Source organism: Vibrio algarum, assembly GCF_028204155.1.
Lineage (GTDB): Bacteria > Pseudomonadota > Gammaproteobacteria > Enterobacterales > Vibrionaceae > Vibrio > Vibrio algarum.
This window is the reverse complement of sequence record NZ_JAQLOI010000001.1, coordinates 57,672-173,014: the sequence shown is the minus strand read 5'-3', so window position 1 is coordinate 173,014 and position 115,343 is coordinate 57,672. Positions and strand designations below refer to the sequence as shown.

Genomic DNA, 115,343 nt, shown 5'->3' with positions numbered 1-115,343 from the left:
AAATAAACTGGCTAATAGTGCAGGGCGAACAAGCGCGTGATACTCACCTTTGTTGAAAATGTAGACAGCCCAAGCGAGAGCCCAACCCCCACATGCAAAGCCAGTACCAACTAAAAGGTCGAAGCCAATCCAGATTCCCCATGGATAACCACCATTTAGGTTTGTGACAGGACCTAGGCCTAAGATCAGTCGTTTAATAATGACGATGACGCAGACAAAAGCGAAGAAGCCAAAGAAGATCACTGGCCAGGTGGTGAGCCGTCCTCCAAGCGCTTTGGATTCCGTATGATCATTCATGGTTATCCTCCTTATCCGTTACTTTGTCTTTAGATTTCTCTTTATCATCCAACGGATACATATTCTTACGTGTTGCGTACATTAATCCCATAAAGGCTGCAAATGGCAGCATCATGCCCTGATACATTGTGTGCTGAACATTTTCTGAACGAGCACCGTAAGAGAGTTCGGGCATATCTGGGAAATCGAGTTTTTCTTGAGGAATACCAGATAGAACTAGAACCTGAGTACCACCCCCTTCTGTTTCGCCATAAAGGTGTTGATGATATTTCGGTACGGCTTTAACGTGATTTAAACCGGCATCTATCCTTTCACGTGGATACTCGTAGTCTTCACCGATCGGTAGCTCTAATCTTTTTTTAGCTTCGACTAATAATTCGTCATAATCACCAAATAGAATGGCACCAGTAGGGCATACCTCAACGCATCCCGGTAGTAACCCTTGGTCAATACGCTCAACCCCTTTTTGATTGCATAACTGGCATTTTTGTAATTGACCGAATGGGTCATGGTATTCGTATTTCGGAATATTAAATGGACATGCGACCATGCAGTAACGGCAACCAGTACAAACATCAGGGTTGTTGGTTACTATCCCGGTAACGGGATCTTTTTGCATTGCGGATACGGGGCAAACAGAGACACAGTTTGGGTCAACACAGTGCATACATTGACGTTTGATGTAGGAAAAACCGTTTATTTCAACATCTTTTTCGCTGGCATCACCATGGCTATATTTACGGATAACATTGAGAGCATAAGGTGATAAGTGGCTGTTTTGTTCCCACTGGGCGTCACCATTTGGATTTGGTTCCATATGGTTAACGTCTTTACACTTCACTACACAAGCCTGACAACCAATACAGAGTGTTGCGTCGTAAAGCATTCCCACGGCTTCAGGAGAGGGTTTATGCGACTCCCTTGCAACACTTGGGCAACTGGTAGTGGCGATAACCGCACCACAGGCGGATAATTTCAAAAAGTCCCGGCGGTCCATTATGCCTCCTCGTTACTTTCTGGTTTTGTATCTTTGTGCTGACGAGTTAGTTCACGTACGGTCATAACACTGATACCCGCCGCTAAACCGGCAATACCACCTAACAAAGCTGAAGCCCCAGGAGATGCGGATTCACCAACCTGCGTACCCACTTCAGGGAGTGCGGCTGGTGGTGTTGGAAGCCGAACGTTGGCGAGTTGATGGATACCTTTGGTGAACCCAACATCTTTTTCGTTACAGCCGATACATGGGTGCCCAATACCTACAGGCCAAATACCACCCCCCACATCGCAGAACTCTAGTGTCGAGCAGTTACCGTAGGTTTCTGGCCCTTTACAGCCAAGCTTATAAAGGCACCATCCATCTCTATGGCCTTGGTCACCAAATTCAATTGCAAATCGGCCTGCGTCAAAATGGGGGCGGCGTTCGCAGTTTTCATGGATAAGTCGGCCATAGGCAAAGGTAGGTCGATTTTTTTCATCTAAAGCCGGCAGTTTGCTAAAAGTAAGAAGATGAGCAACAGTGGCTAAAAAATTGTGTGGGTTTGGAGGGCAGCCTGGAATATTTACAATGGTTTTACCTGGAAGGATCTCTTGTAATGATTTTGCTTCGGTAGGATTGACGCCAATGGAAGCAACACCACCCCAAGAAGAGCAAGAGCCAATCGCAATAATTGCAGCAGCACCTTCAGCTGCTTCTTTAATATGTTCTACAATAGGCTTTCCTGCAACCATGCAGTATACGCCACCATCTTTTATTGGAATTGACCCATCGACCACTAAGACATATTCACCTTTGTATTTTTCCATCGCATGATGTTTATTTTCTTCTACTTTATGTCCGGCAGCAGCAGAGAGTACTTCGTGATATTCCAAAGAGATCATATTTAAAATTAAATTTTCAATCGTTGGGTGAGTTGAACGTAATAGAGACTCTGTACATCCAGTACATTCTTGCGCGCCAATCCAGATAACAGGTGGTCGTTTAGATTGGGTTATCGCATCCGCAACGGTTTGGGCTGCATTTGCCTGTGTTATACCCATGGTGGCAGCAAGGCCGGCACAGAATTTCATAAAGGAGCGACGGGATACTCCATTGTATTCGAGTAGATCGTAGCCATCCATTTCAGACCATCCTTCGTTATTTTATGTGTAGGTAGTGATAACGTGTTCGCTTTTATCTTTAGTTTATTAGTGTTTGTTAATATAATAAAAGTTAGTAGAATGTAATGATTTTGATAAATACGGAGCTTGATCTGAATCAACTTACAAGGACATATGAATACACGAGTATAAAAAACTTGCACTATGTAGGGTTTTTACGGTGAGCGTACTATTCTAAAGGGGTAGAGGCTTTATTGTTAATAATTCTTATTCATTATTTGGTGATTTTACCGAAGGTTTTTATGTGTAATACTTTGTAGGTAGATTATAGATTAAGTCATGCGGTTAATTAGTTGTTAACAAATATGACAAATAAAATACAATGACATGAGGTTTTGTTCTTTTGTGAAAGAATGTTAACCAATACGGGATTATTACCAAGTATATGAATGATGCGATCAAAAAAGGAAGCGAAAAGCTTCCTTTTTTGATGTTCTGTTTTTGAGATATGGTTAGAAGAGGGACTCCTCCTCACCCGCTTCACCTTGGGCAGAGTAGATATCCAATTCGTCCCTATTGGACTCTTCAATATACTCTTTAGGCTCTGTTCCTTTTTCGAAATATTCAAACAGAGAAGTCGAACCAGATTTTTTGGTCAAAAGCCCAGAATCTCTATCAATACGAATGCGCACAATATTCGGTGGGATGGACTTTTGTTCTTGTGGGACATTTTCTAGTGCCACTTTCATAAAGTCTATCCACGCTGGTTGAGCTGTCTTAGCGCCCGCTTCGCCACCTGGTGCTTGTTCGTTATTTTTTAGGTTCGTATTTTTACTCGTGCGACCTAATTTTCGGTTATGGTTGTCGAAACCAACCCACGCTGTAGCGACAATTCCGGGGCCATAGCCGTTATACCAAGCATCCTTAGAATCGTTGGTTGTGCCTGTTTTACCCCCAATATCCCTTCTTTTTAACTTCTGAGCTCTAAATCCTGTTCCGTTCCAGCCAGTACCTTTAGACCAGTCCCCTCCACCCCAAACGTTGCTATACAGCATTTCTCTGACCAAAAATGCATTTTGTTCCGTTATGACCTGAGGGGCGAATTTGTGTTGTTGTTCTTCGTCGATGATATCGACTTCATTAAATTCTGAGTCAGTAGCCTCTACGTTTGTAATTTCGACGGATTGTTCACCACAATCGCGTTTACATACGGTAGTTGGTTCTACTTGATAGACTAAGTCACCGAAAGGGCCTTCTATTTTAGATATGTAATAAGGCTCTACGTAATAACCACCGTTAGCGAAAACAGAATATCCTTGCGCTAATTTGATTGGTGTTAGGCTACCAGCACCAAGTGCTATGGTTTCAGATTTAGGTAACTCATCCAACTCAAAACCAAATCGAGCTAAGAAGTTACGGGTATCTTCTAGTCCAACAGAACGAAGTACTCTTACGGCCATTACGTTTTTAGATTGAGCTAAACCAAGGCGCATGCGAGCGGGTCCAACGTACGTGGGTGGTGAGTTTTTCGGACGCCAAGCAGTACCGCCTGCGGCATCCCATTGATTAATCGGGGCATCATTGATTAAAGTGGCTAACGACAGGCCTTCATTAATTGCGGCTGAGTAGATAAATGGTTTGATACCGGAGCCAACCTGACGAACCGATTGTGTTGCTCGGTTAAATTTACTGTGCACAAAGTTGAATCCACCCACTAAGGATATAACGGCACCATCGTTTGGATTGATAGCAACAAAAGCAGTGTTGGCATTAGGAACCTGACTTAGCTTCCAAGTGTGTTCCTGTATAGAGGTTTCTTCGTCACTGTTTTCATTTGAGAATTCAGGTACAACATCAGCGAGCGGTCTCACCCAGATTTGCTCGCCAGCAATTAAGATATCTGAAGCTTTCTTGGGGGCGGGTCCCTGCCTTTCGTCAGTGATGAATTTTCTAGCCCACTTCATCGCGTCCCAAGAGAGTTCTGAATAGCCTTGATTCTTAATATAAATTTGAGCTGTTTTTTCATCTACAGAAGTCACTACGGCAGGTCTTAGTTCACCATAGCTTGGCTGGCTCTTAAGGTGCTTTGTTAATTCGTCTTCAGTAAAAGCGTCAGCACCTTGTGTCCAAACTTCTTGTTCCGCTCCTCTATAACCGTGCCTTTCATCATAGGTAAGTAAGTTATTGATAGCCGCTGTTTGTGCTGCTTTCTGTAACTTAGAGTCAATGGACGTATAAACCTTCATACCAGAGGTGTAGGCATCCTCTCCATATTTGTCTAGCATCCACGCACGAGCAATTTCTGCAATATAAGGGGCATTGACCTCTATCTCAGCACCAAAAGATTTTCCTGACAGCTCTTCGTTTTTAGCCGCGTCTAACTCATCTTGTGTGATGTAATTTTCAGCAAGCATTCTAGAAAGTACAACGTTGCGTCGTGTTGTTGCACGATCAATAGAGTAGATAGGATTCATTGTTGAGGGTGCTTTAGGTAAGCCTGCAATAAGTGCTGCCTCACCAAGCGAAAGATCTTTTGCATCTTTTCCAAAATAGACTTGTGCTGCTGCACCGACACCGTATGAACGGTGACCCAAATAAATTTTGTTTAGGTAAAGTTCTAGTATTTCATCTTTCGTAAGCAGTTGTTCGATATGGAATGCGATGAACATTTCTTTGATTTTTCGAATCAGTTTTTTCTCGTTAGATAAGAAAAAATTTCGAGCAAGCTGTTGAGTAATAGTACTAGCACCTTGCTTTGCTGAACCAGACATAATGACGACAACAGCAGCACGAGTAATACCTATCGGGTCAATACCAAAATGCGAATAAAAACGACTATCTTCCGTTGCAATAATCGCTTCTATAAGCTCCTCAGGCATATCTTCCAGCCTAAGCGGAATTCTTCGTTTTTCACCAAATTGTGCGATGAGCTTATTGTCTTGACTATACACCTGCATAGGTGTTTGAAGCTCAACATCTTTTAATGTCGCTACATCTGGGAGTTGAGGCTTCAAGTAAAAATAGAAGCCAATGATTGTAGTCACTCCAAGAATGATGCAAATCACTGAAAGTATGAGCAATCGCTTTATGAACTTCACCGAAAATTTCCTGATTGGTTGAGGTCGTCTAGTTACGAATCCGAGTACATTAAGGCAAGAGCTTAGCACATGGCATTTAGCTACTGCCTCATAATTATTTTTTCACCCAAGAAAAATCTATAAATGGAGCAAGATAAAAAATGGCCGAGTCACTGATTATAGGTATTGATATTGGTACTTGGTATGTGAAAGCCGCAGTACTAAGTCTAAATAATAAGCGAGTTATTCTAAAGTCTTATCAAGAAATCATTACTAAAAGTGCTCTATTTTCTGATAATAATCAGCTTAATTATCAAGAAATTGTTAAGAAACTTCAAATTCTTAAGAAGAAGCTGCCTAGATTTTGTACCCAAGTGGCCGTTGTTATTCCAGATAATGCTGTATTTACTAGCGAAATTTCAATTGATTCGAACTTATCGGCGACAGAGATTCAATATTCTATTGAGCAAGCATTATCTATGCAATCGTCTATACCTATACAAGATCTTTGCATTGATTTTCTAAAAATCGATGACAAAAATACAACGAAGTCATCAACCTCTCAATATAGGGTTTATGCCACTCCCCGTGAGCTGATTGAAAGTAGAGTGAGCGCCTTGAGAAAAGCAGCGTTTAAACCTGTTTTCATCAACAGTGAATCTCAAAGTTTAATATCGTTATTGTGTTTACTTGAAAAACCGTCGAAATATGCAAGATTTAATTGCTCGAAAGTAAACAAGTTGGGCCATGAGGTAAAAATTAAGCACTTTTTACTTTATGTTGCAGAGACAACTACAATCTTTTGTTGTCAAAATCAAGACTCTGCTCCCTACGTTAAAACCTTATCTGCAGGTTTATCTGCCTTGGAAGAACTCGGTAGTGAAATTTTTCTTCAGCAACTTGGAAAAAATCTGTTAAAGCAGCTCGATGCTAATCTCATATACCAAGATGGAATCGACGTATGTAAGGTCTGGTTGAGCACTGAAGATAGTAATGTAGATAACCTCTGTATATCGATAGCTCAACAACTAGAAAAGCTCGACTTTCCTGTCACGTCCTCCCCGAGAAAAATAGAGGTATCTCCTTTAGCTATCTATGACGTTCTTGGTTTTCATAAAGATGAAACGTTCCCTATTGGATTTGAAAAAGCAATTGGGATAGCGGTTGGTTTCGATATCTGGAGAAAGGCACAATGATGAACCGAATTAATTTGTTTCCATGGAGAGAGGAAGAAAGGCGAGAGCTTAAAAGGCGTTTTCTTAAATTGGCGTTACTGACGGCGGTTTTCACTCTGTTGGTTCAAATTTACGTCTACCGACATTATCAGTCTGTAATACTTGATAGCCGATTGTTACTTCAACAGACCGAAGAGGCCCATATTCTGCTTAATAAAGGGTTGGTTGAACTTGCCAATTTGCAGAAACAGCAACAAATTTCTAGTGAAAATATCAATACAATTTTACAGATACAGCAAAGTAAATACGTTGTCGTTAATACACTAAGTTTATTGCCTTCACTGGTTCCAAATGATCTGTTTTTAAATGAACTGAATATTCTCGGTAGCAAAATAGTGCTAACAGGCACAAGTACCGATATGAGATTTATAAACACCTTTGCTGATGTACTGAAAAACGATGCAGCGATCTCTAAAGTTGAAATTGATTCTATTACGTCAAATAGTCAACGACCTGATTTGCATGATTTTTCTTTGTCGTTTCGTCTGTTATGAACAGGGTTGTTTCAGTGAGTAGTAGTGGGGAAGTAGATCAGAATGGTCATATTAATAAACTATTGCAGCTAGATTTAGAGGATATAGTGCGTTGGCCATTCTATTCTCAGGCTTTATTGCTCGTTCTTATTTCTATTCTTGTTCAAGCTGTGACCTGTTGGCTTTTGGTGCTACCCAAAATGAATCAACTTGAAAATATAGAGGCCCTCAATGCTGAAACAGAAATAACGATTGCCCTTAAAAATAAACAATTAGAAGCAATACCGCCTTTAATTCAGCGCATTGAAAGTCAGAGCAGACAATTAAAAGAATTTTTAAATACTCTTTTATTAGAAGAATCTCTTACTTCATTGATCGCCTCCATTACTCAAATTTCCAAACAGAAAAATATCGAAATTGTTCACATCCGATGGGGTAAAAAAGAGCCTTTTAGTTTCTTAGATAGGATACCAATTGATATTGAATTAAGAGGGCAATACAGGGACTTCATTTTCTTTTCACAAGCGATAACTGAACTACCAAACGTTGTCATTCTTGATAATTTCAATTTGAAAAAGAGACAAAATAATAGTGAGGTGCTGAAAGCTACAATCACAGCATTTACATTCCTACATAGGTCAAAGGAAAGTAGCAATGAACGAATATAAGCGCTATTTACTTTTGGGGTTACTGGTAATCGGTACTCAAGTCCATTACTTAGCGAAAGCAAGTGCTGAAGAAACCAAAATGAATGCTATTAAGGTTGAGAATACCTTAGAGAGCTATCGCTTTAATAAAGAACGAGACCCTTTTTCAACCTCTGACATTATCCAATCGACTTCGATTAAGAGTAATAGTGAAGTTGAAGCCAAGCGCTTTAATAGTCGTCCCGTAGAATTTAACCCTAAAGAAATTAATGCCCTTGACCCGCTTCAAACTGAGTACATTACATTGCGCTTCACGGATGCAAGCAGTATTGCTCAATTGCTGGAAAAAAATAGTGGCCGAAGATTACTTAGCGAGCAAGGAAGCTTAGCCTTTGATGAAAGAACCAATACAATAATTTTGAAAGAGCAACCAGAAAACCTAAAGGAGATTATGGAGATCATCCGTCGACTCGATGTTCCAGTTCGACAGGTACAAATTGAAGCAAGAATAGCCATCATCAATGAGGGAGATATAGAAGAGCTTGGCGTTCGTTGGGGAATATCATCAAAAAATAACAATTTGACCATAGGTGGATCAATCGATGGGATATCTGGTAATGAATTAAGGGTTGATGGTTCAACCGAAACCGATATTAGTGACTATCTAAATGTTAATCTTGGTAGCACGTCGGAGAATGCCTCTAGCATTGCATTTCAAATTGCCAAACTGAGCTCTTCAACTTTGCTTGATTTGGAGCTTTCTGCACTGCAATCGGAATCGAGGGCAGAAGTAATTTCAAGTCCAAGATTACTTACGATGAACAAAAAGCCAGCGTATATCGAACAAGGTACAGAAATACCGTATTTAGAATCGAGTGAAAGTGGAGCGGCAACAGTTAGATTTAGAAAGGCCGTATTGAGTTTAGAGGTGACGCCACAAATGATCGCGGACAACAAAATTATTCTCGACTTACTAGTGACCCAAGATAGGCCGGGTCAAATCGTAAAAACGGGAACAGGGGAAGCTGTCGCTATTGATACACAAAGAATCGATACACAGGTCATCGTAAAAAATGGTGAAACGGTGGTTTTGGGCGGTATATTTCAAACAAGTAATATCCGTTCAATTGACAAAGTACCGTTACTTGGTGACATCCCCGTCCTTGGAAACTTATTCAAACGTAGTTATGAAAACGAAATGAAAAGAGAATTGCTTATCTTTGTTACACCTACAATAGTAGATAATTAGAGTCTAATTATCTGATTTTAAATGCTTTAATTGCTTTCTTTGAACGGCGCTTATACTTGGTTATTTGTGAAATAAGGAAAACAAAGAAAAATTAGGTTGCATTAAGGGCAGCAGATCTAGATAATTTCGGGTCTTATCACGACAGTACTGTGAGGAATCGGTGTCACCAATGAAGTTCGCTGAAATATAAATAGCAACCTAACGAGTGGCAATGTCATTGAATTAACGTTGTAAATTAATTGCTGAACATGGCTGAGAAACGTAATATTTTTCTTGTTGGCCCTATGGGTGCCGGCAAAAGTACAATAGGTAGACACCTAGCATCGCAACTGCATATGGAGTTTTTAGACTCAGATACAGTTATTGAAGAACGCACAGGCGCAGATATCGCTTGGGTATTTGATGTTGAAGGTGAAGATGGTTTCCGCAAACGCGAAGAAACGGTTATTAATGACCTGACTGAACAACAAGGTATTGTTCTAGCGACAGGTGGTGGTTCGGTTAAAAGTAAAGATAACCGTAATCGTCTATCTGCTCGAGGCATTGTTGTATATCTAGAGACAACAATCGAAAAACAATTAGCACGTACCAACAGAGACAAAAAACGTCCGCTACTGCAAACCGATGACCCAAAAGAAGTTTTGGAATCGCTAGCTGGTGAACGTAATACTTTGTATGAAGAAGTGGCGGACTATACTGTCCGTACCGACGATCAAAGTGCTAAAGTAGTAGCAAATCAAATCGTAAAAATGCTAGAAGAACGTTAGGTTCAATAACGGAGAGCAAACCATGGAAAAGATCACTGTTGATCTTGGTGAACGAAGCTACCCTATCTCTATCGGCGCCGAGTTATTTAATAACTCGGCGTACTTTTCTTTTTATCCCCTAACAAAAAAGTTGTCGTTATCAGTAATGTTACTGTTGCGCCACTATATGCAAACAAAGTTGTTTCGCTTATAGAAAAGCAAGGCTGTGAAGTTTCTGTGCTTGAGCTACCTGATGGCGAAAAGTATAAAACGCTAGACACGTTTGAAACGGTGATGAGTTTTTTGTTAGAAGGTAGTTATTCACGAGATGTCACCTTAGTAGCATTGGGTGGTGGAGTTGTTGGTGATCTTGTCGGTTTTGTCGCCGCTTGTTACCAGCGTGGTGTTGATTTTGTTCAGGTACCAACCACATTATTATCTCAAGTTGACTCATCTGTTGGTGGTAAAACCGCTGTGAATCATCCTCTTGGTAAAAATATGATTGGGGCTTTTTATCAGCCTAAATCTGTCATTATTGATACCAACTGCTTAGAGACACTCCCTGAAAGAGAGTTTGCGGCAGGTATGGCTGAAGTCATTAAATATGGCATCATCTATGATGAAGATTTTTTCGTTTGGCTAGAAGAGAATATCGACAAGCTTTACGCTCAAGATGAGCAAGCACTTACTTATGCGATTGCTCGCTGTTGTGCAATTAAAGCAGAAGTTGTTGAGCAAGATGAGAAAGAGTCTGGTATTCGTGCACTGCTTAATCTTGGTCACACATTCGGACATGCTATAGAAGCTGAGCTAGGTTATGGTAATTGGCTACATGGTGAAGCTGTTTCTGCTGGAACTGTGATGGCGGCTAAGACTGCTCATCTTCAAAGTTTGATTACAGAACAGCAACTTGAAAGAATAATCGCTATACTTCAACAAGCGAAGTTACCAATACATACACCTAAGTCGATGTCTTTTGATGATTTCATGAAACATATGATGCGCGATAAAAAAGTACTTTCAGGTCAATTACGCCTTGTTCTTCCAACGGGTATTGGTTGTGCTGAAGTCGTGTCTAATGTGCCAAGTGAAAAGATTGAGCAGGCTATAGATTTCTGTCGACGTTGATTAATTACCTAGTTCATTAACTTGAATTTAATAGGATAGCTTGAATGAGTTTGGCCCATGAGTTGCGTGTTTTAGATTTAGAGTCGCAAATTGAATTGCTAGATCGTTTACGACTACTAACGCGATTTGGTTCCAACTTAACCAATATTACCGGAGATAAAAACTCCGGTAAGTCTTGGATAGCGCAACGCTATTTAGAGGCGTGGGCTCAAGATAAAAATCAATCCCTCGTAATGTGTCATGCTAATCAGACTGACGCCCAAAAGAGAACCATACTGCTAAATCAGATCGTTCCGAATCCATTATTTAATGAGAACGACTCAATTGCCGATAGTTTCAGTCGAATGATTGAAGACAATCCGTGTGATGTTGTTATTGTTATCGATGACGCTCAATTACTTAGTGAGGCATTGTTAGCGGAATTATGGACGCTCGTATTACAGGCTCAAGTGAATCCGCAATGGAGTATTAATGTAGTACTGTTTACTGCAGGTAATGGATTGGATAACGTATTATCTCGTCTGAGCTATGGGCAAGAGACGAAGCCTCTCTCTTTAGAGGTTGAGCCGTTATCAGATAAAGAAGTTGAAATGTTTATTGAACTCTTGGTATTAAAATATGTGCCGGGAGAAGACGAAAAAAGAAAGGTCCGCAACAAAGTTAAGAAAACGCCGCCGCTACCTGGTTCTTTAATGGCTTTAGGGGAGAGTAAAGTGGAAAAACGAATAATCATTCGCTCAATTATTGGTTCTCCAATGAAAATAGCGGCTTTGGTGCTCATTTTACTGCTGCTTATTCTTAGCGGTTATTTTTGGTTCTTTAGCCAGTCTGGGCCAACAATAGAAGAGTCGACCAATATAGATGGTCAACCGGTGGAGCAGACGGTTATACCAACGATCAACACTGACGAAGATGGTCGTTCCACTGTGTCTGTCAATGGTGACAATATTGATCAGGGTATGGTCGATGAAACTGGTGCGGTTGATGATTCATCCTCTTTGCCTCCAGCCATTACTAATAGCTCAGCAACCGTAGGTCAATCTGATGATGGTCAGCGAGTAGTCGTGCCTTCGGTCGTCGTTGATGCTTTATTAGAAGGTGATACATCAAACTCTCAAATTATTGATGACGCTGTTCTTAAAGCTCAATTGGAGCAAGCACCTCCAGTTGCCGAAACTGAATTTGAACGAGATGAAGGTGCACCCCCGCTGATCACTTTCTCATTCTCTAAGCAAGAGCTAATGGCTGTCTCTGATCGAAACTATACATTGCAAATAGCTGCTCTTCAGTCTTTGAGTGAGACACAAAACTTTATTGTTAAATATGGTATAGACAAAGACGTCAGAATTTACCCAACAAACCGAGGTAATACCCAGTGGTTTATAGTGACTTATAAAGACTTTACCACTATTCAAGAAGCTCGTAATGCAAGAGCTGAGTTACCTCAAGCAGTGCAAGACTTAGAACCATGGGCTAAATCCATGCTTCAAGTACACAGGGAAATTGAGCGTGCAAATTAACGCTTGGCTGAAAATGTGTTACAGTCCGCAACCTCGTAAAATAGTGGGTGGTTTAAGCGGTAAATGAAGAAGCAACGTGCCTTTCTTAAGTGGGCTGGTGGAAAATATGGACTTGTAGAAAAAATACAAAGCCACCTGCCGCCAGCAAAAAAACTAATTGAACCATTTGTTGGTGCAGGTTCTGTTTTTTTGAATACCGATTATGAAGAGTATCTACTCGCAGATATTAATCAGGATCTGATTAATATCTATAACCTGCTAAAAACAGACCCTGAAAAATATATCGAAGAATCAAGACGACTTTTTAAGCCTGAAAGTAATAAAAAAGAGTTTTATCTAGATATCCGAATGCAATTTAATGCAACGGATGATGTCTGGTTTAGATCTACCGCCTTTTTATATATGAATCGATTTGGCTTCAACGGGCTGTGCCGCTATAACAAAAAAGGGGGTTTAATGTTCCGTTTGGCTCTTATAAAAAGCCATACTTCCCCGAGAAAGAGTTGATTTTCTTTGCTGAAAAGGCGAAAAAAGCGACATTCGTGTGTGAAAGTTATACCGATACCTTTTCGCGTGCGCGAAAGGGCAGTGTGATTTATTGTGATCCCCCTTATGCACCGTTATCAAATACAGCAAATTTCACGTCATACGCGGGTAATGGATTTACGTTAGACGATCAAGCCAACCTTGCTGAAATCTCAGAACGTACAGCTAAAAAGCGTGGTATTCCTGTCCTTATATCGAATCATGATACAGCGCATACTCGCCGTTTATATAAAGGCGCGGAATTAGATACCATTCAGGTAAAACGGACTATCAGCAGAAACGGTGCTGGCCGAAATAAAGTGGATGAACTCTTTGCGCTATTTAAACCTGCAGAAGAAAACTCAGATGACAGGATTAAAAAGAGTCTTGTCTAAGCTGAATCCGACCACATAGCACTATGATCTCCCGGTTTCCTTAGGTAGAATTGCGACCACATTTCACCCAATTCTATAAAGAGACTAAGCATGAAAGATTTTCTTATTGCGCCTTCAATATTATCCGCAGATTTTGCCCGATTAGGTGAAGATGTCGAAAAAGTACTCGCAGCGGGAGCTGATGTTGTTCACTTTGACGTTATGGATAATCATTTCGTACCAAACCTCACTTTCGGTGCTCCTATCTGTAAAGCGCTTCGTGACTACGGAATTACAGCGCCAATAGATGTGCACTTAATGGTTAAGCCCGTCGATAGAATCATTCCTGACTTTGCTAAAGCAGGTGCTACCATGATAACTATCCACGCAGAAGCGACCGACCACTTAGACAGAAGTATTCAGTTAATCAAAGAGTGTGGCTGCCAAGCTGGCGTAGTCTTTAACCCTGCGACACCACTTCACTACCTAGATTATCTAATGGATAAAGTGGATATGATCCTTCTTATGTCTGTTAACCCAGGCTTTGGTGGTCAATCATTTATTCCTAGTTCTTTAGACAAACTTCGCGATATTCGTCAGCGCATAGAAGCGTCTGGTCGCGATATTCGGTTGGAAATAGATGGTGGTGTTAAGGTTGATAATATTCGTGAAATAGCGGAAGCCGGAGCGGATATGTTTGTAGCTGGTTCTGCGATCTTTAATCAACCAGACTATAAAGCTGTAATCGATGAAATGCGTGCAGAGTTAGCGAAAGTAAATAGCTAGTATAAATAACTAGAAATTCGTCATCCCAACGAAGGTAGGGGATCTATTACAATGAGATTCCCATTTTCATGGGAATGACGTGTAGTTAACAATGACGTGTAATTCGGGCTAATGTAATAAAATTTATGACTCTCGTTATGGAGAATAAAATGTCATTTGAAAAAGTAAAATTTATCGCTTTTGATTTAGATGGAACACTACTTGATAGTGTGCCAGATTTAGCCGTAGCAGTAGATCAAACAGTACAAGCACTGGGTTATGACCCGATAGAAGAAATACAGGTGCGCGATTGGGTTGGAAATGGCGCAGATGTTCTTATTGCTAGAGGTCTTAGCCGAAGTATCCATGTTGATGAAAACCTAAGCTCAGATGAGATAAAAAAAGCACGAGAAATGTTTGATCGCTTTTATAGCGAGAGCGGCCACAAATTAAGTCATCTGTATCCTACCGTTATCGACACATTACGTCAGTTGCAAAAACGTGGTTATACAATGTCATTGGTGACGAATAAACCTTCGAAATTTGTACCTGAAATCATGGAACAACATGGGATTACTTCTTTCTTTACCGATATTATTGGTGGCGAAGATTTTCCAAAACGTAAGCCAGATCCTATTGCGTTAAATTGGCTACTCGAAAAGCACGGATTTTCAGCAGATCAAATGTTGATGGTTGGGGACTCGAAAAATGACATCTTAGCTGCAAAAAATGCGGGCTGTTTTTCGTTTGGTTTAACGTATGGATATAACCATGGTGAATCTATCTCGGACTCTAACCCTGACGTTGTCGCTGATCAACTTTCAGATTTATTAGAAATCTTACCAGAGCTGGCGTAAAACTCTGGAAATATACTCATCAATGAGTACACTGGATTATACCCAAGTCACCGCAAGGTACTTGGGTATAATAATTTTTGGATATCAAAGTTATCATCCATAAATATCAATGTAGTTAGCTAAAATTCAAAGCTATTCATTATCGATCATAAGTAAGTAAAGGAAATCATAGAATGAGCAAACCTATCGTATTAAGTGGTGTTCAGCCATCAGGTGAACTAAGTATTGGAAATTACTTAGGTGCTCTACGTCAGTGGCAACAGATGCAAGACGATTATGATTGCCAATATTGTGTTGTTGATTTGCATGCAATTACGGTTCGCCAAGAGGCGAAAAAGCTTTATGAAGCCACATTAGATGCATTGTCGATTTGTCTTGCTGTCGGTGTGACACCAGAAAAGAGTACCCTGTTTGTTCAATCCCATGTACCAGAGCATGCGCAGTTAGGTTGGATTCTTAACTGTTACACTCAAATGGGCGAGTTGAATCGCATGACTCAGTTTAAAGATAAATCAAAGCGTTATGCGAATGACATCAACGTTGGTCTTTACGATTACCCAGTATTAATGGCGGCAGATATTTTGGTGTACCAGGCAGAGCAAGTACCTGTAGGCAGTGATCAAAAGCAGCATTTAGAGCTAGCTCGCGATATCGCCAACCGCTTTAATAATATCTATGGTGAAACTTTTGTTGTACCAGAACCTTATATCCCGACGGTTGGTTCGCGCGTCATGAGCCTTCAAGACGCGACTAAAAAAATGTCGAAGTCAGATGACAATCGTAAAAACGTGATTACTCTTCTTGAGGACCCTAAATCGATTACTAAAAAGATTAAAAGTGCGGTAACCGACCCTGAAGATCCACCGCGTGTTGCGTTTGATATCGAAAACAAGCCGGGTATTGCCAACCTTATGGGGCTGATGTCTGCTGCGACAGGGAAAACTTTTGCGGAGATTGAGGCTGATTATGAAGGGAAAATGTACGGCCATTTAAAAGGTGACGTAGCTGAGGCGGTTGTCTCTATGCTTGAGCCAGTACAAAGCGAATACAAGCGTATTCGAAACGATCGAGCTTACCTAGATTCTGTTATGAAGATGGGCGCAGATAAAGCATCTGAACGCGCAGCAATAACACTGAAAAAAGTATATGAAGCAGTAGGCTTTGTTACTCGTCCCTAGGTAATAGTCGTTTAATTTACTCCTTCATTTCGTAAACAAAAAGTCACCTTTAAATGGTGACTTTTTCGTATCTAAAGAACTTACTATTCACAGCCTCATCATATTGGGCAACCCAATTGTTATTCTCAATATTGATAATAGCCTCAATTGTTATAAAAAAGTTATCGATTGCTTTCTCAAATATAATGAAATTCGTTCCAAATTTGGAATTGTCAAAAAAGTAAAGCATTACATTCACATTACCCTGTTGAACTTTGCTCTAGTATTCGCGATGTAAATTTAGGATTGGTTTACATCATAAATATTAGTAATTCGATCGAGTCGTACGAATTAAAACAACAATAAAAGAAAATTAGCTTTTCAGTGAGCAGATCGTTGCAAGGGAAGCTAAGAGGTGAATTATGGACAATAACTTTTTTAAAAAGAGTGTTTTAGCTACAGTCGTATGTGCAATTTCATATTCAGCATCAGCAGAGGTTTTTATCTCTCAGTATGTCGAGGGTGGAAGCTATAACAAAGCGATTGAAATCGCGAATACCGGATCAGACTCGGTGACGTTAGAAGGGTATATTCTCGCCATTTCTAGTAACGGGGGCGGGGAGTGGACTAAAGAATATGCTTTAGATGATGTCACCATTGCTGCAAATGATGTGGTGGTGTTTTCAAATTCTCGTGCAAACGACAAAATCCAGGCGGTAACTGATTTTACAGATAACGCGGTTATTAATCACAATGGTAATGACCCTATTGCGATACTCAATGCGGCCGATCGCAGCGTACATGATGTGGTTGGCCTTATGGGAGGCGCAAATTGGGGGAAAGATGTAACATTAGTAAGAAAATCTTCTTCTTATAACCCTTCAACGAGCTACGCATCTGGTGATTGGGAGCCCTTAGATAAAGATGACATCACCAATCTAGGTTCTCTAGAAGAATTACAAATGCCAGTGGCATTTGATTGTAAAGTGGATGGGCTAGAACCAGAATTTACGTCAATATCTGATGTTCAAGGGGATGGTGATACTTCGCCACTACTTGAAGAGGGATCTTATAGTAGTACTGAAAATTACTATGTTAAGGGTGTTGTAACCGCCGTCACTCGCTCTATTACAAAAGGTTTTTTCTTACAGTCATTGAATGCAGACGCGGATCCTAAGACCTCGGAAGGGCTATTCATATTCACTAATAGTGATTCAACGGAAGTCGCTGCCGGAGATGTTGTTTGTGCTTACGGCAAAGTAAAAGAGTATTACTCAAATACACAGCTTTCTATAGATAAAAACGATTGGGTTAAGCTTGCAGAACAAGATATCCCTCAAGCGACAGCAATAAAAATGCGCAGCACGGATCGGGACTTTGAACAAACCCTTGAACGTTACGAAGGGATGTTAGTGAAAACTGATTCAGATTTAGATATGCGCGTAACAAGAACTTTTGGTTATGATTATGGTTCACGCAGAAATAACATGGTTCTCGCCCAAGGCCGTCCTAATATGCAGCCTAACCAACTATTTGTAGCAGGCTCTGAAGAAGCCGATAATCAATCTAAGCAGAATGCGATTCATCGTTTATTTATCGACTCAGATGAAAAAGCGGACGATGGTGTGGTGCCATATTATCCTGATTTTGGCAGAACAGACGCCGATTCAGATGGGTCTACGGAAGATTATATTCGAATAAATGACAGAGTAGATGGTTTAGAGGGTGTGCTTGCTTACACATACGGTGACTATCGTATGATTGTGACCAATACCGTTACGGCTGAAAACTTTATCCATTTATCTGCTCGGACAGACGAGCCAGAACTGTATGAAGGCGATCTTCGTATCGCAACCTTTAACGTTTTAAACTATTTCAATTCACCTTTCGGGGGGACAGCAATCAGTTTGGGAGCAATCGTGGTGCAACAACGCAAGAAGATTTTGAGTTGCAACAGGAAAAAATCGTCCAGGCGATCCTTCGACTCGATGCCGATATTATTGGTCTGATGGAAATTGAAAACAACGGTTTTGGTGAAAAGTCAGCAATCAAGCAACTGCTTGATCAGGTGAACAGTCACATAGCTAAAAGGAAAAATCAGTATGCGTTTGTATCTTATGATTCAAATACTGACGGCGTTTTAGATGCGAATGATTCCGTAGGAACCGACTCGATAGCTGTGGGTGTCATCTATCGACCGAAAGCGGTGAAACTAGTGGAATCGCGAGTTATTCCTATGCCTTCACAGCAAGCGCCTGAAGTAAGAGACTCCGACGATAAAGTGATAGAGGATGGAAAGAACTATCAGCGTGATTCGTTAGCGCCAACGTTCAAAGTGAAAGGGATGAAAGGCAAACACGGTAACAATAAGATTACAGTAGCGATTAATCACTTTAAATCTAAAGGTTCTAAATGCTGGGAAGATGCAGCAGCAATTGAAGATGGTGGGCAAGGTGGTAAAGACGCTGATCTTCAAGGATCATGTGAGCAGTTTCGTGTAGCCGCAGCCGTTGCTTTAGGTGATGCGCTAGAAAAAATTGATGGGCACAAAGTCATTCTAGGTGATATGAATTCTTACGCGAAAGAAGACCCAATGCTGGTATTGACCGAGTTTGATTCGTTGACTCTAGGCCGTGATATTCGTGCAGCAAGAAACACGTATATAGAAGGTGCAGAGCAGTATGGCGACCAAGGTGGCGTAGTAAATAAGAGCTATGGCTATGTTAATGCCGTATCTCTATTCCACCCTGAAGCATGGAGTTATTCATATAATGATGAAGTTGGCTCTTTGGATCATATTTTGGTTAGTGATTCACTAGAAAACAAAGTGGTTGATGCTGTCGATTGGCACATTAATGGTGGAGAATCGACTCTCTTTGAGTATAGCTCTAAATATACTGGCGATTTGCCGAAGTATGCCGACCATTATCGTTCATCGGATCATGATCCTGCAGTACTAGAACTAGATATGAAAGGGGGCAGTGTAGGCGCCGCTCTTCTTATTGGTTTAGCTGGTTTTGGTTTTGTTCGATCTCGTGAGCATGTTAAAAAATAATCCATTTGATTATAGGTTAGCAAAGGCCAGCAAATGAATGCTGGCCTTCTTTTTGTTAGTTTTTTCTTGCCATTCATTTTCCCTGTAGCACAATACCGCCTTAGTAAAATAGCCTAAAGACCCTTATGTTACTTATCATTGATAATTACGATTCATTTACTTATAACTTGTTTCAGTATTTCTGCGAGCTTGGTGCTGATGTAAAAGTGATAAGAAATGACGAAATTGATATTCAAGGTATCGAAGCGCTTAATCCTACTCACCTTGTGATTTCCCCTGGTCCATGCACTCCGAGTGACGCAGGTATTTCATTAGAGGCGATAAAGTATTTTGCGGGTAAGTTACCTATTTTTGGTGTTTGTCTGGGGCATCAAGCTATAGCGCAAGCGTTTGGTGCGAATGTCATTCGCGCTAAAAAAGTGATGCACGGAAAAACGTCTAAAATTCGACATAACAACAAAGGAGTATTTAGACAGCTAAATGATCCGTTAACGGTAACTCGCTATCACTCTCTGATTGTGGATCAACAATCACTGGCTGATTGTTTTGAGATTACAGCGTGGACTGAAAAACAGGACGGCTCAATTGATGAAATTATGGGTTTTCAACATATAACGTTACCGATAGATGCAGTTCAATTTCATCCTGAGTCAATCAAAACAGATCAAGGTCATGACCTTCTAGCTAATTTCCTACGTCGTTAGGGCCATATTTACTTCCCCTATCTCGCTAAAGATCTCTTTTCTTAACATTTTTTTCTCTAGAATGAATATTCTCAGATATGAAAATTTATGCGCAGTTTAATACACTGCTGTGCTTAAACTGTATGAAATTGCTGTAAAAAGTAATTATTGCAGCAAATTTTTGGGAAAATTTATTTATAACAGTGACTAAATAATGAATAAATCGTCAATAATGAGCCTTTCTTGCTGAACAGTATTTGTTAAATAAGCATTTATAGCTATTGAAATAGTTAATAAATTGTTAATACAATGCAAGAGTAGAATAAATCACCAGCTGGCTAATTCATTTGTAAAATTAAAAATGGCCGACTGCGGGGAAATGGAGAGTTAAGTAATGGATAGTAAAGTCGAACGTAATTGGTTCAATGACGTGATGGTACCTTGTTACAACCCAATGGAAATGATTCCTGTAAAAGGTATTGGTTCTCGTGTGTGGGATCAACAAGGCAATGAGTATATCGATTTCGCGGGTGGTATTGCTGTGAGCTGTTTGGGCCACTGTCATCCGGTTATGGTAAAGGCAATCACAGAGCAAGCAAATAAGATCTGGCACTTAAGTAATGTTATGACGAATGAGCCAGCGTTACGACTTGCAAAGAAACTCACTGAGATCTCATTTGCAGACAAAGTATTTTTTGCCAACTCTGGTGCAGAAGCGAACGAAGCTGCTCTTAAGCTTGCTCGACGCGTTGCTGCTGAAAAATACGGCGATGATAAATCAGAGATTATTGCCTTTAAACAAGGTTTTCACGGTCGAACTTTCTTCACCGTTACAGTGGGTGGGCAAGAAGCTTACTCCGATGGGTTTGGTCCTAAACCGGGTAATGTTACTCATCTTGATTACAACGATATTGAAGCATTTAAAGCCAAAATATCGGATAAAACCTGCGCAGTAATGATGGAGCCGCTTCAAGGTGAGGGTGGTATTGTTTCCTCTAGCAAAGAGTTTGCACAAACTGTTCGTGAATTGTGTGATAAGCACAATGCTCTGCTAATTTACGATGAAGTTCAAACTGGTAACGGTCGTACAGGTACCTTTTATGCTTATGAAGGATTAGGAGTAACGCCTGATATCTTAAGTACTGCAAAATCATTAGGTGGCGGTATTCCAATTGGAGCGATGTTAACCACTGATGAATATGCCCCTTTCCTAAAAGTTGGTACACATGGCTCTACTTATGGTGGTAACCCACTTGCTTGCGCAGTAGCAGAAGCGGTCGTTAATGTCGTTAGTTTGCCTGAAACACTTGCTGGAGTGAAAGAAAGAGAAGCTCTATTCCGTGATGGCCTGGAAAAAATTAATGAGAAATACAATATTTTCTCTGAAATTAGAGGTCAAGGCTTACTTATCGGTGCTGCGCTAAATGATGAGTGGCAAGGTCGAGCGCGTGATGTGCTGGTTGCAGCAGGTAAAGAAGGTTTAATGCTTCTAGTGGCTGGCGCAAGCGTGGTTCGTTTTACCCCTTCGCTTGTCATCGATAAAAAAGATATTGAAGAAGGGTTAGCTAAGCTAGATAAAGCTATCGCTTCAATCGTTTAAGAATAAATGGAACTTTGGGTACCTAGTCTCTAGTCACAAACTGGAGTCTAGGAGCCATAACTGCGAGGAGTACTGCAGATGCTGGTTGTTCGACCAATAGAAAAGACAGATTATGAAGCGCTGCATGTTTGCGCTGTAGAGTCTGGACATGGATTTACCTCCCTTCCTGTTAATGAAGAATTACTGACCAACCGAATAAATAACTCGGTAGATAGTTTTAGTAAACCTAACGTAACCAGACCTGGAGATGAAGGGTACCTAATGGTTGGTTACGATTCAGAGACGGGTGAAATCGGTGGTACAACTGGCATAGAAGCGTCTATAGGGTGGGATGTTCCTTTTTATACTTACCATATTAGTAAAATAGTACATACGTCCCCCAAATTAGGCGTAAATAACGTCGTTAAACTTCTGACATTTGGTAACAATTACACTGGATGCTCTGAAGTCTGCACGCTTTTTCTCCGACCAAGTTTTAGAGGTGGCTTAAATGGCCGTCTGATGTCGAAGTGTCGCTTTTTGATGATGGCAGAACACCCAGAACGTTTTTCTGAAACTGTATTTGCTGAAATGCGCGGTGTATCCGATGCTGACGGTAACTCCCCATTCTGGCAATGGTTGCAGGAACACTTTTCTCAATTGACTTTACGTTAGCCGATTATCTTACTGGTATCGGTAAAAAAGGTTTTATTGCGGATCTCATGCCTAAGCTTCCTATTTATATCAACTTGTTAAGTAAAGAGGCTCAAGCGGTTATTGGAAAGGTTCATGACAATACTGTACCAGCTCTTAAGTTATTGAAAAAAGAAGGCTTTGTTTGTCGGGATTATGTCGATATTTTTGATGCTGGTCCGACGGTTGAATGTGATTTACAGAACATTGTGTCCGTTCGAGATTCATTTAAAGCTAAGGTTGAAGTGAGAGAGCATAGTAGTTCACAAGACTATTTGATGATTAATACTTCTTTTGAAAATTTTCGAGGCACCGCTGCAAAAGGGGCTTTTGACCATGAGTCAGAAACGGTACTTATATCTCCAGAAGTAGCGAGTGCATTGGAAGTAAAAGATGGTGATTACGTTCGAATGCTCACTCAATAGTGACTGTTGATTGGTACAAGAGAAACCGCAGAGATTAAGGATAAATGATGGGACAGTGGATAGCAGGTCAATGGGTTGCAGGTCAAGGTGACGGATTTGATTCAGTCTCGCCGTATAACGGCGAGGTTATTTGGCAGGGTGATAGTGCAACAGTCTCTCAAGTAGAGCAGGCTGTAAAAGCGGCACGTGTTGCATTTATTGACTGGAAAAAACTGAGCTTTTCAGAACGTGAAACTTATGTGCTCGCGTTTGCGGAAGAGGTTAAAGCAAATAGCGAAGAGATAGCTCAAATTATTGCTAAAGAGACAGGCAAGCCAATTTGGGAAACTCGAACAGAAGCGGGTGCGGTAGCCGGAAAAATCGCTATTTCTATTCGTGCTTATCATGACCGTACTGGCGAAACTCATCGCGAAGTAGGGGACAATCAGATTGTTCTCCGTCACAAACCTCTAGGCGTTATGGCAATCTTTGGTCCGTACAATTTCCCTGCTCATTTACCTAACGGACATATGGTACCAGCACTTTTAGCGGGTAATACGATTGTGTATAAGCCATCTGAGCAAACACCAGCCACTGCGGAACTTATTATTAAGCTGTGGCAAAAAGTGGGCTTACCTGCTGGTGTTATTAACCTTGTACAAGGTGCGAAAGAAACAGGTGTTGCACTTGCGGATTCAAAGGGCATTGATGGTCTATTATTTACGGGGAGCGCGAATACAGGGCACATTCTCCATCGACAGTTTGCTGGTCAACCGGACAAAATGCTTGCTTTAGAGATGGGCGGGAATAACCCTATGGTGATTTCTGAAAATTACGGAGATCTCGATTCAACGGTTTACACCATTGTACAGTCTGCATTTATCAGTGCAGGTCAACGCTGTACTTGTGCTCGCCGTTTATATGTTCCTGTTGGTGAAAAAGGGGATGCGCTTATTCATAAGCTCACCGAAGCAACGAATAATATACTTGTCGATGAGCCTTTCGCTGATCCTCAGCCATTTATGGGCCCGCAAATCTCTATTCAGGCAGCTGAGTTCATTTTAAATGCACAAGCAAATCTATTAGAGCTAGGCGCGACTTCTATTGTTGAAGCAAAGCATACCAAAGCGGCATTTGTTACACCGGGCTTAATAGACGTTACGAAAATAGATGCTCTACCAGATGAAGAGTATTTCGGCCCACTTCTACAAGTAGTCCGTTATGAAGGATTAGAGAAAGCGGTTGAGCTAGCTAATGACACACGTTTTGGATTGTCAGCAGGGTTAGTTTCTACGGATGACAAAGAGTGGGAATATTTTGTCGATCATATTCGAGCTGGGATCGTAAATCGTAATCGCCAGTTAACCGGCGCAAGTGGTGATGCACCATTTGGTGGGCCGGGTGCTTCGGGTAACTTACGCCCTAGTGCTTTTTACGCAGCGGATTACTGTGCTTATCCTATGGCCTCTATGGAAGGAAGCGAAACATTGCTGCCTGCAACCTTGAGTCCTGGCGTTAAACTTTGATGAATTTTGAGCGCTTCGCTATTTGAAAGAAATTGAATCTTGAGCGCTTCGCTTCTCGAATCTTGAAAAAACATTTGCATTGGTGTTTTTAAAAGCTATTTTTTACTCAAGACTCAAGACTCAAGACTCAAGACTCAAGACTCAAGACTCAAGACTCAAGACTCAAGACTCAAGACTCAAGACTCAAGACTCAAGACTCAAGACTCAAGACTCAAGACTCAAGACTCAAGACTCAAGACTCAAGACTCAAGACTCAAGACTCAAGACTCAAGACTCAAGACTCAAGACTCAAGACTCAAGACTCAAGACTCAAGACTCAAGACTCAAGACTCAAGACTCAAGACTCAAGACTCAAAATTCATAACTCAAGGAGGCATCATGTCACCGAGTATTTTATTTCAATCACTATGGAATGATTATATTGAGCGGCTCTGTCCTAATGCAGATAAAGTACATGATCTGCTAGAAGAAGATGAGTCACTTATTAATGACCATATTGCTCTGCGTACCTTTTCTCTGGCTCCTTTAGGAATAGAGACGTTGGCGAAACCATTTTTGGACCTTGGCTATAAAGAATGCGGTGATTACATCTTTGAAAGTAAACACCTGACGGCAAAGCATTATGAGCATCCTGATACGACTCAGCCGAAAGTATTTATTAGCCAGTTAGAGGTAGGGTTGTGCTCAACACAATTACAATCCATTGTTGAAAAACTGGTTGCTCAGGTTGATTCTAAAGAACTAGGCAGTAGTGATTTTCTCCATAATGGCCGTATGTGGGACATTAGCCATGAAGAATATTTGCTGCTCTCCGAAGAGAGCGAATATGCGGCTTGGCTAGCGGCTCATGGTTATGGTGCGAATCATTTTACCGTGAGCGTGAACCAGCTTAGTGCCTTCTCCAGTGTAAAAGCAGTGAATGACCATTTAAGAGTCGCAGGTTTTGATATTAATGAATCGGGTGGGGAAGTAAAAGGTTCTGCAGAAGTGTTGTTAGAGCAGTCTTCTACCATGGCAGATAAAGTCCCGGTATCGTTTTCAGGTGGAAGTCAGGTTATTCCCGGTGGATTCTATGAATTCGCTTTAAGGTACCCTATGAGCAACGGTGAGTTGTATCAAGGTTTCGTTGCGGCTTCTGCCGATAAGATCTTTGAAAGTACAGATACGTAAGATGAGCGATTGATTACCTTTTATGCCGCTATGCATACTCAGGTACCTCACTCCGTCTTGTCTACGTTTCGCACTCTAATCTCCGACATCCCCACGAAAGTGGGGATCTAAACTACCAAATGCAAACGTACATCGATTGGTGTCACTCCAACCCTAAATCTAAGGGTGTTTTACTCGGTTTACCGCCTATTTCCCTTGTAAGCTTAGGTACGATGTACCCTGAAACACGAGCGATCACTTCTATCATTATCTGCTTTGCATCATGGTCGCTAACATAGAAGTGGGCAGCACCTTGAACCTTGTCTAACACATGTAAATAATAGGGTTGTATACCCACATCAAATAACCGTTCATTCAGGTCTACTTGAGCATCAGCATTATCGTTCACTCCTTTTAGTAGAACACCTTGGTTGAGAAGGTGAACACCAGATAGTTTTAGTTTGTGAACAGCGGAAGCAAGATGCTCATCTATTTCATTGGCATGATTAATATGAGAAACAAAGACAACCTGTAATCTTGTACTGCGTAAAAGGTCGCAGAGTTTATCCGTTATTCTAGACGGTATGACAACAGGCAATCGTGAGTGAATTCTCAAGCGCTTTATATGGTTTATCTGGCTAAGTTCCTCAATGAGCCATTCTAATTCATGATCTTTTGCCATTAATGGGTCACCCCCCGACAATATCACTTCGTTAAGCTCTGTGTGCTCTGCTATATAATTAAGGCTTTGTTGCCAGACGGTTTTACTGCCTTTGTTATCACTGTATGGAAAGTGTCGTCTAAAGCAGTACCGACAGTTAACAGCACAACCCCCTTTTAATATAAGTAGAGCTCTGTTGCGATACTTATGTAAAAGCCCGGGTCTTTCGTTCTCTTGCTCCTCTAATGGATCTGAAGAGTAGCCTTCATGGATCTCTAATTCTTCACTAACAGGCAGCACTTGGCGAAGAAGCGGGTCATGGATGTTTCCCTTTTCCATTTTATCGATAAAGCTTTGGGGTACTTTTTGTGAGAACTTTGTTCTCGCGGTGAAATTTATTTGACCGTTTTTATCTTTAGGCCATTGAGACAGAGGAATACCGAGCTTTTTTAATAGTATTTGAGGATCTGAGATCGCATTCGTTAGTTCATTCAGCCAGTTTTGCTCAACAGCGACGGTTTTTCGGGGTATGATATGCGACATTAAAGTTTAACTCGAAGAAAATTTAAGAGGACAAAATGGCTACAGTTAGCACTAATGAATTTAAAGGCGGTCTTAAGCTAATGCTTGATAACGAGCCTAGCGTAATCCTTGAAAACGAATACGTAAAACCAGGTAAAGGACAAGCATTTAACCGTGTTAAAATTCGTAAACTCCTTTCTGGTAAGGTGCTAGAAAAAACATTTAAGTCTGGTGAAAGCTTTGAACAAGCAGACGTGATGGATATCGATCTAGATTACCTATACTCAGATGGTGAATTCTACCACTTTATGAACTCAGAAACATTCGAACAAATTGCAGCGGATGTAAAAGCAGTAGGTGATAGCGCTAAGTGGTTGGTAGAAAATAACACTTGTATGATCACTTTGTGGAATGGTAACCCTATAACGGTAACGCCACCTAACTTTGTAGAGCTTGAAGTAACTGAAACTGACCCAGGTCTTAAGGGTGATACGCAGGGTACGGGTGGTAAGCCTGCTACATTGGTAACTGGTGCAGTCGTTCGTGTTCCATTGTTTATCCAAATTGGTGAAGTCATTAAGGTCGATACTCGCTCTGGCGAATATGTAGGTCGAGTGAAGTAGGTTCTATTTTAGAAAAATAAAAAGGGATTGATGTTTTAGCATCAATCCCTTTTTTTATCTTATGGAGACTTAAATCATAAAGATAAAAATCACACTCAGCGCTGAAATTAAAGCGGCGATAAAGTAGCAAACAATTTTACCAACCACACCGGTGTGTAGTTTTAAGTCGTGCATACCATGGTGTACACGGTGCATCGCATGCCACATTGGTAGTGCTAATGTACCAATGATAAATAGCGCGCCAATAAAGCTAGTTGCAAAGTCTGCAACACGCTCGTAGCTCATCGCTTCTGCATCAATGATCCCTAGCGGTGCAAGAATACCCATTACCAATACAGTAATCGGGGTAATCATTGCAAACCAAGTACCACCAGCACCAAATAAGCCCCACCATACGGGCTCGTCTGAACGTTTTGGATGTTTATTAACCACAATGAGCCCCTTATACAATGATGAGTACGATTAATGAGATAGCAGCAACTGCAGCCCACTGACCAAGTACAATAATCTTCGTGTCTACGAGTTTGCCTTTCAAACGGATCGGCATAACTTGTGGGAACATAGTGAAGAATGTCTGTGCGTGGAACAGGCTTCCTGCTAATGAAACGATATTAATCGCTACGACAACAGGGTTTGCCATAAAGGATAGCCAAGCTTCCCATGATTCAGGACCCTTAACTAGGCTGCCTAAACCAAAGGTTAGACATAATGTAAAAAATATAATCGGTAATACTGTCGCTTCACGGATCATATACATGCGGTAGAAGTTACTCTTCTGCCACCATGTTGCTTTCATTTCGCGAACGTAAGGTTTACGGTTGCTCATCCTTAGCCCTCCTGAGGTTTTAGCATAGCGATCACAAAGTCTTTAGAGGACTCTACTTTCCCTTGGTTTACCGCAGCGGCTGGGTCGACGCTCTTAGGACAAACTTCAGAGCAGAAGCCTACAAACGTACAGCCCCATACACCATTTTCACCATTGAGTAGCTCCATACGCTCGGCTTTACCATTGTCACGGCTATCTAAGTTATAGCGGTGGGCAAGGGTAATCGCTGCAGGACCAAGGAACTCAGGGTTCAGACCAAACTGAGGACATGCTGCATAGCAAAGACCACAGTTGATACAAGCCGCAAATTGCTTATATTTCGCCATCTGCTCAGGTGTTTGATTGTTAGGACCATCTTCAGGTGTGCGGTCATTGCCTAAAATATAAGGCTTAAGTGCTTCTAGACGTTCGATAAACGGCGTCATATCAACAATTAAGTCTTTTTCGATAGGGAAATTCGCTAATGGTTCGATTAAAAGACCATCAGGGTAATCACGTAAAAATGTCTTACAGGCTAGCTTAGGATAGTTATTCACCATCATTCCACATGAACCACAGATAGCCATACGACAAGACCACCGATAAGAGAGGTCTTTATCTAGGTTATCTTTGATGTAGCCCAGTGCGTCAAGTACCGACATTGTGTCATCGAATGGTACTTCGAAAGTTTGTGTATACGGTTCTGCGTCTTTTTCTGGGTCATAACGCAGAATATCGACTTTTTGAATTCTAGTGCCCGTCATTACTTCTGCTCCTCTTCGGCTTTAGCTGCAGCGGCTTCTTTTGCAGCAGCTTCTTCTGCTGCGGCACCATACAGGCGAGCCTTAGGTTGAGATTTAGTGATGGTGACATCGCTATATTCAATCGTTGGTGCGCTATCTTCGTTATATAGAGCCAGTGAGTGTTTCAAGTAGTTAATATCATCACGCTCGGTACAACCTTCATCTAAGCGTTGATGTGCGCCACGAGATTCACGACGAAGGATCGCGGAGTGAGCCATCGCTTCGGCTACTTCAAGGCCGTATCCAATTTCAATTGCATAAAGTAGGTCAGTGTTAAACACTTTTCCTTTATCTTTAATGCTGATTTTCTTATAACGCTCTTTAAGCTCTGTGAGTTTATTGATGGTTTCTTCGATGAGGTCTTCACGGCGATAAATACCACAACCGGCTTCCATTGAATGCCCCATTTCAGTACGAATGGTAGACCAACTTTCGTCGCCTTCTTGATTCATCAGTACTTGAATTCGGTCTTCTACCGCTTTCACTTGCTTGTCGATAGACTCTTCGTTCCAACCAGTAAATTCTTCAGCGCGTTTGACGGCACTTTCACCGGCAACACGGCCAAATACCACGAACTCAGCCAATGAGTTTGACCCTAAACGGTTTGCACCGTGCAAGCCAGAAGATGCACACTCACCAACAGCGAATAGACCTTTGATCTTCGTTTCACAACTCGGGTCGGTTTCAATACCACCCATCGTGTAGTGTACCGTTGGACGAATTGGAATAGGCTCTTTGGCTGGGTCAACATTCACATAGGCTTTAGATAGCTCACAAATAAATGGAAGACGTTCCTGAAGATACTCTTCTCCTAAATGTCTTAGGTCTAGGTGAACGACATCGCCAAGTGGATGCTCAATGGTGTTGCCTTTTTGCTGCTCATGCCAGAATGCCTGAGATACTTTGTCGCGAGGGCCGAGTTCCATGTATTTGTTTTTTGGCTCTCCAACCGGTGTTTCCGGTCCCATTCCGTAATCTTGTAGGTAGCGGTAGCCATTTTTATTGACAATAATGCCGCCTTCACCACGACAACCTTCAGTCATCAAAATGCCCGTACCTGGAAGACCTGTTGGGTGATACTGAACAAATTCCATATCACGCAGAGGTACACCGTGACGATAAGCAAGGGCCATACCGTCACCAGTAACGATACCGCCGTTGGTGTTGGTGTTATAAACACGTCCTGCACCACCAGTAGCGAGTACCACGGATTTTGCTTTGATAGTAACAAGCTCGCCTTCGGACATGTGGATCGCGACTAAGCCTTGAATTTCATCGTTTTCTACCAGCAAGTCCACCACGAAATATTCGTCAAAACGTTTGATCTGACTGTATTTGATCGAGGTTTGGAATAGTGTATGAAGCATATGGAAGCCAGTTTTATCTGCAGCAAACCATGTGCGTTCTACTTTCATTCCACCAAAGCGACGGACGTTCACTTCACCGTTTTCTTTACGGCTCCATGGACAACCCCATTGCTCCATCTGGATCATTTCTCGTGTTGCGTTTTCAACAAAATATTCGACCACATTTTGTTCACAAAGCCAGTCACCACCACCAACGGTATCGTTAAAGTGGTTATCGAGTGAATCTTCATCTTTGATGACGGCAGCAGAGCCACCTTCAGCCGCGACGGTATGTGAACGCATTGGGTAGACTTTAGAAATCAGAGCTACTTCTAACTCAGGATTTGCTTCAGCCGCTGCGATTGCAGTACGAAGACCAGCGCCACCGGCGCCGATCACTGCGATATCTGTGGTTATTATTTGCACAGTTATCCTCCAGTGTGTGTTTTTTACAAAGTAATAAGAGATGAACATTAGTTCATCTCTATATTCGATGCGTATTTAGTTATAAATTATTTTCTGACCTGAAACTAGTGTACGGTACCAATGTCAGGAATAAATTGATATTGACGGTTTTTTACCTTAGAAATAAGGTTGTATACTTGTCATTTATTGAATGTGTGATGTCCATCACTGAGTTGTTTTTAATGGTTTTAATTTTCAATACATACCAATGGGTTACATAGGCTTATATATATGAATAATGATAGTTGGCAACCGAGTGCAAGTATCGAATCGCTCAAATTACGAGCGACATTGATTGGAGGCATTAGACGTTTTTTTGTCGATAGAGACGTACTCGAGGTGGATACACCAGCAATCAGCCATGCAACCGTAACAGATATTCACTTACATACCTTTAAGACCGATTTTATCGGCCCCGGTTATGCAGATGGGCAACCGCTGTTTCTGATGACAAGCCCTGAATTTCATATGAAGAGATTGCTGGCAGCTGGTAGTGGCTCTATTTATCAGATTGGTAAGTCTTTTCGCAATGAAGAAAATGGTCGCTATCACAATCCCGAATTCACAATGTTGGAATGGTATCGAGTCGGTTTCGATCATCATGATTTAATGGACGAAATGGACGAGCTATTGCAACTAACGCTTAATGTTGGGACATCGGTTCGGCTTACTTATCAACAGGCATTTTTGAGTTCATTAGAAGTCTGCCCGTTACAGGCTTCTATGAAAGAGTTGAAAGAGGTAGCCTCTTCATTAGGGTTAAGTGATATCGCTGATCCTGAACATGACCGAGATACTTTGCTTCAACTGCTTTTTAGCATTGGTGTGGAACCCAAAATCGGCTTAACAAGTCCAGCTTTTGTCTATGACTTTCCTGCCTCTCAAGCGGCTTTAGCTAAAATTAATACCAACGATCCTAGAGTAGCGGACCGTTTTGAGGTTTATTTTAAAGGTATTGAGTTAGCCAATGGATTTCATGAATTGGATGATCCTCAAGAACAACTTTCTAGATTCGTAGAGGATAATCAAAAACGTCGAGATATGGGATTGGAAATGCAACCTATTGATTATCATTTAATTGATGCGCTAAAAGCTGGCTTACCTGCCTGTGCCGGTGTCGCGCTAGGTATTGACAGGTTAGTGATGCTGGCTCAGGAAAAGCAACATATTGATGAAGTGACAGCATTTTCTTTTCCTCGAGCCTAGTCTTCTGACGGCTAACTTACCAGTATTCCAGTACCTACCACTGCCATAAAAGCACCAATCCAAGCGAATCGATTTGGTCTCTGTTTTAGGTAGAACCATAAAATAGGCAAAACCATGATAGGGGTTGTTGATGAGAGTAACGCCACCATACCTACGTTTCCGTCTCTTAAAGCGTAGAGGATTAATGTCATTCCAACGGCCATGGCTAAGAAGCCGTTGATAAAGGTTATACCAAATACTCTTAACGTAAGAGGATTGCTTGGCTTTGTTATTTTTGAACCTGTTGCTCTAAATAAAGAATGAGCAAGAAATGCCGCGATCATCCGGATTGCAGATGCTGCAATAGGGTCTATATGGGTTTGCATTATCGGCTTGGCGATAATCCCCCCAAGGGCCTGACACAGAGCCGCTAAAAGTCCGAGAGAAAGACCAATCCATACATTGCCTTTGATTGCTTCCCAGTCATGTACTCCTTGTTTTTTCTTACCAAAAAAATTGCAGTAAGGACGCCGGAAAAAACCAGGCTGGCACCAATGAACTCGACAGCGCTCATTGTCTCACTGAAAAGAAAGTACCCCAATATGGCAGAAAAGACAGCATGACACGCAAACAGTAGCCCAGCTTGTCTTGGTCCCATTCTATTCATGCAGGCAAACAGTGCGGTATCTCCAATAAAAATACCGATTAAACCTGATAAAGCCATTGGGCCTATATGTACTGAAGTTACGCTTGCCCATCCACCAGTAAACAGTGCCATTGTGGTCAAAATAACGGCTGTGCATCCCATTCGCCATCTGCTGTAAGAGAATGCGCCCAAATGGCGTGCGGGTACGACCGAGATAACGCTGGATATTGCCCACAAAAACGCGGCGGCGAGGGCTAGCCACTCATATGACATAGTGATTTCTAAATGTAGAATTGAATTGAGTTAACTATGCCGTAAAAAATGAGCAACAACTAGATCGAATAGGATAATAATTAAAAAAAGCCAGTAGATAAGACTACTGGCTTAGGGATGGAAATTAATGAAGATTCAGGGTGTTATCAAGTAATAATAAGCGTGGCGGCATAGACAATAAGTAGCCCTACGACCCCCATAATAATCCCTGTCTTTGCCATATCCTTGCTTTCTATGAGCCCCGTAGAATAAGCGAGGGAGTTAGGTGGAGTAGATACAGGCAAAATCATACCCAACGATGCGGAGAATGCGACGACAACCAATAGTCCCTGCATCCCGCCGATAGTAGATAAACTCTCCATTGAAGCGCCAATAGCAGCCGCAATAGGCATTAGTAAGTTTGCTGTTGCAGTATTAGACATAAAGTTAGCCATGAGCCAACAGACGAGAGATAGTGTGATAACAACCGCTACTGGAGATAAGGCGCTATAGTCAATTGCGTGCGCTAGAGCTACCGCCAAACCCGTTTTATCTAAGCCTATACCAATAGCGATACCACCGGCTACGAGCCACAATACGTCCCAGTTAATTTGCTTAAGCTCCTCTTTTCCCATGATGCCCGTTAGGGTAAACACTGCAAGAGGAATAATTGAAACTACATAGGTATTCATGCCATGAACCTTGGTCGTCATCCAAAGCAATATCGTAGTCGCAAAGGTGACGTAAACGACAATAGCGCGCCAACTTTTCTTAAATGTACCGTCTAATTTGAGAGTCATTGTTTTCTGCGATGACGGAAATAGTTTTTGTAATAAGAACCAAGCTAGCGTTAATTGAATAATAACAAACGGTAGGCCCATCATCATCCAAGATAAAAAGTCGATGCTGTTTTCTCCGGTGAGATATTGCAGAGCGATGGCGTTAGGAGGGGTACCAATAGGCGTCGCAATACCACCGGTATTCGCGGCAATAGGAATACATAAAACTAACGCTTTGATGCCAAGATCACCTTTAGGTGCTGACGCGACTATTGGACCAAGTAACGCAAGCATCATTACCGTGGTGGCTGTATTTGACATGAACATTGAAAACACAGCGGTAATAAGCATTAAACCAAGCATGATAAAGCGAGGTTCTGTTCCAAATGGCTTTAATAGAACACGTGCTAGGTTATTATCAAGTTCGTATTTGGACGCTGCTATTGCTAATGCAAAGCCCCCCATAAATAAGATGATAATCGGCGATGAAAAAGCACTAAATATATCCGTGTATTTCATTAGTTCACCTAGTTCATGACCTTCTGGAGGAGTTCGGAACAGGTGTAACCCTTTGTTGGATATCATAATCAATTCTAAGGCAATGATTAAGATAGAAGTGGCGAAGACAGGAACGGGCTCAAGTACCCACAACAACGCGGCGAGAAGAAAGATGGCAAGTAGCCTATGTTGTATTAAGGTTAGATTATCTATCGGAATCAGGTCTATCGGTAGCATGAGCACAAATGAAGGAATGGCAAAGCAAATGAGCAGCTTTATCAATATCCCGTAATCAAATTTTTTCTTCATCTCACGTATAACCCCATAAGTGTTACCTTGCTGCTAAGTTTGATTTTTCATTTTTCTATTTTGCACATAGCTTAAGGCAGAAAGTTTAAAAGTGTCTGCAAGCTAGCATAAAGTAAGCGGTTTTTGGTTACTAAGATCAGTATGGGGTTTTGAAGATGAAGTGGGGATTTTCTGTTCTGGATTTGTCTTTGGTCAAATAATGAGAAAAAATATTAGTCCGATGGACAAAGAAGCGGTTTGAAAATGAAATAACAATTGCTGCCGGAGATCACCTTACTCAGTGTCCCCGACAAATAATAATGTTGCCGTTAATTGATTGTTGCGTATGCAGTACCAAGTTTAGTTGGCTCACCGTTCGTCATACTGTCATCAAATTCGATAGCATCTTTAGCAAATAAGTTAATGACTGTTGAGCCGAGTTTAAACCGACCCATTTCCTCACCTTTTTTCAATACAACCGCAGTACTGCCTTTAGCAGGATAATTCCAGTTATAAACGGTATTCCCACGGGGGGTGACGGTACCTGTCCAGATAAGTTCTATACTACCCACAATGGTCGCACCCACTAAAATTTGTGCCATTGGACCAAACTCGGTGTCAAAAATACAGACAACTCGTTCATTGCGAGCAAATAAATTGGGGATATTTTCAGCTGTTAATGGGTTCACTGAATATAAGTCACCAGGGACATAGATCATCTTGCGTAGCACGCCATCACATGGCATATGGACACGGTGATAATCACTTGGTGAAAGATAGAGAGTCGCAAAGCGCCCATCTTTGAATTCTTCATATAATGAGGCATCGCCCCCAAGCAGCTCTTGTGCAGAATAATTATGGGCTTTTGCCTGAATTAACTGACCATCTTCTATCGGGCCGAATTGACTGACACAAGCGTCTGCAGGGTGAGTAATAACCTTGTCATCTTCTACGAGTGGACGTGCATCAGCTTTAAGTTCACGTACAAAGAAGTCGTTGAATGTTTTAAAGTAAGCAGGATCGGAGTGCAGTGCTTCACTCATATTTATCTTATATTGTTTAATAAACAGTTTGATAATGGCGGTCGTAAAGCCACCTAACTTAGCTGATGCCAATTTACCTACGACACGTGTTATGGCGTGCTTAGGTGCCCACAGTTGAAACCAAATTTTAATTTTATCTGATAAAGTCATGTCTTTTTAGAACTCATTATTTGGGCTAGAACCCATCTTTTGTCAAATCACTACATACCGCTTTAACGGTAAATTCTACTTAATCCGTTAAAGGTTGTCAGTTTTTATAAATCTGCTTTTTTGCTTCGAGAATATTGTCGGTTGGCTTTATTCTCTCCCATGCTTTCAAGGATGCGATGGTAACTGTTGAAGCGTTCTCGGCTTATTTCACCGGTTTCTACAGCCTCTCTGAGTATGCAACCTGGATCATCAAGATGTTTGCAATCTCTAAACTTACAACCTCCTAGATGAGGCCTAAATTCAACAAAAGCTTCAGTGACTTCATCTGATTCTAAATGCCACAAGCCGAACTCTCTAATTCCTGGAGAGTCGATCAGGTCGCCTCCGGTTGTTATATGGTACAGACGAGCTGCCGTGGTAGTATGTTGTCCCAAACCAGAGTTAGAAGATACTGCGCCTTCTTCTATGCCGACGTCGGGCATCAGAGCATTGACTAAGCTAGATTTACCAACGCCAGACTGGCCAACAAATACGTTAATACGATTTGTTAATTCTGCCTCAAAAGCATCAATGCCATAGCCGGATTCTTTGCTGACGAATAGGACTTTATAGCCAATTTTCTCATAGGTTTGTAACTGAGATTTATACTCTTCTATCTGTTTTTCATTTAGAAGATCAATTTTGTTCAGTACAATGAGAGGCGATATCTTTAATGTTTCAGACGCGATTAAGTATCGATCAATAATATTAAGAGACAATTCAGGCAAAACAGAGGAGACGATAACCATTTGGTCGACGTTGGCAGCTACTGGTTTTAAGCCATCATAGTAATCCGGCCGAGTTAAAACAGACGTTCGAGGTTCTACGGCTTCTACTACACCAGAAATCCCCGCCATAGATTCAAGACCAGCACGCCAAATCACTTTGTCGCCAGACACCAAGCTTTCAATGCCCCTACGTAGATTACATCGATGGATCTCTTTGGTTTCTATGTCTTCAATATCAGCGTGTTGACCAAAACGAGTTATGACGAGACCTACTTTCGTTGTTCCAAGCATTTCTTCGTCCCATTGGACGGAATCTTCTTTTTTAGCCTTTTGCTTTGGTTGGAACGAACACGTCGAACCTGACCTTTGGTTAGCTTTTTCTTCTTTGCCACGTTTACCTTTAGCTCATTCTAGGCTTTATCACTATCATTCGGACGAGTATGATACCTCTTTTACAAGCAAAATAGGCAATTCATCTATGTCATTCAGCGATCAAAACTTAATTTGGGTCGATCTTGAAATGACGGGTTTAGACCCGGAACAACACAAGATCATTGAAATAGCGACAATTGTTACAGATAGCGAGTTGAACATTCTTGCTCAAGGCCCTGTACTTGCGATTCATCAATCAGACCAAGAACTAGAAAAAATGGATGATTGGTGTACCAATACCCACACTAATAGCGGCTTGGTTGCTCGTGTTACCGCTAGCGAGATAGATGAAGATGAAGCAATAAAGCAAACTATCGAGTTTTTAGAGAAATGGGTGCCTAAAGGGAAATCACCTATTTGTGGAAATAGCATAGGTCAGGATAGGCGTTTTCTATATAAGCATATGCCAGTGTTGGAAGAATATTTTCATTATCGTTATATTGATGTGAGCACTTTGAAAGAGCTTACTCGCCGTTGGAAGCCAGAAGTTTTGGATGGTTTTGAGAAAACCGGTAGTCATTTAGCCTTGGACGATATTAAAGAGTCGATAGCAGAGTTAAAATATTACAGAAGTACAATTTTCTCTATTTAATGAAAAATCATTGCTTATTTACACCCTTTCGTTCATTCGAAAGTGGTGTAAAAATTATGATTTTTCAGTTGCAATTTATTAATTTCTAAATCGTTAGTAACAAAAACCGATGCTTTTTCTGTTTTATTGATTCATTTTTCACCAAACAGCAAGAAAATGAATTTTTTTGTAATAAGGACTTGCATCACAAAAAAATGCTCTTATAATTCGCACCCCTGAACGACGAAAGACGTACAGAATGCGACACTAGCTCAGTTGGTAGAGCGCAACCTTGCCAAGGTTGAGGTCATCGGTTCGAACCCGATGTGTCGCTCCAGATTCAATCATCATTTATTGATGGTAAATAGTTCTCACGGTACTTAACGGTGATGCTTTTTTATAAGTGAATTACTTTATAAGTAAATTGTTTTATAAGTAAAAGTATACGGACGCGGGGTGGAGCAGCTTGGTAGCTCGTCGGGCTCATAACCCGAAGGTCGTCGGTTCAAATCCGGCCCCCGCAACCAATTTTAATTAAATTGATTGCTTATCAGTTTAATGATGCGACACTAGCTCAGTTGGTAGAGCGCAACCTTGCCAAGGTTGAGGTCATCGGTTCGAACCCGATGTGTCGCTCCAGATTCAATCATCACTTGTTGATGATAAGTAGTTCTCACGGTACTTAACGGTGATGCTTTTTTATAAATAAACTCTTTATAAGCAAAAGTATACGGACGCGGGGTGGAGCAGCTTGGTAGCTCGTCGGGCTCATAACCCGAAGGTCGTCGGTTCAAATCCGGCCCCCGCAACCAATTTTAATTAGATTGATTGCTTATCAGTTTAATGACGCGACACTAGCTCAGTTGGTAGAGCGCAACCTTGCCAAGGTTGAGGTCATCGGTTCGAACCCGATGTGTCGCTCCAAATTCAATCATCACTTGTTGATGATAAATAGTTCTCACGGTACTCAACGGTGATGCTTTTTTATAAGTAAGCTCTTTATAAGTAAAAAGTATACGGACGCGGGGTGGAGCAGCTTGGTAGCTCGTCGGGCTCATAACCCGAAGGTCGTCGGTTCAAATCCGGCCCCCGCAACCAATTTTCAAATCGATAGTTTGAGAGACTTCACGTCATATTCCTCTACTCATCGATGGTTATGTCACCAGATAAACATCTGGTTATTCTAGCCACTTTCAATTGCTCTTTTCTTTAATGCTGTGAAGCATTACTCCCCAAAAAAATATTGTATTAGTTTATACATTGCTATTTTTTCCACTGCTAAAACTTAAGCAGAGTGGACGTTCCGTATCATTTTGGAAAAGTAATCAACAGAGTTATCCACTTATTCTTATCTGTGGATAACCTAGTGAATAAAAGTATTCTGCGCTATAAAAAAGCCAATAAACCGCAAGATCCTCTGCAAAGTAAAATAAATAACACAAGCGAGGGTAAATGATTAACTCGTTGTTTGTTAAGCTTTTATTTGTGCTCCTTGCTACTTTTACTTTTAAAAAAAGATCGTTAACTTATTGTTTATTGATCCTCGTCATTTATCTGATTTGTGTTTAACTTTCTCAATCGAAATGTTTTGGTGGGAGTGAAACACTTTTTTCCACATTTTTAATTTTACGAACGATATTAAATAAGATCTCAGGTAAGTATTTTAAGTTAGGCGTCCCTTGGTAGTCCTTTTTGTACAATTCTTATCAGACGCTTTGTTTTATTAGTTGGCGTTGATAGCTGTTCGTTTGTTGTACTGTGGCCTGGCACGTGTTTCATTTGTTCTTCCATTGCCCAATGTAAATGCACATCTAACATCGGTGTTAGCCCTATCTTTTCCTCTAGTGCTAAGAGAATATCTTGAGAAAATGGAGCGTTACCAAGAGCAATAGAAATATTACGTAGCCATTGAATATACCCAATGCGGCGTATAGCAGAACCTTCCATATATTTAAGAAATTCTTTCTCGCTCCATGAAAACAGAGTTAATAAATCAGGTGATTCTAGATAAGCTCTACGATGAAAGTCTTTTTGCTTGGTTAAATCAGAAAATCGATTCCATGGGCAAACAAGCTGACAATCATCGCACCCATAAATACGATTACCCATTGCTTTTCGATATTCCATTGGAATAACACCATCATATTCAATGGTAAGGTAGGAGATGCATTTTCTTGAATCGACCACCCCATCGGCAACAATGGCTTGAGTTGGGCAAGAAGAGATGCATGCGGTGCATTTACCACATTCATTTTCGATGACATCGTCGACTGGCAGAGGTAGGTCGACAAGAAGTTCACCTAAGAAAAACCACGAACCTGCCGATTTGTTAATAATAAGAGAATGCTTTCCAGTCCAGCCGATACCGGCTTTCTCTGCTAAAGGTCGTTCTAATATTGGTGCAGAATCGACAAAAGGGCGATAACCCATCGTTCCTACTTCAGATTCGATCAACTTGCCTAACTGATTAAGCTTATTCCTTACCAACTTATGATAATCGCGGCCCAAGGAATAGCGACTTATGTAGGCTTGGTTAGGGTTATTGAGATTACTAGCAAACTTAGCTTCTGGAGGCAGGTAGTCCATTCGTACACTGATTACACGTGTCGTCCCGGGAAGAAGTTCGTCTGGACGAGAACGCATTGTGCCATGGCGTGACATCCATTCCATCTCTCCATGATATCCAGCTTTCAACCAATTAAGCATTGCTTGCTCATGTTGAGATAAGTCAATATCGCAGATACCTATTTGTTGGAAGCCAAGCTCTTTGCCCCACTGTTTGATTTGTTTTGCTAAAGCTAGGTAGTTCATAGGAGTGTTTAGATAGATGAAGGATTAGCAATTTTACCTGAATTAACATGATAGAGCTATTCAACTGAGGTAAGGTAAGACAAAGGAAAAGTAGTGAACTTTTCAATTCTTTTCCTTTCAGGTCTTGTCTCTCAGATCAAACACGGTTTACTATTCTGAACCTTATGATTTTTATATAGTTGAAAAGCGCTTTCTGATTAGGTAAAAAATCGAGCCTGTTTAGATGCAGCCTATAATCATCTCTATCGACTTAAAGTTTAATATGAATACAAAACAATTTAATTTAGTAGACGAACAAGCTACCATCGAAATGGGTCGTAAGCTTGCACAATTATGTTCAAAACAAACCACTATCTATCTGCATGGTGATTTAGGAGCAGGTAAAACAACCTTTAGTCGTGGATTTGTTCGAGCTCTTGGTCATAAAGGTAATGTGAAAAGCCCTACGTACACATTGGTAGAGCCTTATCAGTTAGAAGCTTGGCAGGTTTATCACTTTGACCTCTATCGTTTGTCTGACCCAGAAGAGTTAGAGTTTATGGGAATTAGAGACTATTTTACACCTGACGCAATCTGTTTGGTTGAATGGCCTGAAAAAGGGGTAGGTTTACTGCCTCAAGCAGATTTAGATATCGAATTGCGTTATCTAGGAGAGCAGAGAACAGCCCTTTTAGAAGCAAATAGTGACTATGGAAAATTATTGCTGAATCGTTTGGAGTTGTCTTGATTTGTAAGCAAGCTAAAAACTTTTATTTACTCATTATCAGTTTACTACTTCTAGTGACGTCTAGTGCGTTTTCTAATGAGTTGGAAAGTGTACGTATTTGGCCCTCGCCAGATGAAACTAGAGTCGTTATTGATCTTAAATCAGAGGCAGACTTTAGCTATTTCACGCTATCTAGCCCATATCGCGTCGTCGTCGATTTAAAAAATACTAATCTTAACGCTAAACTCCCTATCTCTGTTAAAGATAGCAAGGTTCTGACAAAAATCAGGAGTAGCGGTGCACCTTCTAAAGGTACGTATCGTTTGGTTTTTGAGTTAAAAACAAAGGTGACTCCCGAACTTTTCAAATTAAAACCAACTCCTGGTGGTCAGTATGGGCATCGCCTTGTAATTGATATGCCACATTCATCAACATCTAAATCTCAAGATGCTCAGCCAACAAGTAACGCTTCCACAAGCGCGGTCAGTAAAGATGCTTCTCAATTCTCTGGGAATGCAGATATTATTGTTGCGATAGATGCGGGACACGGCGGTGAAGATCCAGGTTCTATAGGACCAACGAAGAAATATGAAAAACACGCAACACTGAGTATTTCTCGAAAAATGGCAGAACAACTTAATAGTGTGCCGGGAGTAAAAGCGGTAATGACTCGCAATGGTGATTATTTTGTGAATCTTAATAAGCGCTCCGATATCGCACGACGCAGTAAAGCGCATCTACTTGTTTCTGTACACGCTGATAGCTTTAGTTCCTCCAAGCCTAGAGGGGCTTCTGTTTTTGTGCTTAATACTCGTAGAGCCAATACGGAAATATCTCGTTGGGTAGAAAAACATGAAGAACAATCAGAGTTGTTAGGCGGAGCAGGAGAGGTTTTAGCGAAAACAAATACAGATAAAAATGTAAGCCAAACATTGTTAGATCTTCAATTTAGTCATTCTCAAAAAGAAGGCTATAAAGTGGCTACAAATATCCTAAAAGAAATGGGTAAAGTCACACGTCTACACAAGAAAGAGCCAGTTCACGCGAGTTTAGCGGTTCTAAAGTCACCTGATATTCCTTCAGTATTGGTTGAAACGGGGTTTATATCTAACCCGACTGAAGAGAAATTGCTTTTCCAAAGAAGCCATCAAGATAAATTGGCTAGAGCTTTGTCTAAGTCTATTGTTCAGTATTTTGAGGCGAATCCACCAGAAGGTACATTGTTCGCTCAGCGCAGAACGGCTCAGAAACACAAAGTAGTCAAAGGTGATTCACTTTCCGCTATCGCTAAAAAATATCGTTCTTCTACTCAGGCGATCATGAAATCTAATAACTTGAAGAGTTCAGGGTTACGAATAGGGCAGGTACTTATAATTCCGGGAAATAATAAACCGATAGTGATCGCTAAAACGAGTAACCCGGTAGAAACGGAAGCGATTACACATACTGTTCAGTCTGGAGAGTATTTAGGCAAAATTGCGAATAAATATAAAGTTTCAGTTAGTAGCATCAAACAACAAAATAACTTGAAGCGTGAGACGCTGTGGGTTGGTCAAAAATTAAAAATTACCGTCAAGCTTAAGGACTTACCCGTCCGTAAGCATAAGGTCGCAAAAGGTGAGTTTTTGAGTAAAATAGCCAAAAAATATGGCGTTACTGTTGATGGTATAAGAAAAACGAATAAGTTACGCTCTGATAACTTGGCTGTTGGCCAATTACTGTTAATACCGAACAAATGACGATAAAAATTCTGCCAGCGCGTTTGGCAAACCAAATCGCTGCCGGTGAAGTCGTTGAAAGGCCAGCTTCTGTTGTAAAAGAGCTAGTAGAGAATAGCTTAGATTCTGGTGCGACTCGAATCGATATTGATATCGAGAAAGGTGGCAGCAAATTAATACGTGTTCGTGATAATGGCAAAGGTATTGTTAAAGACGAATTAGCTTTGGCGCTTAGTCGCCATGCCACATCAAAAATACATACCCTTGATGATCTAGAAGCGATAATGAGCCTTGGGTTTCGTGGTGAGGCTTTAGCTAGTATCAGCGCAGTATCTCGACTAACTTTGACGTCTCGAACCGCTACTCAAGAGCAAGCATGGTCTGCATATAGTGAAGGCCGCGATATGCAAGTGAAATTGCAACCGACAGCACATCCAATTGGTTCTACGGTTGAGGTTTTAGATCTGTTCTTTAACACCCCTGCTCGACGTAAATTTCTACGCACAGACAAGACCGAATTTACTCATATTGATGAACTACTTAAACGCATTGCTCTAAGTCGATTCGATGTCACCATCAATTTAAAGCATAACGGTAAGTCAGTACGTCAATATCGTGCGGCTAAAAATGCAATTCAAACTGAAAAGAGAATCTCTGCGGTATGCGGTGCGGCATTTGTTCGACATATGCTTAATATCGAATTAGAACATAACGGCTTACGCTTACATGGTTGGATTACCTCTCCGGAAGGGGCAAGACAGCAAAGCGATCTTCAGTATTGTTATGTGAATGGTCGAATGATGCGCGATAAACTGATTAATCACGCTATTCGACAAAGTTATTCAAGCAGCCTGCGCCCTGAGCAGTTTGCTTGTTATGTTCTTTTTATTGAAATTGATCCTCATCAGGTAGATGTTAACGTACACCCAGCTAAGCATGAGGTTCGTTTTCATCAAGGTCGTTTAGTACATGATTTTATTTACCAAGCGTTGTCAGATTCATTGGCACAAAGTCTTTACGTAGATGAACCTAAGGCTTCTGAATCGGCATACCATACCGAACTAGTTGAACCTGTTAAAAACCAAATAATGGAAGCGGTCGAAAGTATTCCGTCGTACCCAGGAAGGCAAGATTATAAAAACAAATTTGCTTCAGAGGCAGTAGAGCCTAAATGCACGAAAATACCAGATGAACAACCCAATAAAAGTTGGATTGAGTCTTTAAAAGCAGAGTCTAATAGAGCGAAACGTCCACGTTCGGAGAACAAAAAACAAGAAGCCAGACCAACAAATCAAGAAGTACAAGCCTATAAAGAATTATTAGCCACTCCTGACGTAGTGCCTGTTAAATCGAGTCTGATTGAACCAGAGATAAAGGTATCATCAAATAAAAAACCAATCAGCTCTATAGGGAAGGCATTTTCAATTGTAGAACAACAATACTTACTGACTCAATCTGATGTTGGTGAAGTGCTTATCTCACTTGTAAAGGCGGAGTGGTATCGGATCTACGGGCAATTGCAAACATCTAAACATCAACTAACGGCACAACCGCTGTTAGTGCCACTATCTATAAAGATCACCAAACAAGATATGGAGACATGTAGAAAATACCAAGACTTGTTTGCTCTATTGGCGTTGCAGCTTAAAGAAAAAAACAACGCTAATATTATGGTTATGGGGGTACCTCAGCCTTTGCGTCAACAAAACTTGCAGCAAGTTGTTCCCAATCTGTTATCGTACTTAGCTCAGAATGACGGTGTTTTATCTGCTTCAGATATCGCGAATTGGTTGGCTGATGAAATTACTCAAGTAAAAAGCAGCTACACTTTATCTGAAGGTATACAGCTTTTATCAGAATTAGAGCAATTATGGGAAGGGAAATTACCCTTCCATGACTCAACTTTTGTCCAGTCTGTTAGTTTCAATACTACAATTTCTATGTTTACTAAAAACGTATAATATCTATAGACATAGTTTGACCAAATTAATGTGCTTTGAAACGAGCACTCAATAATGAATGCATCTTTATAATGAATAATGAATTACCCTTAGCGCTATTCTTGATGGGACCAACAGCATCTGGTAAAACAGAATTAGCAATAAAACTAAGACAAAAATTCCCTGTCGAGATAATCAGCGTTGACTCAGCGCTTATCTATAAAGGAATGGATATTGGTACCGCTAAGCCGGACGCACAAGAGCAAGCTCAAGCTCCACATAGATTAATCGATATTCTCGATCCTGTAGAGGCTTATTCCGCCGCGGATTTTAGGCGAGATGCACTGAAAGAAATGAGCGATATTGTTGCTGAAGGTAAAATTCCCCTGCTCGTAGGGGGAACTATGCTCTATTATAAGGCTCTATTAGAAGGGCTTTCTCCATTACCTGCTGCAGATCAAGCGATTAGGCAGCAGATTGAAGAAGAAGCAAATGTGCTTGGTTGGGAGGCGCTGCATCAGCAATTACGAGACCTTGATCCCGTATCTGCGCAAAGAATCCACCCAAATGATCCTCAAAGGTTATCAAGGGCATTGGAAGTTTATCGAATTTCAGGTAAAACTTTAACGGAACTGACTAAAATAAAAGGAGAACCTCTCCCTTATAATGTTAAACAGTTTGCTATATCTCCCAAGGAAAGGGCTGAATTGCATCGTCGTATCGAGCTTAGATTTGAAAAAATGATCGACGCAGGGTTTGAAGAAGAAATGAAAGCACTCTATGCTCGAAAAGATCTTCATGTAGATTTACCATCAATTCGATGTGTTGGTTACCGACAGATGTGGGATTATTTAGACGGGAATAGCAGTTTAGACGAAGCGGTTTTTCGCGGTGTCTGTGCAACTCGTCAATTGGCCAAGCGACAGATTACCTGGTTACGCAGCTGGGATAATTTAACTTGGTTAGATAGCGAGAACATAAATGAAGCATTTGAGATTATCTCTAACGAAATAGCCTCAAACTAAAAATGCTGTGTATAATGTGATCGTTTTTGCGTGAAAGTCTTACTTTATTGAGCTATAGCTTAAAAGGATATAAGCAAAAGAGGGTAAGACCTATTTGGTTCATTTAGCTCAGAGGCAAAAACAGCACCAATAGCTAAATAATTACAACAACAAACAAAATAAGGAAAATAAAATGGCTAAGGGGCAATCTTTACAAGACCCATTCTTAAACGCGCTACGTCGTGAACGCGTGCCTGTTTCAATTTATCTAGTGAACGGTATCAAACTTCAAGGTCAAATCGAATCTTTCGACCAGTTTGTTATACTTTTGAAAAATACTGTCAATCAGATGGTATATAAGCATGCAATTTCTACTGTAGTTCCTGCTCGTGCAGTAACTCATCATACAAACACAGATCGTCCACAAGGCGACCGACCACAAGAGAAATCAGACGATTAATAATATCGAATTTAAAGTAAGGGGTTGATGGCTTGTTTGACCGTTATGAAGCCGGTGAACAGGCTATCCTTGTTCATATCAACTTCACGCAAGAAGGTGAGTGGGAAGATCTTAGCGAATGTGAAATGCTAGTATCTTCTGCTGGAGTCAATACGCTACAAGTAATTACTGGTAGCAGACAGGCCCCACACTCAAAATACTATGTTGGTGAAGGTAAAGCCCAAGAAATTGCGCAGGCTGTGCAGTTAACTGGTGCTGAAATTGTGATTTTTAATCACGCACTCTCTCCAGCCCAAGAAAGAAACCTTGAACTACTGTGCCAGTGTCGAGTTGTGGACCGTACCGGTCTTATACTCGATATTTTTGCTCAACGAGCTCGAACCCATGAAGGTAAGATGCAAGTAGAGCTAGCACAGCTTCGTCATCTTTCGACTCGACTTATTCGTGGCTGGACTCACTTAGAGCGACAGAAAGGTGGTATCGGTTTACGTGGTCCGGGTGAAACACAGTTAGAGACAGATAGACGGTTACTGCGTGATAGGATTAAAGCGATATTACGTCGTTTAGAGAAAGTGTCTAAACAACGAGAACAAGGTCGGCGTGCAAGAAACCGAGCAGAAATCCCTACAATCTCACTTGTAGGCTATACCAATGCGGGAAAGTCGACGTTATTTAACCGAATTACAGAAGCGGGTGTTTATGCTGCAGATCAATTGTTTGCAACGTTAGACCCAACGCTGCGTAAAATCGAATTAATGGACGTTGGGTCAGCTATTTTAGCTGATACGGTTGGTTTTATCCGACATCTCCCCCATGATCTAGTAGCAGCCTTTAAAGCAACACTGCAAGAAACACAAGAAGCTGACATTTTGTTACATGTTGTTGATGCTAGTGATGACCGTTTTCGTGAGAACATACACGCGGTCGATGTAGTATTAGAAGAGATAGACGCTGATGAAGTGCCATCTCTCATTGTAATGAATAAGTTGGATAATCTTGAAGATCAGAACCCTCGCATAGAGCGAGATGAGAACGGTGTTCCTCAGAGGGTTTGGGTTTCGGCAATGGAAGGTAAGGGAATCGATCTCTTATTTGAAGCGCTAACAGAGCGTTTGGCAAGCCAGATGGTTCAATATCGATTGCGAATTCCGCCACAGTATCAAGGCCGGTTTCGTAGTACATTCTTTGAAATGAAGAGTATTCAGAACGAAGAATTCGAAACAGATGGTAACTTATTGATCGATATTCGAATGCAACAAGTAGATTGGTCTAGACTTGAAAAAGAGAAGGGGCAGTTTTAGGTGACTTTATTGTTCACTAAAGGCTGCTACAGTATAACGTCATATCATGATGGAGCTTTCTAATGGCGTGGAATGAGCCTGGAAATAACAACGGCAATAATAATGGCCGGGATAACGACCCTTGGGGTAATAAAGATGATCGTGGTAAGCAATCCGGAGGCCGCGATCAAGGTCCGCCAGACTTAGACGAAGTATTTAGTAAACTGAGTCAAAAGCTGGGCGGAAAATTTGGTAAAAAAGGTGGCATACCTTCAATTGGTGGTGGAAGCGGTGGCGCAATAGGTTTTGGCCTTATTGCTGTTGTCGCTTTTGCAATTTGGGTATTCTCAGGCTTCTACACTATTGGTGAAGCAGAGAAAGGTGTTGTATTACGCCTAGGTAAATATTCTCATATTGAAGATCCTGGTCTGAACTGGCGTGCTCGCTTTGTTGATGAAGTAACACCTGTAAACGTGCAAGCGATTAGAGCATTGCGCGCATCAGGCACTATGTTAACTAAAGATGAGAACGTAGTAACGGTAGAAATGGGTGTTCAATATAGGGTTTCTGACCCATATAAATATCTATTTAGAGTGACTAACGCTGATGATAGTTTGCGTCAAGCCACTGATTCTGCACTTCGTGCGGTTATTGGTGACTCATTGATGGACTCGATTTTAACCAGCGGTCGTCAACAGATTCGTCAAAGTACTCAAGAAACGTTAAATCGTATTATTGATAACTACGATATGGGTTTGATAATTGTAGATGTGAACTTCCAATCTTCACGTCCTCCTGAGCAAGTTAAAGATGCATTTGATGATGCAATCGCCGCTCGAGAAGATGAAGAGCGTTTCATTCGTGAAGCGGAGGCTTACAAAAATGAAATTCTACCTAAAGCAACGGGTCGAGCAGAACGTTTGAAGAAAGAAGCACAAGGTTATACAGAGCGTACAGTTAACGAAGCGCTTGGTCAGGTTGCACAATTCGAGAAGTTACTTCCTGAATATAATGTAGCGCCAAGTGTTACGCGTGATCGTCTGTATCTAGATACGATGGAAGAAGTATATAGTTCTACATCTAAAGTGCTGATTGATTCGGAATCTAGCGGTAATTTACTTTATCTACCAATGGATAAGCTTGGACAAAGTTCAGGTGCTTCGACCTCTAAGCGAGCAACGACATCGACGTATGATGATTTACAGCTAGAGTCTCAACGCACTGATACGACTCCGGTAGAGACATCAACTGACCGCTCAACTAGCACACGTCAAGGGAGATACTAAGAATGCGTAAGTTAATGATCCCTGTAATTTTTGCTGCGCTAGCCTTAATGCTAATGTCGCTTTTTGTTATTCCGGAAGGCGAACGTGGAATTGTAATTCGATTTGGCCGAATCTTGAAAGATAACAATGATATTTCTAAGATTCACGAGCCAGGTTTGCATTTCAAAATGCCACTGTTTGACACCGTGAAGAAACTTGATGCGAAAATCCTAACTATGGATGGCCAGGCTGACCGTTTCGTAACGGCTGAGAAAAAAGACGTTATTATTGATACCTACGTTAAGTGGCGAATCGAAGATTTCGGTCAATATTACCTCGCTACGGGCGGTGGTAATACGCTAACAGCTCAAGCACTTCTTGAACGTAAAGTTACCGATGTTCTTCGTTCAGAAATTGGTGCACGCGAAATAAAACAGATTGTATCTGGTCCTCGTAGCGGAGTGATTACTCCGGTTCTTGGTGAAGATGGCGAACTAATGCCTGAGTCTGCGCTTGAAGCTTTAGAAGTTGATGGCCAGCGTGACATGATTATGTTGGAAGTATTGAATGATACTCGACCTAGTGCAATGAAAGACTTAGGTGTCTATATCGTTGACTTCAGAATGAAGAAAATAAATCTTCCGGATGAAATCAGTGAGTCCATCTACCGTCGTATGCGTGCGGAGCGAGAATCTGTTGCTAGAAAACACCGTTCACAAGGTCGTGAAAAGGCGGAAATCATTCGTGCTCAAGCTGAACTTGAAGTTGCAACCGTTCTAGCTGAAGCAGATAAAACAGCCAGAGTGACTCGAGGTTCTGCAGACGCAGAAGCGGCTTCTATATACTCTGGTGCATATAGCAAAGACCCTGAGTTCTATAGCTTCTTACGTTCATTGTCCGCGTATAAAAAATCCTTTGCAGACAAGAGTGATATTCTTGTTCTTGATCCGAAGAGTGATTTCTTTAAGTACATGAATGATTCTAGCGGTGGATCTGATAAGTAATTACTTATCTACAGTTTGCTGTAAATGTGAATCACATTATGAAATAAAGGCTCCTTCGGGAGCCTTTTGTTTTTATCAAAGGTTTATATCTAATGAGTAATTCAATTTGGTTAGCGATTGGCTTGGTATTAGTTGTAGAGGGTTTAGGGCCGTTACTCGCCCCTCAAGGCTGGCGTTCTATGGTTTCGCAACTTAGTGAGCAACCTGATAATCAATTACGACGAATAGGTGGTTGCCTAGTGGTTGCTGGGGCAGTGATCGCGTTTATGGTTTCTTAAATGCAAAACAACGTAGATGAATGAGAGTTTTAATCTTGAGCGTTTCGCTTCTCGAATTTAGACCTCGAATCTTGAGCGCTTCGCTTCTCGAATCTAGACCTCGAGTCTTGAGCGCTTCGCTTCTCGAATTTAGAAAAAATGACTTGCATTAGTATTTTAAAAAGGCATTTTTCATTCAAGATTCAAGATTCAAGATTCAAGATTCAAGATTCAAGATTCAAGATTCAAGATTCAAGATTCAAGATTCAAGATTCAAGATTCAAGATTCAAGATTCAAGATTCAAGATTCAAGATTCAAGATTCAAGATTCAAGATTCAAGATTCAAGATTCAAGATTCAAGATTCAAGATTCAAGATTCAAGATTCAAGATTCAAGATTCAAGATTCAAGATTCAAGATTCAAGATTCAAGATTCAAGATTCAAGATTCAAGATTCAAGATTCAAGATTCAAGATTCAAGATTCAAGATTCAAGATTCAAGATTCAAGATTCAAGATTCAAGATTCAAGATTCAAGATTCAAGATTCAAGATTCAAGATTCAAGATTCAAGATTCAAGATTCAAGATTCAAGATTCGATTAATTTATCATCACCCCTTGCATCCGTTTTTGTGATCTGTATAATACCGCCCACTGGCTTAAGTCAGTTGTGAACCAATGAGCACTGAGGAGTAGACTTTATGTCTAGTAACGTATACTCAGCTTATGTTCGCAGTTAATAAAATACTAACCTTAAAGTTAGTTCAAATTTAGCTGACAACGTTTCCTAATTTTGGAAACCACGGTTTCACATGAATCAATCGGCATTCACCTAGTTATATAGGTTTGAGTGGCGATATTGTTTGTGTAATTTATTTATTATTGGAGCTCTGTCTCATGCAGAACCAACGTATTCGTATCCGCCTTAAAGCTTTCGATTATAAACTAATCGATCAGTCTACAGCGGAAATCGTAGAAACAGCAAAGCGTACCGGCGCGCAGGTTCGTGGTCCTATTCCACTACCTACACGTAAAGAGCGTTTCACTATTCTAGTCTCTCCACACGTTAACAAAGATGCGCGTGACCAGTACGAAATTCGTACCCACAAGCGTCTGATCGACATCGTTGAACCAACTGATAAGACTGTAGACGCTCTAATGCGTTTAGATCTTGCAGCTGGTGTCGATGTTCAAATCAGCTTAGGTTAAGGGAGATTAGCAGAATGATTGGTCTAGTCGGACGTAAAGTGGGTATGACCCGCGTATTTACCGAAGAAGGCGTTTCTATCCCAGTTACAGTTGTTGAAGTAGAAGCTAACCGCGTTGCTCAAGTTAAAACTCTTGAAAACGACGGCTATGCAGCTATCCAAATTACTGCTGGTGCTAAGAAAGCTAACCGTGTAACTAAGCCAGAAGCTGGTCACTTTGCGAAAGCAGGTGTAGAAGCTGGCCGCGGTCTTTGGGAATTCCGTTTAGAAAACGGAGAAGAGTTTGAAGTTGGCGCTGAGCTAAACGTAGAACTATTCAATGAAATTAAAAAAGTAGACGTTACTGGTACATCTAAAGGTAAGGGCTTCCAAGGCGTAATTAAGCGTTGGAACTTCAGTACTCAAGATATGACTCACGGTAACTCTTTGTCTCACCGCGCACCGGGTTCAATTGGCCAATGTCAAACTCCAGGCCGCGTGTTTAAAGGCAAAAAAATGGCAGGTCACATGGGTGCTGAGCGTGTTACGACTCAAAACCTTGAGATCGTACGTGTTGACGCTGAGCGCAATCTGCTTCTTATTAAAGGTGCAGTACCGGGCTCAACAGGTGGCAACGTGATCGTAAAACCAGCTGTTAAAGCATAACGTCTAGGAGTAAGTAATGGAATTGATAGTTAAAGGTGCTGATGCACTAACTGTTTCCGAAACTACCTTCGGACGTGAGTTTAATGAAGCTCTAGTACATCAAGTAGTTGTTGCGTTTGCAGCAGGTGCTCGACAAGGTACTCGTGCTCAAAAGACTCGTTCTGAAGTATCTGGCGGCGGTGCTAAGCCTTGGCGTCAAAAAGGTACTGGCCGTGCACGTGCTGGTACAATTCGTAGCCCAATCTGGCGTACAGGTGGTGTTACTTTTGCTGCGAAACCACAGGATCACAGCCAAAAAGTTAACAAAAAAATGTACCGTGGTGCTATGAAAAGCATTCTTTCTGAGCTTGTTCGTCAAGAGCGTTTAATCGTTGTTGATAACTTCTCAGTAGAAGCACCAAAAACTAAAGAGCTAGTAGCTAAGCTTAAAGAACTTGAGCTTAATGATGTTCTAATCGTAACTGGCGAAGTAGATGAAAATCTATTCTTAGCTGCTCGTAACCTTTATAAAGTTGATGCTCGTGACGTTACTGCACTTGATCCAGTAAGTCTGATTGCATTTGACAAGGTTCTTATAACTGCTGAAGCAGTTAAGCAAGTTGAGGAGATGCTGGCATGATCACTGAAGAGCGTCTACTAAAAGTTCTACGTGCTCCACATATCTCTGAGAAAGCAACTATGGCGGCAGAGAAAGCGAATACTATCGTTTTCAAAGTAGCAAAAGATGCAACTAAAAGAGAAATCAAAGCAGCAGTAGAAAAGCTATTTGAAGTTGAAGTTAAGACTGTAAATACTCTTATTCTTAAGGGTAAGACCAAGCGTCAAGGTCAACGTGAAGGCCGTCGTTCAGACGTGAAAAAAGCCTACGTTACTTTGAAAGAAGGTCAAGATCTTGACTTCGTTGGCGGTGCGGAATAACAGGAGTAGTTTAGAATGGCTATTGTTAAATGTAAGCCGACTTCCCCTGGTCGTCGTCACTTAGTTAAAGTTGTTAATGCTGACCTTCATAAGGGTAAGCCATACGCTCCACTTTTAGAGAAAAACTCTAAAAATGGTGGTCGTAACAACAACGGTCGTATTACTGTACGTCACATCGGTGGTGGTCATAAACATCACTACCGTTTGATTGACTTCAAACGTACTAAAGACGGTATCCCAGCGAAAGTTGAGCGTATCGAATACGATCCAAACCGTAGCGCAAACATTGCTCTAGTTCTGTACGCAGACGGTGAGCGCCGCTACATCATTGCACCTAAAGGCATCCAAGCGGGTGACCAACTACAATCTGGTGTTGATGCGCCTATCAAAGCAGGTAACACTCTGCCGATGCGTAACATCCCAGTAGGTTCTACTGTTCACTGTGTTGAACTAAAACCTGGTAAAGGTGCACAAATTGCTCGTTCTGCAGGTGCATACGCACAAATCGTCGCTCGCGACGGTGCATATGTAACTCTACGCCTACGTTCAGGTGAAATGCGCAAAGTACTTTCTGAAGGCCGTGCAACGGTTGGTGAAGTTGGTAACTCTGAGCATATGCTACGTGAACTAGGTAAAGCTGGTGCTAGTCGCTGGCGTGGTGTTCGTCCAACCGTTCGCGGTGTGGTAATGAACCCAGTCGATCACCCACATGGTGGTGGTGAAGGCCGTACTTCTGGTGGCCGTCACCCTGTATCACCTTGGGGTATGCCTACTAAAGGCTATAAGACACGTAAGAACAAGCGCACTGACAAGTACATTGTACGTCGTCGTAATAAATAATCTATAAAGAGGAATCGCCATGCCACGTTCTCTCAAGAAAGGTCCTTTTATTGACCTACACTTGCTGAAGAAGGTAGAGAAAGCGGTGGAAAGCGGAGACAAAAAGCCTATTAAGACTTGGTCCCGTCGCTCAATGATCATACCTACTATGATCGGTTTGACCATCGCTGTCCATAATGGTCGTCAGCACGTTCCAGTATTTGTAACTGATGAAATGATCGGTCACAAACTGGGTGAATTTGCACCTACTCGTACTTATCGCGGCCATGCTGCAGATAAGAAAGCGAAAAAGAAATAAGGAGTAGATAATGGAAGCTTTAGCTAAACATAACTTTGCTCGTATTTCGCCTCAAAAGGCTCGCTTAGTTGCAGACCAAATTCGCGGTAAATCTGTTGACCAAGCTCTAGAAACTCTAACGTTCAGCAACAAAAAAGCTGCTGTTCTTATTAAGAAAGTTCTAGAGTCAGCAATCGCAAATGCGGAACACAACGAAGGTGCAGACATTGACGATCTTAATGTCGCAAAAATCTTCGTAGATGAAGGCCCTATCATGAAGCGTATTATGCCTCGTGCTAAAGGTCGTGCCGATCGTATCTTGAAGCGTTCAAGCCACATCACTATTGTTGTAGCAGATCGCTAGAGACTAGGAGAGTAAGCAATGGGTCAGAAAGTACATCCAAATGGTATTCGTCTTGGCATCGTTAAGCCTTGGAATGCTACATGGTTTGCTAATACCAAAGAGTTCGCTGACAACCTAGACGGCGACTTCAAGGTACGTCAGTTCCTAACTAAGGAACTACAAAAAGCATCTTTATCACGTATCGTTATCGAACGTCCTGCTAAGAGCATTCGTGTGACTATTCACACTGCTCGTCCAGGCGTAGTTATCGGTAAAAAAGGTGAAGACGTTGAGAAGCTACGCACAGCTGTAGCTAAAATTGCAGGTGTACCAGCGCAAATTAACATTGCAGAAGTACGCAAGCCAGAGCTAGACGGTCAATTAGTGGCTGATAGCATCGCGTCTCAGCTAGAGCGTCGCGTAATGTTCCGTCGTGCTATGAAGCGCGCAGTACAAAACGCAATGCGCCTAGGTGCGAAGGGTATCAAGGTTGAAGTAAGCGGTCGTTTAGGCGGCGCTGAAATCGCGCGTACTGAATGGTACCGTGAAGGCCGTGTGCCACTACACACACTACGTGCTGATATTGATTACGCAACTTCTTCGGCTCACACCCAATACGGTGTGATCGGCATTAAAGTTTGGATTTTCAAAGGTGAAATTCTAGGCGGTATGCCAGCTGCTAACGCAGTAGAGCCAAAGGCTGACAAGCCTAAGAAGCAGCGTAAAGGCCGTAAATAAGGAGACGACTGATGTTACAACCTAAACGTACTAAGTTCCGTAAGGTTCAGACTGGTCGCAACCGTGGTCTAGCTAAAGGTACTGATGTAAGCTTCGGCACCTTCGGTCTTAAAGCAGTCGGCCGTGGCCGTCTAACTGCTCGTCAGATCGAAGCAGCACGTCGTGCGATGACGCGTCACGTTAAGCGTCAAGGTCAAATCTGGATTCGTATTTTCCCAGACAAACCTATCACTGAAAAACCACTTGAAGTTCGTCAAGGTAAAGGTAAGGGTAATGTAGAGTACTGGGTTGCCCAAATCCAACCGGGTAAAGTAATGTACGAAATGGATGGTGTACCTGAAGAGTTGGCACGTGAAGCGTTCCGCCTAGCGGCTCGTAAACTGCCAATCAAAACAACATTTGTAACTAAGCAGGTGATGTGATGAAAGCACAAGATCTACGCGAAAAAAACGCTGAAGAGCTTAATGCAGAGCTATTGGAATTGCTTCGCGAACAGTTTAACTTGCGTATGCAAGCAGCGACTGGTCAACTACAGCAAACTCATACTCTGAAAGCTGTACGTCGTGATATCGCACGTGTGAAAACTGTTTTGACTGAGAAGGCAGGCGCATAATGAGCGACAAAATCCGTACTATGCAAGGCCGTGTAGTTAGCAACAAGATGGACAAGTCTATCACTGTAGCTATCGAGCGTATGGTTAAACACCCAATTTACGGCAAGTTCGTAAAGCGCACGACCAAACTGCACGCACATGATGAAAACAACGAGTGTGGCCTAGGCGATACTGTTGAGATTCGTGAGTGTCGTCCATTGTCTAAGACTAAGTCTTGGACTTTGGTTAAAGTTTTAGAAAAAGCGAAAATTATCTAATTTTCACAAATTTCTTTAACGAATATAACGGCTCCAAATTATTTTTGGAGCCGTTAGTTTTTTGTCTACCCAATATTAAAAAAGGGTGGTACAATTCGCAGCCCTTATTAAAGGGGCAGCCCGACCCGAGAGGGTCTAGTATTAATTTTTAGCGGAGCACTAACATGATCCAAATGCAAAGTACACTCGACGCTGCGGACAACTCCGGCGCTCGTAGAGTAATGTGTATTAAGGTTCTGGGTGGCTCTCATCGCCGTTATGCACATATCGGAGACGTCATCAAAGTTACTGTTAAGGAAGCAATTCCTCGCGGTAAAGTAAAAAAAGGTGATGTTCTGAAGGCGGTGGTAGTTCGCACCCGTAAAGGCGTACGTCGCCCTGACGGTTCTGTCATTCGCTTCGACCGTAATGCTTGTGTATTGTTAAATGACACTACTGAGCAACCAGTCGGTACACGTATCTTTGGTCCAGTGACTCGTGAACTTCGCAATGCGAAATTTATGAAAATAGTCTCTCTGGCACCAGAAGTTCTGTAAGGAGCGGCAACAAAATGGCAGCTAAAATCCGTCGTAATGACGAAGTAATCGTTCTTGCTGGGAAAGACAAAGGCAAGAAAGGTAAAGTAACTAAGGTTCTACCTACTGGTAAAGTTTTAGTTGAAGGCATTAATCTTGTTAAAAAACACCAAAAGCCGGTACCGGCTCTAGGTCAACAAGGTGGCATCGTTGAACAAGAAGCAGCTATTGATGCTTCCAACCTTGCAGTCTTCAATGCAACAACTGGTAAAGCAGACCGTATCGGTTTCCGTGTTGAAGATGGTAAGAAAGTTCGTTTCTTTAAATCTAACAACGAAACCGTTTCTAACTAATAGAAGTAATTTGGAGTTCTACTATGGCGAAACTGCATGATTACTACAAGTCGTCTGTAGTCGCTGAATTGACCAAAGAATTCAGCTACTCAAGCGTCATGCAAGTCCCTAGGATTGATAAAATCACCCTAAACATGGGCGTTGGTGAAGCAATCAACGATAAAAAACTGCTAGAAAACGCAGCTTCTGATATGGCGATCATTTCTGGTCAAAAGCCACTTATCACTAAAGCGCGTAAATCTGTTGCAGGTTTTAAAATTCGTGAAGGCTACCCAATTGGTTGTAAAGTAACCTTGCGTGGCGAACGTATGTGGGATTTTTTCGAGCGTTTGATTTCTATCGCTCTTCCCCGTGTACGTGATTTCCGTGGTGTTAGCGCTAAGTCTTTTGACGGACGCGGTAACTACAGCATGGGCGTTCGCGAGCAAATCATCTTTCCGGAAATCGACTACGATAAAGTCGATCGTGTGCGCGGTCTTGATATTACTATCACGACAACCGCTGCAAACGACGAGGAAGGCCGTGCTCTGCTGGCTGCCTTTAACTTCCCATTCCGCAAGTAAGGTGAAGGGTTACTGTTATGGCTAAACAATCAATGAAGGCACGTGAAACAAAACGTGCAAAGCTTGTAGCTAAGTTTGCTGAAAAGCGTTCTGAGCTTAAAGTTATCATCAGCGATGTAAACGCATCTGAAGAAGATCGTTGGAATGCAGTTCTTAAATTGCAATCTCTACCACGTGATTCAAGTGCATCTCGTCAGCGCAACCGTTGCAACCAAACTGGTCGTCCACACGGTTTCCTACGTAAGTTCGGTCTTAGTCGCATCAAGGTTCGTGAAGCTTGTATGAAAGGCGAGATTCCTGGGCTTCGTAAGGCTAGCTGGTAATTGCCACTTAATCATTTGGAGTAAATATTATGAGCATGCAAGATCCGATTTCGGATATGCTGACCCGCATTCGTAACGGTCAATCAGCAAATAAAGTTGCTGTGAAAATGCCTTCTTCAAAGCTTAAAGTTGCAATTGCTACTTTGCTAAAAGCTGAAGGTTATATCGTTGACTTCGCTATCGAAGGCGAAGCAAAACCAGAGCTAGAAGTTACTCTTAAGTACTTCCAAGCTAATCCTGTAATAGAGCAAATCCAACGTGTTTCACGTCCTGGTCTGCGCGTCTACAAGAATAAAGACTCGCTACCATCCGTGATGGGCGGTTTGGGTATTGCTGTAGTGTCCACTTCCAAGGGTCTTATGACCGACCGCGCTGCTCGCAAGGCAGGTCTTGGTGGTGAAATTCTCTGCTACGTAGCTTAATAGGAGTAGACTATGTCTCGTGTCGCAAAAGCACCAGTCTCTATTCCAGCAGGCGTAGAGGTGAAACTGAACGGCCAAGAAGTCACTGTTAAAGGTGGCAAAGGTGAACTATCTCGCGTTATTAATAGCGCAGTAGTAGTCGCACAGGAAGAAAACAACCTAACTTTCAACCCAGTTGAAGGTGTGTTCAAAGCGAATGCTCAAGCAGGTACTGCTCGTGCACTAGTGAACAACATGGTTGTTGGCGTTACTGTAGGCTTTACTAAGAAGCTAGTTCTTAAAGGTGTAGGTTACCGTGCTGCTGTTAAAGGCAACAATGTAAACTTGACCCTTGGCTTCTCACACCCTGTAGAGCACGCTCTACCAGAAGGCATTAAGGCTGAGTGCCCAAGCCAAACTGAAATTATACTGACTGGTTGTGATAAACAACTTGTTGGTCAAGTTGCGGCTGACATTCGTTCTTACCGTGAACCTGAGCCTTACAAAGGTAAAGGTGTTCGTTACGCAGATGAATATGTGCGTACTAAAGAAGCTAAGAAGAAGTAAGGTAACACTATGGATAAGAAAGCATCTCGCATCCGTCGTGCTACACGTGCACGTCGTAAGATTGCAGAACTTCGCGTAACTCGCTTAGTTGTACACCGTACTCCACGTCATGTGTATGCGCAGGTAATTGCCGCGAATGGCTCTGAGGTTATCGCTTCAGCTTCTACTGTAGAAAAGGCGATCCGTGAGCAAGTTAAGAATACTGGTAACGTTGACGCAGCTAAAGCAGTAGGTAAAGCTATTGCTGAGCGCGCTATCGAAAAAGGCATCTCTGGTGTTGCATTCGATCGTTCTGGTTTCCAATACCACGGCAGAGTAGCGGCGCTAGCAGATTCTGCTCGCGAAGCTGGTCTTAAATTCTAAGGTAGGGTTTGGAAGATGGCTAAAGAACAACAACAAGCTCAAGCTACAGATTTTAACGAAAAGTTAATCGCTGTTAACCGTGTTTCAAAAACGGTTAAAGGCGGTCGAATCTTTAGCTTTACTGCACTAACAGTAGTTGGTGACGGTAATGGTCGTGTTGGTTTCGGTTACGGCAAAGCTCGTGAAGTACCAGCTGCGATTCAAAAAGCAATGGAAAAGGCACGTCGTAACATGGTTACGATCGCGCTAAACGACGGCACATTACACCACGCGGTGAAAGGTCGTCATACTGGCTCTAAAGTTTACATGCAGCCAGCAGCAGAAGGTACAGGTATCATCGCCGGTGGTGCGATGCGTGCAGTACTAGAAGTTGTTGGCGTTCACAACGTTCTTGCGAAAGCATACGGTTCTACGAACCCGATCAACGTTGTACGCGCGACTATTGATGGTTTGAGCGGCATGAAGTCACCAGAAATGGTTGCTGCCAAACGTGGTCTAACTGTTGAATCTATTTCGGAGTAAGAACACGATGGCAACTATTAAAGTAACTCAAACTAAAAGCTCAATCGGTCGTTTACCTAAGCACAAATTGTGCTTGAAAGGTTTAGGCCTTCGTCGCATCAACCATACGGTTGAACTTGAAGACACTCCATGTATTCGTGGAATGGTCAACAAAGTTCGCTATATGGTTAAAGTTGAGGAGTAATCAGAATGCGTTTGAATACTCTACAACCGGCTGCGGGTTCTAAGCCTTCTAAGAAGCGCGTAGGTCGTGGTATCGGTTCAGGCCTCGGTAAAACCGGTGGCCGTGGTCACAAAGGTCAAAAGTCACGTTCTGGCGGTACTGTCCGTCCAGGTTTTGAAGGCGGTCAAATGCCTTTGAAACAACGTCTACCTAAATTCGGTTTCACTTCTCGTAAGAGTCTAGTGACTGCTGAAGTTCGTCTAGGTGAACTAGCGAAAGTAACGGGTGATGTTGTAGATCTTAACAGTCTTAAAGCGGCTAACGTTATCACTAAGAACATCGAGTTTGTTAAAGTTGTTCTTTCTGGTGAACTAAGCAAAGCGGTAACTGTTAAAGGTATACGCGTGTCTAAAGGCGCTAAAGCTGCAATTGAAGCTGCCGGCGGTAAAATCGAGGAATAATCTCGAAGGTTGAGGTACAGATGGCTAAGAAACCAGGACAAGATTTTCGTAGTACTCAGAGCGGCTTGGCTGAACTGAAGTCGCGCTTACTATTCGTAGTAATAGCGTTATTAGTATTCAGAGCCGGTTCTTTTGTACCGCTACCTGGTATTGACGCAACTGTACTTGCCGATTTGTTCGAACAGCAAAAGGGCACCATTGTAGAAATGTTTAACATGTTCTCTGGTGGTGCTTTAGAGCGTGCATCTATATTAGCACTGGGTATCATGCCGTATATATCGGCGTCGATTGTTATCCAGTTGCTAACTGTAGTACACCCAGCGTTAGCTGAACTCAAGAAAGAGGGTGAAGCAGGGCGTCGTAAGATTAGCCAATATACACGCTACGGAACGCTTGTTTTAGCTACATTCCAAGCTCTAGGTATAGCAACAGGCTTGCCAAATATGGTCGACAATCTGGTTGTTATCAACCAAACCATGTTTACCCTGATTGCAACCGTAAGTTTAGTAACTGGTACCATGTTCTTAATGTGGTTAGGTGAACAAATTACAGAGCGCGGAATTGGCAACGGTATCTCGTTGATTATTTTCTCGGGTATCGTAGCTGGATTGCCTTCGGCAATCGGACAAACAATCGAGCAAGCGCGTCAAGGTGAATTGCACGTACTTCTTCTGTTGTTGATTGCAGTATTATCTTTCGCTGTAATTTACTTCGTTGTTTTCATGGAGCGTGGTCAACGTCGAATCGTCGTTAACTATGCAAAACGTCAACAAGGTCGTAAAGTTTTTGCAGCGCAAAGTACACACTTGCCATTGAAAATAAACATGGCTGGTGTTATTCCTGCGATATTTGCATCGAGCATCATTTTGTTCCCAGGAACATTAGCTCAATGGCTTGGCCAGAACGGCGAGAGCGCTACTTTCGGTTGGTTAACCGATGTGTCGTTAGCTCTAAGCCCAGGTCAGCCGTTATATGTAATGCTTTATGCAACAGCGATTATTTTCTTCTGTTTCTTTTACACGGCGTTAGTATTTAACCCGCGTGAAACAGCAGATAACTTGAAGAAGTCTGGCGCTTTCGTACCAGGCATCCGCCCAGGTGAGCAGACAGCAAAATATATTGATAAAGTGATGACTAGACTAACCTTAGCAGGTGCTCTATACATTACCTTTATTTGTCTGATTCCTGAATTCATGATGGTCATGTGGAACGTAAGGTTCTATTTTGGCGGCACTTCACTACTTATCGTAGTGGTTGTAATCATGGATTTCATGGCACAGGTACAGACTCATCTGATGTCACAACAGTATGATTCTGTGTTGAAAAAAGCGAATCTAAAAGGCTACGGCCGCTAAGCGGCAATAGTTTTAGATTCCCATTTACGGAGTTTAGCAATGAAAGTTCGTGCTTCCGTTAAAAAAATCTGCCGTAACTGTAAAGTTATCAAGCGCAACGGTGTTGTGCGTGTAATTTGCAGTGAGCCTAAGCATAAACAACGCCAAGGCTAATCTAGCAGAAGTTTTTACTTGAAATGTAAAGGTTGGTCGAGTATATTGCTCGGCCTACCTTTTGCGTGCAAAAGAAGTAGTAAACCGCAGCGTATCCTCTACGGGCTTTGCTGCGGATAATTTCTTATATAAGTACTAGGAGTGAATAGTGGCCCGTATAGCTGGCATTAACATTCCTGATCAAAAGCATGCTGTAATCGCGCTTACTGCGATTTACGGCGTTGGTAAAACTCGCGCACAGGCTATTCTAGCTGGAGTGGGTATTGCTGAAAATGTTAAGATCAGTGAACTAACTGAAGAGCAGATTGATCAACTGCGTGATGGTGTCGCCAAGTACACTGTAGAAGGTGATCTACGTCGTGAAGTCTCGATGAACATCAAGCGTCTTATGGACCTTGGCTGTTATCGCGGTCTTCGTCATCGTCGCAGTCTACCACTACGTGGACAGCGTACTAAAACCAACGCTCGCACCCGTAAGGGTCCGCGCAAGCCGATCAAAAAATAATCGGATAAGGTAGAGAGTACAATGGCAAAACAACCAACACGCGCTCGTAAGCGCGTACGCAAGCAAGTAGCTGATGGCGTAGCGCACATTCATGCTTCTTTCAATAACACAATTGTTACGATAACAGACCGTCAAGGTAACGCACTAGCTTGGGCTACTGCAGGCGGTTCAGGTTTCCGTGGTTCTCGTAAGTCTACTCCGTTCGCAGCACAGGTTGCAGCAGAACGTGCAGGCGAAGCGGCTAAAGAATACGGTCTTAAGAACTTGGAAGTTATGGTTAAGGGCCCTGGTCCTGGTCGTGAGTCAACTATCCGTGCGTTAAACGCAGCTGGATACCGCATTACAAATATTGTAGATGCAACTCCGATCCCTCATAACGGTTGTCGTCCACCTAAGAAACGTCGTGTATAACGTTTTTCGTTTCTAGGAATATTGGAGAAGAATCATGGCAAGATATTTGGGTCCTAAGCTAAAGCTTAGCCGTCGCGAAGGTACTGACTTATTCCTTAAGTCTGGTGTCCGTGCGATAGATACCAAGTGTAAAATTGATAACGCACCAGGTGTGCACGGTGCTCGTAAAGGCCGTCTATCTGAATATGGCGTTCAGCTTCGTGAGAAGCAAAAAGTTCGTCGTATGTATGGCGTTCTAGAAAAACAATTCCGTAACTACTACAAAGATGCTGCGCGCCTTAAAGGCAATACAGGTGAAAACCTGCTTCAGCTTCTTGAAGGTCGTCTTGATAACGTAGTTTACCGCATGGGCTTTGGCGCTACTCGCGCAGAAGCACGTCAACTAGTTAGCCACAAAGCTATCTTAGTTAACGGTAAAGTTGTAAACGTTCCTTCTTTCAAAGTTGCGGTTAACGATGTTGTTTCAATTCGTGAGAAAGCTAAACAGCAATCTCGCATTAAAGCGGCTATTGAAGTTGCTGAACAACGCGAAAAACCAACTTGGATTGAAGTAGATGGTGGCAAAATGGAAGGAACATTCAAGCGTATGCCTGAACGTTCAGATCTATCAGCTGACATCAACGAACACTTGATCGTCGAACTTTACTCTAAGTAAGGTTAAACTAAAGAGAGGACACAATGCAGGGTTCTGTAACAGAATTTCTTAAGCCACGTCTTGTTGACATCGAACAGATCAACACGACACATGCGAAAGTAACTCTTGAGCCATTAGAGCGTGGCTTTGGCCATACTCTAGGTAATGCGCTTCGTCGTATCTTATTATCTTCTATGCCGGGTTGTGCCGTAACAGAAGTAGAGATTGAAGGCGTTTTACACGAGTACAGTACTAAAGAAGGCGTTCAAGAAGATGTTCTTGAGATTCTTCTAAACCTTAAAGGTTTGGCTGTGCGCGTTGCTGAAGGCAAAGATGAAGTGTTTATTACGCTGAATAAGTCAGGCTCAGGCCCTGTTGTTGCAGGTGACATCACCCACGATGGTGATGTAGAGATCGCTAACCCTGAGCACGTTATTTGTCACCTAACGGATGACAACGCTGAAATCGCTATGCGTATTAAAGTAGAACGTGGTCGCGGTTATGTTCCGTCTTCTGCTCGTATCCATACTGAAGAAGATGAGCGTCCTATCGGTCGTCTACTTGTTGACGCTACTTATAGCCCAGTCGATAAAATCGCCTATGCTGTAGAAGCGGCACGTGTAGAACAACGTACCGATTTAGACAAGCTCGTCATCGATATGGAAACGAATGGTACTCTAGAACCTGAGGAAGCTATCCGTCGTGCAGCTACAATCCTAGCTGAACAATTGGATGCATTCGTAGATCTTCGTGATGTACGTGTTCCTGAGGAGAAGGAAGAGAAGCCAGAATTCGATCCGATCCTACTGCGTCCTGTAGACGATCTTGAACTAACAGTTCGCTCTGCTAACTGTTTGAAAGCAGAAGCGATTCACTACATCGGTGATCTGGTACAGCGCACTGAGGTTGAGCTACTTAAAACGCCAAACCTTGGTAAAAAATCTCTTACAGAGATTAAAGACGTACTTGCTTCACGTGGTCTTTCTCTTGGCATGCGCCTAGAGAACTGGCCGCCAGCGTCTATCGCTGAAGATTAATCGATACTAGTTAGAAGGATTAGGTCATGCGCCATCGTAAGAGTGGTCGTCAACTCAACCGCAACAGCAGTCATCGTAAAGCGATGTTCAGCAATATGGCTTGTTCTCTTGTTAGCCACGAAGTTATTAAAACTACCGTGCCTAAAGCAAAAGAACTACGCCGCGTAATTGAGCCTTTGATTACACTAGCTAAGACAGACAGTGTTGCTAACCGTCGTCTGGCATTTGCTCGCACTCGTGATAACGAAGTAGTAGCAAAACTATTTAATGAACTAGGCCCGCGTTTCGCGAGTCGTCAGGGCGGATATACTCGCATTTTAAAATGTGGTTTCCGTACAGGTGATAAAGCTCCAATGGCATACATTGAGCTTGTAGATCGCCCAGAAGCTTCTGAAGAAGCTGCTGCTGAGTAAGTTCTTAAAGAACTAAAAAGCCGAGCGTAATGCTCGGCTTTTTGCTTTTTGGAGATTAGAATCTAGAATCTAGAATCTAGAATCTAGAGGCTAGAGGGTAGAGACTAGAGACTAGAGACTAGAGACTAGAGACTAGAGACTAGAATCTAGAGGCTTAAAACCCAAGACTCAAGATTCAAGATTCAAGACTCAAGATTCAAGACTCAAGATTCAAGACTCAAGACTCAAGACTCAAGATTCAAGACTCAAGACTCAAGATTCAAGACTCAAGACTCAAAATTCAAAACTCAAGCGTTCAAAGCTTGTTCCAAATCCGCAATAATATCGTCAATATGCTCTATCCCTACAGACAAACGAATCATTTCTGGGCTAACTCCGGCTTGTTTTTGTTCCACCTCATCAAGTTGTCTATGAGTTGTAGACGCAGGATGACAGGCAAGTGATTTAGCATCGCCAATATTCACGAGGCGTTTGAATATCTCAAGTGCGTCATAAAAGCGAACACCTGCGTCGTAACCATCTTTTAGTCCAAACGACAGAATACCAGAAGGTTTACCCTTCATATATTTTTCAGCAAGCGGATAATATTGTGAATCTGGGAGACCGGCATAGCTTACCCAGCTGACTTTATCGTGATTTTGTAAATACTCAGCTACTTTTAAGGCATTCTCGCAATGTCGCTCCATGCGTAATGAAAGTGTTTCGAGTCCTTGCATAAGCATAAAGGCATTCATAGGAGAGAGTGCAGAACCTGTATTACGTAGGGGTACAGTCCTTGCTCGACCAATAAATGCCGCTGGCCCAAATGCCTCTGCATATACGACACCATGATAAGAAGGCTCTGGTTGATTAAATACAGGGAAGCGTTCTTTATGCTCTGCCCATGGGAACTTACCTGAATCAACGATCATACCGCCGAGCGTAGTTCCATGACCGCCAATATATTTAGTCAGTGAGTGAACAACGATATCTGCCCCATATTCAATAGGTTTACAGACGGCAGGTGAGGCGACTGTATTATCCACAATGACAGGAACACCCTGTGCGTGAGCAAGTTCAGACAGTTTAGAAAGATCAATAATATTACCGGCTGGATTGCCAATAGATTCGCAATACACGGCTTTCGTTTTATCGTCGATTAGTTCTGCTAGGCTTTCAGGATTGTCATCTTTAGCAAAGCGAACCTCTATTCCCATGCTAGGCAACATATGAGCAAAAAGAGTGTAGGTTCCACCATATAGCTGTGGCGTCGAAACGATGTTATCCCCTAGCTGTGCAAGAGTTAAAATAGCGTAGTGAATAGCAGAACTACCAGAGCTAACAGCGAGCCCGGCGATACCACCTTCTAAAGCGGATACTCGCTTCTCGAGGACATCATTGGTTGGATTCATTATACGAGTGTAGATGTTACCAGGGACTGCTAGGTTAAATAAGTCAGCGCCATGCTGAGCATTATCAAACTCATACGCAACGGTTTGATAAATAGGTGTAGCAACGGATTTAGTTGTTGGGTCTGTTTCGTAACCAAAATGTATAGATAGGGTTTCGTCTCTCATCTTTCTCTCTCTTGTCTACTTCCTTGTTATAAGAGATACAGAATCGCATAAATTGAATCCACTAAACAAGTGGTAAATTTGAGGAAAGGGGCAAGGAGAAAAACTAAACTCACCAAAGCGGTGAGTTTAGTGAATTAAGCATGTATATAGACAGAAATCGCTATTTCCATAACGAACCTAGTGAGTCAAGCAACCCACTAGAAGCGCCTTCGCCAGTGAGGTATTCCATAATAACCGGAGTAAATTGACTTATCATTGAAGGATCCAGTCCTAGCTTGGAAAAGATATCTGTTACTGCACTCATGTCGCCAGCCATGCTGAGTAACCCAGGTGCAGCGCTAGATAAGCTGCTCATTCCAGGGATGAGGCTTCCTAACTCTGAAGATTCTGATTCTGAAAGTGAACTTGATGCTAGAGCGAGAAGAGCGCCTGCCCCACCTGTGGCTTGTTCTGGTGATACGTTAAGTTGGTTAGTAAGTGCATCAACCAAAGGGGAGCTTTCTTGATTCGATGCTTCTGTCGCAAGTGATCCTGCGAGTGACTTCACCATATCTGTGTCGAGTTTTGTATCTGAATCTGAGCCAAGGCCAAAAATTGCGTGGCTAGGTAATGATAGGAATAGTGTTGTTAACGCTGTGATTATTTTAATTTTATTCACGTAAATTCTCCATATTTAATGCGTATCGAATTGATAACTTAATACGGAAGTATAACGCGCTGAGTGAAAAATGTGATTAGCAGAATGGTTTATAAGTAAGACGCGAACGTAATATATCTAATGGTACAGTTAAATAGGTGATTTGACATAGGGGCTAGATGCTAGGTGCTAGATGGTGGGGTTGTAAAAATATTAAGGCACCAAAGGGGGGATAATTAAAAAAGCGGCGATAATCGCCGCTCAACTTTTCAAGTACATAGAAAATTATAGAATATCTAGTAACTCGACTTCGAATACAAGTGCAGCAAAAGGAGGGATAGCAGCACCCGCACCACGCTCACCGTATGCAAGATCTTGTGGGATGTAAAGTTTCCACTTAGAGCCAACAGGCATAAGTTGAAGGGCTTCAACCCAACCTTTGATTACGCCAGTTACTGGGAATTCAGCAGGTTGGCCACGTGAAACTGAGCTATCGAACACAGTACCATCTGTCAGTTGACCATGGTAGTGAACACGAACTTGCTTGTCTGAAGTAGGAACTTCACCAGTACCTTCTGTAATTACTTCATATTGAAGACCAGACTCAAGTACAGTCACTTCAGGACGTAAAGCGTTATCTGTTAAGAAAGCTTCACCGTCGGCAGATGCTGCTTTAGAAGCTTCTGCACGAGCTGATTCTGCACGAGTGTGGATCTCTTGTAGTGCTGCGTTGATTTCGTCAACTTCGATTTCAGGCATATCGCCAGTTAGCGATGTTGCGATACCTTTTGCGATAGCGTCAACATTAAGACCTTCAAGGCCGCTTCCTGCAAGTTGTTGGCCCATTTGTAGACCAATACCATAGCTTGCTTTTTGTTCTACTGTATCCAGTTTGATGTCAGACATGTTGTCTCTCTTTATTCTTGAGTAAATAAAGCGCACAGGATACCAGTATTAGCCGTTTGAATAAACTGTGTTACTGTTCTCAATTAATCGCTATCCTCTATCAGTTGAAAAAACTATAATCGATGGGTAGTTTTAGCTTTTTAACTTTTCTTGCTTGTAATGTAACGTGCTGTAAATAAAAGGAGTGGTTTCTATGAATCGTCGAAATAGGAAGAAACAAGAAACGGGCCTACTAGATGGTTTGAAAGCTAGGATCACTGAAGTTGAGATGAGTTCAATAAAAGCTACTTGGTCTGATTTACCAAAGTTACATCAACGTTTGCTGATGATTCTTATCCCCATCGTCATTATATTGATTTTGGTACCAAGCCCTTCAGTAGAATCTGATAAAACAATTGAGATGACTAATAGTGTTCAAGTTGAGCCAGAACGAAAAGAAGTGGCGGTTAATCCCGTGTCATTAAGTGAAGAGGGTGGAACAAAGCAAAAGGTAACAACCACCGACGAATGGCAGGAATATACAGTGCAATCTGGGGATACATTAGCGAAAGTTTTTCGAGCCAACAGTTTACCTATGGCTGACTTGAATGCTCTAATTGCGATAGAAGGTTTGGATAAACCGCTTAGCAAGATAACGGCAGGTCAACTTGTTCGATTTAAATTGGCTTCCGAGGGCCATTTAGACATTCTACAACTCGAAAAGTCGGGTTCTTCGGTCATGTTTTTCCGTTTGTCAGACGGTGGTTACGGTAGAAGTAAGTAGCCGCGTTATTAAGCTTTATTTCTTCTGTTTTTTCTGCGCAAAACCTTGCGTGGGAGAAGCGGAACAACAATGAAAACCATTCCTATCAAAGTGAAAGCATCGGGCACTTCATTAAACCACCACACGCCAAACGCGGTGACAAAAATTAAGCCGGAATATTCTGCGAGAGCAATTTCATCCGCTTGTACTTTTTTATAAGCAAATACCGCTAATGCATTATAAGCTAAAACGCACACTGAGCTGGCGACAATCCAATATAGTTGGATCGGGCCGAGTGGTTGCCAATCGAAGATCGCAAGCAAACCAGAGAGAGGCAGGGACATGATACTTGTCCAAAAAAGAGTATGAATAACGGAATGTTCAGAGGGAAGCTTGCGAACCAAAACATGAAATAAAGCTAAAGAAATGGCAGTACCAAGAGCAAAGATAGCGGCCCAGTGAAACTGTGAGGGTCGTAATACGATGAGCACTCCAACAAACCCAATGATAGAGCCTATAGCCTTGTCTAATTTGATCTTCTCGTTTAATAACAAAATAGATAAAGGAAGCATTAACAACGGGCCGGCATAAAAAACAGCGTTAGCGGTTGCAAGTGGTAAGTGAGTAATCGCTATCACCATACAACTTGCGCCAAAAATGATTAAGTGTGCTCTAAGTGCCGTTACCTTCCAGTTGACAGTTGAGTCGTTTACTTTTCTATTTTTAAGATAGAAAGGTGCTGCAACTATGGTTGCAATCAGTTGCCTCAGAAAAACATATTGATATACGGAAGCATCACTATCCAGATACTTAACCGCGACATCAGACAGTGAAGCGAACAAATTACCAAGAATAAGAGCGAATAATGCAATACGTACAGTGCCCTGAGTTGGCACTATACTTTTTCCAATCTCATATCAAGATGAGGGATATCGTCTTCTAGGTATGAATCGGTATATCCAATAAAACCATACCCTTGATAAAAATTTTTTAGATATTCTTGAGCTTGAATATCGATGCTTTGATTGGGCCATAAGTTTTGGCATTCTATTAATGCTTTGTTCATTAATTTGTGGCCAAGTCCATTGCCTCTCGCAGAATATTTGGTGGCAATACGGCCTATTGAGCAATTGTTAAAACTCACCCCAGGTTTTAGCAATCGAGCGCAGGCTACAATCACATCCTCCTGATAGCCTATCAGCTGATATACTCCCTGCAATTTATCTTTATCATCCAATTCAGGGTAAGGGCAGTTCTGCTCTACTACAAAAACATCTACACGTAGTTTTAGTAGTTCATAGAGTTGTATTGTGGTGAGTTCTTCAAACTTTAATAGTTGCCAATTAATCATAAATATCCTTTCGTTTTTTACGAAAATAACAACTTAGTTATTAATAATCGTTAACTTTTGTTAATTAGTCTTTTGCTTTTATGCGAGATTTGATTCTACTTAAGCTGATATGGGTAATTCCCAGATAAGCGGCAATCTGATAATCCGTAAGTCTTAACTCTAGATCTGGGTAATGCGTACAAAAAAGTTCGTAACGTTCTTCTGGTGAATACAGCAACATAAAGCGTTCTTTTGATTCTTTATACATCAGCTGAGTTTCTAACAACTTTATATATAAAGGGTTTGCTTGTTCTCTCCAAATGCGCAAGGCGTCAATAGGTATACATAAAAGGCTAATAGAGGTGAGAGACTCTAAAAGAAAAGGGGATGGCCGGTTACTGATCAAGCTTTCAAACCCGATGATCCAGTCCTGCTCCCAGTAAAACTCTTTACTGAAGCTTTTGCCTTCTTCTGTTAAGTAACATGAGTGACAAATACCATCTAATAAAAAATAGATATGGGATGGTATATCTCCCTGATTGATTAAAATATGACGAGTTGGAAGCTCTAGGGGAATAGCAAGTGTACTCACTTCTGCAATTTCATCACGAGTAAATCCATGCTCTTGCAACTGATTTACTAAATCTTTATTCATCTACAATGTCCCCAGCATAAAAAAAGCCGTACTCTATAAAAGAGTACGGCCGTTATCATAGAGACTTATGGATTATTTTTGTAGATCAATCTTATAGACAGCAAAGCCTACTTCGTCCATGCCCACTTTTTCCATTGGGTATTGACCTTTATCTTCTACAAATTTAGCTGCCTTTTCGCTTGGTGAGGTTTCAAAGCGAATATCTAGTTTTTCAGAGCTCATGATAGGTGCAAATGACCAGTTGTTATCAGCGCTTGGTGTGACTTCACCTTTTTCTTTACTAACTTCAGTGATGTAAGCCGCTAGGATGCTGCGGTTTTCATCTGGCGCATCAAAAGCAATGAACTCTGAACCAGTACCAGCAAACTTGCCGCCGTATGCTCGGTAGTTGTTACTAGCGATGATAAAATCTTTTGACATATCAACCGCTTCACCTTGGAAAGTTAGATTTACAATACGCTGTGATTCAGGATTAATCACTTTACAGCTACCATCATATTTAGCAGGCTGAGTAAGGTCTATTTGATAGTTTACACCGTCAATAACATCGAAGTTATAAGTACGGAAACCATCCCAGTTAACGAGAGATTGTGCTTCTGTGCTATTTGTATCAATTTGATTAAATTGACCAGCAGAACATTCTAGCCACTCTTTAACTTCTTTACCGGTGACTTTCAGTGCCACTAGGGTGTTCGGGTATAGGTAAAGGTCGGCGGCATTGCGGAAAGTAAGTTGCCCTGATTCCACTTCTGTATAACCAGATGGATCATTTTTACGGCCACCGGCTTTAAATGGTGCAGCCGCTGAAAGTACTGGAATACCGTCTAGGTTCGGATCGCCTTGGATAAATTTTTCTACGTATGATTTTTGTGCAGCGTTAACAATTTGTACAGTAGGATCATCTTGTACTAGCGCTAAGAAGCTATACATTACGTCATTTGCTTTACCAATTGGTTGGTTCACAAATTCTAATGTAGCCGCATGATCTGCTTCGAGAGCTTTTACTATGCCTTCATCATTGGCCGCTAAAGAAGCTTTCGCTTTACGATCATAAATAGCACGAGCTTCTGCTTTACCGCTTGTTACGTTCCATTCGCCTTTTTGCTTGTCGAAATCTAGTACTAGGTCCATTACACCAACATGGCTGCCCCAGCGGCCTGGCATGACAGAGGTTACGCCATTAATAGTACCATTTTCGTTGTCAACGCCTTGAATACCGTCATAGCCCTTTCCTGGGAACACGGCATGTGAGTGACCGAATGCGATTGCATCAATGCCTTCGACGTCAGCAAGATAGATAACTGAGTTTTCAGCACCTTCTTTATATGGGTCTTTAGAGATACCAGAGTGCGGAATCGCTACAATAACGTCTGCGCCTTCTGCTTTCATCATCGGAACAAATTTTTCAGCCGTCTTTTTGATATCTTCAGCAATAACATTGCCTTCTAGGTTTTTTTGTCCCAAGTTAAAATCTGAGGAGGAGCAAAACCTATATAACCTACGCTGATAGAACGTGGGAACCCGTCGGTATCTTTGAACGAATATTGCTTGATAATGTAAGGGGTGTAGTAATTTCCCCAGTTGCTTTGTCATACACGTTTGCATTGACGTATGGGAAATTAGCATCGTTTACTGATTCTGCAAGGAAGTCTAAACCATAGTTGAATTCGTGGTTTCCTAAGTTACCAACGTCATAGCCTAACTGGTTCATTGCTTTATATACAGGATGTACTTCTCCAGAAACAATCCCTTTAGACGCCATGTAGTCAGCCATTGGACTACCTTGAATTAAGTCTCCGTTATCGACAAGAACGCTGTTAGCGACTTCATCGCGAGCTTGTTTCACTATTGTTGCTGCACGTGATAGGCCAATCTTCTCAGATTCCTTGCCCTTGTAGTAATCAAATGAGTATGCGTTACCGTGGATATCGGTTGTTTCTATAATACGAAGGTTAACAGTTTCTGCATTAACAGCACCTGACATGGCAATCATGCCGGATAGAACTGCAAGAGATAGTGGTTTGATGGTCATTGAATTGCTCCAATCCTTGTTAATTAACGTAGGTCTTATGTGACCTAACAGTGCAATATTTTTGGGAGAGATATAATTTATTTAATATTCCAGTGCTGAAGGTATCAGATCTTTATGAAACAAATGTTGTCTTTCTCCCTTGAAATGTGATCTGCATGTTAAAAAAATTCTCGATTTGTTCACTTTATCTACTTTTCAACACAGTAGTGCAAATGGCCCTTATCACTTTTTAGAATAAAAAATGAAATTTTAGAATTTCAAGTAATATATAAGTCTGTTCATAATGCAATCATCAACTGCGAATGAGATAGCTGCATGAAGAGCACAGACATACATACAATTTTTCCTAACGAAAAACCAAAACTAGTGAGTAACAGTATAGCGCCTGTTTTTGGTAAAAGTCGTTTAAGTAAAGGAGAAGTCGCTCTGATTGGAGCTGGGCCAGGTGATGCCGAGCTGCTCACGTTAAAAGCACTAAGCTTTTTACAGCAAGCTGACGTTGTTCTTTACGATTACCTTGTTTCTGACGAGATTATGGCGTTAATTCCTAGCGAGACAATACTCGTTAGTGTTGGGAAAAAAGCCGGTCATCATAGTGTTCCTCAGGAAAAAACCAACCAATTACTTGTCGATTTTGCCTTGCAAGGATATCGAGTCGCGCGAATTAAAGGCGGTGACCCTTTTGTATTTGGCCGGGGCGGTGAAGAGTTAGAAGTTCTATTTGATGCAAATGTTCCATTCCAAGTCATACCCGGCATTACTGCTGCTGCGGGGGCAACCGCTTACGCGGGAATTCCTCTGACCCATAGAGATTATGCTCAGTCTGCGCTTTTTATTACCGGTCATCTGAAAGAAGAGAGTGATCAACTCGATTGGTCGACTGTCGCAAGAGGCAAGCAGACATTGGTTATCTATATGGGGTTAATGAAGTCAAAGCATATACAGAACCAGCTTATTCATCACGGTAGAGCGAGTGATACCCCTGTCGCGATTATTGAGCGAGGTACTCAAGCTACGCAGCGAGTATTAAAAGGTTCATTACATCAACTAGCAACATTAGCCGAACAGGCGGATTCACCTTCATTAATTGTAGTCGGCGAAGTGGTTCGTTTGTCAGAGAAGTTAGATTGGTTTTCTCAGATGCAGCAACAAGGTCATGAACCATCTAAAAAGCAGCTTATTGCTCAGTACGCATAGTTTTCAATACGTAGAGTTAATGTGATGTGCATTAGCTAATAGCAAACATAGATACAAGTATTAGCCACGCTCAATAAAGAGCCAAAGGAAGTTACGTCATGGATCAACAAAGATTTACTCACTTAAAACAGCTTGAAGCTGAAAGCATCCATATTATTCGTGAAGTTGCAGCAGAGTTTCAAAATCCGGTGATGATGTACTCCATCGGTAAAGATTCTTCGGTCATGCTTCACCTTGCTCGTAAAGCATTTTATCCGGGAAAAATTCCCTTTCCGTTACTCCATGTCGATACGGATTGGAAATTTAAAGAGATGATCGAATTTAGAGATAAAACCGCTAAAAAATATGGATTTGAGCTTTTGGTACATAAGAACCCAGAAGGTATTGAAATGGGTATAAACCCATTTGATCACGGTTCTTCAAAACATACCGACATCATGAAAACGCAAGGGTTAAAACAGGCTCTCAACAAATATGGTTTTGATGCTGCTTTTGGTGGTGCTCGACGCGATGAAGAGAAATCCCGTGCGAAAGAGCGCGTTTATTCATTTCGTGACAAAAACCATACATGGGATCCGAAGAATCAACGTCCAGAGCTTTGGCATACCTATAACGGTCAAGTCAACAAAGGAGAGAGTATTCGAGTATTCCTCTCTCTAATTGGACTGAGTTAGACATTTGGCAATACATCTATCTAGAAAATATAGAAATTGTTCCTCTTTATCTAGCCGAGAAACGACCTGTTGTTGAACGAGATGGCATGCTGATTATGGTCGATGATGAAAGGATGCCCCTTGAAGAAGGTGAGAATGTTGAACAGAAAAATGTACGTTTCAGAACACTAGGTTGTTATCCATTAACGGGGGCAATTGAATCTGAAGCGACCACACTCCCTGAAATTATTGAAGAAATGCTCGTTGCAACATCTAGTGAACGTCAAGGTAGAGCGATAGACCGTGACCAGTCGGGCTCAATGGAACTTAAGAAACGTCAAGGTTACTTCTAAGGAAAGGCATATGAACAGCGCAGTAGAAGCTCAACTATCAGAGCTAGGTATCGAAGGATACCTGAACGAACATCAACACAAGTCCTTACTACGTTTCTTAACCTGTGGTTCTGTGGACGATGGAAAAAGCACTTTGATTGGACGTTTGCTCCATGATTCAAAACAGATATATGAAGATCAGTTAGCTGCCGTCCATTCGGATAGCCAACGTGTTGGCACTACAGGTGAAAGGCCTGACCTAGCCCTACTAGTTGACGGGCTTCAAGCGGAGAGAGAGCAAGGGATAACGATAGATGTAGCGTATCGTTATTTCTCTACCCAAAAACGTAAATTTATAATTGCAGATACACCTGGACATGAGCAGTACACGCGCAATATGGCTACTGGTGCGTCTACATGTGATGTTGCCGTTATTTTGGTCGATGCACGTAAAGGTGTTCTGGACCAAACCCGTCGACATTCCTTTATTGCCAGCTTGCTAGGAATTAAACATTTCATAGTAGCGGTCAATAAGATGGATCTCGTTGAGTATTCAGAGCAAAGATTTGAAGAGATAAAGGCAGAATATTTGGCGTTTTCTGAAAAATTAAAAAGTGACGTGAATATTAAGATATTGCCGCTATCTGCCCTTGAAGGAGACAACGTTGTAGATATCAGCGATGAAATGTCTTGGTATAAAGGGGAATCTCTTCTTTCACTGTTAGAAAATGTGGATCTCTCCCTGCAAACAGGCAGTGCGGAATTTCGTTTTCCTGTTCAGTACGTGAATCGCCCTAACCTTGACTTTAGAGGCTTTGCAGGAACGTTGGCTTCGGGATCTATTTCTGTTGGTGATGAAATAAAGGCACTGCCTTCAGGTAAGGTGTCTAAAGTATCCCGAATTGTCACGTTCGATGGTGACTTAGATACAGCCTACGCCGGTCAAGCTATTACGCTTACGTTAGAAGACGAAATAGATATTAGCCGTGGTGACTTACTTGTATCAGATGGGGCTGCAATCGAGTCATCTAATCATGTATTAGCTGATATCGTTTGGATGACCGAAGAGCCGCTTAAATTAGGCCGTCAATACGATATAAAAATTGCAGGCAAAAAAACGCTAGGTCAAGTTGACGTTATTCGCCATCAATATGATGTAAATAATCTCTCTCGTTTTGATACGACATCTATTCCCTTAAACGGAATAGCGCAATGTGAGTGGTCACTTACTGAAACCATTGCAATCGATAAGTACATTGATAGCCCGGATACTGGTGGTTTTATCATTATCGATAGATTGACCAATGTTACGGTTGGTGCTGGTCTTGTTCGAGAGCGTTTGGATCAGAAAAACGAGTCTTCTAATGCTGGAGATATCAATGCGTTTGAGCAAGAGCTTAAAGCGCTCATTCTTAAATATTTCCCATCTTGGGATGCGAAAATTTAGGGAGATCAAAGCTTATCGTCCCACGAGAAACTACGTCATCTCCACGAAAGTGGAGATCTCAATCCACTCAGATTCCCGTTTTCAAGGGAATGGCGGGTGGGTTGGGTACTAGACGAACGGCATTTACTTTCGTAGGGATGACGATTTGTTACATAAGGTATTAGCGGTAATTTAACGTTAGTTCATAGAATTAATTTTTCTATTTCAAGGATAGATTATGTGGGAACAAGGCTTTATTTTTGCTTTATTAGTCGGCGTTGTCGCATGTTTGCTATGGACTAAGATCAAGCCCAGTTTTATTTTTTCTGGGGCAGCATTTATCGCCTTTATTACGGGCAGGATAGAGTTAGAAAGTATTGCGAATAATTTCACTAATTCTTCGTTACTAACTTTGGTTTTACTTGTCCTTGTTTCTTGTGCTCTTGAAAAAACTCGCTTGATTAGTTGGGTGAGTTATCATATTTCTGAAGGTAAATTGGGCATCGTTGTTGCAAAGTTAGGTCTTTCTACAGCGATACTTTCGTCATTCACAAATAATACAGCTGTCGTGGTGGCTTTAATTGGAGCCATTAAGCGTAACCCACAGCATCCACCATCTAAGCTATTAATCCCTCTCTCTTATACTGCTATTCTTGGAGGGACGTTAACGTTAATAGGTACTTCGACCAATCTAATAATTAACAGTTTTGTTGAAAATGTGGGTTTACCAAGTCTCGGTTTTTTTGAGCCAACGATGATTGGATTAGCGGTACTCTTTGGTGGACTAGTTATTCTTGTCCCTCTTAGCTATTTACTCCCAAACAATGACATTCAAAATCAAGACGACCTGCCTTATTTCCTTGAAGCTAGAGTAGAAGCTGGATCTCCTTTAGTTGGCCGAACGATTTCTGAAAACGGGTTAAGGGCACTTCGTAAGCTTTTTTGGCTGAGGTAATTCGAGATGGACACGTTATTACTTCGATAACGCCGGATTTCGTATTGCAGGCTCGAGATAGGTTGATGTTTTGCGGAGACGTCGAAAGTGTTGCTACATTGCAAGAAATCAAAGGTATCACCCTATTTGGGCAGCACCACCTGAACGGTCAAAACCTACTTGAAGTTGTTGTTAGCTCTTCAGCCTCTCTATGTAATAAAACGCTTATCTCAAGCCAGTTTAGAGACCGTTTTGATGCGGTGGTTGTTGCTGTTAGAAGAGGTCATGAGAGATTGGAAGGAGGTTTAGGCAAAATTAAACTAGCGGCAGGTGATACGCTTATCATCGTCCCTGGGAAACGGTTTGAACATGAAGTACGCCGTCATAATCGAGAGTTTTTATTGGTTAATGATCTCGATTCAAGCGCTAAACTTGATTTAAGTAAATCCAACATTGTGTTGATTGGTTTTGCTTTTGTCATTGGTTTAGCCCTGCTAGATATTGTGCCAATGATTAAAGGATTGGCCGTTTATTTATTTGGGTTGTTATTGCTAGGTATTGTGAGTGTAATCGAATTGCGTCGACGCTTTCCGATGGATATTGTCGTTATCGTTGGTTCAGCTTTGACTATTGCAGAATTGATGTTGTCATCTGGATTATCAACTAGGATGGGCGATTTTTTTATTCAGGCACTTAATGGTTGGGGGGTTTTTGGGGCTCTAGTTGCAACTTACTTTGTTACGCTTCTCCTTACTGAACTTATTACTAATAACGCGGCCGCAGCGCTATCCTTTCCATTGGGTTATAGCATAGCACTCGGTTATGGCGTTGATCCGATGCCTTTTATAATGGCGGTATTGTTTGGAGCCAGTGCGAGTTTTGTCTCTCCTTATGGTTATCAAACCAATTTATTAGTGTATAGCGTTGGTAACTACCGCATTCGTGATTACATACGAGTTGGTATTCCTATCTCCGTGGTTTACTCGGTTTTAGTATTAACGTTAATTCCCCATTTTTTCCCATTTTAATTTAAGGAGTTATTTTCGCATGGCAGAAAAAAGCATGTCGACTCAAGAGAATAATATTGTATGGCACCAACATACTGTGAATAAAGAGACTCGCTCTAAGCTTAAGAAACAGAAGCCGGTTGTGCTCTGGTTTACTGGGCTATCTGGTTCTGGAAAATCGACAGTTGCAGGCGCGTTGGAGAATGTACTAACAGAGTTGGGTTTTCATACTTATCTACTTGATGGTGACAATGTTCGTCATGGTTTGTGCAAAGATTTAAGTTTCTCCGAGCAAGATAGAAAAGAAAATATTCGCCGGGTAGGTGAACTTTGCAAGCTTATGGCGGATGCTGGATTAATCGTTTTATCAGCTTTCATCTCCCCATATAGAGAAGAGCGCAAGATGGTGAGAGAGCTGTTACCCGAAAGTGATTTCTTGGAAGTGTTTGTTAATACGCCAATTGAGGTATGTGAACAAAGAGATCCTAAGGGGTTATATAAAAAGGCGAGAGCTGGCGAAATTAAAAATTTTACTGGGATTGATTCCGATTACGAACAACCGCTACAGCCAGAAATTAACTTACCAGCAGGCGACAATGAGGTAAGTGTTTTAGTCGACATCTGTTTAACCGCATTGCGGCAAAGAGGGGTCATCACTTCTTGATTTCGTATGTTTTCGTTTAAACAACTTGATCAATCGTTCCTTTCACTTCGGTTTGAACGGTAAACTTCTGGCTCAATAAACCAACAACACGATCAAAATATTTCATGTTTGGTTTATTGCCTAGAAGTTTACATAACTCATTTCCTACTGGGCTTAAGCGGTAATAAAGCAAGCGAGAGCCTTTGCTCATTGGCTGTAATGAGATCTTTTTTCCTTGATAATCAATCATAAGTGCAGGATCAAATTCTATTTCACCAGATTCTAATTCAGTCCCAATAACCAATCCCAATTCAATCAAGAGTAGAATGCTAGAATAAGGGAGCTGGTAACTACCTAAGTTGATAGTTTCTTCTATATCTCTTTTGGTAAAGCTAAATAGGCCACTTTGGGTACGAAAGCCAATTAATAATTTCTTAGAATGTTCACCACCAAAACTGCATGCTAATGAAGCGGCTTTTTGTAAATATTGAGCTTCTTTTGGGGTCATATCTTTTAATATTTGTAGGGCTTTCACTGACGTAGAGCCTGGGTTAGTCACTTCAAGTTTTAGAATCTGAGCCCAGAGTCTTTGCATTGAGCTATTATGGATGTCCTGAGCCATATCAAAAAATCGATTAAGCCAATCTTGGTCTGGATCACCTGCGGTTTCATCATTGCAAAATGAATGGGAAAACTTGATGATTTTCTCCAAGTTTTTTTGTCTTTGTTCTCGCTGTTGCTTATCTCTAGCTAACGCCCTTTCTAAGACGGATTTACGTGTTGGACTAGAATGTATTAGCTCACCTAGCCCATAGGTCTCAGCTATGCTCGCTACTCGGCTCGCACTGTCTTTAATATAGCCAGATTTCTTTTTTGAGTGGCTATTACTACTACTCGACTCACTTTGTTCTATAGTAATGGGTGCTCTTTGTTCTGCCATGCCACGAAATCCTATCTCAATATAGTCGGTAAAAATGTAGCGTGTTATTGCATAAGATGCTACTGATTTGGTTCAATGCTTGAGCATCGATTACCGATAATTTGAGTGAAGAAGGTTAAATTGGTGAGTTATTGGTATTGGATCTGCTGTTGAAACATTCAAAACTAATAATTTATTAAGGATAAGTTTGTCATTTGTCAGGTTTTTGAATGGTTATCCCGATAGATACTTACTCTTTGATTCGTTTTTTTAATGTTATCTGATATTATTTGATAATAATTTGTTAAATTTGTTAAGTTGCATGGGGTGCAATATGGCACAGTCAGACCATAATAAATTTAAAAGACAGCTATCTGCAGCGCTACTTTTTTTCCTATATGTAGCTGTATTGGCTTATCTATCTAACTTTTTACTTTAGCACAGCGTTAGGTTTTTAAAAGATAAGCCAATTAAGCCTGTTAATCTCTCGGATTATTGGTCGTCATAAACTTCAACGGCCATTCCTTCAATGACATAACCTACTTCTGCTAACTCATGACTGACGGTTTCGGTTTTTAGTTCCCCTACGATATAGACGACATCCCAAAGCTCTTGTACCGGAGCTCCGCCTTTAAAACGCACATAAATTAATTGGTTTGGTGGGGGTGGGGGTACATGAATACAGGCACCTAAGAACGGAACAAGCATGAATTCAGTGACCCTATTTTCATCCCCTTCAAGTGGAATCACAAAGCCTGGAATCTTTACTATGCTTCCGTTCAGCTCTTGTCTAACCCCTCCTAATTTAGATTGTTCAGGTGTATCTATATCGTGATCTAATTGCAATGGCATGCCTACACTATTCACCAGATTTCTTTCATTTTCTGGTATCAAATCTATCCATTCTAATTGCAATATATCTGATGGTTTTAGTGCGCTATTTTCACTTGAAGCAAGGGCGTGATGTGGTATTAGAAATACACTCAATAAACTGACAATTAACGCTAAATTTTTCATATTTTATCCATAGTTTTTATATTCGTATTGTCATGCCATCTGCCAATGACTGGCGATAAGCACTAAATGCAGGAATAAAGCCGATAATGATACCTGCAAGTTGAACAAGACCTAGCAACATCCACTCGTATGCACTGATCATTGAAAGCTCAACATTGACCCCATAAAGTTGCTGAATGATTGGTTGAGCAATGGCGAGCAGAAAATACATACCCAATACACCCGTAACGATGCCAACAAAGGTTAATACGCTAGCCTCACTTATCAGTAATATAAATATGTGTCTCGGCCGTGCTCCCATTGCTCTTAAGATGGCCATTTCTCGACGTCGTTCTTGTAAGCTAGTCAGTAAGCTACTGAGCATGCCAAGCAGACCTGCCACGACCACAAAACCAGATACAGCCATTAAGGCTTTTTCAGCGACAGACATCATGCCCCATAGTTCATGTAGCGCAATTCCGGGTAAAATTGCACTTAGAGGTTCTTTTCTATAGGTATTTATTTTCCGTTGTAAGGCAAATGTGTGAATTTTAGATTTCAATCCGAGCATAAAGGCGGTTATTTGTTTGGGATGAAATTCTCGCTCTTTTAACGACTCAGCATCAGGATTATTGCCTAAGTTCGCCCCAGATTCCCAACCAACGTGAATGGCCTCTATTGCTTGCAATGACACATGTACGGTTTTATCTACTGGGGTGCCAGTGGGTTCAAATATACCGACAACCTTAAATGGAATGTTGTCGTGTCGACTAAAAGCCACATCGCTAATCCCGTGAGCGATGATTATCTCACTGCCAACCTTATAGCCTAGCTCTTTAGCAACGTCGGAACCAATTACGGTTTCAAACAATGATTCAAATGGTTTTCCTTGGCTAAATTCTAGAGGTTGTTTTTTACCATATCTAAAATAGCTGAAATAGTCTTGATTGGTTCCCATGACTCTAAAGCCTTTATGCGAATCTCCAAGAGAAATAGGAATTGCCCATTCAACGGAGCGTTCTTGGCTAAACTCTTCAAAGCTTTTCCAATCGATATTAGCGGTAGCGTTACCGATACGAAAAACAGAATAAAGGAGTAGGTTCACAGATCCAGAGCGAGCACCTACGATTAAGTCTGTACTTGATATTGTATTGGCGAAACTACTTTTTGCTTGAGTACGAATTCGTTCCACACCCATCAGTAAAATGACAGAAATAGCGACGGTTAATATGGTAAGTATCGCAGTGGCCTTTCTATTGGTAAGGCTCTTCCAAGCTAAGTGAGCGGTGGTTTTCATTTGCTCTCCTTGGAGTGTGTTAATGCTTTTTTATTGAGTTCGTTGAGTTGAATGCTTCGGTCGAACATCGATTCAAGTGTTGGATCGTGACTGACAAATACAAGCGTAGACTTGGCCAGTTCTGCTTCTTCCATAAGCAGCTCAATAAAGGAGGTTCTATTATCAAAGTCTAATGAAGATGTCGGTTCATCGGCTATCAGTAGTTCCGGGCGTCCAATGAGCGCTCTAGCGGCGGCTACTCGCTGTTGTTGGCCGATGCTTAATTCAACAATAGGTTTATTTAGTAGCTTCTCATCTAAATGTAAACGTTTGAGTAACTCGATTGCAGTTTCCCTTAGTTCACCGTCTACTTTCTTTTTTCTCATGTTTGAAAAATGACAAGGTAAGATGACATTTTCAACCATCGATAAGTAAGGAAGCAGGTTAAATTGTTGAAAAATATATCCGATATGATCGGCTCTAAACTTATCTCTCTGATTTTGTTTTAACGAGGCAAGATCGGTATTTAGAATTTGAACTTTACCACTCTGTGGAGTGATTATGCCTGTCAGCAAACCTAGCAGGGTTGATTTACCACTTCCACTTGGGCCTTTAATAAATACGTGCTCACTTTGATTTATCTCTAAGTGATCGAACTGTAAAGTGGGTATCGCATCTTCTGCCCAGGTATAACTTATCTGCGATAAGGAAACCACGTTGTTTAGTTGGTTCATTGTTCGTTCCATTGCAGTGATTTAGGAAGCTACACTATAAGAACCATGTAGCCCCCTATAGGCTAAAACTGAATAAGGTTGTTGCTTGGGTTCAACTCTAGTGCTTTTTGGCTGCTATCCGTTAATAAATTAACGCTAATTTTTTCTGTTTTAGAAAAGTGAACAAACCAAGTTGTTTCAATCTGCTGCAGCTTGCTGATATCGCCACAATCATAATGATATTCTACAGTAAATTCCCCATGGCCACTTTTTTCATGGTCATGTTCAGTGCTCATGCTTTCATGGTCATGGTCATGGTCATGGTCATGGTCATGGGATTCATCATGTTCATGCTCATCATGCTCATCATGCTCATCATGCTCGTCGTGCCCATCATGGTGTTCTTCTGTCTCAAACGTATTGCTAACATTGATGTTTTTTATCTTACATTCTGCATTAGAGGGAAGAACTAAGATGCGTTCTGCTTGTTTTAATAGTTGCTCTGATTCTTCAATCATTTGATGCTGTTGTTCGTTTTCTGGTGCGTGTTCAAAGCCTACGATATCGGAACCAGGAGCGGTAATTTCGACCAAAAATTCGTTTTCGTCTTGAGCCATATTAAATTCTACATGACCATGTTGGTGCGCATCGTGTTGGCGAAAGGCTTCTTCCGCGTGCGTCGAGGCGGATAAAACGAGTGCTGATAGTAGTGATAACTTAAATATACGTTGCATGAATGATGTACCTCAATGTTTAATTAATGAACGGTCTGTAACCAATTAGCTAAGTGTTAATTGAGGTTTAGGTGGTGCACGTGCCTTTTTTATGGGCAAGGCCTTAATAGTCGTAATAACAGTGTAAATTGTTGTGTTCAAATACTTCTGAACAATAATGGGTAAGGTGATAAATGTTGATGTAATAGCATGACTAGAGCTTGAAAATAATTGACAGTGGTGGTTCTCGTGATGAGTTTCATCAAAATCAAGTTGATGTTCGATGAACGCAAAGCCGGTCCATAGTACAAGTACTAAGACTATTGAGGTTAACCTTGTTGATGTAAGGCGACAGTAACCTGTTAGCTGTGTGTTCATATTCGCTATTAATTGGGTATCTAAAGGCTAAATGTAATAATATAACAATTACTCTGCAAGGAAATTATGGATGTTTAACATTATTGAGCCCAAATATGAGGCAGTAAATAAAAATGACGCCAATAGCGTCATTTTTACATTGCAAGATGAACAAGAGGTTACAGGTTGGCTGAAACTAGATTAATCACTTGATCTATTTCATCTTTTGTAAGAATACCTTCTTTTACAAAGAGTACATTGCCATCTTTGTTCAATACAATAATGGCCGAGCTTTCTTCTTGTAACTGCCAAGATTTTGCCACAGAGCCATCTTTGTCCAAGATAATAGAAGACCATGGAAATTCTGCTTTTGTATCTTCAGCAGAAGACTTCACAAATGATCCTGTCCCCCATATCGCATCATCTTGATTAATTATGGTTGTTGTTTGATATTGATTAGCTGGAAATTTTGACGCGGTGATAGCCGTCATCAAATCGGCATTCATTTTTTTGGCGCTTGTTCTGCCTGCAATAGCCTGAACAACTCTGACTTTATTCGGTAGGCTGCTACTATCCCATTCTTTATAAACAATATTTTCGTTTTCTACAAAAATCTCGCCGTGTTTGGCGATAACCACATTCGGTACCGTTGTTTCTAAGGAAATATTGTGCGCGAAGCCCAATATTGGTGAGGTGCACAATATTAATGCAGTGAGAGACTTTACTTTCATTTCTATAATCCTTTTGATTTATCTTAACCCTTTATTAAATTAGGGTTTATTTTCCTAAACATAGGCTCGTTAGCCTTGAGGCTTGAGCCATGTTAGGTATACATAGAGTAGTAGAAAAAATAAAAAATGGAGGTGATTTTTTTGAACTTGGCTTCAAAGTTGCATTTTAGTGCCCAATAAATAAATTTTTCGTGTTTTTCCGTTCGATTAGAAAGTTGAGTTGTTCATACGCGAAGGGTTTATATAAACAAAGGAAATGTTGGTTATCATGCTACGAGTTTTTTCCACCTATCGCCCACTTCAAGTGGCACGTTTTGTTAAAACCCTCTTTAAGGGTGAGTTTACTATTGAAGGGGTTGGGATATTTTATTTTGATAGCGGAAGGGTGCTACTTCCGGATTTAGACGATAAGAAAAAGTTATCGATAATGAAAGAGGTGAATTTTACTATCGATAACCTGACTGTGTCAGCACTATAAGTCGTTATAGATTTGGTGGAAAACAGATACCTGTTCCACCCAACCCACAATATCCATTTGGGTTTCTAGCTAAATACTGTTGATGATAGGTTTCTGCAAAATAGTAATCCCCAGCTGCGGTTATTTCTGTGGTTATTTGTTCTCTTTTTTGCTCTGTTAACGCGGCTTGGTATATAGACTTACTCTCTTGAGCTACCTTTAACTGACTATCATTAAAGGTATATATTGCTGAACGATACTGTGTACCAAGATCGTTGCCTTGACGCATACCTTGAGTAGGATCGTGTTTTTCCCAAAAATAGCGAAGTAGTTGTGTTAAATCGATAAGGCTCGGATCGAATATCACTCGAACCACCTCTGTGTGTCCTGTATTACCAGAACATACTTCTTCATAGGTCGGGTTTTTTGTATAGCCACCACTGTAACCCACTGATGTCGAATGGACGCCTTCCAGTTGCCAAAAAAGACGTTCTGCTCCCCAAAAACAGCCTAACCCTAGAATGATCTCTTCATAGCCGCTAGGGACTTCAGCGGTGAGGTCGGTGCCATTAACAACATGTTTTTCGGTAATGTATATAGGTGTTGAACGACCTTTTAATGCTGTATTACTTGTTACTTCTACTTGTTTTTTTTGCATGAAATTTGTTCCTCAATTTGTCGCATAAGGTGAGTATAAAGGATTATTGCTTTTCGTTTATATCGATATAAGCTAACCACAAACAAATGCTTATATAACAAAAGTGTTAGCTATTGATGATCTAATAATGCACAGCATCTGACATCTTGATAACACTTGTGTATAACGTTGATTCATTATGAGTTAAGCTTTACTTAATAAGGATATTTCACCGCAAAAAGGTTCTCTTCAGTCTGTGTTTCAATATGCTAAATTAACGAGAGTATTAGTTACTGCTTGGTTTATGTTGTTGCTATTAAGCAAGGGTGCATGGGCAAGCATTGCTTTAAATATTGAAGGCTTAGAAGGGGCGCTTAAAGAAAATACTGACGTCTATGTTTCTGCCATTTCTGAACAAGATTACTCCACGTCGCTTCGTTTCCAATCTCGTCTTCAAGATACCATTGTTACATCGCTTAAGGCTCTTGGTTACTATCAACCAGAAATGACCTTTCTCATCTCTGAAGATGAGAAAACGATGACCGTTCAGGTTGAACAAGGTCCGCCAGTATTGATAGAGGTTGTTGATATTGTATTAGATGGTGGAGCGAAACAAGATACCCAATTTCAGTCTCTTATTGATAAATCTGGTTTGGTGGAACAGAGTGTGTTAGACCACGGTAAATACGACGCACTTAAAACAAGTATTCGAAACTTGGCTGTATCAAAAGGATACTTTGATGGGGACTTTACAAAAACAGCACTGGAAGTAGCTCCTGATTTAAATAGGGCCTTTATCCGACTGCATTATGATAGTGGAATTCGATATAATTTTGGTAAAACTACTATTGTAGGAAGTCAAATAGAGCAAGATAAAGTTCGGTCTCTTATACCTTATGAAGAAGGAAAGCCATACTTAGCTTCAGATGTTGGCTTGCTTAATCAACGCCTATCTAATACAGAGTGGTTTTCTTCTGTTTTTGTCAAACCAGATTTGAGTAATGTGGGGCCAGATAAAATGCTGCCAATGGAAGTTGATCTTTCTCCTCAATCTAAAAATAAGATAGAAACGGGTATTGGTTACTCGACAGATGTTGGTATCAGAGGAACATTGAAGTGGAATAAGCCGTGGGTTAACACTTATGGGCATAGCTTTGACTCTAGTTTATCGCTCTCGTCTCCAGAACAAACGATTGTTTTCGGCTACAAAATACCTTTAGAAGATGTTCTTAATGAGTACTATCGCATCCAATACGGTATGAAGAATGAAGATAGCCTTGATACTGATAGTTTAGAGCTGAGCACGGTTGTTGAAAGGCATTGGCAGTTGGAGAGTGGTTGGCATAGAAACGTATTTTTGAAGTATCTACATGAAGACTTTACTCAAGGCTCCCAAGATGACGATATAAAAATGATTATCCCAGGAATATCGTTTTCTCGCACGAGAACCTCTGGGGGGCCTATGCCTAGAACTGGTAATAAGTATTCGGTTAGTTTTGAAGTGGCCGATGAAAGTGTCGTATCCAGGGCTCGCATGCTTCGAATACAAACTCGTTCTGCTTGGATCAATAGCTTGGGAAATAATCATCGTGGGTTAGCGCGCATCGACTTATCTGCTAACTTTGTTGAAGATATTCTTGATGTACCACCCTCTATTCGTTTTTTTGCCGGTGGTGATAATAGCCTTCGTGGATACGGTTATGAATCTATTTCTCCTACAGACGATACTGGTTATTTAATAGGGGCAAAATACATGGCAACGAGCTCACTTGAATACCAATATCGAATAAAAGGTGACTGGTGGTTAGCGACATTTGTCGATGTTGGCGATGCATGGAGCGCTACACCAGAGGCAAAAGTGGGTACTGGCTTTGGTGTTCGCTGGGCTTCTCCAGTGGGGCCAATTAGATTTGATCTAGCTTGGGGGCTCGCTGAAGATAGTGGGGATCAGTTTCGAGTTCATTTTGCATTGGGGCCTGAGTTATGAGAAAGATGGTGATCAAATGGACAATAAGGTTATTGCTAAGTGTCTTTGGGCTCTTATTACTTACTTTGTTACTTTTGCTAGGTCTTTTGTTCACTAATACTGGACTTAATACTGTCCTTTGGGGAGCACAGAACGCATTGCCTGAACTGAAAATACACAAGGCAGAAGGGGCAATTCTTCCACAATTCTCCTTGTTTGATGTGGCATTTAAATCAAATGATTATCATATAGACGCAAACAGTAGAGAGATTTCAATCGCTATCAAGCCTGATTGTTTTTTTACTCCGTCGGTGTGTATTGAACAGTTAAAAATCGATGGTCTAGATTTTGCTCTTACGGCACTACCTCCTTCAAATGAAGTGACACCTGCTGAAACGTCAGAACCTTTAACAGAATTTCAATTGCCTCTGCCGGTTTATCTTGGTGATGTGTCGTTGACCGATATTAATCTGAATATATTGGGCAACAAAATTAATTGGAAAACCTTTACCACTAAAATGGGAATGAGTGGTAGCAAGTTAACTATTCAACCAACACTCTTTGAGCATGTTAAGGTCGAGTTGGCTGAAGTTGCTGAAGAAGTGGAACCCTTAAAAGAAACGACGGATTCGGATCAAGAAAAACAAGCCATTACACTACCTGATGTCATGATCCCTTTAGAGATAGACTTAGAACAGTTCGATATACATCAGTTCAACCTAACAGGTGAAACGCCTGTTATTGTAAATCATCTTGGTTTGTCTACTCATGTGCAAGGATATGAGGTGGATGTAAGAAAACTTATATTAGACATACCTCAAGCTGACGTTGAACTTAAATCTAAAATAGAATTGGAAGGTGACTATCCGCTAACTTTAACGGCCTCGGCTTTAGTCAAACAGACGGATATTAAAGGGCAAAATCTGAGTTTAAGTGCGACAGGTAGTGTTGCGGACTTAGAGGTCGACGCCCAGTTTACTGGTTTGATTGAAGCCTTGTTAAAGGGGCGTATTGAGCCGCTTAAACCTGAACTTCCTTTTGATATTGCATTAAAAAATGGCTCTGTTCAGTGGCCACTAACAGGTACTGCGGATTATACAGCAGAGATTAACCATATTAATGCTAGTGGGTCATTACAAGGTTACCAGCTAGATGTTGACACCATTCTTGATGGCAATGACATTCCAAAGCTCGATCTTGCTATAAAAGGCAAGGGGGATTTAAACCAAATTTCACTAGAATCTATGATGCTTAAGGCACTAGGTGGTGAGGTCTCCGGTCAGGTAATGGCAAATTGGCAGTCCCCTATTAATTGGCAAGCGAACCTAAACTTACTAAATATTCAACCTGGATTGGAGTGGAAACAAGCAGAGGGTGTTATAAATGGTTCCCTAACGACTACCGGAAAGTTACTGGATTCAGGTGGTTGGCAAGTGGAACTGCCTATTTTCGATATTGAAGGGGTTGTAAGGGAGTATCCTCTGAATATTGAAGGCGAATTGTTTGCTAGCGACCAGAAAGGAACAGGTGATCTTAAACTAGTGACGAATGGAGTGTCTGTTAAGCACGGCTCTAATAGTATCAATGTATCTGGGGAGTTGGATAAGAAATGGAATCTTGATACCCATATTGATTTTCCTGATATAGCTAAGTCTTTCCCTGATGTAGAGGGTAGTCTTGTTGGTCAAATCGCTATGCGCGGTGATCTTAAAACACCGGAAATTCTAACGGATCTTTCAGTAAAAGAGCTCGCCTATCTAGACATGGCGACCATATCTAATATCAAGTTGTCTAGTGATTTAACACCATTACCGGCTCCCGCTGGCAAACTTGAACTGAAGATAGATAACCTACGGTATGATGGCACTCTTATCGATTCGGTAGCCCTTTCGTTTATTGGCTCTCAGAAAGAGCACCAACTCAGTCTTGATGTTCTGTCTGATGTAATTAAAACAAATTTTCATATTAATGGTAGCTTGAATGAGGCCCCTGAATTAGCTTGGAAAGGAACGTTAGATAGAGCTGATTTATCTGCGGAACAAGGTACATGGCAGATTGAGCAACCAGTCGCTCTTGGCTTTATTATTGATAGTCAGATAGTTGATGTTCAGGCACATTGCTGGATACAAGCCAACTCGAAGATCTGTTTAACTAAAGATCTTATCGGTGGTCAGTCTGGTGAAGCGCATCTAGAAGTACAAAATTTCACGTTTAGTCAGATAGAGATGTTTATTCCCAAAGAGACTCATATCGATGGCCGTGTTAATGCGCAAGCATGGGCGAGCTGGGCTCCTGATAAAGCACCAGATGTTGAATTAAAGGTATCATTACCAACAGGCAAGTTAACTCAACAGGTTGAGCAACCTATTGAATTAACGTGGAATGCCGTTTCACTTAATGCCCAATTACATAAAAATAAGTTAACGGCCGATTGGATGTTTGATATCGCCAATAATGGTGATATTAAAGGCACCCTGTTGGTTGAGGATGTTCACACAACACACCAAGGACTGGACGCTCAGATCATTTTAGATCAAATAAACTTGGATATGATTGAGCCTTTAATTGGTGAGTACGGTAAGTTAAATGCAGAGATAAATTCTGACATAAAGATTTCTGGGCCAGTTAAGCACCCGAAAGTTAATGGACAATTTGTCATTGACGATATTGTCGCTCTTGGAGATGTCACTCCTGTTGAAGTTAATTTTGGTAAAGTTGAAATCGATTTTTCTGGTTATAACGCCTTATTAAACGCGGATATAGAAACGCCAGATGGGGTATTACAACTTGATGGTGATGCTAATTGGGAAGATTTATCAGCCTGGGCAGCCAATGTAAAAGTATTTGCAGAAGAGTTGAGTGTTAGCGCACCTCCAATGGTTCAAGTAAAGGTTAAGCCCGATATGCAGATAGCTGTCTCTCCAAAACGGGCTAAAATTGATGGAGATATTTATTTACCTTGGGGAAGAATTGCCGTGGAAGAACTGCCGTCCAGTGCGGTTAGTGTTTCCTCTGATGAAGTCATTTTGAATAAAGACTTAGAGCCTGAGGAAAGTAATACAGAACTACCTTTTGAGATAGAGACCCACGTAAATATTCATATAGGCGATGACTTTAAGTTATCAGCCTTCGGTTTAGAGGGTGAATTAGTCGGTAAGTTAAATGTTACCCAGAAAGATAAAGGGCCGTTTATTGTTGGAGAAATTGAGGTCATAAATGGCGCTTATCGCTCTTTTGGTCAAGACTTAATCATAGATGAAGGTAAAGTGTTAATGAATGGGCCTCCTGATCAGCCTTATTTGGCAATTGACGCAATACGGAATCCAGACAATACACAAGATGATGTGGTTGTGGGTATTCGAGTTACGGGACCTGCAAATGAACCATCCATTGAGGTCTATTCTGATCCTGCTATGCCTCAGCAGAATGCGCTTTCGTATTTATTAAGAGGCCAAGATCTTGATAGTACATCTGGTGGAAATAGTATGACAACCGCCTTAATTGGGCTGAGTTTGGCTAAAAGTGGGCAGTTGGTAGGACAAATAGGAGAAACCTTTGGTGTCTCTGATTTACAGTTAGATACGACAGGATCTGGAGATGAATCACAGGTAACGGTTAGTGGTCATCTGACACCAGAGCTTCAAGTCAAATACGGTGTGGGTATATTCGACTCATTTGGTGAGTTTACGGTTAGGTATAAATTATTTACTGACTTATATCTAGAGGCAGTATCAGGAGTAGATAGTGCGGTTGATCTGTTATATCAATTTGAATTTGATTAGGGAGTAATACATGCGACATCTGGTTTTTGTTTACGGAACCTTACGTAAAGGTGAAGCTAATCATCATTTACTCAATGAAAGTGAATACCTTGGTATTTTTGAGACAGAGCCTCATTACCAACTGTTTAATTATGGTTCATATCCAGGTGTTACAGCGGGTCACTGTAAGGTATTAGGTGAAGTTTATAGTGTCAATGAGCAAGTTTTACATAGTTTGGATATTCTTGAGAATATTCCTGTTGATTACGTCCGTGACCCTATAGAGACCCCTTATGGGATGGCATGGATTTACATTTATCAGGAAGGAAGCCAACTTGATGAGGCCATTACATCTGGAAATTGGTTGTATCGAAATCAGTGATTTATAAATCGCATTATCTAAAAAGCCGTCTATTTCTGAAATAGACGGCTTTATTAATTAGATCAAGATTGAATGGATGTAGCCATTATTCGTTCGGGTTTTGTTCGATAAACTGTTCAACTTTCTCTACCATTGCCTTAGAACCAACAAAGAAAGGTACTCGTTGGTGCAGTTCGGTTGGTTTGATCTCCATAATTCGATTCTTACCGTCAGATGCTAGTCCGCCGGCTTGTTCAATTAGGAATGCCATAGGGTTACATTCGTAAAGAAGGCGCAGTTTACCGGTCGGATGACTTTCTGTACTTGGATATAAATAGATACCACCTTTCAGTAGGTTTCTATGGAAATCAGCCACTAAAGAACCAATGTAGCGAGACGTATAAGGACGATTCTCTTCTGGAACACTTTCTTGGCAATATTTAATGTATTTTTTCACCCCTAATGGGAAGCGAATATAGTTGCCTTCATTAATCGAATAGATAGAGCCTGTTTCAGGCGTCATTAGTTTCTCGTGAGACAAACAGAAAGAACCGATTGAAGGGTCATAAGTGAATCCATGTACACCATTACCGGTTGTGTACACTAACATGGTTGAAGAACCATAAATGACATAACCAGCAGCAACCTGTTTATCTCCTGGTTGCAAAAAGTCTTCTTGCGTTGGTGGTGTGCCTACTGGTGAAACACGGCGGTAGATAGAAAAGATAGTACCAACCGAAACGTTCACGTCTATGTTGGACGAACCATCCAATGGATCCATCAATAATACGTATTTTGCATTTTTATTGAGCTCTTTATTAAATGCGACTGCTTCATCTTCCTCTTCACTTGCAACGCCACATACTTGGTCGCGAGCTTCGAGTGCGGCTTTGAATTTATCATTCGCGTATAAATCCAGTTTTTGTTGTTCTTCACCTTGTATGTTTTCAGCGCCAACTGAGCCTGTGATATCAACCAATCCTGCTTTGTTGATTTCACGGTTTACAATTTTTGCAGCAAGGCGAATAGAGGCTAATAATGAAGATAGTTCACCACTTGCGTGGGGGAAGTCACTTTGTTTCTCTACGATAAATTCGCCAAGTGTGCGAAATTCAGACATGTTATATCCTTAACGTTTTCCGATGAATTAGGGGACTTTTTAGTTACAATGACTTTTAGCGTTAATTATTATTATCTGTTCGTTGTAACAGACCCAATTGTATGACAAGAAACTTTATATTGGTAATGAAGTAACCACTTGATATGCAAATTGTTTTAGCTATCTATCACATATCGACTGCAAGTAATCTGGTCGTTTGCATTTTATTGATGAATCGATCACATTAGTGTAATCAAAACAAATTAAGCCTAGGAAAAATAACATGCACATTCATATTTTGGGAATCTGTGGCACCTTTATGGGAGGTGCAGCGGTTTTAGCTCGTCAAATGGGACATAAAGTCACAGGGAGTGACGCCAATGTTTATCCACCGATGAGTACATTGCTAGAATCTCAAGGTATCGACATTATCGAAGGTTTTGACCCGTCACAGTTAAAATCAAATCCGGATCTTGTTGTCATTGGTAACGCGATGAGCCGAGGCAACCCATGTGTAGAATATGTGCTCGACCATAATTTAAAATACACGTCTGGTCCACAGTGGTTACAAGAGTTTTTACTTCATGATAGATGGGTGTTAGCTGTGTCTGGAACTCACGGTAAAACAACAACGGCGAGTATGTTGTCATGGATATTAGAAGACTGTGGATACGACCCAGGCTTCTTAGTTGGTGGTGTATTAGGCAACTTTGGTGTTTCTGCTCGCTTGGGAAGCAGCATGTTTTTTGTTGTTGAAGCCGACGAGTACGATAGCGCCTTTTTCGACAAGCGCTCTAAGTTTATCCATTATCATCCTCGAACTTTAGTGATGAATAATTTGGAGTTCGATCATGCGGATATTTTTGATGATCTTGAAGCCATCAAGAAACAATTCCATCATTTAGTCCGCACAATACCTAGTAATGGACGCATCTTTTCCCCTAAATCGGAATCGTCTCTTCAAGATGTATTAGAAAGAGGCTGCTGGAGTGAACAAGAACTCATTGGAGAGGATAATTGTGACTGGAAAACAGAAAAAATAAAAAAAGATGGTAGTCACTTTAATGTTTTTTTCGAAGCGAATTAGTAGGCACGGTAAAATGGAATTTAGTTGGCGACCATAATGTAAGCAATGCATTAATGGCCATTGCAGCAGCAAGGCATGTTGGCGTTACCGCCGATCTAGCTTGTGAGTCTTTGGCGGCATTTATCAATACTAAAAGACGCCTAGAGCTAAAAGGTGAAGTCGGTGGTGTGACCATTTATGATGACTTTGCACATCATCCAACCGCAATTGAACTGACACTGGATGGATTACGTAACAAAGTTGAAGATACAAAAATAATTGCTGTGCTAGAGCCTCGTTCTGCCACCATGAAAATGGGTGTTCACAAAGAAACGCTGGCCGCTTCGTTGGCAAAGGCGGATTCTGTTTACCTCTACCAGCCGAATAACATCGACTGGTCTGTGGACGAAATTGCCGAACACTGCGTTCAACCAACTTTTGTTAGCGATAATATAGAGACGTTTGTTGCACAAATTTTGCAAGAAGCAAAAGAGGGCGACCAGATACTTGTAATGAGTAATGGTGGTTTTGAGGGTATCCATAGTAAGTTGCTAACTGGTTTAGCATAGTCGAGAGACGACATAATTGTGTTCTTAGAAAATAATAACCTTGGTTATAAATAAGCAGAGAAAGCAGATGAATAGAGACAAAACCATTACTTTGGCATTTACAGGTGCTTCAGGTGCTCCGTATGGATTGCGCTTGCTTGAATGCTTGCTTGCCGCTGACTACAAAGTTTATTTGCTTATTTCATCTGCGGCTCGTGTCGTGATGGCGACAGAGCATGACCTCAAGCTACCTAGTGGTCCTGCCGCGGCTAAAGAGGCATTAGTAAAAAAGCTCAATTGCAATCCGGAGTTGTTAGAAGTGTGTGGTAAAGAAGATTGGTTTTCTCCCGTTGCCTCTGGCAGTGCGGCACCTAAAAAAATGGTGGTATGTCCATGTTCAGCAGGTAGTGTTGCGGCTATTGCTCATGGCATGTCTGACAATCTTATAGAACGAGCAGCTGATGTGGTAATGAAAGAACGCGGGCAGTTGTTATTGGTCGTAAGAGAAACGCCTTTTTCTACACTACATTTAGAGAATATGCACAAGCTTTCTCAAATGGGGGTAACCATTATGCCAGCGGCTCCGGGATTCTATCATCAACCTAAAACGGTTGAAGATTTAGTTGATTTCATGGTTGCTAGAATATTGGACCATCTCGATATTGAGCAAAAGCTCGTTGCTCGTTGGGGATACGACAACAGATAAATCTATCCATTAGTATAGTCGGAAGCCTCTTATCGCATCGCTAGCAACTTTATTACATTACGTATACAATCACTGTCGACTCATCGGGGTGCTCAATAATTGTTTGAAAAAACGGATTATTGGGCTGAGATTAAGTTTACCTTAGAACCCGTACACCTGAACCAGATAATACTGGCGTAGGAATTGAGCAGGATAAATCATAAATCCTACCTCAAGCCTGTGCCGCTCAAAACATGGAGAGCGTCCAGTGAAACACACTATTTCAACCTTAGCTTCAGCTTTAGCTATCACCCTTTCATTTTCTACTTTTGCAGCCGATAAACTGACGGTTTATACCTATGACTCCTTTGCGGCTGATTGGGGCCCTGGCCCTAAAATCGAAAAAGCCTTTGAAGCTCAATGTGGATGCGATTTAGAATTTGTCGCGTTAGATGATGGCGTATCTATTCTCAACCGTTTACGACTAGAAGAAACCAATACGAAAGCCGATGTTATTTTGGGTTTAGATACCAACTTGATGACCGAAGCAAAAAGTACGGGGTTGCTAGCAGAACACAGTGTTGATACGTCTGTAACGACGTTACCTAAAGGCTGGTCAGACAGTACTTTTGTTCCTTTTGATTATGGTTTTTTCGCCTTTGTTTATAATAAAGAAAAGTTAGAAAATCCACCTAAAAGCTTAAAAGAGTTAGTGGAAAAGCGTGATGATCTAAAAGTTATTTATCAAGATCCTCGAACGTCCACACCGGGACAAGGCTTAATGCTTTGGATGAAGTCTATTTATGGTGATGATGCAAGCAAGGCGTGGGGTATGCTATCGAAGAAAACGGTAACAGTAACCAAAGGTTGGTCGGAAGCGTATTCGATGTTTTTAAAAGGAGAGTCGGATCTTGTCCTTTCTTATACCACATCACCCGCTTATCATTTGATTGCTGAAAGTGATGCAAAGTATGCCGCTGCAAACTTTAGCGAAGGGCATTACATGCAAACAGAAGTGGCCGCTAAAGTAAAAAGTTCGAAAAATTCTAAATTAGCAGATGAATTCATGAGCTTTATTTTAAGCGATCAGTTTCAATCTGCAATGCCAACAGGAAACTGGATGTATCCAGTTACGGACGTCCAATTACCTGACGGTTTTGAAACGTTGAGTGTACCTGAAAAAGCACTATCATACTCTTCAGATGAAGTGGCTAAAATGCGTAAGAGTTGGATCAGAGAGTGGCAATCAGCGTTAGTTCAATAAAGCTAAGCTTAGTAAATTTTTGACTAACATGAATAAAACGCCGAAGTTAGGCATTGTTATTGCTGTGCTTATCGTGGTTTTTGTAGCCTCGGCGTTAGGGGCGCTTATTTCATATGCGCCCAATCTTGACATTACTCAGGTGGTATCTGAACCTTACTACCTGCACGTCACCAAATTTAGCTTTTATCAAGCCTTTCTATCAACGCTGTTTAGCGTTGGTTTAGCGATACCTGTGGCACATTCCCTTTCCCGACGAGATTTCATGGGAAAGACGTTCTTGTTAAAGTTATTTTCGAGCACGCTTGTACTGCCTGTTCTAGTGGGGGTTTTCGGGTTATTAGCAATTTATGGAAACAGTGGTCTGTTGGCAACATGGCTAAGTTGGTTAGATATAAAATTACCGTTTTCAATATATGGATTAAATGGCATTTTACTCGCCCACGTTTTTTTTAATCTGCCTTATGCTAGCCGTTTATTGCTTCTTGCTTTAGAAGGTATCCCGCCAGAACAACATAAACTCAGCGCTCACCTTGGGATGAGCCATTGGTACAAATTCAAATGGATTGAATGGCCTCGGTTACGACAACAGTTACCGCATATTTGTGGTTTAGTTTTCATGCTCTGTTTTACGAGTTTTGCCACGGTGATGGCGCTAGGTGGTGGACCAAAGTCAACCACGATAGAGTTGGCAATTTACCAAGCGATTAAGTTCGATTTTGATTTACAAGCAGGCGCATTATTGGCCATATGGCAGATTTTATTGTGTGGCTTGTTATCTCTATCAATACAAAAAGTAAGTAAGCCAAGTATCTTAACTCTGCAATCTCATCATCATCCAATTATCTTCACTAAAGACAATAAATTCGCAAAGCTATGGGACACCGCTTGGATTGCCTTTTCGGCATTGGTTGTTCTACCACCACTACTAATGGTTGTATTGAGTGGTTTGAATTCTAAACTATGGCAAGTGCTGCAAGACCATCGTTTTTGGCAGGCTGTCGAGGCGTCATTAAGTATTGCTAGTTTAGCGAGCGTATTGGCCCTGTTTATAGGGGGGCGATTCTTCAAACGAGTAGACTGTGGCGATTAAAAGGTCGTATTCATTATGCGAATAATATTGAGCTGATAGGGACTATTATTCTTGTCACGCCAGGTTTAGTCATTAGTACAGGGCTGTTTTTGCTGCTGAGAAAAATAACTGACGTATACAGCCTTGCGTTCTTTATTGTGGTTGCCGTTAATAGTTTGATGGCGTTGCCATATGTAATAAAAACGTTGTCGCAGCCATTTTTTCAGATTATGCAACAGTATCAACTTCTTACTATGAGCTTAGGTATGAAAGGCTGGCGTCGTTTTTTGTTGATAGAGTGGCGAGGTTTACAAAAACCAATTGCACAAGCATTTGCAATTAGCTTTATGCTCTCAATAGGGGATTTAAGCGCAATTGCACTATTTGGTAGCCAAGATTTTAGAACCTTACCTTTGTATCTATTTCAGTTGTTAGGTAGCTATCAAATGGAAGCGGCGGCGGTCGTTTCTTTCACCTTATTGTTACTGTGTGTAGGTTGCTTTTCATTTGTTGAAAAAATAGTAGGAAAAAAGATGCTTCACATTGATAACATTCGATATCGCTACCATAAAGAGGTTTTCCAATTTAATGTTTTCATTGAAGCAGGTTCAATTGTCGCACTTATGGGGCCGAGCGGAGCAGGCAAATCAACGTTACTTGCTCTCATTGCCGGTTTCATCCATCCTGAGAGTGGCAACATCTCTGTAGATGAACAATCTCAGTTAAATAAAGAGCCTCATTTACGGCCTTTCGCTATGCTTTTCCAAGAGCATAATTTATTTAGCCATTTAACCGTTAGAGAGAACATTGGATTGGGTTTACACCCAGGGTTAAAGCTCTCTGAACAACAAAAAGAACAGGTCTTTGCGGCAGCGAAACAGGTTGGTATTGACGCGTTTTTAGATCGAACACCAGAAAAACTGTCTGGTGGTCAACGGCAACGTGTTGCTTTAGCGCGTTGCTTTGTTCAGCCACACCGAATATGGCTTTTAGATGAGCCATTTTCAGCTCTAGATCCTATTTTAAGAGGCGAAATGTTAACCCTGGTTAAACAGTTGGCCGAAGAGAGAAACATCACTGTGGTGATGGTGACGCACCATATCAGCGACGCCAAAGCAATAGCGACTGATTTTATATTTATTGACGAGTTGCAAGCATTGATCCAGGCTCCAGTAGCGAAGTTAAATGTTCAACATGAAAATGAGAAGTTACGCGCATTTGTTAAAGCGGGTGTAAATGATGTTGAAAGGTAAAAAGTTCTTGGCTCTATCGGTTAATAGATAGAACCAAGAATGCCATCCACTTTATAAATTTTCTTCCGCAAATTCAGCTAGTCGGCTTCTTACTACGCCATTTAAGTGTATGTTTGCGCTTCCTTCAAAGTTTTTAAAGCGTTCGACCATATACGTTAATCCAGATGTCACCGGGGTGAGATATGGAGAATCTATTTGAGCAAGGTTTCCCGAACAAACGATTTTGGTTCCCTCTCCACAACGCGTAATAATGGTTTTGATCTGAGATGCTGTCAGGTTTTGACACTCGTCTAATAGCACAAACGCATTTTGAATTGAGCGACCACGCATAAAGTTAATCGATTTAAACTGAATATTGGCTTTGTCACAGATGTATTTTAGAGACCCTTCTGTGCAGTGATCGTTTTTATGTAGCGCTTCAAGGGTGTCAGTTATTGCGGCAAGCCAAGGTAGCATTTTCTCTTCTTCTGTGCCCGGCAGAAAACCAATGGACTCGCCAATGTCTGGTGTATTGCGAGTCACGATTATTTTATCAAATTGATGTTTTTCGATACTCAGTTCTAGCGCAGCGGCCATGGCGAGCAACGTCTTCCCACTACCCGCTGCTCCGGTTAAAATGACCAAATCAATGTCAAGATCCATTAAGGCATCTAATGCCATACCTTGATAGATGTTTTTTGGTACGATATCCCAGGTTTTGCGGTTCATCATTCGCTCTCTGCTGAGATCTTTTATAACCACGTTTTCTTGAGCTATAGATTCAACTCGACCAGAAAAATCTGTTTCGTCATCTAATATGTATTGGTTTATAAAGGTTGGCTCTAATGCTGTTTTGTCTATGGTATGGTAGGTCCGCCCATTAACATTGTGGCTCTCTACATTATCGACATGATCCCAAAAACGGCCGGTGTAACTGTGAAATCCTTTTGTTAGGTATTGCACGTCATCGATGAGCTGGTCGGTGCGGTAATCTTCCACAAAACGAACCCCCGCCCCTTTCGCGCGTAAACGCATATTGATGTCTTTAGTGACAAGAATAACCTCCCTTGGAGAGCGGCGGTTTTGGATATATAGAACCGCATTTAATATCCTATTGTCTCCCGCTTTATCGGCGAAAGCTTTTACGGTTTCTTGTAGTTCAAAATCAGCATGAATTGCGATGCTTCCTGTTGCATTTTTTCCTTCGAAAATGGTATCCCTTCCGAAATTTGATCTGGAGTGGCGTCGCGAAACATATCTTCTAACGCACGAATGGCTACTCGTGCGTCGCGTGCTACGTCGCGCTTGCTGTCTTTGATTTTATCTAGTTCTTCGAGAACGGTCATGGGGATAATGACATCATGTTCTTGAAAAGAGTAGATTGCGAGGGGTTCATGTAGAAGGATATTGGTATCTAAAACGAAAATTTTTCTATCCGTATCGCCCATAAGCGTCTCCTTTGCCGCCAGGAGCGGCTAGCTAAGCAAGTACTGTTTGCGAGAAAGCAATGCACCTTTAAAGGATTATGGCGTTCTGATGCGCACAGTAGCGTTAAGTGAAGCTACTTACTACAGTCCTGATGATACACCGAAATAATTGGTGTTGGAACAATGCAAGTCAATGTTATTAAACAATAAGTTGACAACATTGAGTCGTTAACGATTGTATTGTCTCCCTCTAGGTTTCTCATAATCAGATGACAGTTTGATTTAAGTTTTAATTCGCTGAGATAAATATCATTTTATTCCCTTTTAGTCGTGACCTGTATCACGGCTTGAAGTAATATTGGCGACCTTAAAAAAGCTCGGCATTTCTTTCTAGATAAATCGAAGAATAGTCGCTCTTATCTGCCTATAATGTGTTTATTAATAGGTCTCATAGAATAGAATTATAGACGTAAGTCTACTCCAACATAGAGGTAGTCAATCATATGGCATTTGCTTTGGGTCAACGCTGGATAAGTGAAACAGAAAGCGATTTGGGTTTAGGTACCATCGTAGAACAAGACGCAAGAACGGTTACATTGATGTTTGCTGCATCTGAAGAAAATAGAGTCTACGCCCAAAAAGAAGCCCCAATTACTCGTGTCATATTCCATGTTGGAGATATTGTAGAGAGCCAAGAAGGTTGGTCTTTAAAAATTGATGAAGTAATAGAAGACAAAGGTCTTTTAACCTATATAGGTACAAGAGAAGATACGGAAGAAAGTGGGGTAGCACTACGAGAAATATTTCTTAGTAATCAAATTCGCTTCAATAAACCGCAAGATAAATTATTTGCAGGCCAGATAGACCGCATGGACAATTTTGTGCTGCGTTATAGAGCTTTAAAAAACCAATACCAACAACATAAGAGCCCTATGCGCGGCTTATGTGGAATGCGTGCTGGTCTTATTCCTCATCAATTATTTATTGCTCACGAAGTCGGGCGTCGACATGCACCCCGCGTATTACTTGCAGATGAGGTTGGTTTAGGTAAAACCATTGAAGCGGGTATGATCATTCATCAACAAGTGTTATCAGGCAGTGCTGAGCGCGTACTTATTGTTGTTCCTGAAACATTGCAGCATCAATGGCTTGTAGAGATGATGCGCCGCTTTAATCTACATTTTTCTATCTTTGATGAAGAGCGTTGCGTAGAAGCCTATGTTGACGCAGCAAACCCTTTCGATACCGCGCAATATGTACTTTGCTCATTAGACTTTTTAACTAAAAATGAAAAACGTTTTGAGCAGATTGTGGACGGAAACTGGGATTTATTGGTGGTCGATGAAGCACACCATCTCGAGTGGAGTGTGGATGCGCCAAGTCGCCAGTATCAAATCGTAGAGGGACTGGCTAATAATACCGATTCTGTACTGTTGTTGACGGCAACGCCTGAACAGTTAGGACATGAAAGTCACTTTGCCCGTTTGCGTTTGCTAGATCCTGATCGTTTTTATGATTATCAAGCGTTTGTCGAAGAAGAAAAACAGTACGAGCCTGTTGCTGATGCTGTAAGTAATCTGTTTTCTGGCAATAAACTAGAGAATCAAGCCAAGAATCAGATAACCGAACTCCTGTCTGAACAAGATGTAGAACCGCTTTTCCGTATTATTGAAGCGGATGTGTCTGAGCAAGAAAAAGAGAAAGCACGTCACGAATTGATAGATAATCTTATGGACCGTCACGGAACAGGTCGCGTGTTGTTTAGGAATACACGTTCCGCGATTAAAGGTTTTCCACAACGCAATGTCCACTTATTGCCAATGGAGATGCCAGAGCAGTATGCACGAGCAATGCGTGTATCAAATATGCTTGATAAAGATTTACCGTCTGAAGCCAAGGCCATGAGAAAGCTCTACCCTGAAGAGATATTTCAAGAGTTAGAGGAGGCTCTTGGTGGCAGTTTGATTCTCGCGTCGATTGGCTCATCGAAAAGGTAAAAGAGAAGCGTTCTGAGAAAATTTTAGTTATCGCATCTAGATCGACGACTGCTCTTCAATTAGAGCAAGCATTGCGTGAGCGAGAAGGTATTCGCGCAACGGTTTTTCATGAAGGCATGTCGATAATCGAGCGAGATAAAGCCGCCGCATATTTCGCGCAAGAAGAAGGTGGGGCTCAGGTTCTTATCTGTTCTGAAATCGGTTCAGAAGGGCGAAATTTCCAGTTCGCTAATCAATTAGTTATGTTTGACTTGCCATTTAATCCGGATTTGCTCGAGCAACGTATTGGTCGTTTAGATCGTATCGGTCAACTACGAGATATAGATATTTTCGTACCTTACCTAAATGGCTCTTCTCAAGGGATTTTAGCTCGTTGGTTTGAAGAAGGGTTACAAGCTTTTTCTGAAACCTGCCCAACAGGCCGAGCAGTATATGATAAATATGCGGATCAATTGGTTGAACTTCTCGCAGGTGGAAAAGAAAGTAACCTTGATCAGTTGATCGATGAGTCAAATAAACTCAATCGAGAACTTAAAGCTCAACTAGAACATGGTAGAGATAGATTGTTAGAAATGCACTCCAATGGTGGAGAGCACGCACTACAGTTAGTAGAAAAAATAGCCAGCACTGACGGTGATACTAACCTAGTTACATTTGCACTTAGCTTATTTGACACTATTGGCTTAAACCAAGATGACAAAGGTGAAAAAGCGCTGGTTGTTACTCCTTCTGAACACATGATGGTGCCAAGTTATCCCGGCCTCCCGTACGAGGGGGCGACAATTACTTTTGACCGTGAAACAGCATTGTCACGCGAGGATATGAACTTTATTAGCTGGGAACACCCTATGATTCAAGGCGGTATAGACTTGCTATTGAGTGAAGGTGTTGGAACTACCGCTGTATCTTTGCTTAAAAACAAAGCGTTACCAGTAGGTACAATGCTATTAGAACTTGTTTATCTAGTTGATGCTCAAGCACCAAAGCGAAGTGGTATTAGTGGGTATTTGCCACAAACACCGATTCGATTAATGATCGATGCTAAAGGAAATGATCTTTCTGAACAGGTAGAATTTGAAAGTTTTAACCGTCAATTAAGTCCGGTTAATCGTCATTTAGCAAATAAGCTGGTTTCGAGTGTACAAAGTGATATCCATAAGTTAATTGAAGCAGGCGAAAAGAACATTGGAACTAAATTAGAAACGGTAAGATCGCAAGCTCTGAAAGAGATGTCTGGTTCGTTGAATAGTGAACTAGAGCGTTTACAGGCATTAAAAGCCGTTAACCCTAATATTCGAGATGAAGAACTACAAGCGATAGAAGAGCAAATCCAGGAGTTAACGGGTTATATTTCTAATGCACAAATTCAATTGGATTCACTGAGGCTTATCGTTGTTTCACACAACTAGTACGAGTTTTACGGTGCGGTAGTTCAGTTCGTTGCTAGTTAGTCTTCGTTATTCCGGAGACCTTTCGTCACTCCCCTCGAAGGAGGGAATCTTGTCACCGCCGACTCCCCTTTTAAGGGGATGGCGTGACACCGTCGGGAATTTTTGTGTAAGTGACAGCTTGAAAAAACGTTAACTGAACAGCGTGACCTGAAAACGGGTATCTTCTCGTTTCAGCTTGATGGAGAGTGATAAGAGGTTTTTATTACTCAGTATTCCTGTTTAGACAGCACAACAACTATTTATTGAGAAAACTAGAATTCATGATCGATTATTCTCCAGCGCAAAACCCTGTTCAAATTACCTTTCAAGATGACCATGTTTTAGTAGCAAACAAACCCGCTGGACTGCTTTCGGTTCCCGGTAGACTAAAAGAGCATTACGATAGTCTGTGGAGTCGTTTAGTTGTTGATTTTCCAGATATTCAAGTCGTTCATCGTTTAGATATGTCTACATCTGGTTTAATGTTGTTTGCATTGACTAAAGACGCAGAACGGCACATAAAAAAACAGTTCCAATATAGATTAACTCATAAGGTTTATTACGCGAGAGTATGGGGGGATGTGGAACAAGATGAGGGGCTAATTGATCTGCCTTTGATCTGTGATTGGCCAAATAGACCAAGGCAAAAAGTGTGTTACGAGAATGGAAAGCCTTCTCAGACTCACTACCAAGTAGTAAAAAGAGAAGCGCAAACGACCCTGGTTCGATTGTTGCCAATCACAGGGCGATCACATCAACTCCGAGTACATATGATGGCACTTGGTCATCCTATTATTGGAGATGAGTTTTATGCTCATCCAGAAGCACAGGTGATGACCAATAGATTAGAACTGCATTCAACCGAACTAAGTTTTTATCACCCTAGAAACAATGAGCTTACGACATTGTTTGTGGCATGTGATTTTTATAAAGAGGCAAAAGAAGAGATATTACAGCACTTTACCGCAGATAAAGTGCTGCCAGATTATAAGTTGCTTAAAAGTACTTAAGCGAACAAAAACACGTTGAATGGTTTATGGAATTGAAGTTAACTAGTATTCCATCACCAATGTTATTGGTGCGGTTTATCCTTGCGGTTTAACGACCAAAACATTAATAGGTGAATTCTGAACAACTTTACTTGCCACAGAGCCTAATACCACTTTATCTACCTTTGAACGCTTGTGACTAGGCATGATGATTAAATCAGCGCCGAGTTTGCTTGCGTGCTCAAGAATTGTTGTATAAGGCTTGCCTTCAGCAACGTGTGTTTTATAGATGATATCTTCCGTTATATGCTGAGTCGCAAATTTTTCAAGCTGACGTTTAACGTCTTTTTTCATTTTATTTGCCGCATCTTTTGGAAAATAAGTCGCGACCATAGACATATGAATGCCAGGAAGTACTGTCAAAAGATGAACCTCTGCATTGGATGCTTTCGCATGCCAAACGGCGAGTTCTACCGCTCTATCTGAAAAGCCTTTGTCGTTTAAATCAACAGGAACAAGGATTTGTTTATACATATTATTATCTCTACATTAGGAGGGTAATCACCCTTATTTATCCCTATTCAGTTATTTTCGGCATTAACAAGGTAGCTTTACTGCTAATGCCGAAAATTCTACGCGCTGAGTTCGTCCTTACGAGCGCGACGTCTCTGATTAAAGCCTAGACCAATTAGTATCAATAGTGCAGGTACAAAGACCCACTCTTTCATTGGTCTGTCTGCTTTTAAAACAATCCATTGGATTTCCCAATCAAAATCAATACCAGAGGCCTCAGCTGGGCTGCCGAACTCAACCATATCTACGATCATTTTATTGTCGGTTTCAACAAGCATTAGACCCATAGATGCAATTCGTTCTTCTGACCCTTTTGCGTCATCTTCAAATGGCAAGACAACCGTTCTTTCAACGTATTTGCCTTCTAGAGTTTCACCAGAGACTCTTAATTCAAGTGATTGTCCCACATTGAGATTTTCAGAAATTTGAGCTATCTCAACTCCTGGATGAAGAACCTTTGCAGGATAGATCATATCCCACCAAAAACCGGGTCTGAAGAAAGTAAAAGTTAGAAGTAATAGTAGGAGAGTTTCCCACCATTTATTTTTAATAAACCACCAGCCTTGAGTCGCGGCTGAGAATATCAACATGGCAATTATTGAAGACATAACCGTTAAGAACAAATGCCACCAGGTGTCGATACCCATCAATAGTAACTGGGTATTAAACACAAACATGAATGGTAATATCGCGGTACGAATATCGTAGGTAAAGCCTTGTATACCAGTACGAATTGGATCGGACTTTGCTATGGCGGCAGCTGCAAATGCAGCAAGACCTACAGGAGGTGTATCATCGGCTAAGATACCGAAATAGAATACAAATAAGTGTACAGCTATCAGTGGAATGATTAGGCCATGAGCGGCACCAAGTGTGACGATAACAGGTGCCATCAACGTAGATACCACGATATAGTTCGCCGTCGTTGGCAGTCCCATACCTAATATCAAGCTGATAACCGCTGTAAAGAGCAACATTAAGATGACACTACCACCAGAGATAAACTCTACAAAGTCTGTCATTACTAAGCCGATACCTGTTAGCGTTACAACACCAACAACCGTACCAGCCGCTGCTGTCGCAACACCTATACCTATCATGTTACGAGCACCAGAAACGAGGCTTTCTGAAAGGTCGACAAAGCCTTCACGTATGCTTTCTTTTATATCGCCTTCTTTCGAAAAGAATGTCAAAAGTGGGCGCTGAGTTAGCAAAATGAAGATCATAAAGACTGTTGCCCAAAAGGCAGATAGCCCTGGAGAGAAACGCTCAACAGTTAAACACCAAACCAAAACCACAATGGGTAACAAGAAGTGAAGACCAGATTTAATGGTTGGTCCTGCTTCTGGTACCTCTAGTAGCTCCTCATCAATGGACATTTGTGCATGTTCTCTGTACCTAGCTGAAATGCTAACTAAGCCTACGTAAGCCAACAATAATACGACAGTTACTATCGGTGTGGCAGCAGCGCCGAATACATCTTTAGTCCAACCAACACCGTAGTAAACCGCAGCACTGAGTATACATAAGCCGAGAATGGTGCCTACAAAAGAGAGCATGCTATTGATGAACTTGGGAGTATGGCGGCGAGGTAGTCCCGTCATTCCTGCTTTACACGCCTCTAAGTGAACAATGTAAAGTAAGGCTATATAGGAGATCAAAGCGGGCAATAATGCGGCTTTAATTACTTCTACATAAGAGATGCCTACATATTCCACCATTAAGAACGCAGCGGCACCCATGATCGGTGGTGTTAATTGGCCATTTGTTGACGCGGCAACTTCTACTGCGCCAGCTTTAGTCCCAGGGAAACCAACCCGCTTCATTAGTGGGATAGTAAACGTACCCGTTGTCACAACGTTCGCAATAGAAGAGCCAGACACTAGTCCTGAAAGGCCCGACGCAACAACGGCTGCTTTTGCTGGACCGCCACGCATGTGACCAAGAAGGGAGAAGGCTACTTTTATAAAGTAACCGCCAGCACCTGCACGATCGAGCATGGCACCAAAGAGTACAAATAAGAATACAAAAGAGGTGGATACGCCTAAAGCGACACCAAATACACCTTCTGTTGTTAGCCAAAGGTGAGACATAGCTTTATTTAAACTTGCTCCCTTGTGGGCGATAACGTCTGGCATATGTGGGCCAGCGAAGGTATAAAACAAGAATACAGCCGCAACCACCATTAACGGTGGTCCTAATGCTCGGCGAGTAGCCTCAAGAAGCAGTACCATACCAATAACGGCAGCTACAATATCGAACGTTGTAGGTGCACCAGATCGGTCGGCAAGTTCTGCATAAAAAAGGTAAATATAACAGGCTGCAAAGCTACCAGCCAAAGCTAAAACCCAATCGACTAAAGGAACTCTATCTCGAGGAGAATGAGTAAGTGCTGGGTAGGCAGTAAATGCTAAAAAAATAGCAAATGTTAAGTGAATAGAACGTGCTTGGGTGTCATTAAGTACGCCGAAATCGAATATAAACGGTAGTGGTGAAGCGTACCAAAGTTGAAATAATGACCAGCAAAGGGGCACAAACCAAAGTATACGTCCGGGAAATCCTTTCGGGTTACGGGCGCCAGTATCGGATTGGGCCACCATTTCTTGCACATCTGGAGACGGTTTGGTTGTCTGCGTCATGTACGTTTTCCTTATATTGATGGTCTATTGTTGTAAGCCAAAACAGAGTAGTAATGCTCAAACTATGAAAGGAAGTATTTAAATCTTTCAAAAAGGCTAGCTCAGTTTGGTTTTGTACAGCAAAGTGATTGATTATCAGAATTTGTGTTAAAGAAAACCTTCAACAAATAAATTGATAAGGAGGCAAAAGCCTCCTTAAATTAACTAATAGCGTTAAAACAATTACTTAAGAAGTCCAACTTCTTTGTAATATTTCTCTGCACCAGGGTGTAGAGGAATTGAAAGTCCCGCTTTTACCATATCTTCTTTTTTAAGGTTGGCAAATGCTGGATGTAGGCGTTTAAAGGTGGCAAAGTTTTCAAATACGGCTTTAGCCAAATTATAGGCTACATCATCAGAAACGTCAGTTGTCGTCACCATTGTTGCTGCTACACCAAAGCTTTTAATTTCGCCTTCTGTACCGCGGTAAGTGCCTTCAGGAAGAGATGTATAAGTGTAGTATGGGTTCTCACCTACAATTTTATCTATCTCAGGGCCTGTTGCCGAAATGAGTTCAGCGTCACATGATGTCGTTGCTTCTTTGATTGAGCCATTTGGGTGACCAACCATGTAGATAAAGGCATCAATTTTGTTATCACAAAGAGCCTGTGAACGCTCGGAACCTTTTAATTCAGCTGCAAGTTTAAAGCTATCATTTGTCCAACCAAACGCATCCATTACAACGCTCATTGTTGCTCGGTCACCTGAGCCTGGATTACCAATGTTTACGCGCTTACCTTGAAGATCTGCAACACCGTTAATTCCAGCATCTTTACGAGCGATAATGTTAAAAGGTTCTGTGTGTAAAGAGAACATCGCGCGTAGTTTTTTGTACTCGCCTTGCTCAGTGAATTTGCTTGTTCCATTGTAACCGTGATATTGCCAGTCAGATTGAACGACGCCAAAATCTAACTCACCAGCTCTCATAGTATTGATGTTGTAGATTGAGCCACCAGTAGATTCAACTGAGCATCGAATGTTGTGAGTTTTTCGTCCTTTATTGACCAGTTTACAAATTGCTCCACCGGTTGGGTAGTAAACACCAGTAACTGAACCAGTACCAATAGTTATAAACTCTTGAGCACTAACTGTACTTGCAGTCATTATTGCTGCTGCAACAGCACCAGTTCGGATAAGTTTTATAAATGCCATGAATGTTCCTTCTTTATTCATTATTTGCCCCGCAGCGACGTGCTTAGTTGTTGCAGGTGCTTCCTGTTTGGAAAAGGCATCTTTTTCAATCATATTCATGAAAAAGTGGACGTATAGTACCAAAAAAAGACTCTGTATATAAAGTTCCTGAATAATTACAAGTGGACTTTTGTTCAATAGAGAGTGATTAATTTGTAAATCTGATATTTTAAATATAAAAATCAGCCACTTATTTAGGTGGCTGATTTTTGAAACAGCAGAATTCATTTTGTGATTTTAGTCACAAAATGAATGGCAAAAATTTAATATGGGAAAGAAATATTTAACTAATTCGTCAAATAATTCAACTGTTAACCTGAGTACTCAAAGAGTGAACAGACAGAATCAAACAACTGCTTGGTTGTGACATTTATTGTCGGTGTAATGAAGATGGTGTCATCGCCAGCCACTACTCCGAGTATGCCTTCTGATTTCCCTAAAGAGTCGAGTAGACGAGCAATTAATTGAGCGGCTCCCGGACCTGTGTGTATAACAACAATGGCGTTGTTATGATCAATGTCCAGAACTAACTCGCGCAGAGGACTTGAGGTCGTGGGAACGCCTAGTTCAGCAGGTAAACAGTAAACCATCTCCATTTTTGCGTTTCTTGTTCTGACTGCGCCAAATTTGGTCAGCATTCGAGAAACCTTGGATTGGTTAATATTGTCAAATCCCTCTAATTTCAGAGCGTCAACAATTTCACCTTGAGAGCCAAATTGTTCTTCTTTTAATATTGCTTTAAAGGCTTTAACTAAATGATCTTGTTTTTCTGTATTGCGCATGATGTTTTATTCTTGTCATACCATTCAATGGCAGCATCTTCTCATACTCTTTCCACATTCATCAAATAATCCCCCAAATTTTGTTGTTTTTATCACTGAATATAATTACTCGTATATTGAGAGGTGTAACATTGAACTAACATTTGCCGACCTAGTTAAGTTCCAGATTTCAATACGACTTTTGTAGCACGCGTGATACGAGTTGCGCTAAGTCGCAAAGCTGACGTTAATTAATTGTAATCGATTAATGATTCATTTAATTTCTTTCATATACCTTACATATATACATAAAAATTACGTGAATCAAAATTAATCTTAACTTTACAAGTCAAGGAGAACTACTATGAAAGTAGCCGTTATTGGTGCCGCTGGTGGAATTGGACAAGCTCTTGCCCTACTACTGAAAAATCGCCTCCCAGCAGGTACTGATTTAGCCCTTTATGATATCGCGCCAGTTACACCTGGTGTTGCCGCTGATTTAAGCCATATCCCAACGCCAGTTTCTATCAAAGGTTACGCTGGTGAAGATCCAACGCCTGCGCTTGACGGTGCGGATGTTGTACTTATCTCTGCTGGTGTTGCTCGTAAACCCGGTATGGATCGCGCAGATTTGTTCAATGTAAATGCAGGGATTGTTAAGTCTTTAGCTGAAAAAATTGCGGTTACTTGTCCAAAAGCATTGGTTGGTATTATCACTAACCCCGTAAATACAACGGTTGCCATTGCTGCAGATGTACTAAAGAAAGCCGGTGTCTATGATAAGCGTCGCCTATTTGGTGTTACCACGCTTGATGTGATTCGTTCAGAAACTTTTGTTGCAGCATTAAAAGACAAAGATCCAGGCGATGTCCGTGTTCCAGTTATTGGTGGTCACTCCGGGGTAACGATTCTTCCTTTATTATCACAAGTTGAAGGCGTCGAGTTTACTGATGAAGAAGTCGCTGCGTTAACAACGCGTATTCAAAATGCTGGTACTGAAGTTGTAGAAGCCAAAGCGGGTGGCGGTTCTGCAACTTTATCTATGGGGCAAGCAGCCTGTCGCTTCGGTATGGCATTGGTTAAAGCGTTAAATGGCGAAGAGGGTGTCATTGAGTGTGCTTATGTTGAGGGCTCTGGTGAACACGCTCGCTTCTTCGCACAACCTGTTAAATTGGGTAAAGATGGTGTTGAAGAAGTATTAAGCTATGGTGAATTAAGTGCATTTGAAAAAGAAGCACTTGATGGAATGCTAGATACGTTGAATGGTGATATTACTATAGGCGAAGAGTTCGCTAAGTAGCACAATCAATATATCGGAAAAAGGGTAGCGTATTCACGCTGCCCTTTTTTGTTACAATGCGTTTCGATATTGCTTTTGTTGTAGGTTCTTCATGTCTAAATTGATGAAAATATTAGAGTCGTTATCTCAAAATGGTAACGATGCTGAAATTAAAATTGCTAACCAGCTTCTTTTACCTACTACCGATATTTCTGAAATGAGCGCTATTGCTCTTGGTAAGCGTTGTGGAGTAAGTAATGCGTCTATAGTTCGTTTTGCGCAGAGATTGGGATATAAGGGATATTCTGTGTTTAAGTTCGACTACATGGCCTTGCAGGCGCAACGCAGTAGTCGTTTTTTGTATACCGAACAGAATAACAATAATAATTCATTACAGAATATTATTAAGAAATCGTCTTATCTATTGTCTGAAAATTTAGAACACTCTTTTGAATCACTTACCGCTGAAATTGTAGAAAAAGTGTCATTATTACTTTTTAATGCGCAACGAATCGCTGTATTTAGCCATGGTCCATCATCCATCGTTGCTTCCCATGTAATGCAAAAATTATTACAACTTAATAAGTTAGTGCTGTTTCATTCAGATGGTTCTTTACAAGATTCGTTCGCGCATCAGTTAACAGATAAAGACGTAGTCTTGGTATTAAATGCAAATGGTGAAGCCTCAGACATAATGGCCAGAGTTGAGGTTGCTAAGAAAGCTAATTGTAAAATTGTAGCGATTACTCGAGGTGGTCAATCAAGTCTTAATACGCTGTCTGATATAACTCTTACGTTTTCTTATAGTGAAGATCATCTAGATATGATGAGTAGTGTTGCTCAAATTTCGCAAATGGCGATATTTGATATTCTGTTTTTTAGGTTAGTTGGGTTGATATTTGAAAAAGAGTCGGCTGCTGATGAAAAGAGAAAAAAGGAAATATTTGGATTAGGTGTATTATAGAAAAGGGAATAACTCCCTTTTCTACTAATAATGTAATATTTTACTTGTTTCGTTTTACAGCAAGATGAGCGAGTGCGATTAATGCTTCTTTATATTTTGACTCTGGCAGTATAGCGAGTTCAGCTATTGCTTTATCTGCTTCGTTATACGCCAGTTGAGTGGTGTATTCCAAAGAGCCTGTTTCATTCATAGCCGCGAGAATATCGTCTAGTTTTTCCATGCCATTTGCTTTCTCAATGGCTTCCTGAATCATTGCACTTTGCTGTTTGTTACCATTTTGCATGGCATAAAGAAGAGGAAGTGTTGGTTTTCCCTCTGCTAGATCATCACCTACGTTTTTCCCCATCTCTTTGCCGTTAGCGGTGTAATCAAGAACGTCATCAATCAACTGGAATGCTGTCCCTAGATATTTACCGTAGTTTTGCATCGCTCGTTCAATTTCTTCTGGTGCATCACTTAAAATTGCGCCAATCTGAGTCGCAGATTCAAATAGCCGTGCCGTTTTCGAATAGATGACCTGCATATAACTTTCTTCTGAAGTATTAGGATCATTACAATTGATCAACTGCTGAACTTCGCCCTCAGAAATGACGTTTACGGCTTCACTCATTAAAGAAAGGATCTTTAAGGATCCTAAGCTGGTCATCATTTGGAATGAGCGGGTATACATGTAATCGCCAACAAGAATGCTAGATGCATTGCCAAAAGCGATATTGGCAGTTTCTTTTCCTCTGCGCATGTCTGATTCATCGACAACGTCATCATGAAGCAAGGTTGCCGTATGAATAAACTCAATGAAAGCCGCTGCCATTTGGTGATCTTTACCCTGATAACCAAGAGCTTTAGCCGATAAAAGGGCGAGTAGGGGCCTAATGCGTTTTCCACCACCACTAATAATATAAAACCCCAGTTGATTAATTAAAGTAACCTCTGAGTTTAATTGATCTTGAATTATTTCGTTTACTTTTGCCATATCATTGGCAGTAAGTGCTTGGATAGCTTTAAAATCCATCTTCTTTCCGGCTAAGTTCAGTCCCTACAAGGGGAGCTGCTTCTAATAATTATCTAATATTACACTAAAAAACATTGATAATTACATCATCTAAAGGCATCATTCGTCCACTTTTGTTTGGCGATTATGTTTTCGCCTTTTTTTACAAATATGGCTTGTCATAGGAAGTACATTCACGTAGAATCTGCGCCCTATTGATGATTAGTTTAGCGCACACCCCAAATGCTCGTACAATTGCATAGGCTGTGCGGAAAAAGCGGAGTAAAAAATGTACGCTGTTTTCCAATCTGGTGGTAAACAACACCGAGTAAGCGAAGGTCAAACCCTTCGTTTAGAGAAATTAGACGTTGAAACTGGCGCAACAGTTGAGTTCGATACTGTTCTTATGGTAGCTAATGGCGAAGAAATTGCTGTTGGCGCACCTCTTGTTGAGGGCGGTAGAGTAACTGCGGAAGTGATTCAACACGGTCGTGGCGATAAAGTTAAAATCGTTAAGTTCCGTCGTCGTAAGCACTCTCGTAAGCAACAAGGCCACCGTCAGTGGTTCACTGAAGTGAAAATCACTGGCATTAGCGCTTAATTTAGTTAGGAGAGATATACAATGGCACACAAAAAAGCTGGCGGTTCTACTCGTAACGGTCGCGATTCAGAAAGCAAACGTCTTGGCGTTAAGCGTTTTGGTGGCGAATCAGTTTTAGCGGGTAATATCATCGTTCGTCAACGTGGTACTAAGTTCCACGCGGGCACAAACGTTGGTATCGGTAAAGACCATACTCTTTTCGCTCTATCTGAAGGTAAAGTGAAATTTGAAGTTAAAGGTCCTAAAAACCGTAAATTCGTAAGCATCGAAGCTGAATAATTTTAGTTTCAAGCTGAATTTAAAAGCCCTGCCGATTCGGCGGGGTTTTTTATTTATTGCAGAACATAAAGCAAGAGACATTCCTATATAAAGAGTTTTCTTTCTTTATGTTCTATTGAGTAGTTAGCATTGGATCTTGGGTGATCGTTCTAAATAATTTTGGATCTGCTAAAATTATTGTCATCCCTTTAGGATGGTAGTTACACCCAATGCGGAGTAAAAAATGAAGTTCGTAGATGAAGCGGTAGTAAAAATAGAAGCAGGTGATGGCGGTAACGGCATTGTTAGTTTCTGGCGAGAAAAATTTATTACCAAAGGTGGCCCTGACGGTGGTGATGGTGGTGATGGTGGTGATATATATCTCGTTGCCGACGAAAACCTGAATACTCTTATCGATTATCGCTTTCAGCGTTTTTATGCTGCTGAGCGTGGTCAAAATGGTCGAGGCGGTAACTGTACTGGCAAGCGTGGTCAAGACAAAATACTTAAAGTGCCAGTCGGTACTCGTGCCGTTGATATACACACCAATGAAGTTGTTGGTGAAGTAGCGGAACATGGCAAACAAGTGATGATCGCCAAAGGCGGTTGGCATGGATTAGGTAATACCCGTTTTAAATCTTCGGTTAATAGGGCTCCACGTCAAAAGACAATGGGTACTAAAGGAGAAGTAAGAGAGCTACGTTTAGAGCTTCTTCTTTTAGCTGATGTAGGAATGTTGGGATTACCTAATGCTGGTAAATCGACGTTTATTCGCTCTGTTTCTGCAGCAAAGCCTAAAGTTGCAGATTATCCATTTACGACCTTAATACCTAGTTTAGGTGTGGTAAGTGTTGTTCCTGAGAAAAGTTTTGTTGTTGCAGACATACCTGGGTTGATCGAAGGTGCAGCTGATGGTGCTGGTTTAGGTATACGCTTCCTTAAACACCTAGAACGTTGTCGTGTCTTACTTCATATGGTAGATATTCTACCTATCGATGGTAGTGACCCAGTGCAGAATGCGCTCACCATTATTGATGAGTTAGAGCAATACAGTGAAAAAGTATCTAAGAAACCACGTTGGTTGATCTTCAACAAAGTCGATCTTCTTCCTGAAGAAGAAGCAGATGAAAAGATCCAAGAGATCTTAGATGCACTCGGATGGGAAGAACAATTCTTCAAGATATCTGCTGTAAATAAAAGTGGTACAAAAGAGCTTTGCTACAAGTTAGCGGATTTCATGGAAGCACTGCCACGCGAAGAAGTTGAGCTGACTGAAGAAGAAAAAGTCGACTTTATGTGGGATGATTACCACAAAGACGCCATGTCTGGTAAAGATGTTATTACAGAAGATGGTTGGGATGATGACGATTGGGATGACGACGATGAAGATGACGGGCACGTTATCTATGTTCGTGACTAATATGGCCTAAAAAATCTTATCGATGAAACCGCAATAATATGTTGCGGTTTTTTTATGTCTAAATCATGTCATCAACTTATGTTTTGATGCAAAATATAGCCTATCGGACGAAAATTTAGCTAATGTGATGGAAAAGGGCGCGAAGTGGAAACAAAAAAGAGTATAGAAGACAAGCAACGAGCTATCTCTAGATTAGTCGCGCAAGCGGGACAAATGTTATTAGCGCATGGAGCGGAAAGTACCTTAGTTGGTGATATTATGCGTCGTATGGGGATCGCCAGCGGTGCAGATGAAGTAGAGGTGTCACTTTCTGCTAACTCGATTGTTGTGACAACTTTTATTCAGGAACGGTGCATGACGACCACAAGACGAGCACCAGATCGTGGCATAAACATGCGGGTTGTTACCCAGATTCAACGCATATGTATCATGATGGAAAAGGGTGTGCTGAACTATTCTTTTGCTCAAGAGCGTCTGAACAAGATTAGCCCTGCGAGATATAATCGCTGGATTGTGGTTTTGATGATAGGTCTGTCATGTGCTTCTTTTAGCCATTTAGCTGGTGGGGATTGGTCCATTTTCGCTATGACATTTTTAGCATCAGCTACGGGGATGATTGTGAGACAGGAAATTGGTCACAGACATTTCAACCCTCTAATAAACTTTGCCGTGACGGCTTTTGTTACTACTTTGATATCTGCTCAAGCGATGATCTTGGATATCGGTAACGATCCTTTTATAGCAATGGCTTCTTCCGTTTTGATGTTGGTCCCTGGATTTCCATTAA

General features: G+C 41.4%; 101 protein-coding genes, 6 tRNA genes, 15 pseudogenes and 1 riboswitch (2 of these 123 cut by a window edge). Of the genes and pseudogenes, 86 read left to right on the top strand and 36 right to left on the bottom strand.

Annotation, left to right across the window (positions count from 1 at the left end):
• The 4 genes from hybB to PGX00_RS00875 form a co-directional block, all read right to left on the bottom strand.
• A protein-coding gene (hybB, locus tag PGX00_RS00890) for a Ni/Fe-hydrogenase cytochrome b subunit (protein WP_272132073.1) crosses the window boundary here: on the bottom strand, positions 1-297 show its 5' portion. Its footprint begins 873 nt before the window's first position; 297 of the gene's 1,170 nt are visible here — the first part of the coding sequence; it begins with the start codon at positions 295-297; the stop codon falls past the left edge of the window.
• On the bottom strand, positions 290-1,294 hold the full coding sequence (gene hybA / locus PGX00_RS00885) for a hydrogenase 2 operon protein HybA (RefSeq protein ID WP_272132072.1): 1,005 nt from the start codon (positions 1,292-1,294) through the stop codon (positions 290-292). Before hybA ends, hybB begins: the two co-directional genes overlap by 8 nt.
• Positions 1,294-2,418, bottom strand: coding sequence for a hydrogenase 2 small subunit (hybO, locus tag PGX00_RS00880; protein ID WP_272132071.1), 1,125 nt, complete (start codon positions 2,416-2,418; stop codon positions 1,294-1,296). Before hybO ends, hybA begins: the two co-directional genes overlap by 1 nt.
• A 491-nt stretch (positions 2,419-2,909) precedes the next feature.
• Positions 2,910-5,495: a penicillin-binding protein 1A gene (locus tag PGX00_RS00875; RefSeq protein WP_272132070.1), complete on the bottom strand. Its 2,586-nt coding sequence runs from the start codon at positions 5,493-5,495 to the stop codon at positions 2,910-2,912.
• 140 nt (positions 5,496-5,635) lie between these two features.
• Here PGX00_RS00875 and pilM point away from each other — a divergent pair, with 140 nt between their 5' ends.
• The 17 genes and pseudogenes from pilM to PGX00_RS00790 all read left to right on the top strand — a co-directional run bounded on the left by pilM (position 5,636) and on the right by PGX00_RS00790 (position 25,260).
• Positions 5,636-6,670 carry a pilus assembly protein PilM gene (pilM, locus tag PGX00_RS00870; RefSeq protein WP_272132068.1) on the top strand — a complete coding sequence of 345 codons (1,035 nt, stop codon included), beginning with the start codon at positions 5,636-5,638 and terminating at the stop codon, positions 6,668-6,670.
• Positions 6,667-7,203: a PilN domain-containing protein gene (locus tag PGX00_RS00865; protein WP_272132065.1), complete on the top strand. Its 537-nt coding sequence runs from the start codon at positions 6,667-6,669 to the stop codon at positions 7,201-7,203. Before pilM ends, PGX00_RS00865 begins: the two co-directional genes overlap by 4 nt.
• A 14-nt stretch (positions 7,204-7,217) precedes the next feature.
• Positions 7,218-7,850, top strand: a complete 633-nt coding sequence (locus tag PGX00_RS00860) for a type IV pilus inner membrane component PilO (RefSeq protein ID WP_272132062.1) — start codon at positions 7,218-7,220, stop codon at positions 7,848-7,850.
• Between the two features lie 196 nt (positions 7,851-8,046).
• Positions 8,047-9,078: pseudogene (locus tag PGX00_RS00855) on the top strand (type IV pilus secretin PilQ); the annotation flags it as partial.
• Between the two features lie 248 nt (positions 9,079-9,326).
• Positions 9,327-9,845, top strand: coding sequence for a shikimate kinase AroK (aroK, locus tag PGX00_RS00850; protein ID WP_272132060.1), 519 nt, complete (start codon positions 9,327-9,329; stop codon positions 9,843-9,845).
• Positions 9,846-9,867: 22 nt separating this feature from the next.
• A pseudogene (aroB, locus tag PGX00_RS00845) lies at positions 9,868-10,952 on the top strand (3-dehydroquinate synthase).
• A gap of 44 nt (positions 10,953-10,996) precedes the next feature.
• Positions 10,997-12,472, top strand: coding sequence for an AAA family ATPase (locus PGX00_RS00840; protein ID WP_272132058.1), 1,476 nt, complete (start codon positions 10,997-10,999; stop codon positions 12,470-12,472).
• Positions 12,473-12,535: 63 nt separating this feature from the next.
• Positions 12,536-13,392: pseudogene (locus tag PGX00_RS00835) on the top strand (Dam family site-specific DNA-(adenine-N6)-methyltransferase).
• A 90-nt stretch (positions 13,393-13,482) separates the two neighbouring features.
• Positions 13,483-14,157: a ribulose-phosphate 3-epimerase gene (gene rpe / locus PGX00_RS00830; RefSeq protein ID WP_272132056.1), complete on the top strand. Its 675-nt coding sequence runs from the start codon at positions 13,483-13,485 to the stop codon at positions 14,155-14,157.
• Positions 14,158-14,306: 149 nt separating this feature from the next.
• Positions 14,307-14,993, top strand: coding sequence for a phosphoglycolate phosphatase (locus tag PGX00_RS00825; protein WP_272132054.1), 687 nt, complete (start codon positions 14,307-14,309; stop codon positions 14,991-14,993).
• Positions 14,994-15,166: 173 nt separating this feature from the next.
• Entirely contained in the window at positions 15,167-16,171 is a 1,005-nt protein-coding gene (gene trpS / locus PGX00_RS00820; RefSeq protein ID WP_272132052.1) for a tryptophan--tRNA ligase, read from the top strand.
• A gap of 401 nt (positions 16,172-16,572) precedes the next feature.
• Positions 16,573-19,205 (top strand): annotated as a pseudogene (locus PGX00_RS00815) (ExeM/NucH family extracellular endonuclease).
• 125 nt (positions 19,206-19,330) lie between these two features.
• Positions 19,331-19,909, top strand: a complete 579-nt coding sequence (locus PGX00_RS00810; RefSeq protein WP_272132049.1) for an aminodeoxychorismate/anthranilate synthase component II — start codon at positions 19,331-19,333, stop codon at positions 19,907-19,909.
• Positions 19,910-20,282: 373 nt separating this feature from the next.
• Positions 20,283-21,488, top strand: a complete 1,206-nt coding sequence (locus PGX00_RS00805) for an aspartate aminotransferase family protein (protein WP_272132048.1) — start codon at positions 20,283-20,285, stop codon at positions 21,486-21,488.
• A gap of 78 nt (positions 21,489-21,566) precedes the next feature.
• A pseudogene (gene astA / locus PGX00_RS00800) lies at positions 21,567-22,585 on the top strand (arginine N-succinyltransferase).
• Between the two features lie 47 nt (positions 22,586-22,632).
• On the top strand, positions 22,633-24,090 hold the full coding sequence (gene astD, locus PGX00_RS00795; RefSeq protein WP_272132045.1) for a succinylglutamate-semialdehyde dehydrogenase: 1,458 nt from the start codon (positions 22,633-22,635) through the stop codon (positions 24,088-24,090).
• A gap of 378 nt (positions 24,091-24,468) precedes the next feature.
• Complete coding sequence (locus PGX00_RS00790) at positions 24,469-25,260, top strand: DUF1338 domain-containing protein (RefSeq protein ID WP_272132044.1); 792 nt, start codon at positions 24,469-24,471, stop codon at positions 25,258-25,260.
• Between the two features lie 142 nt (positions 25,261-25,402).
• Here the strand turns inward: PGX00_RS00790 and epmB are convergent, their stop codons facing one another.
• Positions 25,403-26,443: an EF-P beta-lysylation protein EpmB gene (epmB, locus tag PGX00_RS00785; RefSeq protein WP_272132041.1), complete on the bottom strand. Its 1,041-nt coding sequence runs from the start codon at positions 26,441-26,443 to the stop codon at positions 25,403-25,405.
• A 35-nt stretch (positions 26,444-26,478) separates the two neighbouring features.
• On the opposite strand from epmB, the gene efp reads away from it, so the two are divergent.
• Complete coding sequence (efp, locus tag PGX00_RS00780) at positions 26,479-27,045, top strand: elongation factor P (protein ID WP_272132040.1); 567 nt, start codon at positions 26,479-26,481, stop codon at positions 27,043-27,045.
• 69 nt (positions 27,046-27,114) lie between these two features.
• On the opposite strand, the gene frdD is transcribed toward efp, so the two are convergent.
• From frdD to frdA, 4 genes are read right to left on the bottom strand one after another with little or no spacing between them, the layout of a single operon-like run.
• Complete coding sequence (gene frdD / locus PGX00_RS00775) at positions 27,115-27,477, bottom strand: fumarate reductase subunit FrdD (RefSeq protein WP_322107855.1); 363 nt, start codon at positions 27,475-27,477, stop codon at positions 27,115-27,117.
• 10 nt (positions 27,478-27,487) lie between these two features.
• Positions 27,488-27,871: a fumarate reductase subunit FrdC gene (gene frdC / locus PGX00_RS00770; RefSeq protein WP_272132038.1), complete on the bottom strand. Its 384-nt coding sequence runs from the start codon at positions 27,869-27,871 to the stop codon at positions 27,488-27,490.
• Between the two features lie 2 nt (positions 27,872-27,873).
• Positions 27,874-28,614: a succinate dehydrogenase/fumarate reductase iron-sulfur subunit gene (locus tag PGX00_RS00765; protein WP_272132036.1), complete on the bottom strand. Its 741-nt coding sequence runs from the start codon at positions 28,612-28,614 to the stop codon at positions 27,874-27,876.
• Entirely contained in the window at positions 28,614-30,425 is a 1,812-nt protein-coding gene (gene frdA, locus PGX00_RS00760; protein WP_272132035.1) for a fumarate reductase (quinol) flavoprotein subunit, read from the bottom strand. The genes PGX00_RS00765 and frdA overlap by 1 nt, the downstream gene beginning before the upstream one ends.
• A gap of 270 nt (positions 30,426-30,695) precedes the next feature.
• Between frdA and epmA the strand changes: the two genes are divergently transcribed.
• Positions 30,696-31,670, top strand: coding sequence for an elongation factor P--(R)-beta-lysine ligase (epmA, locus tag PGX00_RS00755; RefSeq protein ID WP_272132034.1), 975 nt, complete (start codon positions 30,696-30,698; stop codon positions 31,668-31,670).
• 11 nt (positions 31,671-31,681) lie between these two features.
• Here epmA and PGX00_RS00750 read toward each other — a convergent pair.
• The 4 genes and pseudogenes from PGX00_RS00750 to rsgA form a co-directional block, all read right to left on the bottom strand.
• Positions 31,682-32,568 (bottom strand): annotated as a pseudogene (locus PGX00_RS00750) (DMT family transporter).
• 146 nt (positions 32,569-32,714) lie between these two features.
• Positions 32,715-34,133 (bottom strand): SLC13 family permease, encoded by a 1,419-nt coding sequence (locus PGX00_RS00745; RefSeq protein WP_272132032.1) that lies wholly within the window; start codon positions 34,131-34,133, stop codon positions 32,715-32,717.
• 308 nt (positions 34,134-34,441) lie between these two features.
• Positions 34,442-35,305, bottom strand: a complete 864-nt coding sequence (asd, locus tag PGX00_RS00740) for an archaetidylserine decarboxylase (RefSeq protein WP_272132031.1) — start codon at positions 35,303-35,305, stop codon at positions 34,442-34,444.
• Between the two features lie 104 nt (positions 35,306-35,409).
• Positions 35,410-36,464, bottom strand: a pseudogene (rsgA, locus tag PGX00_RS00735) (small ribosomal subunit biogenesis GTPase RsgA).
• Positions 36,465-36,550: 86 nt separating this feature from the next.
• On the opposite strand from rsgA, the gene orn reads away from it, so the two are divergent.
• The 7 genes from orn (at position 36,551) to PGX00_RS00700 (ending at position 38,173) form a co-directional block, all read left to right on the top strand.
• Positions 36,551-37,096 (top strand): oligoribonuclease, encoded by a 546-nt coding sequence (orn, locus tag PGX00_RS00730; protein ID WP_272132029.1) that lies wholly within the window; start codon positions 36,551-36,553, stop codon positions 37,094-37,096.
• 240 nt (positions 37,097-37,336) lie between these two features.
• Positions 37,337-37,412, top strand: a tRNA-Gly gene (locus PGX00_RS00725).
• A gap of 113 nt (positions 37,413-37,525) precedes the next feature.
• Positions 37,526-37,602, top strand: a tRNA-Met gene (locus PGX00_RS00720).
• A 36-nt stretch (positions 37,603-37,638) separates the two neighbouring features.
• Positions 37,639-37,714: transfer RNA gene (locus PGX00_RS00715), tRNA-Gly, on the top strand.
• Positions 37,715-37,810: 96 nt separating this feature from the next.
• A tRNA-Met gene (locus tag PGX00_RS00710) sits at positions 37,811-37,887 on the top strand.
• Positions 37,888-37,923: 36 nt separating this feature from the next.
• Positions 37,924-37,999, top strand: a tRNA-Gly gene (locus tag PGX00_RS00705).
• 97 nt (positions 38,000-38,096) lie between these two features.
• Positions 38,097-38,173, top strand: a tRNA-Met gene (locus tag PGX00_RS00700).
• Positions 38,174-38,743: 570 nt separating this feature from the next.
• Here PGX00_RS00700 and queG read toward each other — a convergent pair.
• Positions 38,744-39,886: a tRNA epoxyqueuosine(34) reductase QueG gene (queG, locus tag PGX00_RS00695; RefSeq protein WP_272132028.1), complete on the bottom strand. Its 1,143-nt coding sequence runs from the start codon at positions 39,884-39,886 to the stop codon at positions 38,744-38,746.
• A 262-nt stretch (positions 39,887-40,148) separates the two neighbouring features.
• On the opposite strand from queG, the gene tsaE reads away from it, so the two are divergent.
• The 37 genes and pseudogenes from tsaE to rplQ all read left to right on the top strand — a co-directional run bounded on the left by tsaE (position 40,149) and on the right by rplQ (position 64,097).
• Positions 40,149-40,613, top strand: a complete 465-nt coding sequence (gene tsaE / locus PGX00_RS00690; protein WP_272132026.1) for a tRNA (adenosine(37)-N6)-threonylcarbamoyltransferase complex ATPase subunit type 1 TsaE — start codon at positions 40,149-40,151, stop codon at positions 40,611-40,613.
• Positions 40,614-40,645: 32 nt separating this feature from the next.
• On the top strand, positions 40,646-42,331 hold the full coding sequence (locus PGX00_RS00685) for an N-acetylmuramoyl-L-alanine amidase (protein ID WP_272137870.1): 1,686 nt from the start codon (positions 40,646-40,648) through the stop codon (positions 42,329-42,331).
• The gene (gene mutL, locus PGX00_RS00680) at positions 42,328-44,271 is read left to right on the top strand and encodes a DNA mismatch repair endonuclease MutL (RefSeq protein ID WP_272132024.1); all 1,944 of its coding nucleotides are present in this window, start codon (positions 42,328-42,330) and stop codon (positions 44,269-44,271) included. The genes PGX00_RS00685 and mutL overlap by 4 nt, the downstream gene beginning before the upstream one ends.
• 71 nt (positions 44,272-44,342) lie before the next feature.
• The gene (gene miaA, locus PGX00_RS00675; protein ID WP_272132022.1) at positions 44,343-45,275 is read left to right on the top strand and encodes a tRNA (adenosine(37)-N6)-dimethylallyltransferase MiaA; all 933 of its coding nucleotides are present in this window, start codon (positions 44,343-44,345) and stop codon (positions 45,273-45,275) included.
• 172 nt (positions 45,276-45,447) lie between these two features.
• Positions 45,448-45,714 (top strand): RNA chaperone Hfq, encoded by a 267-nt coding sequence (gene hfq, locus PGX00_RS00670; RefSeq protein WP_272132020.1) that lies wholly within the window; start codon positions 45,448-45,450, stop codon positions 45,712-45,714.
• A 32-nt stretch (positions 45,715-45,746) separates the two neighbouring features.
• A pseudogene (hflX, locus tag PGX00_RS00665) lies at positions 45,747-47,035 on the top strand (ribosome rescue GTPase HflX).
• 42 nt (positions 47,036-47,077) lie between these two features.
• Complete coding sequence (gene hflK / locus PGX00_RS00660) at positions 47,078-48,280, top strand: FtsH protease activity modulator HflK (protein WP_272132016.1); 1,203 nt, start codon at positions 47,078-47,080, stop codon at positions 48,278-48,280.
• Between the two features lie 2 nt (positions 48,281-48,282).
• Positions 48,283-49,263, top strand: a complete 981-nt coding sequence (hflC, locus tag PGX00_RS00655; protein WP_272132014.1) for a protease modulator HflC — start codon at positions 48,283-48,285, stop codon at positions 49,261-49,263.
• 92 nt (positions 49,264-49,355) lie between these two features.
• Complete coding sequence (locus PGX00_RS00650) at positions 49,356-49,541, top strand: DUF2065 domain-containing protein (RefSeq protein WP_272132013.1); 186 nt, start codon at positions 49,356-49,358, stop codon at positions 49,539-49,541.
• An 875-nt stretch (positions 49,542-50,416) separates the two neighbouring features.
• Positions 50,417-50,728 (top strand): 30S ribosomal protein S10, encoded by a 312-nt coding sequence (gene rpsJ / locus PGX00_RS00645; protein WP_017053625.1) that lies wholly within the window; start codon positions 50,417-50,419, stop codon positions 50,726-50,728.
• Positions 50,729-50,742: 14 nt separating this feature from the next.
• Entirely contained in the window at positions 50,743-51,372 is a 630-nt protein-coding gene (gene rplC, locus PGX00_RS00640) for a 50S ribosomal protein L3 (protein ID WP_272132009.1), read from the top strand.
• Positions 51,373-51,388: 16 nt separating this feature from the next.
• A complete protein-coding gene (gene rplD / locus PGX00_RS00635) occupies positions 51,389-51,991 on the top strand; it encodes a 50S ribosomal protein L4 (protein ID WP_272132007.1) in 603 nt (200 codons plus the stop codon).
• Positions 51,988-52,290 carry a 50S ribosomal protein L23 gene (rplW, locus tag PGX00_RS00630; protein WP_272132005.1) on the top strand — a complete coding sequence of 101 codons (303 nt, stop codon included), beginning with the start codon at positions 51,988-51,990 and terminating at the stop codon, positions 52,288-52,290. The genes rplD and rplW overlap by 4 nt, the downstream gene beginning before the upstream one ends.
• 15 nt (positions 52,291-52,305) lie before the next feature.
• Positions 52,306-53,130 (top strand): 50S ribosomal protein L2, encoded by an 825-nt coding sequence (rplB, locus tag PGX00_RS00625; RefSeq protein WP_272132003.1) that lies wholly within the window; start codon positions 52,306-52,308, stop codon positions 53,128-53,130.
• A gap of 19 nt (positions 53,131-53,149) precedes the next feature.
• Positions 53,150-53,428, top strand: a complete 279-nt coding sequence (gene rpsS, locus PGX00_RS00620; RefSeq protein ID WP_001138114.1) for a 30S ribosomal protein S19 — start codon at positions 53,150-53,152, stop codon at positions 53,426-53,428.
• Between the two features lie 10 nt (positions 53,429-53,438).
• Positions 53,439-53,771, top strand: a complete 333-nt coding sequence (gene rplV, locus PGX00_RS00615) for a 50S ribosomal protein L22 (protein ID WP_272131991.1) — start codon at positions 53,439-53,441, stop codon at positions 53,769-53,771.
• A gap of 18 nt (positions 53,772-53,789) precedes the next feature.
• Complete coding sequence (rpsC, locus tag PGX00_RS00610) at positions 53,790-54,488, top strand: 30S ribosomal protein S3 (RefSeq protein ID WP_272131990.1); 699 nt, start codon at positions 53,790-53,792, stop codon at positions 54,486-54,488.
• A gap of 11 nt (positions 54,489-54,499) precedes the next feature.
• Complete coding sequence (rplP, locus tag PGX00_RS00605; RefSeq protein ID WP_195706519.1) at positions 54,500-54,910, top strand: 50S ribosomal protein L16; 411 nt, start codon at positions 54,500-54,502, stop codon at positions 54,908-54,910.
• Positions 54,910-55,101: a 50S ribosomal protein L29 gene (rpmC, locus tag PGX00_RS00600; protein ID WP_272131987.1), complete on the top strand. Its 192-nt coding sequence runs from the start codon at positions 54,910-54,912 to the stop codon at positions 55,099-55,101. The genes rplP and rpmC overlap by 1 nt, the downstream gene beginning before the upstream one ends.
• Complete coding sequence (gene rpsQ, locus PGX00_RS00595) at positions 55,101-55,358, top strand: 30S ribosomal protein S17 (RefSeq protein ID WP_272131985.1); 258 nt, start codon at positions 55,101-55,103, stop codon at positions 55,356-55,358. Before rpmC ends, rpsQ begins: the two co-directional genes overlap by 1 nt.
• Before the next feature lie 164 nt (positions 55,359-55,522).
• Positions 55,523-55,894: a 50S ribosomal protein L14 gene (gene rplN, locus PGX00_RS00590; protein WP_017036074.1), complete on the top strand. Its 372-nt coding sequence runs from the start codon at positions 55,523-55,525 to the stop codon at positions 55,892-55,894.
• Positions 55,895-55,908: 14 nt separating this feature from the next.
• The gene (gene rplX, locus PGX00_RS00585; protein ID WP_272131982.1) at positions 55,909-56,226 is read left to right on the top strand and encodes a 50S ribosomal protein L24; all 318 of its coding nucleotides are present in this window, start codon (positions 55,909-55,911) and stop codon (positions 56,224-56,226) included.
• Positions 56,227-56,249: 23 nt separating this feature from the next.
• Positions 56,250-56,789: a 50S ribosomal protein L5 gene (gene rplE / locus PGX00_RS00580; protein WP_195706523.1), complete on the top strand. Its 540-nt coding sequence runs from the start codon at positions 56,250-56,252 to the stop codon at positions 56,787-56,789.
• A 17-nt stretch (positions 56,790-56,806) separates the two neighbouring features.
• Positions 56,807-57,112, top strand: a complete 306-nt coding sequence (gene rpsN, locus PGX00_RS00575) for a 30S ribosomal protein S14 (protein WP_272131979.1) — start codon at positions 56,807-56,809, stop codon at positions 57,110-57,112.
• A 29-nt stretch (positions 57,113-57,141) separates the two neighbouring features.
• Positions 57,142-57,534: a 30S ribosomal protein S8 gene (gene rpsH / locus PGX00_RS00570; RefSeq protein WP_272131977.1), complete on the top strand. Its 393-nt coding sequence runs from the start codon at positions 57,142-57,144 to the stop codon at positions 57,532-57,534.
• 12 nt (positions 57,535-57,546) lie between these two features.
• Positions 57,547-58,080, top strand: a complete 534-nt coding sequence (gene rplF, locus PGX00_RS00565; RefSeq protein WP_272131975.1) for a 50S ribosomal protein L6 — start codon at positions 57,547-57,549, stop codon at positions 58,078-58,080.
• 9 nt (positions 58,081-58,089) lie between these two features.
• Positions 58,090-58,443, top strand: coding sequence for a 50S ribosomal protein L18 (gene rplR / locus PGX00_RS00560; RefSeq protein ID WP_195706527.1), 354 nt, complete (start codon positions 58,090-58,092; stop codon positions 58,441-58,443).
• Positions 58,444-58,458: 15 nt separating this feature from the next.
• Entirely contained in the window at positions 58,459-58,965 is a 507-nt protein-coding gene (gene rpsE / locus PGX00_RS00555; protein WP_272131972.1) for a 30S ribosomal protein S5, read from the top strand.
• A gap of 7 nt (positions 58,966-58,972) precedes the next feature.
• On the top strand, positions 58,973-59,149 hold the full coding sequence (gene rpmD / locus PGX00_RS00550; protein ID WP_195706529.1) for a 50S ribosomal protein L30: 177 nt from the start codon (positions 58,973-58,975) through the stop codon (positions 59,147-59,149).
• Between the two features lie 5 nt (positions 59,150-59,154).
• On the top strand, positions 59,155-59,589 hold the full coding sequence (gene rplO, locus PGX00_RS00545; RefSeq protein ID WP_272131970.1) for a 50S ribosomal protein L15: 435 nt from the start codon (positions 59,155-59,157) through the stop codon (positions 59,587-59,589).
• A 20-nt stretch (positions 59,590-59,609) separates the two neighbouring features.
• Positions 59,610-60,944, top strand: a complete 1,335-nt coding sequence (gene secY / locus PGX00_RS00540; protein ID WP_272131968.1) for a preprotein translocase subunit SecY — start codon at positions 59,610-59,612, stop codon at positions 60,942-60,944.
• Positions 60,945-60,983: 39 nt separating this feature from the next.
• On the top strand, positions 60,984-61,097 hold the full coding sequence (gene rpmJ / locus PGX00_RS00535) for a 50S ribosomal protein L36 (protein ID WP_000868186.1): 114 nt from the start codon (positions 60,984-60,986) through the stop codon (positions 61,095-61,097).
• A 148-nt stretch (positions 61,098-61,245) separates the two neighbouring features.
• Complete coding sequence (rpsM, locus tag PGX00_RS00530; RefSeq protein WP_272131843.1) at positions 61,246-61,602, top strand: 30S ribosomal protein S13; 357 nt, start codon at positions 61,246-61,248, stop codon at positions 61,600-61,602.
• 21 nt (positions 61,603-61,623) lie between these two features.
• A complete protein-coding gene (rpsK, locus tag PGX00_RS00525; protein ID WP_171754181.1) occupies positions 61,624-62,013 on the top strand; it encodes a 30S ribosomal protein S11 in 390 nt (129 codons plus the stop codon).
• Between the two features lie 34 nt (positions 62,014-62,047).
• Positions 62,048-62,668, top strand: a complete 621-nt coding sequence (gene rpsD / locus PGX00_RS00520) for a 30S ribosomal protein S4 (protein WP_272131842.1) — start codon at positions 62,048-62,050, stop codon at positions 62,666-62,668.
• A 23-nt stretch (positions 62,669-62,691) separates the two neighbouring features.
• Positions 62,692-63,684, top strand: coding sequence for a DNA-directed RNA polymerase subunit alpha (locus tag PGX00_RS00515; RefSeq protein WP_272131841.1), 993 nt, complete (start codon positions 62,692-62,694; stop codon positions 63,682-63,684).
• Between the two features lie 26 nt (positions 63,685-63,710).
• The gene (rplQ, locus tag PGX00_RS00510) at positions 63,711-64,097 is read left to right on the top strand and encodes a 50S ribosomal protein L17 (protein WP_272131840.1); all 387 of its coding nucleotides are present in this window, start codon (positions 63,711-63,713) and stop codon (positions 64,095-64,097) included.
• A gap of 287 nt (positions 64,098-64,384) precedes the next feature.
• Here rplQ and PGX00_RS00505 read toward each other — a convergent pair whose 3' ends face one another.
• The 3 genes from PGX00_RS00505 to PGX00_RS00495 form a co-directional block, all read right to left on the bottom strand.
• Complete coding sequence (locus tag PGX00_RS00505; protein ID WP_272131839.1) at positions 64,385-65,653, bottom strand: O-acetylhomoserine aminocarboxypropyltransferase/cysteine synthase family protein; 1,269 nt, start codon at positions 65,651-65,653, stop codon at positions 64,385-64,387.
• 160 nt (positions 65,654-65,813) lie between these two features.
• A complete protein-coding gene (locus PGX00_RS00500; protein WP_407702366.1) occupies positions 65,814-66,302 on the bottom strand; it encodes a DUF2780 domain-containing protein in 489 nt (162 codons plus the stop codon).
• Positions 66,303-66,575: 273 nt separating this feature from the next.
• On the bottom strand, positions 66,576-67,196 hold the full coding sequence (locus PGX00_RS00495; RefSeq protein ID WP_272131837.1) for an FKBP-type peptidyl-prolyl cis-trans isomerase: 621 nt from the start codon (positions 67,194-67,196) through the stop codon (positions 66,576-66,578).
• Between the two features lie 193 nt (positions 67,197-67,389).
• Between PGX00_RS00495 and PGX00_RS00490 the strand changes: the two genes are divergently transcribed.
• On the top strand, positions 67,390-67,959 hold the full coding sequence (locus PGX00_RS00490) for a LysM-like peptidoglycan-binding domain-containing protein (RefSeq protein WP_272131836.1): 570 nt from the start codon (positions 67,390-67,392) through the stop codon (positions 67,957-67,959).
• Between the two features lie 8 nt (positions 67,960-67,967).
• On the opposite strand, the gene PGX00_RS00485 is transcribed toward PGX00_RS00490, so the two are convergent.
• From PGX00_RS00485 to cpdB, 4 genes and pseudogenes are all read right to left on the bottom strand, one after another.
• The gene (locus PGX00_RS00485; RefSeq protein ID WP_407702329.1) at positions 67,968-68,834 is read right to left on the bottom strand and encodes a DMT family transporter; all 867 of its coding nucleotides are present in this window, start codon (positions 68,832-68,834) and stop codon (positions 67,968-67,970) included.
• The gene (locus PGX00_RS00480) at positions 68,834-69,289 is read right to left on the bottom strand and encodes a GNAT family N-acetyltransferase (RefSeq protein ID WP_272131835.1); all 456 of its coding nucleotides are present in this window, start codon (positions 69,287-69,289) and stop codon (positions 68,834-68,836) included. The genes PGX00_RS00485 and PGX00_RS00480 overlap by 1 nt, the downstream gene beginning before the upstream one ends.
• A gap of 64 nt (positions 69,290-69,353) precedes the next feature.
• A complete protein-coding gene (locus tag PGX00_RS00475; protein WP_272131834.1) occupies positions 69,354-69,923 on the bottom strand; it encodes a Crp/Fnr family transcriptional regulator in 570 nt (189 codons plus the stop codon).
• A 72-nt stretch (positions 69,924-69,995) separates the two neighbouring features.
• Positions 69,996-71,907: pseudogene (cpdB, locus tag PGX00_RS00470) on the bottom strand (2',3'-cyclic-nucleotide 2'-phosphodiesterase).
• 363 nt (positions 71,908-72,270) lie between these two features.
• Between cpdB and cobA the strand changes: the two are divergent.
• The 5 genes and pseudogenes from cobA to cysC all read left to right on the top strand — a co-directional run bounded on the left by cobA (position 72,271) and on the right by cysC (position 78,168).
• On the top strand, positions 72,271-73,152 hold the full coding sequence (cobA, locus tag PGX00_RS00465) for a uroporphyrinogen-III C-methyltransferase (protein WP_272131833.1): 882 nt from the start codon (positions 72,271-72,273) through the stop codon (positions 73,150-73,152).
• A gap of 98 nt (positions 73,153-73,250) precedes the next feature.
• Positions 73,251-74,158, top strand: a pseudogene (cysD, locus tag PGX00_RS00460) (sulfate adenylyltransferase subunit CysD).
• Between the two features lie 10 nt (positions 74,159-74,168).
• Complete coding sequence (cysN, locus tag PGX00_RS00455) at positions 74,169-75,584, top strand: sulfate adenylyltransferase subunit CysN (RefSeq protein WP_272131832.1); 1,416 nt, start codon at positions 74,169-74,171, stop codon at positions 75,582-75,584.
• A 217-nt stretch (positions 75,585-75,801) separates the two neighbouring features.
• Positions 75,802-77,525, top strand: a pseudogene (locus tag PGX00_RS00450) (SLC13 family permease).
• 19 nt (positions 77,526-77,544) lie between these two features.
• On the top strand, positions 77,545-78,168 hold the full coding sequence (gene cysC, locus PGX00_RS00445) for an adenylyl-sulfate kinase (RefSeq protein ID WP_272131831.1): 624 nt from the start codon (positions 77,545-77,547) through the stop codon (positions 78,166-78,168).
• Positions 78,169-78,184: 16 nt separating this feature from the next.
• Here the strand turns inward: cysC and PGX00_RS00440 are convergent, their stop codons facing one another.
• The 7 genes from PGX00_RS00440 to PGX00_RS00410 all read right to left on the bottom strand — a co-directional run bounded on the left by PGX00_RS00440 (position 78,185) and on the right by PGX00_RS00410 (position 83,852).
• Positions 78,185-79,087: a TIGR03899 family protein gene (locus PGX00_RS00440; RefSeq protein ID WP_272131830.1), complete on the bottom strand. Its 903-nt coding sequence runs from the start codon at positions 79,085-79,087 to the stop codon at positions 78,185-78,187.
• A 471-nt stretch (positions 79,088-79,558) separates the two neighbouring features.
• Positions 79,559-80,083, bottom strand: coding sequence for a DUF3299 domain-containing protein (locus tag PGX00_RS00435; RefSeq protein ID WP_272131829.1), 525 nt, complete (start codon positions 80,081-80,083; stop codon positions 79,559-79,561).
• A gap of 16 nt (positions 80,084-80,099) precedes the next feature.
• A complete protein-coding gene (locus PGX00_RS00430; RefSeq protein ID WP_272131828.1) occupies positions 80,100-81,359 on the bottom strand; it encodes an ABC transporter permease in 1,260 nt (419 codons plus the stop codon).
• Positions 81,356-82,072: an ABC transporter ATP-binding protein gene (locus PGX00_RS00425; protein WP_272131827.1), complete on the bottom strand. Its 717-nt coding sequence runs from the start codon at positions 82,070-82,072 to the stop codon at positions 81,356-81,358. Before PGX00_RS00425 ends, PGX00_RS00430 begins: the two co-directional genes overlap by 4 nt.
• A gap of 62 nt (positions 82,073-82,134) precedes the next feature.
• Positions 82,135-82,785, bottom strand: a complete 651-nt coding sequence (gene zrgA, locus PGX00_RS00420; protein WP_272131826.1) for a zinc uptake protein ZrgA — start codon at positions 82,783-82,785, stop codon at positions 82,135-82,137.
• A 45-nt stretch (positions 82,786-82,830) separates the two neighbouring features.
• Positions 82,831-83,142, bottom strand: a complete 312-nt coding sequence (locus PGX00_RS00415) for a DUF2607 family protein (RefSeq protein WP_272131825.1) — start codon at positions 83,140-83,142, stop codon at positions 82,831-82,833.
• A 158-nt stretch (positions 83,143-83,300) separates the two neighbouring features.
• Positions 83,301-83,852, bottom strand: a complete 552-nt coding sequence (locus tag PGX00_RS00410; RefSeq protein ID WP_272131824.1) for a YtfJ family protein — start codon at positions 83,850-83,852, stop codon at positions 83,301-83,303.
• A gap of 268 nt (positions 83,853-84,120) precedes the next feature.
• On the opposite strand from PGX00_RS00410, the gene PGX00_RS00405 reads away from it, so the two are divergent.
• Complete coding sequence (locus tag PGX00_RS00405; protein WP_272131823.1) at positions 84,121-84,330, top strand: DUF1107 family protein; 210 nt, start codon at positions 84,121-84,123, stop codon at positions 84,328-84,330.
• 4 nt (positions 84,331-84,334) lie between these two features.
• On the opposite strand, the gene msrA is transcribed toward PGX00_RS00405, so the two are convergent.
• A complete protein-coding gene (gene msrA, locus PGX00_RS00400; RefSeq protein WP_272131822.1) occupies positions 84,335-84,967 on the bottom strand; it encodes a peptide-methionine (S)-S-oxide reductase MsrA in 633 nt (210 codons plus the stop codon).
• A gap of 283 nt (positions 84,968-85,250) precedes the next feature.
• Here msrA and tamA point away from each other — a divergent pair, with 283 nt between their 5' ends.
• From tamA to PGX00_RS00385, 3 genes are read left to right on the top strand one after another with little or no spacing between them, the layout of a single operon-like run.
• Positions 85,251-86,933, top strand: coding sequence for an autotransporter assembly complex protein TamA (gene tamA, locus PGX00_RS00395; RefSeq protein ID WP_272137866.1), 1,683 nt, complete (start codon positions 85,251-85,253; stop codon positions 86,931-86,933).
• Entirely contained in the window at positions 86,930-90,694 is a 3,765-nt protein-coding gene (gene tamB, locus PGX00_RS00390) for an autotransporter assembly complex protein TamB (RefSeq protein WP_272131821.1), read from the top strand. The genes tamA and tamB overlap by 4 nt, the downstream gene beginning before the upstream one ends.
• Positions 90,695-90,704: 10 nt before the next feature.
• Positions 90,705-91,055 carry a gamma-glutamylcyclotransferase family protein gene (locus PGX00_RS00385; protein ID WP_272131820.1) on the top strand — a complete coding sequence of 117 codons (351 nt, stop codon included), beginning with the start codon at positions 90,705-90,707 and terminating at the stop codon, positions 91,053-91,055.
• 85 nt (positions 91,056-91,140) lie between these two features.
• Here PGX00_RS00385 and fbp read toward each other — a convergent pair whose 3' ends face one another.
• Positions 91,141-92,154 carry a class 1 fructose-bisphosphatase gene (gene fbp / locus PGX00_RS00380; RefSeq protein WP_272131819.1) on the bottom strand — a complete coding sequence of 338 codons (1,014 nt, stop codon included), beginning with the start codon at positions 92,152-92,154 and terminating at the stop codon, positions 91,141-91,143.
• Positions 92,155-92,416: 262 nt separating this feature from the next.
• On the opposite strand from fbp, the pseudogene mpl reads away from it, so the two are divergent.
• The 5 genes and pseudogenes from mpl (at position 92,417) to thiQ (ending at position 98,018) form a co-directional block, all read left to right on the top strand.
• A pseudogene (mpl, locus tag PGX00_RS00375) lies at positions 92,417-93,768 on the top strand (UDP-N-acetylmuramate:L-alanyl-gamma-D-glutamyl-meso-diaminopimelate ligase).
• A 67-nt stretch (positions 93,769-93,835) separates the two neighbouring features.
• On the top strand, positions 93,836-94,453 hold the full coding sequence (locus PGX00_RS00370) for a flavin prenyltransferase UbiX (protein ID WP_272131818.1): 618 nt from the start codon (positions 93,836-93,838) through the stop codon (positions 94,451-94,453).
• A gap of 74 nt (positions 94,454-94,527) precedes the next feature.
• A riboswitch (TPP riboswitch) is annotated at positions 94,528-94,653 on the top strand.
• Between the two features lie 47 nt (positions 94,654-94,700).
• On the top strand, positions 94,701-95,696 hold the full coding sequence (gene thiB / locus PGX00_RS00365) for a thiamine ABC transporter substrate binding subunit (protein ID WP_272131817.1): 996 nt from the start codon (positions 94,701-94,703) through the stop codon (positions 95,694-95,696).
• A gap of 28 nt (positions 95,697-95,724) precedes the next feature.
• Positions 95,725-97,283, top strand: a pseudogene (gene thiP, locus PGX00_RS00360) (thiamine/thiamine pyrophosphate ABC transporter permease ThiP); the annotation flags it as partial.
• Between the two features lie 15 nt (positions 97,284-97,298).
• The gene (thiQ, locus tag PGX00_RS00355) at positions 97,299-98,018 is read left to right on the top strand and encodes a thiamine ABC transporter ATP-binding protein (protein ID WP_272137864.1); all 720 of its coding nucleotides are present in this window, start codon (positions 97,299-97,301) and stop codon (positions 98,016-98,018) included.
• Between the two features lie 51 nt (positions 98,019-98,069).
• On the opposite strand, the pseudogene PGX00_RS00350 reads toward thiQ, so the two are convergent.
• A pseudogene (locus PGX00_RS00350) lies at positions 98,070-99,445 on the bottom strand (PhoH family protein).
• A 482-nt stretch (positions 99,446-99,927) separates the two neighbouring features.
• Here PGX00_RS00350 and rapA point away from each other — a divergent pair.
• Together rapA and rluA are read left to right on the top strand one after the other, a co-directional pair.
• Positions 99,928-102,830 (top strand): annotated as a pseudogene (gene rapA / locus PGX00_RS00345) (RNA polymerase-associated protein RapA).
• Between the two features lie 302 nt (positions 102,831-103,132).
• The gene (rluA, locus tag PGX00_RS00340; protein WP_272131816.1) at positions 103,133-103,861 is read left to right on the top strand and encodes a bifunctional tRNA pseudouridine(32) synthase/23S rRNA pseudouridine(746) synthase RluA; all 729 of its coding nucleotides are present in this window, start codon (positions 103,133-103,135) and stop codon (positions 103,859-103,861) included.
• A 75-nt stretch (positions 103,862-103,936) separates the two neighbouring features.
• Here rluA and PGX00_RS00335 read toward each other — a convergent pair whose 3' ends face one another.
• From PGX00_RS00335 to argR, 4 genes are all read right to left on the bottom strand, one after another.
• Positions 103,937-104,374: a universal stress protein gene (locus tag PGX00_RS00335; RefSeq protein WP_272131815.1), complete on the bottom strand. Its 438-nt coding sequence runs from the start codon at positions 104,372-104,374 to the stop codon at positions 103,937-103,939.
• 98 nt (positions 104,375-104,472) lie between these two features.
• On the bottom strand, positions 104,473-107,052 hold the full coding sequence (locus tag PGX00_RS00330; protein WP_272131814.1) for a TRAP transporter permease: 2,580 nt from the start codon (positions 107,050-107,052) through the stop codon (positions 104,473-104,475).
• Between the two features lie 222 nt (positions 107,053-107,274).
• On the bottom strand, positions 107,275-108,243 hold the full coding sequence (locus PGX00_RS00325) for a TAXI family TRAP transporter solute-binding subunit (RefSeq protein ID WP_272137862.1): 969 nt from the start codon (positions 108,241-108,243) through the stop codon (positions 107,275-107,277).
• 350 nt (positions 108,244-108,593) lie between these two features.
• Positions 108,594-109,064: a transcriptional regulator ArgR gene (gene argR, locus PGX00_RS00320; RefSeq protein WP_272131813.1), complete on the bottom strand. Its 471-nt coding sequence runs from the start codon at positions 109,062-109,064 to the stop codon at positions 108,594-108,596.
• A gap of 343 nt (positions 109,065-109,407) precedes the next feature.
• Here argR and mdh point away from each other — a divergent pair, with 343 nt between their 5' ends.
• Together mdh and PGX00_RS00310 are read left to right on the top strand one after the other, a co-directional pair.
• Complete coding sequence (mdh, locus tag PGX00_RS00315; RefSeq protein ID WP_272131812.1) at positions 109,408-110,343, top strand: malate dehydrogenase; 936 nt, start codon at positions 109,408-109,410, stop codon at positions 110,341-110,343.
• Positions 110,344-110,434: 91 nt separating this feature from the next.
• Positions 110,435-111,286 carry a MurR/RpiR family transcriptional regulator gene (locus tag PGX00_RS00310; RefSeq protein WP_272131811.1) on the top strand — a complete coding sequence of 284 codons (852 nt, stop codon included), beginning with the start codon at positions 110,435-110,437 and terminating at the stop codon, positions 111,284-111,286.
• 40 nt (positions 111,287-111,326) lie between these two features.
• Here PGX00_RS00310 and ispB read toward each other — a convergent pair whose 3' ends face one another.
• The gene (gene ispB / locus PGX00_RS00305) at positions 111,327-112,298 is read right to left on the bottom strand and encodes an octaprenyl diphosphate synthase (protein WP_272131810.1); all 972 of its coding nucleotides are present in this window, start codon (positions 112,296-112,298) and stop codon (positions 111,327-111,329) included.
• Positions 112,299-112,566: 268 nt separating this feature from the next.
• Here ispB and rplU point away from each other — a divergent pair, with 268 nt between their 5' ends.
• The 4 genes from rplU to PGX00_RS00285 form a co-directional block, all read left to right on the top strand.
• On the top strand, positions 112,567-112,878 hold the full coding sequence (gene rplU / locus PGX00_RS00300; protein ID WP_272131809.1) for a 50S ribosomal protein L21: 312 nt from the start codon (positions 112,567-112,569) through the stop codon (positions 112,876-112,878).
• Positions 112,879-112,899: 21 nt separating this feature from the next.
• Positions 112,900-113,157 carry a 50S ribosomal protein L27 gene (gene rpmA, locus PGX00_RS00295; protein WP_005417307.1) on the top strand — a complete coding sequence of 86 codons (258 nt, stop codon included), beginning with the start codon at positions 112,900-112,902 and terminating at the stop codon, positions 113,155-113,157.
• A 223-nt stretch (positions 113,158-113,380) separates the two neighbouring features.
• The gene (cgtA, locus tag PGX00_RS00290) at positions 113,381-114,556 is read left to right on the top strand and encodes an Obg family GTPase CgtA (protein ID WP_272131807.1); all 1,176 of its coding nucleotides are present in this window, start codon (positions 113,381-113,383) and stop codon (positions 114,554-114,556) included.
• Positions 114,557-114,718: 162 nt separating this feature from the next.
• A protein-coding gene (locus PGX00_RS00285; protein ID WP_272137860.1) for a threonine/serine exporter family protein crosses the window boundary here: on the top strand, positions 114,719-115,343 show its 5' portion. The gene runs 143 nt beyond the window's last position; only the first 625 of its 768 coding nucleotides appear in the window; the start codon lies at positions 114,719-114,721; its stop codon lies beyond the right edge, outside the window.

What these genes read in the sequence shown, in the direction of transcription:
- hybA (WP_272132072.1), bottom strand. Translation starts at nt 1,294, where the DNA reads ATGGACCGCCGGGACTTTTTGAAATTATCCGCCTGTGGTGCGGTTATC.
- hybO (WP_272132071.1), bottom strand. Translation starts at nt 2,418, where the DNA reads ATGGATGGCTACGATCTACTCGAATACAATGGAGTATCCCGTCGCTCC.
- pilM (WP_272132068.1), top strand. Translation starts at nt 5,636, where the DNA reads ATGGCCGAGTCACTGATTATAGGTATTGATATTGGTACTTGGTATGTG.
- PGX00_RS00865 (WP_272132065.1), top strand. Translation starts at nt 6,667, where the DNA reads ATGATGAACCGAATTAATTTGTTTCCATGGAGAGAGGAAGAAAGGCGA.
- aroK (WP_272132060.1), top strand. Translation starts at nt 9,327, where the DNA reads ATGGCTGAGAAACGTAATATTTTTCTTGTTGGCCCTATGGGTGCCGGC.
- PGX00_RS00840 (WP_272132058.1), top strand. Translation starts at nt 10,997, where the DNA reads ATGAGTTTGGCCCATGAGTTGCGTGTTTTAGATTTAGAGTCGCAAATT.
- rpe (WP_272132056.1), top strand. Translation starts at nt 13,483, where the DNA reads ATGAAAGATTTTCTTATTGCGCCTTCAATATTATCCGCAGATTTTGCC.
- PGX00_RS00825 (WP_272132054.1), top strand. Translation starts at nt 14,307, where the DNA reads ATGTCATTTGAAAAAGTAAAATTTATCGCTTTTGATTTAGATGGAACA.
- trpS (WP_272132052.1), top strand. Translation starts at nt 15,167, where the DNA reads ATGAGCAAACCTATCGTATTAAGTGGTGTTCAGCCATCAGGTGAACTA.
- PGX00_RS00810 (WP_272132049.1), top strand. Translation starts at nt 19,331, where the DNA reads ATGTTACTTATCATTGATAATTACGATTCATTTACTTATAACTTGTTT.
- PGX00_RS00805 (WP_272132048.1), top strand. Translation starts at nt 20,283, where the DNA reads ATGGATAGTAAAGTCGAACGTAATTGGTTCAATGACGTGATGGTACCT.
- astD (WP_272132045.1), top strand. Translation starts at nt 22,633, where the DNA reads ATGGGACAGTGGATAGCAGGTCAATGGGTTGCAGGTCAAGGTGACGGA.
- PGX00_RS00790 (WP_272132044.1), top strand. Translation starts at nt 24,469, where the DNA reads ATGTCACCGAGTATTTTATTTCAATCACTATGGAATGATTATATTGAG.
- epmB (WP_272132041.1), bottom strand. Translation starts at nt 26,443, where the DNA reads ATGTCGCATATCATACCCCGAAAAACCGTCGCTGTTGAGCAAAACTGG.
- efp (WP_272132040.1), top strand. Translation starts at nt 26,479, where the DNA reads ATGGCTACAGTTAGCACTAATGAATTTAAAGGCGGTCTTAAGCTAATG.
- frdC (WP_272132038.1), bottom strand. Translation starts at nt 27,871, where the DNA reads ATGAGCAACCGTAAACCTTACGTTCGCGAAATGAAAGCAACATGGTGG.
- PGX00_RS00765 (WP_272132036.1), bottom strand. Translation starts at nt 28,614, where the DNA reads ATGACGGGCACTAGAATTCAAAAAGTCGATATTCTGCGTTATGACCCA.
- epmA (WP_272132034.1), top strand. Translation starts at nt 30,696, where the DNA reads ATGAATAATGATAGTTGGCAACCGAGTGCAAGTATCGAATCGCTCAAA.
- PGX00_RS00745 (WP_272132032.1), bottom strand. Translation starts at nt 34,133, where the DNA reads ATGAAGAAAAAATTTGATTACGGGATATTGATAAAGCTGCTCATTTGC.
- asd (WP_272132031.1), bottom strand. Translation starts at nt 35,305, where the DNA reads ATGACTTTATCAGATAAAATTAAAATTTGGTTTCAACTGTGGGCACCT.
- orn (WP_272132029.1), top strand. Translation starts at nt 36,551, where the DNA reads ATGTCATTCAGCGATCAAAACTTAATTTGGGTCGATCTTGAAATGACG.
- queG (WP_272132028.1), bottom strand. Translation starts at nt 39,886, where the DNA reads ATGAACTACCTAGCTTTAGCAAAACAAATCAAACAGTGGGGCAAAGAG.
- tsaE (WP_272132026.1), top strand. Translation starts at nt 40,149, where the DNA reads ATGAATACAAAACAATTTAATTTAGTAGACGAACAAGCTACCATCGAA.
- mutL (WP_272132024.1), top strand. Translation starts at nt 42,328, where the DNA reads ATGACGATAAAAATTCTGCCAGCGCGTTTGGCAAACCAAATCGCTGCC.
- miaA (WP_272132022.1), top strand. Translation starts at nt 44,343, where the DNA reads ATGAATAATGAATTACCCTTAGCGCTATTCTTGATGGGACCAACAGCA.
- hfq (WP_272132020.1), top strand. Translation starts at nt 45,448, where the DNA reads ATGGCTAAGGGGCAATCTTTACAAGACCCATTCTTAAACGCGCTACGT.
- hflK (WP_272132016.1), top strand. Translation starts at nt 47,078, where the DNA reads ATGGCGTGGAATGAGCCTGGAAATAACAACGGCAATAATAATGGCCGG.
- hflC (WP_272132014.1), top strand. Translation starts at nt 48,283, where the DNA reads ATGCGTAAGTTAATGATCCCTGTAATTTTTGCTGCGCTAGCCTTAATG.
- PGX00_RS00650 (WP_272132013.1), top strand. Translation starts at nt 49,356, where the DNA reads ATGAGTAATTCAATTTGGTTAGCGATTGGCTTGGTATTAGTTGTAGAG.
- rpsJ (WP_017053625.1), top strand. Translation starts at nt 50,417, where the DNA reads ATGCAGAACCAACGTATTCGTATCCGCCTTAAAGCTTTCGATTATAAA.
- rplC (WP_272132009.1), top strand. Translation starts at nt 50,743, where the DNA reads ATGATTGGTCTAGTCGGACGTAAAGTGGGTATGACCCGCGTATTTACC.
- rplD (WP_272132007.1), top strand. Translation starts at nt 51,389, where the DNA reads ATGGAATTGATAGTTAAAGGTGCTGATGCACTAACTGTTTCCGAAACT.
- rplW (WP_272132005.1), top strand. Translation starts at nt 51,988, where the DNA reads ATGATCACTGAAGAGCGTCTACTAAAAGTTCTACGTGCTCCACATATC.
- rplB (WP_272132003.1), top strand. Translation starts at nt 52,306, where the DNA reads ATGGCTATTGTTAAATGTAAGCCGACTTCCCCTGGTCGTCGTCACTTA.
- rpsS (WP_001138114.1), top strand. Translation starts at nt 53,150, where the DNA reads ATGCCACGTTCTCTCAAGAAAGGTCCTTTTATTGACCTACACTTGCTG.
- rplV (WP_272131991.1), top strand. Translation starts at nt 53,439, where the DNA reads ATGGAAGCTTTAGCTAAACATAACTTTGCTCGTATTTCGCCTCAAAAG.
- rpsC (WP_272131990.1), top strand. Translation starts at nt 53,790, where the DNA reads ATGGGTCAGAAAGTACATCCAAATGGTATTCGTCTTGGCATCGTTAAG.
- rplP (WP_195706519.1), top strand. Translation starts at nt 54,500, where the DNA reads ATGTTACAACCTAAACGTACTAAGTTCCGTAAGGTTCAGACTGGTCGC.
- rpmC (WP_272131987.1), top strand. Translation starts at nt 54,910, where the DNA reads ATGAAAGCACAAGATCTACGCGAAAAAAACGCTGAAGAGCTTAATGCA.
- rpsQ (WP_272131985.1), top strand. Translation starts at nt 55,101, where the DNA reads ATGAGCGACAAAATCCGTACTATGCAAGGCCGTGTAGTTAGCAACAAG.
- rplN (WP_017036074.1), top strand. Translation starts at nt 55,523, where the DNA reads ATGATCCAAATGCAAAGTACACTCGACGCTGCGGACAACTCCGGCGCT.
- rplX (WP_272131982.1), top strand. Translation starts at nt 55,909, where the DNA reads ATGGCAGCTAAAATCCGTCGTAATGACGAAGTAATCGTTCTTGCTGGG.
- rplE (WP_195706523.1), top strand. Translation starts at nt 56,250, where the DNA reads ATGGCGAAACTGCATGATTACTACAAGTCGTCTGTAGTCGCTGAATTG.
- rpsN (WP_272131979.1), top strand. Translation starts at nt 56,807, where the DNA reads ATGGCTAAACAATCAATGAAGGCACGTGAAACAAAACGTGCAAAGCTT.
- rpsH (WP_272131977.1), top strand. Translation starts at nt 57,142, where the DNA reads ATGAGCATGCAAGATCCGATTTCGGATATGCTGACCCGCATTCGTAAC.
- rplF (WP_272131975.1), top strand. Translation starts at nt 57,547, where the DNA reads ATGTCTCGTGTCGCAAAAGCACCAGTCTCTATTCCAGCAGGCGTAGAG.
- rplR (WP_195706527.1), top strand. Translation starts at nt 58,090, where the DNA reads ATGGATAAGAAAGCATCTCGCATCCGTCGTGCTACACGTGCACGTCGT.
- rpsE (WP_272131972.1), top strand. Translation starts at nt 58,459, where the DNA reads ATGGCTAAAGAACAACAACAAGCTCAAGCTACAGATTTTAACGAAAAG.
- rpmD (WP_195706529.1), top strand. Translation starts at nt 58,973, where the DNA reads ATGGCAACTATTAAAGTAACTCAAACTAAAAGCTCAATCGGTCGTTTA.
- rplO (WP_272131970.1), top strand. Translation starts at nt 59,155, where the DNA reads ATGCGTTTGAATACTCTACAACCGGCTGCGGGTTCTAAGCCTTCTAAG.
- secY (WP_272131968.1), top strand. Translation starts at nt 59,610, where the DNA reads ATGGCTAAGAAACCAGGACAAGATTTTCGTAGTACTCAGAGCGGCTTG.
- rpmJ (WP_000868186.1), top strand. Translation starts at nt 60,984, where the DNA reads ATGAAAGTTCGTGCTTCCGTTAAAAAAATCTGCCGTAACTGTAAAGTT.
- rpsK (WP_171754181.1), top strand. Translation starts at nt 61,624, where the DNA reads ATGGCAAAACAACCAACACGCGCTCGTAAGCGCGTACGCAAGCAAGTA.
- rpsD (WP_272131842.1), top strand. Translation starts at nt 62,048, where the DNA reads ATGGCAAGATATTTGGGTCCTAAGCTAAAGCTTAGCCGTCGCGAAGGT.
- PGX00_RS00515 (WP_272131841.1), top strand. Translation starts at nt 62,692, where the DNA reads ATGCAGGGTTCTGTAACAGAATTTCTTAAGCCACGTCTTGTTGACATC.
- rplQ (WP_272131840.1), top strand. Translation starts at nt 63,711, where the DNA reads ATGCGCCATCGTAAGAGTGGTCGTCAACTCAACCGCAACAGCAGTCAT.
- PGX00_RS00505 (WP_272131839.1), bottom strand. Translation starts at nt 65,653, where the DNA reads ATGAGAGACGAAACCCTATCTATACATTTTGGTTACGAAACAGACCCA.
- PGX00_RS00495 (WP_272131837.1), bottom strand. Translation starts at nt 67,196, where the DNA reads ATGTCTGACATCAAACTGGATACAGTAGAACAAAAAGCAAGCTATGGT.
- PGX00_RS00490 (WP_272131836.1), top strand. Translation starts at nt 67,390, where the DNA reads ATGAATCGTCGAAATAGGAAGAAACAAGAAACGGGCCTACTAGATGGT.
- PGX00_RS00480 (WP_272131835.1), bottom strand. Translation starts at nt 69,289, where the DNA reads ATGATTAATTGGCAACTATTAAAGTTTGAAGAACTCACCACAATACAA.
- PGX00_RS00475 (WP_272131834.1), bottom strand. Translation starts at nt 69,923, where the DNA reads ATGAATAAAGATTTAGTAAATCAGTTGCAAGAGCATGGATTTACTCGT.
- cobA (WP_272131833.1), top strand. Translation starts at nt 72,271, where the DNA reads ATGAAGAGCACAGACATACATACAATTTTTCCTAACGAAAAACCAAAA.
- cysN (WP_272131832.1), top strand. Translation starts at nt 74,169, where the DNA reads ATGAACAGCGCAGTAGAAGCTCAACTATCAGAGCTAGGTATCGAAGGA.
- cysC (WP_272131831.1), top strand. Translation starts at nt 77,545, where the DNA reads ATGGCAGAAAAAAGCATGTCGACTCAAGAGAATAATATTGTATGGCAC.
- PGX00_RS00440 (WP_272131830.1), bottom strand. Translation starts at nt 79,087, where the DNA reads ATGGCAGAACAAAGAGCACCCATTACTATAGAACAAAGTGAGTCGAGT.
- PGX00_RS00435 (WP_272131829.1), bottom strand. Translation starts at nt 80,083, where the DNA reads ATGAAAAATTTAGCGTTAATTGTCAGTTTATTGAGTGTATTTCTAATA.
- PGX00_RS00430 (WP_272131828.1), bottom strand. Translation starts at nt 81,359, where the DNA reads ATGAAAACCACCGCTCACTTAGCTTGGAAGAGCCTTACCAATAGAAAG.
- PGX00_RS00425 (WP_272131827.1), bottom strand. Translation starts at nt 82,072, where the DNA reads ATGAACCAACTAAACAACGTGGTTTCCTTATCGCAGATAAGTTATACC.
- zrgA (WP_272131826.1), bottom strand. Translation starts at nt 82,785, where the DNA reads ATGCAACGTATATTTAAGTTATCACTACTATCAGCACTCGTTTTATCC.
- PGX00_RS00415 (WP_272131825.1), bottom strand. Translation starts at nt 83,142, where the DNA reads ATGAACACACAGCTAACAGGTTACTGTCGCCTTACATCAACAAGGTTA.
- PGX00_RS00410 (WP_272131824.1), bottom strand. Translation starts at nt 83,852, where the DNA reads ATGAAAGTAAAGTCTCTCACTGCATTAATATTGTGCACCTCACCAATA.
- PGX00_RS00405 (WP_272131823.1), top strand. Translation starts at nt 84,121, where the DNA reads ATGCTACGAGTTTTTTCCACCTATCGCCCACTTCAAGTGGCACGTTTT.
- msrA (WP_272131822.1), bottom strand. Translation starts at nt 84,967, where the DNA reads ATGCAAAAAAAACAAGTAGAAGTAACAAGTAATACAGCATTAAAAGGT.
- tamA (WP_272137866.1), top strand. Translation starts at nt 85,251, where the DNA reads ATGTTGTTGCTATTAAGCAAGGGTGCATGGGCAAGCATTGCTTTAAAT.
- tamB (WP_272131821.1), top strand. Translation starts at nt 86,930, where the DNA reads ATGAGAAAGATGGTGATCAAATGGACAATAAGGTTATTGCTAAGTGTC.
- PGX00_RS00385 (WP_272131820.1), top strand. Translation starts at nt 90,705, where the DNA reads ATGCGACATCTGGTTTTTGTTTACGGAACCTTACGTAAAGGTGAAGCT.
- fbp (WP_272131819.1), bottom strand. Translation starts at nt 92,154, where the DNA reads ATGTCTGAATTTCGCACACTTGGCGAATTTATCGTAGAGAAACAAAGT.
- PGX00_RS00370 (WP_272131818.1), top strand. Translation starts at nt 93,836, where the DNA reads ATGAATAGAGACAAAACCATTACTTTGGCATTTACAGGTGCTTCAGGT.
- thiQ (WP_272137864.1), top strand. Translation starts at nt 97,299, where the DNA reads ATGCTTCACATTGATAACATTCGATATCGCTACCATAAAGAGGTTTTC.
- rluA (WP_272131816.1), top strand. Translation starts at nt 103,133, where the DNA reads ATGATCGATTATTCTCCAGCGCAAAACCCTGTTCAAATTACCTTTCAA.
- PGX00_RS00335 (WP_272131815.1), bottom strand. Translation starts at nt 104,374, where the DNA reads ATGTATAAACAAATCCTTGTTCCTGTTGATTTAAACGACAAAGGCTTT.
- PGX00_RS00330 (WP_272131814.1), bottom strand. Translation starts at nt 107,052, where the DNA reads ATGACGCAGACAACCAAACCGTCTCCAGATGTGCAAGAAATGGTGGCC.
- PGX00_RS00325 (WP_272137862.1), bottom strand. Translation starts at nt 108,243, where the DNA reads ATGGCATTTATAAAACTTATCCGAACTGGTGCTGTTGCAGCAGCAATA.
- argR (WP_272131813.1), bottom strand. Translation starts at nt 109,064, where the DNA reads ATGCGCAATACAGAAAAACAAGATCATTTAGTTAAAGCCTTTAAAGCA.
- mdh (WP_272131812.1), top strand. Translation starts at nt 109,408, where the DNA reads ATGAAAGTAGCCGTTATTGGTGCCGCTGGTGGAATTGGACAAGCTCTT.
- PGX00_RS00310 (WP_272131811.1), top strand. Translation starts at nt 110,435, where the DNA reads ATGTCTAAATTGATGAAAATATTAGAGTCGTTATCTCAAAATGGTAAC.
- ispB (WP_272131810.1), bottom strand. Translation starts at nt 112,298, where the DNA reads ATGGATTTTAAAGCTATCCAAGCACTTACTGCCAATGATATGGCAAAA.
- rplU (WP_272131809.1), top strand. Translation starts at nt 112,567, where the DNA reads ATGTACGCTGTTTTCCAATCTGGTGGTAAACAACACCGAGTAAGCGAA.
- rpmA (WP_005417307.1), top strand. Translation starts at nt 112,900, where the DNA reads ATGGCACACAAAAAAGCTGGCGGTTCTACTCGTAACGGTCGCGATTCA.
- cgtA (WP_272131807.1), top strand. Translation starts at nt 113,381, where the DNA reads ATGAAGTTCGTAGATGAAGCGGTAGTAAAAATAGAAGCAGGTGATGGC.